The sequence below is a fragment of the Methylotuvimicrobium alcaliphilum 20Z genome (assembly GCF_000968535.2).
GTDB lineage: Bacteria > Pseudomonadota > Gammaproteobacteria > Methylococcales > Methylomonadaceae > Methylotuvimicrobium > Methylotuvimicrobium alcaliphilum.
The window spans coordinates 4,552,957-4,668,296 of the sequence record NC_016112.1; the positions used below are offsets into that span (position 1 = coordinate 4,552,957).

Genomic DNA, 115,340 nt, shown 5'->3' on the forward strand with positions numbered 1-115,340 from the left:
ACTCGGTCCATCGTTTCGTTCAATCGCCGCTTTCCACGACACCGCCGATTCCACAGCATCACATGGACGCCACACTTGCATGTTTGGAATCATCCGCAAGGTCGCGGTTTGTTCGATCGGTTGATGGGTCGGGCCGTCTTCGCCTAAGCCGATCGAGTCGTGCGTGTATACGAAGATGGTCGGGATTTTCATCAACGACGCCATCCGCAAGGCATTCCGCGCATATTCGGAGAACATCAGGAAGGTCGCGCCGTACGGCTTGAAGCCGCCATGCAGGGTGATGCCGTTCATGATCGCCGACATGCCGAATTCACGGACGCCGTAGTAGACGTAGTTGCCGTCATGTCCCGGGGCGTTGACGTCTTTGCAACCCGACCACAGGGTCAAGTTGGAGCCTGCCAAGTCCGCCGAGCCGCCCATCAGTTCGGGCAGTAACGGTCCGAATCCGTTCAGGGTGTTTTGTGAGGCTTTGCGGCTAGCGATGGTTTCGCCTTTCGCGTCGACCGCAGCAATGAAGGCGTTCGCTTTTTCCGACCAGTCGCTCGGCAGCTGTCCGCTCATGCGGCGTTCGAATTCGGCCGCCAGTTCCGGATGCGCTGCTTGGTATTTCGCGAATTTGTCGTTCCACTCCGCTTCTTGACGCGCGCCTTTGTCTTTCGCATCCCAACCCGCGTAAATATCCGCCGGGATTTCGAAAGGTGCATGCGGCCAACCGATGCGTTCGCGGGTTGCCGTGATTTCGGCTTCGCCTAATGCCGCTCCATGACATTCTTCTTTGCCTTCTTTATTCGGCGAGCCCCAGCCAATGATGGTTTGGCAGCAGATCAAGGTCGGCCGATCAGTGACGCTACGCGCTTCTTCCAAGGCTTTTTTGACGGCTTCAGGGTTATGGCCGTCTACTTTCGGGATGACGTGCCAGCCGTAGGCTTCGAAGCGTTTCGGCGTGTCGTCCAGGAACCAGCCCGGCGTGTCGCCGTGACCGCGGACTTCGCCGTCGATCGAGATGTTGTTGTCGTCGTAGACGGCAATCAGTTTGCCCAGTTTCATCGAGCCGGCCAATGAGCAGGCTTCATGCGAGATGCCTTCCATTAAACAGCCGTCGCCCAGGAAGGCGTAGGTGTAATGGTCGACGATTTCGTGTCCGGGACGGTTAAATTGACCCGCTAGTGCGCGTTCGGCTATCGCAAAGCCCACGGCATTGGTGATGCCTTGACCTAATGGTCCGGTCGTCGTTTCGACGCCCGGCGCATAGCCGTATTCCGGATGACCCGGGGTTTTTGAATGCAGTTGACGGAATTGTTTCAGTTCGTCGATCGGCAGCTGGTAACCTGTCAGATGCAGTAACGAGTACAGCAGCATCGAGCCGTGGCCGTTAGACAGTACGAAGCGGTCTCGGTTGGCCCAGTTCGGGTTAGTCGGGTTATGCTGCAGGAAGTCGTTCCATAACACCTCGGCGATATCCGCCATCCCCATCGGTGCGCCCGGGTGTCCGGAGTTGGCTTTTTGGACGGCATCCATGCTCAAAGCGCGTATGGCGTTCGCTAAGTCTCGGCGCGAAGGCATATTCTTCTCCTTTGTCAATTCGGTAAGTTACAACGGTGACTCGTTTCGGTAAAGCCTTGCGGCTCGGTCACTTCTTTTGTTGTGTTGGAATTCGGTTGGAACGAGTGACAGGTCGCCACTCGTTCGGTTCGGCTTTCGGTTTGTTCCAGCGGCGCGGATCGCTCCGCCTAGAATCATTCCAGGTTCGCGTGCCGCGATCTCATTTCTTCTTCCGGAATGCCTTTCTCATGAATGATATGTGAGATGATCGCTTCCAGGAAGAACAGCGTCGATAGTTCGAATACGGTACCCATCGGCATGCCTTTCACTTTGCCATACAGCTCCGATGTCCCAACCTGGAACACCGCATCCGCGAGGTCGCCTATCGTCGAATCGCTTTTCGCCGAGATCAACAGGATTTTAGCGCCGATTTCTTTCGCTCTCTTGGTGAACGCGATCAATTGTTCGGTTTCGCCAGAGCCTGAAATAATGATCAGCAGGTCGCCCGCCTTGATGCTCGGCGTGACGATTTCGCCAACTACGCTGACATCGTAGCCGCTATGCATCAAGCGCATCGCAAAAAAACGACCGATCAAGCCCGACCGACCCGCGCCCGATACGAACACACGTTTCGCTTGATCGAGTAGGGTGGTCAGTTTTTGATCATAACTGTCGTCGGTCGCCGCCAGAATACCGGATATTTTGTCAATGATCAGTTGCTGATGCATGACTTATGCACTCGCTGCATCAACCAGTTGACGGATTTCGCGTGCCGCTTCCGCCGGGGATGGCGCACCATAAATCGCCGCACCAACTACGATGATGCTCGCGCCGCTAGCAACCACTTGTTGTACGGTCGCTTGTTTGATACCGCCGGCTACCGATACGCGTACGTTCAGGCCAAGATCGGCAATCGCTTGCAGGTCGGCAAATGGCGTTTGGCCCGCTGCTTGTGCGTCCAAGCCCGTGTGTACACCGACGATTTGTGCGCCCAGTTTCGCAGATTCGCGTGCGCATTCGACTTTGTCAGGCACGTTGATCAGGTCGACTTGCACTTCGGCATTGTGCGCGCGCGCCGCTTTGATCACACCACCAATAGTGGCCAGACCCGATACGCCCAACACGGTGCAGATGTCCGCGCCCGCCGCATAGAACGGCGTCGCTTCGTATTCGCCGGCATCCATCGTTTTCAGGTCAACCAACAACAGTTGGTCCGGGAAACGTTGTCTCAGTTCTTTCACTAAGCCAACCCCGTTGTGTTTGATGCATGGGGTGCCAATCTCAAAAATATCTACATACGGTGCCACTTGCTCGGCAAGCGCAACGGTTTGATCGAAATCCAATGAGTCCAACGCCATTTGTATTAATGGTCTTGCCATGTTTCTTCTCCGATAGTTACGGTTTATTGTTGTTTAATGAAAAAATCATAATTAACGATCAGGCCCTAAACCACCATAATTCCCTTTATGAAGCGGAAAATTGGTGCCTAAATCGATTTTAATCGAGTCTATTTTTTACCCTGAACGGGGAACTCTAACCAGAATGCGAGCGGTTGTCAATTTCGCCGACTCAAAGGTCGCCAGATCTACACTACTAGCGGATGGTAAAAATTATGCGCGAAACAATTACTTAAATCAAACTTGCTCTTTGCTAACGCCTCAATGTACTTTAGGATTTCGCGACAAATAACTTCCGAGAATTATGAGTTTTATCGAGGGTTCGGCCTCCTTTTTCTATTTATCAACCTTAAAAAGCAATAAATTATGACACCTTTTTCCGATATTCAGGCACTGATCATCGACATGGATGGCGTTTTATGGCATGGCTCCCAACCGCTTCCGGGGCTTATTGATTTTTTTGACACATTGCGCGCCAAACATTTACGTTTCATTTTAGCGACTAACAACGCAACACTCACTGCCGAACAATATGTCACAAAATTAGCCGGAATGGGGGTCCGCATTGGCACCGAACAAATACTGACATCGGCAATGGCTACCGCCTCCTATTTATCGCGGGAGGTAGACCCGGCCACTAGTCGCGTCTTCGTAATTGGCGAAGAAGGAGCGCGCGCACCGCTTCTCGAACAGGGATTTACTTTAACCGATACTTTCGACCCGGTTAATACTCAAACAAATGCCGACATCGTGGTTTGCGGACTGGATCGAACGCTCACCTGGCAAAAATTGGCCAACGCGACTTACACCCTCCATGCCGGCGCAAAATTCATCGGCACCAATGCCGATACTTCATTACCGACCGAACAGGGTATGACGATCGGCAATGGCGCCATTTTAGCGGCCTTACAAGCCGCCACCGGAGTTAAACCGATTACCATCGGCAAACCCGAGCCGATCATGTACCGACAAGCCATGGCCTTGCTTGACACCGATACAAACAAAACCATTGCAATCGGCGACCGGCTCGATACCGATATTCTCGGTGCTGTAAGAGCCGATATCCGCAGTTTAATGGTACTGACCGGCGTGTCTTCCGAAGAAGATTTAAAAGTTTCCGATTTCCAGCCTACTTGGGTCATGCAAGACATCCGGGCGATTACCCAGGCCTTGCAAAAAACTTAATCATCCTATGGGCAGGCAGTCGATTTGCCAGGCATCGTACCAAGGTCTACCCTTTATCAAATTATTACGTAGGAGTACCGAACATGAAAAAATTTATCAATAGCGTCGACACTCTGCTCGACGAAAGCTTGTCCGGCTTTGCCATGGCTCATGCCGATATCGTCAATTTTAATAAAGAACCCCACTTCATCAGCCGATTGGCTCCGACACAATCCGGTAAAGTCGCGCTCATTTCCGGCGGCGGCTCCGGTCACGAACCCTTGCATTCGGGCTTTGTCGGTCACGGCATGCTCGATGCAGCTTGTCCTGGGCAAATATTCACTTCGCCAACACCGGATCAAATGATGGCCGCGGCACAAGCGGTCGAAAACGGAGGAGGTGTATTGTTTATTGTTAAAAACTATGCGGGCGATGTTATGAATTTCGAAATGGCCGCCGAAATGATCGATTGCTCGAATGCGACTGTCTTGGTGAACGATGACGTTTCACTGCCGAAAAATCACAGTACCGGACGCCGGGGCGTCGCCGGAACACTGATTGTTGAAAAAATTGTCGGCGCGGCTGCCGAAAACGGCAAAGACTTAGCCGCCTGTAAAGCCTTGGGTGAAAGAGCGAACGAAGCAACCGCGTCAATGGGGGTGGCAATGACGAGCTGCACCGTACCGGCGCTTGGCAAACCGACATTTAACCTCAATGATGATGAAATCGAAATGGGCGTCGGTATTCATGGCGAAAGAGGGCATGAATCGATGCCGTTCAAATCCGCTACGGAGATCGTCGAGCAACTGTCGACAGCAATTGAAGAGGAATTGAAACCCAAAAAAAATCAACCGGTACTGTTGCATATCAACGGCTTTGGAGCAACGCCGCTGATCGAGCTACATTTAATTTACAACTTAGCGGCCCAGTTTTGGCAAAAACGCGGCGTGGATATCCGGCGCTCACTGGTCGGCAACTATACGACTTCACTTGACATGGCAGGCTGTTCCATCACCTTAACCTTGCTTGATGAAGAGTTATTGAAGCTTTGGGATGCGCCTGTCCATACTGCGGCATTACGCTGGGGCATGTAACCTTTATTTGGCTAGCACCGTTGCTATCGCGCAAATCATCAGTTCCGCAGTTTTCGCTCCGGCGTCTATATGCCCTCGCGTGCGTTCGCCTAAAAACGATGCTCGGCCCTTGGTCGCCAACATATCGCGAGTCGCCTCCATACCCTGATTAGCGGTATCGCAAACCTGCTCTAATATTTCCGTCCATGGGGTCGAATTGACTTCCGCTTGTTTCAGGTAATCGGCTACCGGTATATAAACATCGAGCATCGTTTTCTCGCCGGCATCTGCCTTGCCTCTCCGCTTAACCGCTTCGACACCTTGCGCGAAAGCTTCGGCGAAAGTCGATACACTCAACTCTTGCCCCTTAGCCGCTTTACTCATTGCGATGAATAGCGTTCCATAAAGAGACCCCGACGCACCTCCTATTGCCGACATCGATACCATGCCGATGCTCTGCAAGGCATCGGCCCAATCGAGCGCCGATATTTCCCCTTCTTTTGCTTTTAAAGCCTTAATACCGCGTTGTAAATTCGTGACATGATCACCGTCGCCAATTGCTTGATCCAATTCGGTAACTGATTCTGAGTTTTGCTTGATGACGGCATCCACAGCATCGATCATTGCCGGGAATAATTTAGGAAATAAGGACATGGCGAACTCCTTGACACAGTGTTGAAGGCTCGAGCATAGCCTCCAACAAGCCGATCTGTCCAGTACCGTTAATCAGCCCAATGTCAACATTACCGCAAATGAACCGCCCAAAGCGATACTGCATACCACTTTCGATTTTTTAATCATTGGCGATGTTTGCCAAGTATTTTGCAATTGAGCTTTTTGTTCGAAGCACCAAGCAGGAACGGTTTCTTTAGCCTGGCGCCACAAATCGACGATATAGTTAAAAATAACCACCGCCATGATTGCACCAATGCCCAACATCAAATAAAACACGATAATCTCGGTGGTTCTTGGATCGGTATCAAATGTCAATGAAATGATTTCATCCAACATAAATTCTATGAAAACATAGATGTGTTTAACGACCCATACGACCGCATGGATCAATTCCAACGGCATTTTAACGCTCAACAACATAATAGAAAAAAAGATCAACAAGTTGATTGTGCTGAATGCTTTCATATCGATTTTCTCCTGATTCAACGTAATAGACTTCGGCCAAAACCGTCTAAAAGCCTTGCGACCCGACAGAATTAGGATGATTAGTAAACTTAGGAACGAGCATGAAATAACTTCGACAAATGCTGAAAGGGGGGTCGGTGACTCGATTGACAGACGTCGGCGGCAGGGATAGCCGCCGTCGAGCCTACATGGATGTATTCACGGCGTCCTGTCAAGCGAGTCGCCGAACCACCACAATGCCTAAAACTTGTAGAAGTAAATTTGTGCATATTCCTTAGGAAATTTCTTTTGTACTTGACTATATCAACAGTAGCTTTCAATAAGCTTGCATTGATCCTAAAAAAAGCAGTTGGTATATGTTGTAGATCGTTCGTGCTAAGCAAAGTCGAAGCATGAACGGTCTACAACACTTTTACAGGCTTAGTGCAGCCTCAAACTACCCTTCACCCATCGACAGGGCTCTCCTGTGAGTAGCCGAAGGGCTCAAGGCGAACGGTAGTTTGAGGCACTCAACTGCTTTTTTAGGTTGATCCTTTTGCTAATCAAAATTCAGCACCGCGGTGTCATGCGAGTCAAAAAGCTTGGTTGCTTGTCTATTACGAACCCTTAAGATGATTCAATGTCATAAACAACGCCGCAATCGACCGGGCTTCGGTACACTCGCCGGTTGCAATCAACCCTCCAATATCGTCAATTTTCCAGGGCACGACTTCGAGCTCCTCGGGTTCGTCGCCCTGCAATTTTTCCTCATAAAGATCCGTGGCAATAATAATCTCGGTCATGTGCTCGAGATAAGCGGGCGCGATTGAAAACGAACTCAAATGATAGAGGGTTCTAGCCCCAAAACCGACTTCCTCCTTGAGTTCACGGTTTGCTGCTTCGATAAAAGTTTCTCCGGCGTCGGTTTTACCTTTAGGCAAACCCAACTCGTAACGATGAACGCCGGCAGCATATTCACGAACCAATAAGACCGTTTCGTTATCCAAAAGCGGTACAATTAACACCGCACCTCCAGGCCTTCCTCGGGCCAGGCGTTCGAAATTACGTTGTTCGCCATTGCTAAACTCGATGTCGAGCGATTCGATACGGAATAACCGGCTTTCGGCGATCACGGTTTTATTGAGAAGTGTCGGTTTTTCGCGCATTATTGGCTATATTTATAACTGATGATTAATAAATATAACCCACTTCTTTTGATAAATTGAAAAAAATGATCGATTGGAAAAAAATTGATACTGTTTTACTCGACATGGACGGCACGTTGTTGGATTTGAATTTCGACAATCATTTCTGGCTGGAATTCGTGCCTTTGAAATTCGCCGAAAAAACCGGCGTCTCGGTTGAGACGGCCAAATATCAATTGGAACCCCGCTTCAAAAGCATGGAAGGAAAGCTGGAATGGTATTGCCTGGATTATTGGAGCGAAGTCTTGGAGTTGGATATTGCCGGTCTCAAAGCCGAAATAGCGGGATTGATCGCAGTCTTGCCGCATGTCACCGAATTTCTCGAAAAAGTCAGGCAATCATCGAAAAATCTTTTTTTGGTGACCAACGCGCACAGAAGCAGCTTGGACCTGAAAATGGAAAAAACCTGTTTGCAGCCGTTTTTCGACGCTATCATCTGCTCGCATGATTTCGGCTTTCCTAAGGAACAGCCGGGGTTTTGGCGTTTACTGGAAAACCATCAATCGTTCGACAAACAACGCACGCTATTAGTCGATGACAGCCTGGCGGTCTTGAATTCGGCCAGGCAATACGGCATCAATTATTTGATATCGGTCAGTAAACCGGACAGCACTCGTTCGAAAAGACTGATAGACGAGTTTCCGGCTATTGAGGATTTTCGGGAGTTGATGCTGGGTTTGTAGCGGCTTGAGAAGACTTATTTCGCTGCACCGGCTTTTTTTTCGGTTTTTCCGGATACTTACCTTGATTATTACGTGCAGGCTTCTGCGGATGAGGCTTGCGCTCAGGCTTGACGACTTCAGGCAGCAAATCGGCCGTTATCGGTTGAATCGGCACTTTTTGACCGATATAAGTTTCAATGTCCGGCATCGAATAGGCGTATTCCTCGCAAATAAAACTGATCGCTTCGCCGCTGGCGCCGAAACGTGCGGTTCTGCCGATTCGGTGGACATAATCCTCGACTTCCTGAGGCAGATCGTAATTGATCACATGCGACACGTCGGCGATATGCAGCCCGCGCGCCGCAACATCGGTCGCGATCATCAGCCTAATTTTGTTTTCCTGGAAATCAGTCAATAGCCGCTGACGTTTTTCCTGAGGGACATCGCCGCTCAAAACAGCGGTGACGAAACCATTAGCATTCAGATAGTCGTTAAGCCGTTCGGCACAACGTTTGGTGTTGACGAAAATAATGCTGCGTTGCGGCGCATATTTTTTCAGTACACCCAACAATAGCGGAATTTTCTGTTCATTGGACGGACAAAACGCACTTTGCTGAATGGCCTTGGAGGTGACTTCTTCCGTCTCGATTTTGATGAGTACCGGCTGATTCATATGCTCGTAAGCCAGCTCAGTCACTTTGTAGGATAAAGTTGCCGAAAACAACATATTCAATCGCTTATCGGCCGGCGGCATCCTTCTTAACAGAAATCGAATATCCTTGATGAACCCTAAATCGAACATCCGGTCGGCTTCATCGAGCACCATTACTTGCACGTTATCCAACGTAAAAGCTCCTTGCCGATAAAAGTCGATAATACGGCCCGGTGTGCCGATAATAATATCGACATTGGACTTGATCGTATCCATTTGTTTTTTATAATCGGTGCCACCGTATATCAGCGCTAGCTTAAGATTCAAATATTTGCCCAACTGTAAGGCATCTTTATGAATCTGAATAGCAAGCTCCCGGGTTGGCGCTAAAATAACCGCCCTGGGGTTTTTGATCTTTTCACTTTCGTCGTTGATTAAGCGCTGAAAAGTAGCCAGTAAAAAGGTTGCTGTTTTGCCGGTCCCGGTTTGAGCTTGCCCGGCGATATCCTTATCTCTTAATGACAAAGGCAACGAACGATCCTGTATTGGAGTACAATGCGTAAAGCCGGCCTCGGTCAGTCCGCGCAATATCGAATCGGATAACTCCAAATTGCTGAATCGGGTTTGAGTAAGATGCGTTGTATTCATAGCCCTATAGCATAACTTAAAAAAGCTGAAAGTGATTGACAAAATAACGCCGGCACTCCTATAGTCACAATTTTAGCAATTTTGGAGAATAGCGTGAGTGAGTCAGTCCTTCATGTAACTGATGGTGAATTTAACGAAACCGTACTGAAAGCAGGCGGTCCTGTGCTAGTTGACTATTGGGCTGAATGGTGCGGACCTTGCCGGATGATCGCACCGGTTCTGGATGAAATCGCCAAGGAATATGCCGGTCGCTTGACTGTCGTCAAAGTCAATATCGATGAAAACCCGCAAACGCCACAGCATTACGGCGTGCGAGGCATACCGACTCTAATGCTGTTTAAAGACGGCGAAGTGGAGGCGACTAAAGTTGGCGCCTTGACTAAATCGCAACTAGCCGATTTCATCGATAACAATATTTAGGAACGTGCATTTTATTAAGTAATTCAACCGACAGGTCTTTTTGTCCGTCTTCTGCGTCAGCTACATCAATGTAGGCAAAGAGCGTCAGCAGGAGCTGAGGCTTTGCGCAAACAGTTACATAGCTTAACGCCTGTTTGCGCGCCTTGAATACGAACAAAAATCCTGCATCAGTTGCCTAACTTATTTCGTACCTGTTCATTATTAGTCCAGCGAACTCGGGGTTGTCGTAATTTATTTGGACGACCCCGACTATTTTGATATATAATCGCGCTGCTTTTTTCGGCATCTTCCTTACCCGTCTATGGGTAAAATCCAAAAATTTTACCATTCCTTTGTTTTTACGGCCGTTCGCCGTGCTTATCATTCCTTCGAGTTCCCGTTAATCTATGAATCTAACCGAGTTAAAACTAAAACAAGTCAGCGAACTTATTGATATTGCGGAGTCATTGGGGCTCGAAAATGTCGCCAGAACACGCAAACAAGATCTCATTTTCGCCATTTTAAAAAAACAAGCCAAAAGCGGCGAGGACATATACGGCGATGGTGTATTGGAAATTTTACAAGATGGCTTCGGTTTTCTTCGCACACCCGGCTGCTCTTATCTAGCCGGCCCCGACGATATCTACGTTTCACCCAGCCAAATAAGACGCTTTAACCTACGCACCGGCGACACGGTCAGCGGCAAAATTCGCCCGCCGAAGGAATCGGAACGTTACTTCGCGATGCTCAAAGTTCAAAACATTAACTTCGAAGCGCCCGAAAATACCAAAAACAAGATTCTCTTTACCAACCTCACCCCCCTGTTTCCGAACGTACGCTTCACATTAGAAAAAGGTAATGGCACCAGTGAGGACTTGACGGGCCGCATTATCGATCTGATCGCACCGATCGGCAAGGGACAACGCGGCTTGATCGTTTCGCCGCCGAAAGCCGGTAAAACGATGATCATGCAAAGCTTGGCCCATTCCATCGCCGAAAAAAATCCCGAATGTTATCTGATCGTCTTATTGATCGACGAACGCCCTGAAGAGGTGACCGAAATGGAACGTTGCGTACGCGGCGAGGTTATTTCCAGCACGTTCGACGAACCCGCAACACGACATGTGCAAGTAGCCGACATGGTAATCGAAAAAGCGCGAAGACTGGTCGAGCATAAACACGATGTAGTCATTCTGTTAGATTCGATCACTCGATTAGCACGCGCATTCAATACTGTTGTGCCTTCTTCCGGCAAGGTATTAACCGGCGGTGTCGACGCGAATGCCTTGGAAAAGCCCAAACGCTTCTTTGGCGCCGCAAGAAATATCGAGGAAGGAGGGAGCCTTACGATCATTGCAACCGCATTGATCGATACCGGCTCGAGAATGGATGATGTGATTTACGAGGAATTCAAAGGTACCGGCAACATGGAATTGCACCTAGACCGCAAATTAGCCGAGAAACGGATTTATCCGGCGATCAATATCAATCGTTCCGGCACACGTCGAGAAGAGTACCTGGTCGACTCTGAAGAATTGCAAAAAACTTGGATATTGCGGAAAATTCTACAACCGATGGATGAAATGGCGGCTTCCGAGTTCTTATTGGGCAAACTCAAGGACTTCAAGACTAATTCCGAATTTTTCGATTCGATGAAGCGTTAATTTTTAGCGCAATAGCACGCAAATAACGCGCTTTTGACGAATCGCGACACCGTTTGATGGATTGGCTCCTATTCAACTCCCACATTATCAAGTCGAACAGGCCCTTTCTTTTATCAAGCGACGAGGCCCCTAGCTTAGAAGTGCGGTTGAAATTCGATCAATTTGGAAATAAGTTATGACGGCAAAACGCATTGCGATCATTCAAGGACATCCCGATCCGGACGAGCAACGATTTTGCCCAGCCATTGCTAATAACGCCTATGCCGACGGAGCACGTTCTGAAAGTCATCAAATCAAAATAATCGACACTGCCCAAATCGAATTTACGATTCTCCGTACACAACATGAATTCGAACAAGGAGCCATAAGCGAATCGATTCGACAAGCTCAGGACATCATTCAATGAGCGGATCATCTCGTTATCATCTACCCATTATGGCTCGACAGCATGCCCGCCTATCTGAAAGCGTTTCTCGAACAAGTTTTCAGGCCCGAATTTGCCGCAGTCAAGTCTGCAGAAGGCAAGCCATGGAAAAATGTCTCTCAAGAAAAAGCGTGCGAATAGTCGTGACCATGGGCATGCCGGCTTTCGTATACCGCTTCATTTATTTGGCTCATAGCTTGAAAAGCCTGGAGAGAAATATACTGGGTTTCTGCGGTATCGGTCCAGCCAAAGATACACTGATTGGCATGGTAGAAGCCATCGGTGACGATAAAAGGCGGAAGTGGCTGCGCCGACTCGAAAAGCTGGGACAGGAAGGTCGATAAAGACGGAATCCGTTTAATCTCGCCGATTTAACGGACTTAGGAACGAGCATGAAATAACTTAGACAACTGTTGGAAGGGGGTTTGGTGGCTCGATTGACAGGTGTCGGCGGCAGGGCAGATTTTTGCCCCTGCAAAATCTGCATTCATGCCATCCATGGCAATCAGATTCCGCCGTCAAGCCTACACGGACGTATTCACGGCTTCTTCTGGAAGAGATACCTGATACTGGCTGTTTCTTAAACCGAACTCCGGCTTGGCACAATGTGATGCAGCCCTTTTGGCTTCAGCTTTGCGAGACACCAACGGACTGCAACACATATACGCTTTCGATTTATTTTGTTGGAGGCACGTATCCTTCGGGCATTTCAGCCCCACCGCCGAATAAAAATTTATTCCGTTCTTCCTCAAGAAATTTTTTAGCTTTAGGATCGAAACTAGCCAAACGATGCTCATTGATCAGCATGGTTTGCAAACTAAGCCAATCCTGCCAAGCTTGTTTTGAAATCGTATCGAATATTTGCTGTCCTTTAGGCCCCGGAAACGGAGGCGCATCAAGACCTTCGGCGTCGATACCTAATTTTGCACAGCGAATGATTCTAGTCATAGTCAGTCCTTATAAATTTGTTGCAACAGCCGCTTAATCGGCGCAGCCAAAGCAAGTGAAGAAAATTGCTCAGGTTTATACCAGAGCATACGGTTTGCTTCCATCACAAAATGATTAGGGTTATTGGTATGGAAGTGCAGCGGCGTAAAATCTAAATGATAATGCGAAAAGGTATGACGCACTTTAGGTTGGGTGTATTCATTAATGATGTCTATATGACGAGCCATACACCACGAGCGTGCCGATTCTATCGTATCGAATTCCGGGAGGCTCCATAAGCCTCCCCAGATTCCGGTACCCGGTCTTTGTTCCAGCAAAATACTGTTCTCGTTTGTGGTCAAGCATAAAAAATAAACCTGCTTGACCGGTTGCTTACGCGCCGGTTTCGGAGCCGGTATAGTCGCCGTTTTATTTTCAATATGAGCCCTGCAAGCCGAAACGAGCGGACAAACAGCACAATTAGGCTTGCCCCGGGTACAAATCGTGGCGCCTAGATCCATCATCGCCTGAGTATAGTCTTCGACACGATGGACCGGCGTATACGACGCGCTCAGTTTCCAGAGCGTCTTACTGGCTTCTGTCGAGCCGGGCCATTCGCTAATGCCGGCGTAGCGGGTCAACACTCTTTTGACATTCCCATCCAGTATCGGATGGCTTTTCTTGAAAGCGATGCTCAATATCGCGCCGGCGGTCGAGCGTCCTATTCCGGGCAAATCGAGCAGTTCGTCCAAGCTATCAGGAAACGAATCGCGCTCCGCAATGATTTGCGCGCATTTGTGCAAGTTGCGTCCCCTAGCATAATAACCAAGGCCCGCCCAATATTGCAAAACCGTATCGACCGAAGCCTCTGCGAGAGATTGAATATCGGGAAAGCGAGCGATGAATGCATTGAAATAAGGAATTACGGTTGCCACTTGCGTTTGCTGCAACATGACTTCGGAAACCCAAACTTTGTAAGGTGACGCCGGATTTTGCCAAGGCAAGTCATGGCGTCCGTGCTTATCGAACCACGCCAATAGCCGGTCTTGAAATTCGCTCGGTGTCATTGGAATCAGAAAATAGTAAAACCGCGAAGTATAACCTAACGTTTATGAAGGCCTGGCAATTACCCCGGATAATGAAAGTTCTTGGGGAGTTGAGGATGCGGTCACTCGCCCGACAGGACGCCGTGAATACGTCCATGTAGGCTCGACGGCGGCTGTCTCTGCCGCCGACGCCTGTCGGGCGAGCAACCGCACCCTCTTCGAACCGGCATTTTCGTTGCTGAGCTTTTGCATATCGAAAAAATTAGATAAAGAGTCTATATCTACGAACTTTCACAGTAACGATACTAACGATTTTTTTTATCCCCCGGTAAAAAGCATCCTGCTCGGTCACCGGAAAGATCGCCATTGAACCGAAACCCTCGTATTTAAGGCAGGTTATGCCAACAACTTGAAAAAACTTTTCGGTGCCCCGCAAATAGGGCAAACCCAGTCGTCGGAAATATCTTCCCAGCGCGTACCGGGCGCAATGCCGCTGTCCGGGTCGCCTTTTGCTTCGTCGTAAATGTGTTCGCATTCCATACAATGGTATTTTCTATATTCGGACATCGTGGTTGTCTCCTTTAGCAATGGTTGGGGCTCAATAACCCTATTGATTATGACTTTAACGTATTGGAAAGTTTATATTCGGTCACCCTTCCCTTATTCCAAAGAGTAAGACCCGGCTAGCAGATCACTGCCATTAAGTTATTATGCCATCACAGAAATAAGTAATGCTTGCATTCAGGCTCTACTGTGCCTCAAAAGCTTGCCATCCATGGCACTGAATTCCGCTAATCCATGGCGGAATGACGGGTTTGCCTTAGCTTAATGGCAGTGGGCTAGCAGGTAGTTAAACGCCCAATTCCATTAAGTTAAGCCGTTCGTGGTGAGCCTGTCGAACCATGGACGGCTTAACTTATCGACCCGGGCTTCTCCATTCCCCCTTCGACAAAGCTTTCCTGAGCACAGCCGAAGGGCTCTGGGCGAACGGAAAAGCCATTAACTTAACGGTAGCGAGTAAATACCGAAGAACTTAGCAATGGGCTTGTTTCGAGTATTTGGATCGTCTTGATCCGGTATCAAAAAAACTTTTTCAATATATCAGAAACGCCAGGGCCAACTTTTTTGTCGAGCTTGTCCAGTAACTTGTCTTTTTTGCGCTCGAGCTTTTCAAGTTGCCGGTCTTTGAGCATGGATGCAATATCGAGTTTATATTCCGGCTCTTTGAAATTACCCCTGATGTTAATGACAATTGGTAATTCTTTGATTTTGTCGGCCGTACTTTCAGCCGCTTTGCTACGAACCAATTTCGCATTGACCTGATAATCGATTCGTTCGGATTTCAAATCGGCGGTACCTTTCCCGGTGGCTTCAAGTTTGGAGGCCGTAGCGATAAGATCGTTGTTGCTAATAAGCCCATTGACGATTTGCGCGCTACCCTTGATTTCCGAGAAAGCGGTTTGATCCTTCGGATTGTCTCGGAGAACCTGTATACCTTTTAGCAATGATTTAGCATCGTCGATCATTTGTTGCAGATTAAAACCGCGAATAATGCTGTCCTTGAATAAAAAATCGACCTGACCGTTCAATGAAGACTTAAGCGCTTTGCTATCATTTCCGCTTGCTTGTAATTTTGTCGATGCGGTTAATGCGCCGGCAATTTTCGCACTGCCGGCATAATCGTTCAACAAGGGTTCGATTTGTATCTCGTTGAATTTTTCGTTGAGCCGCCATTGCGGCAATTCGCCGGTCACATTTAGATTCATCGCGCCTTCATAAGAGCCCCGATACATTGTTTTTACACGTTGTTCGGTATTGACCTTACCGTCTTTGGCAGTCAATTTGAGATCGACTCCGTGCAGTAATAGATTACTAATCGTGAGTTGGCCGAATGATAACAAGCCGTTGATATTCAAACTTCTCAAGGTTTCAACCGGAATCATCGAAGCGCCTGCTGCGACGGCCGCCGCCGGTCCTGCAATCGGTTGCGTCGTCTTACCCGATTCGTCTTCAGGCGCTAAATAACGATCGGCATTCAAGGTATCGACGTTTAAGTCGAATGAGATTACCGGATCGTCGAAATTATCGACGCGAACGTTACCATTAATCGCGCTATCGTCGAGTTGAATGCTAATGCTTTGTACGTCCGCCGACTCGGAAGAAATCTGTAATCTGAAATCCGCGCCAAATGACGTCAATGCTTGCGCATCACGCATAACAGGAGGGTCGATGCCGGCCTGCTTTAGCCATGCCGATGGGTCAAAACGGGCGATACTCACCGGTCCCTCGAATACAGGCGCATCGACGATATTCGTGCCGCTTAGCGTTGCGGTCGCATGCAATTGGCCGGACTCGACATCGAGCTTGGTCAATTCAAGCGTTTGTGCATTTAAATTCAGCTCGGCCAGGGCCGCCATTTTTGCCGACAAGGAACCGCCTGGAATGTCTTTTCCTCGAATCTCGGTCGATAAATCGAATCGTGTCACTTGAAAATGATCTAAATTTTCGTTAAACGACACGGCAGTGGACAATTGGTAATGACTATTTCTTTCTTGTTCAGGCTGATCCAATCTGAATCGAAGTTTAAAATCGATGGGCTTGTCAAAAGCCAGATCGCCCGAAACAAGATTCAATTCCTTGATCGAAAAGCGTTCATCGTTTTGCCTGTCGTGCCAATTCAACTGAGCGTTTTCAAGCGAAACACCGGCAACAGCTAGGCCGGCAATCGCCTTAAACCCTTCGGCGTCTTTGTCTGTGTCGACAGCATCGGCATCTTCCCACTCGGTCGATGTTGCTGCGGTATACGCCTCCGGTTTTGCTTGCTTGAAATCATCCCAATTGTTTACGCCAGCATCGTTTTTTTCTAAATTTAAAATCAAGCCTTTCAGGACGACACGATCCACTTCGAACTTTTTCGACAATAAAGGCAGTAATTTAGCTCTGATTTGCGCGCTTTCGATTTCAGCGAACGGAATTTCTTGAAAACCCTCGGCATTGCTTAAGGCCAGTTTTTCGGCAGTGACGCCAAGCCATGGAAAGATCGATAATTCGATATCGCCCGCGATAGTCAAATCGCGACCGGTATTGTCTTTAACCGCCGAAGCAATTTGCGGCTTGAAATCATTGGGACTGAACAATAACGGCAAAGCCGCTGCTGCAATGACAATGAGCAAAATAATAGCCGCAAAAACCGATAAAACTATTTTCAGGGTTTTTAGCACTGCCAGTCTCCTTTCTGAATAAAGATGTGATTAGCGGTTCAATTTGAATTATTATGTGCAAATCATTCATTACGTTAAGCGTTACTGCGGCTTAAATCAATCGAAATATTGCGCAAGGCCGCCGGATGCCTATGTTCCGAATGGGTTAACGAAATCAGATCGTGGTGGATCGATTGCATGATTATACCTTTCGCACTTCAAATTTCGGCAGCGACTAAGGAGGCGCCGGGGTGTTCGGCAAAGGCTTTGCCAGCATGGAGCTGGCATAGAGCCTACATGGACGTATTCACCCAGCACCTAAATTCCATAGCCCATTGGCTATGGTTAACTATCTTGGATAATTTAGGTGCTGGGTTCACGGCGTCCTTTGACGGGCACCCCGGTGCCGAATTTTGATCTACAATGGGTATAAAAAAAACGCCGTGACCTCGTGAAGCACTCAAAAGTGCTTTTATTAAGACACACGACTAAATAAAAAAGAATAGGGAGGGTAACTCAATGTTGTTTGCTCAAATTGCCGGAATCGTTATGCTGGTATGGTTTTACCAAACTGCGAAAAAATTAGGTGAAAGCCCGATGAACTGGGCGATAACCGGTTTGGTCGGTTACTGGTTGACTTGGTGGATCGCCAAATTATCGATTAAAAGTTTACATTTGGATACGCTTGCAGGAAATTCGGGTATCTTGAAGTTCGTGATCATTTTAACCCCTGCATTACTTGCGATACTTGCCACACTGTTCATTCGAAAGAAATATCTGGTCGATGCGGCCGAATCGAAACAAGACAATCAGTAAATACGTACCGATATACCTTTCATACTTCAAATTTCGGCGATGCTTAAGGAGGCGCCGGGGTGTTCGGCAAAGGCTTTGCCAGCATAGAGCCTACATGGACGTGTTCACCCAGCACCTAAATAAGCCATGATTTTGAATTATTGCCAAAGACCTATGGAATTTAGGTGCTGGATTTAGGTGCTGGGTTCACGGCGTACTTTGACGGTCACCCCGGTGCCGAATTTTGATCTACGATGGTACAAAAAAGGCGCATTGCCAAACAACAATGCGCCTTTTTAAGCCTATCGAATAATTCGATTAGAGCTTGTCGGCATTTTTCTCCAGATAATCCGCAACGCCTTCAGGGCTTGCGTTCATACCCGAATCACCTTTGTTCCAGCCCGCAGGGCAGACTTCGCCATTTTCCTCGAAGAATTGCAAGGCGTCGATCATACGAATCAATTCGTCCATGTTACGGCCGAGAGGCAGATCGTTAACGACTTGATGACGAACCACGCCGTCCTTGTCGATCAAGAAAGTTCCGCGATAAGCAACGGCCGGCGCTGCAGCTTCGACATCGTAATCTTTACAGATACCGTGTGAAATATCGGCCGCCATTGTATAACGGACCGGGCCGATACCGCCTTTGTTGACCGGTGTATTACGCCATGCATTATGAGTAAAGTGAGAATCGATTGAAACGGCAATCACTTCGACGCCACGGCTTTTGAACTCGTCAATGCGATGATCGAGAGCGATCAATTCGCTAGGACAAACAAAGGTAAAGTCCAGCGGGTAAAAGAAGACTACCGCATATTTTCCTTTTGTCGCTTCGGAAAAATTAAAAGCATCGACTATTTCGCCATTGCCCAATACGGCAGGAACGGTAAAGTCGGGGGCTTGTTTACCTACTAATACGCTCATCGAATGTCTCCAAGTGTTTAAAAATAGAAGGTTATGAGTTGAGGACAGCCACCAAGAGGTGGCATAGCCGCATTCTACATCAAAATACTAGGGAATTGTCACAATTACCTAACTTTTAGCTTGCTTTTATTTTGGGAATGAGGATAATTTGTAAGCATAGGCTTACATTGGTAGGCTTTCATAAATTTGTAATATTTTTCTGCTTCACGCGGAATAACCTCGATGTATTAGCGGCAAATATTCTCTGTTCAACAAATGGTGAAAACCGTTAGTAGGTTCAAATGCTATGGTAAAACATAAACAAATCACAGAACCCGATGTATTCGGGTATCAGGTCCGAATCGTTCGGCGCGGTAAAGAAACCAGTCGTTATTTTTCTCATAAGCTTTGGGGAAACAAAAATAAATCCTTAAAAGCCGCTATCGCTTGGCGCGATCAAATGTTGGTGGCTTTGAAAGGGAGTAAGACACGCTTTCTCAAGCCTCCGAAAAATAAAACGACTACGGGACTGACCGGCGTTTCTAGGACAATCAAGTACGATCACCGCAAGGATAAGAGTTACTTATGCTATACGGTGTTTTGGGTCAAGGACGGCAAGTCCAGAAACAAAACCTTTCAGGTCGGCAATGTCGAAAAAGTCACCGCCGACGATGAATTGCACGCCTTTCGTACCGCGCGCTTATTCCGTAGTTGCTATGAATATGCGATAGACAATGACCTGGAATTCGACGATAGCCAATTTACCGGCTGGAAAAAACGTCGATTGTACGACGACCCTAATCTCAGAGTTGTTTAAAAAACCGCGCGTAGCAGAGCCTAGCCTTATTCGGCTCTGCTTGTCGGAAATATCGGATCTAGGAAGTCTCGTTGGTCTTATTTAGATAACTGAGCCATTGCTCTGCGTTTTTTCTATTGCTCGGAAAACCTTTCGCCTTGGCAAAAGATTGGCGGGCCTGTTCGGTGTTATTGCTTTCATAATAACTCATCCCGAGAATCATATAAGCTTGGCCGGGTTGTTTCAATCCTCCCTTCGCCAATGCCTTATTCATCGCGGCAATGGCTGCGTTCCAATTCTCTTGCTCATAATAGATTTGCCCAAGCTGTTGATAAAGACTGCCTTTGTCATCAAGCTTAGAGGCGGTTTCCAAGGCTTGAACTGCTTTTTCCAGCTCCCTTGCCTGCTTCCAGGCGTTAGCCAGTAACTCCCAATTTTTTACCGTACTCGCGACTCTATTCGCATCGAGTTCGGACCGCAATACTGAACCGGCTTTATATGGCAACCCGGCATACAGAAATAAATTAACCAGATCCAAAATCTCCTTTTCCGAATTCAATAGGCCTTTTTTGTATGCCAGATGCTTGACGGTAGCCGCTTGCGTGTATTGATTCGTTTGCTGATAAACCGCAACCAACTGGCTCCAATACTCGTTTTTGGTCGGATTGGCAGCCATCAGCTTCCGCAATAACGGTATCGCCGATTGATAATCTTTCAATTCATAAAACAAGGCAAGCTGCAATTGATACCATGAATCCTCGGGCTTGGCAGTCGACTGAATGGCTTTGGAAATATGCGGCAAGGCATTACGATATTGTTTCAACTGAGTATAGGCATTCGCCAACAACACATGAGTTTGTGCATCCGGCACCGGATTTTTTGCCAGCCATGGCTTTAAAGTCTCAATCGCCTTGGCATATTGCTCGGCAGCCAAATACAGCTGCCCCAGGTTTAAAAGCGCATCTTGCTGTTGTTTGTCAGGCAGGGTATTTAATGTAACGGCTTTTGACAGCCATTCGGTAGCCTTAGCATATTGCTCCTTGAGTGCATAAACCGAAGCCAGGCTCCGCAACACGACGGCTTGATCCAAGCCTCCGGCTTTGACTTCGCCGACCATCGCCAACAATTTCTGTTCGGCCTTGCCGTAAGCCTTATCGGCAATAAGCCGGTCCGTAGACTGTATTTTTTGATACAGCGCCGGAGAAATTGTCGCTTGCTTGGCATCAGCCGCGGCAGCAACCGGCGCGTTCATTAATGAAACAAGCAGTAAGCTAAATAAGTGCGTTCGCTTCATTTGGACAGTTTAAACTCCAAGGTTTGTTGAGCCCTTTGTTCGTAGGCCTTGCCGTCGACCACTTTCGCTTTGAATTTCCAACGTTTAACGGCGGCCAGCGCTTCGCGGTTAAAAATACTGCTAGGGTACGATTCGACTACAACCGCATCGCTGACTTCGCCGGTTTTCGTAATCGTGAATTCTACCTTCACCCAACCTTCGATACGCCGGCTCGCCGCGCGCATCGGATAACGCGGCGGAATACGTACCAATGGCGTAACATCGGTCGTGATCGTGCCGGCACCAACCGCTGCGCTCGGCGCGGCGGGCGAGGGTGCAGCCGCCCCTGCCGTTAAACCTTCAAGAGCCGAACCGCCGAAACGAGCGCTCGGTAACGGCACGCTCAAATTCGGAATTGCCAAATTCGGCTGAGCAGCGGCCATCGGTTGAGTGTGCTGCGTTTGCATCGGTGGTGGTGGCGGACGTTTTTCCGGCAGAGGAGGCGGCTTAACGGTCTTTTTTTCCTGGACCTGAGGCTTGGTCTCTCGTTTCAAGCGAACGAATTCGACCATTTGCACGTTATCGGTTTTCTTGAAACCGCTTTCTCTGTGCATCACCATCGCTTGCATCAGCCAAAACAAAGCCAGCGTAGCGCCTAGCCCGGCCAATAAAGAAATCGAAAAACGCTTCACTTCGATTCCGTTTCCGTCGCAATCGCCGCATTGGTGATACCGGCCAATCGAATTTGATCCATGACTTGAACTAGAACGTGGGTCTTGGTATCGCGATCGGCGGCAATGATGACCGAACCGAGAGGATTTTCGGCCTGCAAGCGCGCAACATTGGCTCTAACCGCCCGGACATCGACCGCGCGTTTATCGATCCAGATTTCGCCGTTGGCCTTGATCGACACAATAATATTGGCCTGTTCTTTTTTCTCGGCCGTTTGCGCGGTGGGTCGATTAACATCGATACCGGATTCTTTAACGAAAGATGTCGTTACGATAAAAAAAATCAACATAATGAACACGATGTCGAGCATCGGCGTCATATCGATATCGGAAATTTGATCGGATGTCGAGCGGCTGGTAGTACGTCGCATAAATAAACAATCTCGTTATTGGAATTTCAATAAATCGGCTAAATGATGGGTTTCGTCGCTGACGCGTTCTTCTATCGTTTTACTGAAATAAAGACCGGCGATCGCAATCACCATTCCCGACATGGTCGGAATCGTCGCCAGCGAAATACCGGAAGCCATAGCCCGGGCATTGCCGGTACCGGTCACCGCCATTACATCGAAGACGTGGATCATACCGGTCACGGTACCTAATAGTCCGAGTAGCGGACATAAGGCGATCAGCATTTTGATGATAGTCAACGACTTACCCATCGTCAGCTTCGCTTCGGAAATAATAAAATTTCGAATGTTATGCGCATCGTAAGAACTTTTATCGACACGGCTTTCCCATTGTTCCAGCCATACTTGCCGATCCTTCGGATAGTTAAACCGAAAATACAACAAACGTTCGGCGATCAGGCACCACAAGCCGATAGAAACGAACAAAATAACCTTCAAAACAATGCCGCCGCTATCGAGAAAATGGCCGACCGAATCGAAAATAGCGAACAACCCGTTCATTATTTCCCGGCCCGGCGACTGATGATGCCGGCACTTTGTTCATCGAGAATTTGAATCAGTGCACGGCTACGGTAAGCCAATAGACTATGCAAAAACAGTAAAGGAACGGCTGCGCACAAGCCCAGCATCGTCGTAACCAAAGCTTGCGAGATCCCGCTCGCCATCAATTTCGGATCGCCGGTACCGAATAGACTGATCGATTGGAAGGTCGCGATCATACCGGTAACGGTACCGAGCAGTCCCAACAGCGGTGCGACTGCGGCCAATAGTTTGATCATCGACAATCCTTTTTCTAAGACTGGCACCTCGCGGGTGATCGCTTCGTCGAGAATCAATTCCAGCGTTTCGGTGTTTTGCGTCTGATTTTGTTCGACCGCGGCAATGATGCGGCCTAGAGGATTGGCTTCGGAAACCTCTGTCGAGGCAATTTGTTCGCTAACCCGCTTATGAGTTTGCGTCAACATCAACAGCCGATACAGTCCATATGCCAGGCCGAAGCCGCCCAACAGCAAGATAATGTAGCCGATTCCACCGCCTTGCTGAATCCGCTCGATACTATCCGGCGCTTGGATGAGCATGCTTAAAATCACTCCGCGCGTGGGATCGACGCCCAAATCGGCGGTTCCGGACGAAGTCCCGGCAAACTTTTCGGCAAGACTGTTATAAGCGCCGCCCGGTTGCCGTGCCAATTCGGCCAATTTTCCGGTTTCGGATAAGTAGCGGAGATACTGGCCGTCGGCAATTGCATTGAAAGTGCCGATGCGCACGACTTCGGCCTGGCGCGGCTCGCCCGAAGCCGTCAAAATATCGCTGCCGAATTTAACAACTTTACCGGATTCGGTCATTTCCTGAAGCAAATAGAACCAAAGCGACTCGAGCTCTTCCAGAGTCGGCAGTGCCTTGCTTTGCGTCATCGCGGCTAATTTTCCGGAACGTTCCGGAAACTGCGCCGAAACGATCGAGTTTTCCAGGTCCGCTTTCAAATCGCCGGCAGCTTGTTTCGCGACGCCGGTCAATTCGCGCAAAATACCGCTACGGTTATCGAGCTCGGTTTGCAAACGATCGAGCTCTTGCTCGTTCGCCTCCATTTGATCCTTCAATTGTTTGCTCAAACGTTCTTGAGCCGCCAATTCGTTTTTAGCCGACTGCAGCAATTCCTGCTGCTTGGCATGATCGGCAACGAAACGGGCCTCGCGTTCGCGATTGATTTTGCCTTCGATGCCATGGGATTTTTGAATTTCCTTCAGCAATTGATCGAGCGTAAGTCGGTCGGCGATCGCATTGCCGGACACTAATAGACCGGCCAGCAGTAAAGTTATTACTCTCATTGGCTTACCTCCGGCGCCGGTATCGGTAACGTCAGTAAATCGGGCGCGGCTTCCTTACGGGCGATTCTTAGCCCGTCGCGTATCGCATTGCGATAGCTCGAAGGTAAGGTTTCCCAAGTATGAGTCTCTTTATTCCAGTAACCGGTTTCGCTACCGTCGAGACGTTGAAAATACAACGCGACACGGCCCAAACGCAAAAAATCGACCGAACTGACAGACCCGCCCAATTCGAGATCGGCTCGATAGGCTTCGATGGTATTGCCGTATTCGTTTTCAACTTGAAACGCTTCGATAATGCGGCGAAATTTTTCGGCAGGGGTGACGTCGGCGCGATTGATCATGTCTTTCAACTGACTCAAGCGCTCCTGACGCTCTTCAGGCAAAAACGGCACATCCAAGGCGATGAATTGTTCGAGACTATCGAGCATGCGCAAGATCAACGGCACGATTTCGCGTTGCGTGTCCTCAATCTGATCGAGCTGCCGTTCGAGCGAGGCTTTCTCCTGTTGCTGAGAAGCAAGCAAATCTTTTAGATGTTTGTTGTAAGTCTGCAAGGTATCGGCATGACGGCTTGCCGTGCGGTATTCCTCGAGCATTTTTTGAGTTTGATCGCCTAGCCGGTCGATGGTTTTTTGCGAATCGACGGCTGCTTTATTGGTCGCCAGACCGGTGTCGATTGCTTGATTCAAAGGATCCGAATAAGCGCCGGCTGACAAAAATAATACGGTAACGCCGGCCAGAGCCTTGGGAAATCGGCGCGTTAAAAACATAAATTAAATCCGAATAACGTTAAAACGAAAGTAACTTTATCACAGTTGTAAATGCAAACAAGAGTCATTTAGCTATTTCATGAAGTAAATTACGGTTTCTCTCTATCTTCCCGAAGAATCAATTAGCTATTGATAGGCTATGCCACAAGCACTATCGAGCAGGAGTAACAGAGTAAAATAATTTATTTGCAAATAGAAATCGTTCTCATTACTATTACAACAAAAGCTCATTGCTCCCCGGAAACCATCACATAAAGTCGCATATGAACGTTTTAAAATTAAATCCACTATCGCTATCTGTTGAATTAGCCATCAAACAATTGCTGGCATTATTTTATTCTCGAATAGCACAAGGCCGCTGGTTGTTTGCAAAAATGTCGGCAATTCGTTTCCGACGCCAGAAAGCTTCTATCGCGGCAACTAACCTAATGCAAGAAAAGTCGGATTTCTATGACAAACCATGCCCGATACGCATCGAGATCGATCCGGAGAAAATTCAGTTACTTCTAGCAAACCGACAACTCTGTGCGGCTGATTTTCATTGCCTGGACCAAGCATCGCATCGTTGTATTCGCGAACTATGTTTAAAAACCTGCCTGCATCCGCTGGGTCATAATTAAAGTTACCGATATATCTTACGCCAAAGCTTGATAAAAGCGATTATGCCCATCGTACTCCCTTTTGATCGAAAAACCGTCTAACTTTATGAATGGAGTAGTTCAAAATTCGGCACTTCCGAAATTTGAATCCGCGCTTAATTTTATATTCCAAAAACCCACTTTTTAACCTTCCTCTTTTGTTCTGATTAGTCAAAAACGGTATGCTGTATACTTAGAGTTCACTCAGGCTACCTATAATCGACCTGTGATGAGGGCCTGCTGTTTTCTTGTTTAGGTAATAGCAATCTTTAGCGTCGTAGACAATTTGGAAGTCCCAGACAGGAGTATTTAAATATGGCCATACAGTGGGATCAGCTGATTCAAGATGCAGTGGAATTTCGCCATACCCTGCATCGGAAACCTGAACTTAGCTGGCAGGAGCAGGAAACCGCGAAGCGAATTCGTAATGAACTTTCCCGTTTAGGCATCGCTTGGCGAGCCTGCGCCGACACCGGCACCGTGGCCCGATTGGCGAGCAATAAAAGCGGTCGTCACATCGCCTTGCGCGCCGACATCGACGCACTTCCTATCCATGAAAACAGCGGCATGGCTTGGTCCTCGCAAACGGCAGGCTGCATGCACGCCTGCGGACATGACGGCCACACGGCCACGCTGATCGCGGCCGCACACTGGCTCAAAACTCACGAAGACAGCTTGCCGGGCCCGGTAAGTCTGTTGTTTCAACCGGCCGAAGAAGGCGGTCATGGCGCCAAACAGATGATCGAAGACGGCGCGCTCGAAGGTGTCGACGTCATATTCGGATGGCACAATTGGCCGGCGATTCCATTCGGTCAGGCAGTCTGTCCCGACGGCACGATCATGGCAGGTAACGGAACTTTCGAAATCGAGGTAAATGGACAAGGCGGTCATGCGAGCCAACCGGAAGCCTGTCGAGACCCTGTACTTGCGGCGGCAGCTATCGTCATGGCCCTGCAACAGACGCTATCGCGCCGCCTGCCGCCTCAGGAAGCCGCCGTACTGAGTGTCACCTCGATCGAAGCCTCCAGCTCGCCCACCGTGATTCCGGACAAGGCTCTGATCGGCGGCAGCTTCCGCATTGCTCACGAATTCACACGCGACCGATTGACGCAATGCATTCAGGACATTTCAACGGCCACCGCCGCGGCTTATGAGGTCGATTGCCACGTTACCGTCTTTCCAAGATATGGAGCGACGATCAATCACCCCGAACCCGCAGCTTTTTATCGCCGGACATTGATGCAGGAATTAGGTGAGGGTAGCCTAAGCCAAAATACGCCTGTTCCGATCATGGCCTCTGAGGATTTCCATTATTACCTGAATGCGATTCCGGGAGCTTTCGCTTTAATCGGCACTGATGACGGCATTGCGGCACATCAACGCTCCTGCCACAGCCCCGAATACGATTTCAATGACAAATTGATCGATCGAGTCGCGCGCATTTATGCCCGTTTGGCCGGTGCGCCCTTGCCGAATGACGTTAAGGAACGAGCATGAAATAACTTCGATAACTGTTGGAAGGGGGTTCGGTGGCTCGATTGAGAGATGTCGGGGGCAGGGAAAGCCGCCGTCAAGCCTTTGCCAGGCACCCCGGTGCCTCCTTAGGCACTACCGAAATTTGAAGTGCGAAAGGTATAAACGCGTTATGCCGCAACGATATTGCCGCATATGCATTAATCGGGCGACTTGTTGCCCTGTCAACCGTAAGGAGAGTATTCATGAAAGTCTTTGAACAATGGGAATCCGAAATTCGCGGCTACTGCCGTGTGTATCCTACCGTTTTCAAATCGGCCTCCAATGCCCGTCAAGTGGATGAGTCGGGAAAATCCTATATCGACTTCTTCGCAGGCGCCGGTGTACTCAATTTCGGCCACAACAACCCGTTGATGAAAAAAGCCTTGATCGATTTTATCGAGGCGGATGGCGTAGCCCACAGTCTGGACACCTACACCACGGCGAAACGCGATTTTATCGAAGCCTTCGCCAATTCCGTGCTTAAACCGCGAAAAATGAATTACAAAATGCAATTCATGGGACCGACCGGAACTAATGCGGTCGAAACCGCGCTGAAATTGGCGCGCAAGGTCACCGGGCGCCGTTCGATTATTGCGTTCAATCACGGTTTTCACGGCATGACACTGGGCTCGCTGGCCTGCACGGCAAACCAATATTTCCGCAATGCCGCCGGCGTACCCCTGGAATATGTTCGTCATGAACCCTTCGGCTGCGAAAAGCCTTGTATCGGTTGCCAATTAGGCTGTGGCCTGGAAACTATCGATCAGTTGCGCGCGCAATTTTCCGATTCGTCGAGCGGCCTGGAACCGCCGGCGGCGTTTTTAGTCGAACCGATTCAAGCCGAAGGCGGCGTCAATGTAGCCAGTCGGGAATGGTTGCACGCCGTGCAAAAAATGGCGCACGATCTAGGCGCGCTATTGATTTTTGACGACATCCAGGCAGGTTGCGGGCGCACCGGTCAATATTTCAGTTTTGACGGCATGGATTTGGAACCGGACATTATCACATTAGCCAAAGGCATCGGCGGCTTCGGCACGCCGCTGGCGATGAATTTGGTCAAGCCTGAACACGACCAGCATTGGCAGCCCGGCGAACATACCGGCACTTTCAGAGGTCAAGGCTTCTCCTTCGTCGCGGGCAAAGTGGCGCTGTCCTATTTCGACGATGACGCATTGATGAACGATGTCAAGCTGAAAGGCACTAAGATGCAGCAGCACCTCGAAGACTTGGCGGAACGCTTCGGTCAAGGGCGGTTTCAAGTGCGCGGCAAAGGCATGATGCAAGGGCTGGACATCGCCGATGGCGCCTTGGCGAAAAACATCGTCAATCTTTGCTTCGAACGCGGACTACTACTCAGCGCCTGCGGAACGGGCGGCAAGGTCATCAAAATGATTCCGCCGCTAACGATTCCGGAAGCCGATCTGCTCGAAGGTTTAACGATTTTCTCGGGCGTCTTAGCGGATGCTTTGGAGGCCTTATGATTGAACGCGACGACATGACTTTTCCGTTCGCGGAATACCAACGCCGAATCGACGAACTGCGTGGGCGGATGCAAAAACGGCTGCTCGACGCTGTCGTAATCAGCGATCCGGAAAACCTGATGTATCTAACCGACTATCAAACGACCGGATATTCGTTTTTTCAGGCCCTGGTCATCCCGCTCGACAACGAGCCGTTCATGATCACTCGAAAACTCGAAGAATCCAATGTTTATGCGCGGACTTGGGTGGAAATCACGCGACCTTATCCCGATACCGGCGACGCGATTCAAATGCTCGTGGAATCGCTTCGAGAATTCGGTTTGAATGGCAAACATATCGGTTATGAACGCAATAGCTACTTCTTTCCGGCCTATCATCAAGACTCGATTCACACGACCTTCACCGACGGGCGCTTACTGGATTGCTTCGGCATCGTCGAACAAGGGCGCATCACCAAATCTCCGGTGGAAATCGAAATCATGCGCAAGGCCGCGCATGCGACCGAAGCCGGCATGAAGGCCGGGTTCGAGGCTTGCGTGGCCGGTGCGACCGAAAACGAAATCGGAGCCGCGATCAGTGCAGGCATGTTTCAAGCGGGCGGCGAGACTCCCGCAGTAATGCCTTATGTCACTAGTGGCCCACGTACGATGATCGGCCATGCTACTTGGGAAGGACGCGTCGTGCAGCCTGGCGAACATGTCTTTCTCGAAGTCGGCGGCTGCTACCGGCGCTACCATACCGCGATGATGCGCACCGTCGTTCTGGGCGATATGACGGATACATTCTATAAGGCTCAGGAAAAAATGAAATTGGCGCTGCAACGGCTGAAAGAAATCATGCGCCCCGGCCTGACGGTTTCGGACGCCGATAACCTGGTGCGCGCGATCATCACCGACAATGACATAGGCGGCAGCCTGATCACGCGTTCGGGCTATTCAATCGGCATCGCGTTTCCGCCGAGCTGGGACGAAGGTTACATCATCAGCTTAAAGCAAGGTATTTCGACGGTGCTGGAAGAAGGCATGACATTTCACATCATCCCGTGGATGTGGGGCGTCGAAGGCGATAAAACCATGGGCATATCGGACACGCTTTACGTGACCGAGAATAGCTGCGAATCCTTTTTCACGCTGGATAAGGATTTTGTGGTGAAACCCGAATACGGGGCTTAGGCAAGGAGGGTTACTCAATGGCTACCACGCTCCAGAAACTGTGAAAGTATTCAAGATTATGAATTAACCATGAAGAACATGAAGAATTAGATTGTTGACTTTATAGGCTTTTTCTTCATGGTGAATAAATTTTTTATGATGTATTCACTAACTTACGGCCTCAACAGCGTGGGAGCGATGAATAATGATATTCCTAATTTAGCTTATTCAACGGAGAACGAAACTAATGAGCATACAAGTTATTAATCCATCCAACGGCGAATCATTGGGCATAAGCCCGGAACTCGACGCCGCCGCTCGCGATGCTGCGCTCGATCGCGCGCAAATAGCCTATGCCGATTGGAGAAACCAATCCTTTGCGCAACGCGCGCAAATGTTGCGTAAAATCGCTCAGCGTTTACGCGATGATGTAGAATCGCTGGCACCGCTGATGACCTTGGAGATGGGCAAACCGATCAAGGAGGCCCGTGCTGAAGTGATGAAGGCAGCGCTCTGCGCCGACCATTACGCCGAACATGGCGAGAGCTATCTTGCCCCGGATACATTGGCATCTGACGCCAGTCTTAGCTATGTGCAATATCTGCCTTTGGGCGTTGTACTGGGCATTTTGCCTTGGAACGCACCATTTTGGCTGGCTTTTCGCTTTTGCGCCCCGGCATTGATGGCCGGAAACACCTGCCTGATGAAGCATGACCCGCATGTTCCGGCCTGCGCCGAAGCAATCGCGCGGCTATTTGAGCAGAGCGGAGCCCCGGCCGGTCTATTGCAAAATCTACCCTTGTCGAACACCGATGTAGAAGCGGTCATTCGCGATCCACGCGTACAAGCCGTCTCGTTGACCGGTTCGGATAGAGCCGGCACTGTCGTGGCCTCGATCGCCGGTGCTGAAATCAAACCGGTCGTTCTGGAATTGGGCGGCTCCGATCCCTGCATCGTACTGGCCGATGCAGATCTGGACAAAGCCGCCGATGTGATTACGCTGTCGCGCATCATCAATGCCGGCCAATCTTGTATCGCCGCCAAACGCATCATTGTCGAAGCCGGCATTCATGATGAACTCGTGACACGGCTTGAAGAACGTCTAAGCAAGTTGAAACTGGGCGACCCGAATGAGGAAAGCACAGACATCGGCCCCTTGGCGCGAGAAGACTTGCGGCTAAACCTGCATCGTCAGGTTCAAGAAACGATTGCCGCCGGCGCACAATGCCGACTCGGCGGAAAAATACCGGACGGGCCGGGCTATTTTTATCCCGTGACCTTGCTAACCGGCGTTACGAACGACATGACGGCCGCCCGAGAAGAAACCTTCGGCCCGGTCGCTGTAGTTATTAAAGCCGAAGATCAAGATGAAGCGATGCGCATAGCCAACGACAGTCAATATGGTCTAGCCGCCAGCATCTGGACGGAACGGTCGCGAGGCGAAGCGCTGGCTCGGCAATTGGAAACCGGCCAAGTTGCGGTCAACGGCATCGTCAAAACCGACCCCAGACTACCAAGCGGCGGCGTCAAGCGCTCAGGACTCGGCCGCGAACTGGGGCCGCACGGCATGCACGAATTTGTCAACGCGCAGCAGGTTTGGCTGGGTTAAAATTCTTGGAGTTTATCGATCGTACTTGTGCAAATTCTGACCTGATTAGCAAGTTTCTTCAGCTAAAGCCGAAGATCTGCATATCCCTAGCATGACGGGGTTCGCAAGCCATGCGCGTCAAGCTAAAAACGGCCAATCCACATCACGCTCTTTCCCAAGCTCCAGCTCTCATCGTTATACATAAGTCAAAAATTACCCTTTTGCAATCTTAACCAATGAGACCTCGATACCATTTATTGTCACTTAACATTAGCGGATCACCTAACGCTAGACGAACCGCGTAGGGTACGCTGTACGTACCATGGTAACCCCGCGATATTCATGTGCCGACCGAACCGTCAGGGCACGGCTTTGGTACGCGCAGCGTACCCTACAATTTATGTATAACGATGAGAGCTCCAGCTTGGGAAAGACACCCTGGAAGCTCCAGCTTCCTGAACAGGTTACCCAAGCTAGAGCTTGGGTAACAGCATATCGCGGATTTGGTAAATGGCAGCGTTCTCGCAACCGTACCTGCACTCAAACAAAGCGATGGGTTTCCGCTTCGCTACTACCCATCCTACGGCGCTAGGGTCCGCGATGCGCACCCTACGCCTGGAGTTACGTTCGTATCAAGGCCTTCCGCTAGCGGCGTATCGGCAATAAGCCTAACTCGATTTTGTGGCTATACATGTGCTCTTGCCGGCAACTGCTGCGTTCGTTTTGCAGACACTCTATTAAGGCACTCATCGGCTCGGACAGCGCACCGGCTCCGGAAAGGCGTTTCAGATAAGTCATCGACCTCGCCTGAAGATAATAGCCATCGCTATTTCCTACTTCTTGTTTTTTCAACCAAGTTTGCCAAGATTCCGGCACCGGACCGAGCCAGTAATTAGCATGCGGCATCGTCAATGCAATTTCCAAACCTTTCGGATCCATATCGCTGAATACGACGACGGTTTTGTTCGCACCGAAACGGTCGACGAAATCGTGGCAGACATTTGTTTTAGAGCCGGTTTTCGGATCGCCGCGATAAGCCCATAATGCCCGCCGTGCCATAGGCGGCAATTCAAATGAAGCACATAAGGACATGATCGCGAGGTTTTCGACCACGACGAGGGCGTCGTGGTCCACCGATTCGATACCGGAATTCAGACAAAACAGACCCGCGGCCGGTATCGACTCGGGATGCAGCGTTATTTGCTTATCGTTGATGCAGACAAACCCGTCGGGACTGTTCAGCAGCAGATAATCATCGCTGACCGGTTTCCCTGCCAGTTTTTCGTTGGCATGAAACTTGGCGATTTCCAGCCTGTCGTCCGGCAGGGATTCGCGCAAGGGGTCGAAGCCGGTTTCCTCGCGAACCCGCCGGCGCAGTTCGAGCTTGTCCTGCGCGGTGAAGACCAGTTTGCCGTTGTGCAAATGTCCGCACCGATAACGTTCGGTCACTTCGCTACCCAACGCACTGACGGGACGAGTCGTGCTGCGATCTGGCCCGCTCGCTACGAGTTCGCTGATCCAGTTGAACAGTTTTCGGTTCATTCATTTACACCCTGCGTAAAGAAATCTCGTGAATCACTTGATTGCCGTTGAAAGCGGACAGATTTTCACCCTGCATCTCCAGCGCGACGACGCTTCTCATGCGCTGCGGCAGGCAGCAATATTGCGCGAACACCATGTCCAGCCACAATTCGGCCTTGATTTCGAGCCCTTCGCCTTGCCAATACTGAAGCGCCGACGTGCTGCGGCCTTGCCGCTCGAGCGCCGATGCGAATAGGTTTTCGATATGGCTCTCGTAAAGGTCTCGATGATATTCGATACGCTCCGGCATCTGCGTGTCGAGCGGCACTGAGGCATTGTCTCGAGGCGGCGGCGCGAGCGGGTTGGTTTGCCGTCTCAATTCCTGCACGATCTCGACGAGATCAGCTTGAAGGACCGGATTGGCCGTGTCGATGCCGGGCGACAAATTCAGGCCCGAACCGCGCCTGAGCAGTTCCGGTGCGGCCGCTTCGATGCTCCAGTCCAACGGTTCCCATTCCGGGTGTTGCCTCAGAAATTGAGCCATCGCACGGGTACGGTTCGCGGTCTGTTCCTGTAGCCGCAGCGTGAACAGCAGGGTCTTCATGCGAGCGACGATGCTGGTCAGCCGCTCGACGATGCTCTTGTATTGATCGATGAAACGGATGATCTTGCGGCTCAGCTCGGGCGGAATCGCGGCCCAGCTCAGCCAGTCGTAACAATCGTTCAAATCGACCTGGTTGAGCTCCTGCACCAGCCGCTGCGCATACGCCAATGCGCGCCGGTTCTGCCGGATCTTGCTGTTCAGCGACGAGACGAAACCGAACTGGCTCGTAATCGCCGCGAACATCACGGACAGGCTCGTTTCCAGCGATTCGATCGCCTCGTACAGCGTGTCGTCGATCTGTTCCAGATGATAGCGCGCCTCGTCCTGATCGTTTCGCTCGATCGCGCGCCGATAGTCCTCGATGTCTTCCTCGACGGTCAGGATCATCTTGCCCAGGTCGATCGCCTGTTGATAGCGCTGATTGCGCAGCAGCAAGCGATCGATCAGGCGTTTGACGTCGCCGGTCAGGCGGTATTCGTCGCTGACGTCGGCGGTACGTAAGATACCGGCCTTTTTCAGACTGTCGATCGAGCCACGGTTGTCGTCGCCGACGAAGACCGTTCCGTCGATATAAGTTTGCGCCAGCAAGCGGTCGGCACCGGCCAGCTTACGGATCAAGCCGGCGATCTGTTCCCGGTCGAAACTCATAGAAACAATTCCTGCTGCTCGACGTCGTCGGCATTGACTGCGTGCTTGTCGAGCTCCAACGCCTCGGCATCGTTCAGAAACGCGATGATGCGGTGCAGATAATCGATCTTACCGGTCGCAAGATACAGCGAGCCCTGCGGATTCGGCTTGACCAGATAGCCGCTCTGCTCCAGTTTTTGCAAGACCCACGACAACTGTTCGGAGATCGCAGTCTTGCTGGTCTTGAACAGCGTCAATTGGGTCAGCCGGTTCAATTGCTCGGTCAGCGACGGCTCGTGCTCGATAGCGTTCAAAAGCTGCGTCATACGAATTTCGTCGCGCGCCCGTATCGGCATGTCCTGCCCGAGCGCGGTCATGACCATGTCCATCCATTCGACGACCGGGCGCAATTGCGCGCGGATTTCGGCGAAGGCTTCGCGGATGGGGCCGCGGTTGCTGTCGTCGACGACCGTGTAGGCGGCGTAATAGACTTCGCCGTCCAACGACAACAACGTTCTGTCCAACGGTTTCAGAAAGGCGTCGATCTTGTCCGCATTGGCCGGCTGCGACAAATAATCGTAGGCATCGGGATAGGCGGTCGGGCAAATGAAATGACCGCTCAGCAGCGCTTCGGCGACCTGCTTAAACATCGGCGCTCTCCCGTTGCATCGCATTCAACAACTGATCGAGCTTGCTGGCCGGCAGTTCGACCTCATGCAGCCGTTGCTTGTTCAGCAGATAGCGCCGGCTGAACAGGGCGAGCACATGCCGGTCGGCGGTCGGCGTCGCCGACAAAATCTGTATGTTCTGTTTCGCGAGCAGATTCATCATCGCCTCGATGTTCTCGGGCGCCAAATCGCCCAGCTCATCGATCGGCCAGCAAACAACAGTCGGATTCTGCTTGCGCAGCATCGCCGTCACGCCGGTGAAGAACGTGATCAAGGCCAGATAGGACAGGCCGGTGGAACTGACGTCCTTCAGTTCCTTCGCGTTACGGGCGTGCTTGAGCTGGCCGTTCTCGTAGATGCTGAACTCGATGTCGAACAGCGACAAATGCTTGATCTTGAAACCCGACGAAGGCAGCAGCGCGGTCAGCTCGCTCATCGCCTGAATCAGCTCGTCGGGAATGTCCCGATGACCGATCAACTCGGCGTTGTCGCGATATTGACTGTAATTGTCGCCGAATTTTTTCAGCGCCTGCCAATATTCCAGATCGTTCATCTTCGAGCGGACGTTGACGGTGATCTCGCCCAGCGCGGCGAAATACTGTTCTTCGCTGATGTACTTGGACAGCTCCGAGCCGGTATGCTTGATCGCGCGGTCGAAGTTGTAAAGATGCTGATAAAAGGCATTGACACCGGTCGCATGCAGTTCGATCTGTTGCGCGGTGGCTTGCCTGACGTGTTCGACCATTTGCAGCACATCGATCAACGGCTGTTCGATCTCCAAGGCCTCGTTCTGAAAAAACGGCCCGCTATTCCCCGGCGCGGCCAGCGCCTGTTGCCAGGCTTCGGCCAACTGGCTGCGGTGATGTTTGCCGAACAATTGCACGAGAATCTGCTTGCCGCTGTGGATCGCATGCTCCTGACGCTTGCGATCCTTGACCGTCTCCTGGGTTAGACGCGGCAGCGTGTCGGCCGCGTATGCATGCAGCTCTTCCGCATAGGTCGGCGGACTGCTTTTCAACAGCTCCATGCATTGCTCCAGTTGATTCAACAAACCGAGACGCTTTTTCAGTTGTTCCTGCTGTGCTGCGATCTGTTGATTCAACTGCGTTCGTCGACGCTTGAATTCCTGCTTGAGCTGCTCGATCGCATCGTTCAGTTGCCGGCTTTTACTCTCCCAATCGCCGCGCCGGCGGCATAGATCGGGATGTTCCTTCCAACGTTGCTGCAGCCACGTCTGGTATTCTTCATGCTTACGTTGGAATTCTCTTGATTCTTTTTCGAGACCCTTCGCCTTGTTGAGCTGTTCCGACAATTTCACGATCGTGTCGTCGGCGCCGCTGTCCTTCAGCTCGCTGTTCAGTTGCTGCTGTATGCGGCGTTTTTCCTGTTCGAAGCGTTCGGTATCGGCGGCGATTTGTTCTCTGATCGTCGCAATCAGACGTTGGCCGTCCGACTCGATGACGCCTTTCCGGCCCAGATGTTCGTCATGCAATGCATGCATCGCCTGTTCGTGTTCCGCCTCAATCGCGGCGATGGTTTTATTACTGCCTTCGATGTCGCAAGACAAGCGCTGTATATTCAATTCGATGTCGCGGCGCGCTTTTTCGGTTTCGACCTTGATCCGGTCCGCCAGCGCATTCGCTTCGTCTTGCAGATGCGCTTCGTTTTTTTCGACGCGCTTGACCCGTTGCTGGGTCTTGTCGAGCTCGGCCTTGGCATGCTCGCGCTGCTTGTTCGCGAGAGCCAGACTCGCTTCGAGGTCTTCGATTTCTCCACCGAGCACGTTCAATTTGTCGAACAGATTTTTTTCCTCTTGCTCCAGACGCAGTTTGTCGGCGGTCAAATAGCTTCGCTCGGCCAACGCATCGAGCGCGATCCGTAGTCCGTAGAAATCGTCGCTTGCGTTTTCATTCCACTGAGGGTCGAGGCCGGTATGATCGAGCAGTTCCGGCGCAATCACGCGTCCGATGGTGTTTTGCCAACCTTCGACTTCATTGTCGAGATAATGCTGCAGCGTGCCGGATTCCGGTCTCAAGCGTTTCAGGCACTGCGCATGGCGCTCGCGCAAGTTTCTGAGTTCGGTATTTTTGTCCTTGAGCTTTTGTTCGATCTGCCGGAATTGATCGAGCTTGCTCTGGTAGTCATTTTGCGCGTCATGCCGTGCCTGATAGGCGAGTCGGTTTTCCATGACGGCTGCTTCGAGCGCCTGCCGGTTTTTGGCTTGCTGTTCGGTCAAAGCTTCCGGAATCGGCGGATTCCTCAAACGGCTCTTTTCGACTTCGAATTCGGTCAGCCATTGCGTTTGCTGCGCCTTGACTGGGTGCAACCGGCTTTCCTTAGCCTGCCGCAATTGTTCTTTGCGTTGCTGAAACGCCTCATCGGTCTCACGCAGACTCTTTTCTTGCGATAACTGCGCTTCTGCGCATTGCCGCTCGAAGGTCTGGATCTGGCTGTCGTGAGTATGCCGTAATTCGTCGAGTTGTTTCTCGTAGTAAGCCTTGATTTCCTGCGTCTTGCTTTCCAGCGCTTCGATCTCGCTCTTGATTTTCACCTGTCTTTCGACATGCTGTTCGAGTAACGAAGCCTTGAACGCAAAGCTTTCGGCATCCTGCCGTTCATAATCGAGTTTCTGCATTTCGAGCGCGTCGATCTGATAATTCAGTTCTTTCAGCCGCTCGTTACATTCGATCAGCTCGTCGGTTTTCGGGTCCAACTGGCTATCGTGCTCCTGCTGCAATCGGTCGCGCTGTTCGTTAAGTTCGCTCAGGCTTTGTTCGAGCGCGTCTTTTTCCTTCAGGCCGGTTTTATGACTTTCGAGCGCGAGCGCGTGAATATGCGATAGGGTCTTGAGCGTTTCCTTGTACTCGCCTATCGTCTGCAACAATTCGTCGAAATCGCCGCGCTTGGCCTCGATTTCCCGCGCCGCAGTCAAGTCGGACAGCCACGCATCGATGTGCTGTTTGTTCAGTTGAAAGGGCTGCTGCTCGTCTTCGTTCTGCAGGAAGGTCTGGCTGAGTTTGTTGCGCGAGATATCGATCAGCATTTGTTTGATCACGTCGAAATCGCCGATTTTTTCGATGACCGAACCGATGACCTTCTCGATATGCGTCATCGGCGCGAAACCCATCGCAAAGCGTTGTTGCAGCGGACGCAACCAGCGCTTGCCGCTACTGACCTGATGGCACTGGATGATGCTGCAATAATCGTCGACCGCGACGAAACGGGAAGCCTCGGCGTTCAGCGTCTTGTAGAGGCGTTCGATGCTGTGGCTGTCGCGCGGCAGACCGTTCTCGCCGATATAAAAATCCTGCCGATAAGGGGCGTCGATGAACTTGTATTTGGCGCCGCGCCCGTCGCTCTGTACCATGACATGACAGACCTGACCGTGCGGACGTTGATATTCGTAGACCAGACAGCTGCTTCCGCGCGGCAGGTAATAATCCAGAAAGCCTTTTTTGCTGCCGCTGCCGCCGACGATATTGCTCGGCCGCTCGCCCCAGAACAACTGCATCAAACGCAGGAAAGTGGTCTTGCCGGCGCCGTTCGTGCCGCTCAGATTGGTGTGACCATCCAGCTTCAGCAAAACGGACTTGCCGGGCCAAAAGCTGTCGATCAGAATAATTTTTTGCAGTCGAAAACTATCAGACATCTCTAAAAGGGGTCAGGTTACTTTTTATTGCCATCTCTGGCTTTTTTGGGGCGACCTTGCGGCGCAATTTTGACGCGTCGACCCAAAACAGCCTCGATTTCATGCTGAAACTTGTCCGAACCCAGCGCACAATCTTTGTTCAAATGCGCACGTATCGCTCGAATATCATTGTCATCCAAGACTTGCTTGCAGAGTTCACGGTAGGCCATTGCTCGGGCTTTGGGTTTCGGAGCCAGCAGGCGATATTCCGGCGGCTCCTCCAACCATTCCATGCCGATTCCGGTCACATGATGCCGGCAACTGGACCACCGGTAATCCCAAGGGTAGTCCACCATGCCGGCACGCACCGGATTCAGTTCAATATAACGCATGCAAGTCAACAAGTAACGCTCGCTGTCGATCAAACTCGATTTGAAACGCCCTTCGAAGAGCGTTCCGGTGCGCTGGTAGGTCTTATTGATGTAACGGACATACCGCCGGCCGACCGATTGCATCAAACCGGAAATCCCGCCCGGAGCCTCGCTCACTGCCAACAAATGAACATGATTCGTCATCTGAACGAAAGCGTAAAGCTTGCAATAGTTCTTCGCCAAGGCTTCACACAGATATTCGAGATAGATCGAATAATCATTTTCATCAAAGAAAATGGGTTGGCGATTATTGCCGCGTTGCACAATATGCTGCGGGATATTAGGCAAGTCGAGGCGCGGGAGGCGGGGCATGGCTTTGGTATGTTTAAAGGACGAACGAAATAATAGCACAAGAATGTAACCTGACCCCTTTTTCCCTTGATGAGGTCTCGCGGGCGCCTGCAAAGTGTTCGAACGGGGCAGCCGCAAATGTTGTGACGCGTTCACTACTGATGGTTTCCGCCGGAAACTTATGGTTCTGGTTGTTCCAACAGGTCGAGCCGCATACAATATCTGCCAGGGGAATGCCGATTTAATCCGTATTTTCTGGAACGCAGGGATGCGCGGTACTGGACAAATCCTGTATGGACGTTCCGCGCTTTTTTGTTAATCAATCGAATTTATCTCGACCTGGGTACCTCGATATGGGAATACTCGAACAACTTCGCACCGAAGCCGCCAAGAAACAACAGGATCAGTTTTCGCAAAAGGAACTCGACCAGCAATTGGCCGCTAATTATCGACGTGACATCCTGCCTCGCATGCAGCAGGCTTTTCGTTTCATGAAAGAGCTGGTCGATCATCTCAATTTTTTGGAACACGCGATCGAAGTCGAAAACTACAGCGATCTGTATCCGCAATTCGGCAGGCTGAAGCAGACCAACTATAAAATCAATACCGATGGCATCATGGGTTTTACCGATATCAATAAGCTGATGCAGATCAATGTGTCGTATTCCTGTGTCGGTGAAGGCGAATTTTATCTGCCGCGGGAAGGAAAGGGCGCGATCGAGCGGGAAATTTCCTTCCTGCATGAAAAAAAACTCAATTTCGACTGGAAACCCTTGCCTATGCGAGAGGGCCGCGTTTGTACGCAATTTCGAATACAACGATCTGTTCCAGTATTTCTGCGGTTTGAAGTCGATTATCAGCAGTCCAAAATCAAACTGCAAATACGCAATCATTTCAATTTCGATGTGTTTGACAAGGTTTTCTTGCCCGAGGAAATCAATTACGAATTGCTCGATGAAGTAACCAGATTCATGCTTCGCAAGGATCATGACTTCATTCGTCTATCTATTTCAAGTGAGCACCTGCAAGACATCCGGCAGCGATTGGAGCAGCACAAACGCGAGCAGGATGCATTGCAGCGGCGGATTCAGCAGGAAGATTCTGAATTTAAACCCCGTGAGGACAAGCCTTGGTTGGCGCGTCTGTTACCGTCCAAAAAACGCGATGGATAATAAATTTAGAGCGATAACCACATACATCAAATTTCTACGCTTTTTGCTCGCTCCCAAACTCTTGTTTGGGAGTCTCTACCGTCAAGCTCCGCTTGGCGAACGATAAGCAGAGCTTAAAGGTAGGTATTCCCAAGTAGAACTTGAGAATGAGACACAAAAGTATACCCATCGTAGATCAAAATTCGGCACCGGGGTGTCCGTCAAAGGACGCCGCGAACCCAGCACCTAAATTATCTAAGACTATTAACCATGGTCAATGGGCTAGGGAATTTAGGTGCTGGGTGAATACGTCCATGTAGACTCTATGCCAGCTCCATGCTGGTCCCTCACCTAGCGTTAGGTAAGGGATCGGACACCCCGGCGCCTCCTCGGGCACTGCCGAAATTTGAAGTGCGAAAGGTATATATCAATTAATTTGCATCTAACCTTAATCTTAAGTTTACGAGTATGCTACATTTTTTGTTCAATTTATTCATGGGGTTTCGGAGTTTTGCATGGCATGTTTTTCCGGCGTTAGTGCTGGTCAGGCTGCTTTATAAAGCCAATTGATTATGCAAACCGTTACCTGATTAGCAAGATGCTTCAGCTTGCCGAAGCCAACTGTCCGAGCAGTGACCAGTCGTAGCCACTTCTGCGGGACGGGTTATTTAACCCGTCCCCAACGTTTCGGTTTGCCCTAAACATTTCGGCTGACTTCGGCCAAAGTCAAAACGTTTAGAACGGGGTTGCAAACCCCGTCCTGCTAGGGATATGCTGGTTTTTGGGCTTTAGCTGAAGAAACTTGCTAATCAGGAACCGTTAAATAAATCGACCATGATATTGCCGATCACCTAAACGTCCAGACCACCTTTGATCCTAAAAAGTAACCTGACCCCTTTTCCCCGACGTTATGGCTTACGCCGACAGGGACTTACACCCTGCTGATTTTGTGCCCTCCTGGGCGCACTGGGAGCGATCCCCAGATCGCGATTTCGGAGCCACTGATGTTCAATATCCGCAGATTTATCAAACAGCACCGTTGCCGGGTATACGATGACCTTTGTTTAGCAAGTTTACCGATATTTGTGTATAACGATAAGAGCTGGAGCTTGGGAACGAGACAACGAAATCCTAAGTTGCAGTACAGTTTTGTTTTACGACGGTTTGCCGTCAATACGCCATTGCGTTTGATCGCGGCTCGGCAAGTGCCGGTCTCGATCGTAAGGAGGCTCTTCATGAGGAGGGATGAGATCTTCCGGCCAATCTTTCGCCCAGTTGCGACGTTCTTCTTTATCCGCATAAAAGCGAAGGTAAAGCATCATATCTGTCTCGCTGCCGCTGCCCAATATGTCGATATGGAAGGCAGAGTCGTTGTCTAACGGCATGACCGGGCCTTCCTCGCGCAACACGTCATGCCAAAGCATTTCGTAGAGTTCGCGGTCGTTAAGGTGATCCGTGCAGTAGAGAAACATGCGCAGCATCGCTAACCCATTAATGACCTCCCACAATTTGGCGCTGAGTTGCGTATCGTCCAACTCTTCCGGGTTCGGCAAGGTCATGCCGCATTGCAACAGTAAGTCGAAGGTCGCTACCCATTTCGTATCCTCGTACGCATCGATATAGTCCATAAACTTTTTATTCAATGCTTCGGACGACTCGTCCATTTCACCGGATATGAACCCTTCATTGATGAATTCATCGGCGCGGCGTTGCAAATCCCGCAGCGTTTCTTGATTTTCATCGTTTTTTTGCTTCTTCGCGGTTTTTTTAGGCATCGCGGTCTCCTTAAATAAATCGGTCAAAAATGTTTTCATGACGCGGATGTGGTTCGCCATGTCTCTTGTTTCATTATTTCAGCACAGACTTATGCCGAGATATTATGTATGCCCCTCTTCAGGTTATGCAACCTTGTGGAATTTGCCAACTTTAGTATGCATTCCCAGGCTGGATCGGTGGGAACGAAGAATTTATACCCGTCGTAGATCAAAATTCGTCGCCTCCTCTGGCATGAAGTGCGAAAGGTATATGCCCGTTGTTGAACTCTATTTCACCGAAGCTAATTCAATGACTTATCATCCCGTTCCTTAGCCTTCGGCTCGTCCGCTTGATAAAGCTCCAGCACCAGGTTTTTAAACCAAAGCGGCTTTTTCCAGACGATATAGACCGCAACCAATGTCGTAATCGGCAACGGAATGATATCGATCGTTTCCAATAAAACGAAACCGGCGATTAGTTTTAATTTGGCTTTCATGTGTGCAATGTCCTGGTGCCATCGATGTTGATATTCCGATTAAGAATGAGCACAAAATAACTTAAACTTTTGATGCCATCTTAGCCAATACGACCTCGATAGCATTTATTGCTTACTGACGTTTGCGGCTTTCCCTCACCTAGCGTTAGGTGAGGGACGATCTGGGAATCGCTCCCACAGAGCATACAGTCATAGGAGCGATAACCTGTCTAGCAAGTTTACCGATACTTGTGTATAACGTTGAGCACTCTGCCCTCTGTGGAGATCTAAACCGGTCTTGCCTCGACAGCCAAGGTATGGGTTCCCACGGAGGACCGTGGGAACTAGAAATGCAACCCGAATCGCTTTGCGATTAGGAACCCCAGGCGGGGACTGAATATTTACATTCAGCTTGTTTCTTAGCGAATTGAATACTCGATTAACGCCGTCTATCGAGCCGAAAGCTGATTTCCTGGACTACTCTCTGTTCGACTGCGCGGCCGTCCTTGTATGTCGGTTTGAATCGCCAGCGCCGGATCGCTTCGAGGGCCGCCTGATCGAAAATTTGTTTCGGGTTAGCATCGATGACTCGGGCATCGCCGACCGTCCCATTCGGCTTCACGACGATTTCTAGGCGAACCCAGCCTTCGATACCGCGTTCGCGCGCCCGACGCGGGTAACGCGGCATCGTGCGCGATAACACCACCAAGGCTCGATCGCCCGCGCCGCTGTTTCCCGCGCCGCTGCCGTCACCGCTTGCCGCCGCTTCGGTCTTGTCGGTCGACCAATCCGACGGCGGCGCGGTCACGCGTGAGTCGGTGCCCGGCACGGGTGCCAATTCAGGTCCGTCTCCTTGTTTGGGAATATCGATGCGGGGGGCCGGAACGCTTGGCGATGGCGTTTTTTTGGGGGCCGATTTCCTTGGAGCGGCACGCTTGACCGGTTTCGGCGTGACGGCTTTGGGCTTGGGCCTTACCGGTTCGGGCTCGGCTTTAGGCTCCGGTTCGGGAGGCTCGATCGGTTTGGGCTTTGGTTTCGGCTCTTCGACCTTCGGCGGCATGCGAATGAATTCGATCGCTTGCGGTTTCGCTTTCGAAATCAATGCGGCTTCTCGCCGGCTGATCAATGCGCCGATCAAGAGCAGCAAAGCTAGGTTAATAATCAAGGCCGCGACAAACGACGCCGACAACACCCGGCCCGAATGCGCCGGTTTCATGAAGGGTCCGGCTCCGTACTGGCCGCCACCGAGATTGTGGCCAAGCCGGCTAAGCGCAGTTGGTCCATGACCTTGATCAACAGCCCTGTGCTGGTCTTTTGATCGGCCAAAATGACCACGGACCGGCTCGGTCCCGAGAGTCCTTGTTGCTCGATCCGGGCGCGCAGCATGCGTATATCCACCGAGTCGTTGTTCAGCCAGATTTGTTCATCCGAGCCGATCGTTACGATCAAATCGGTATTTTGCTGAGGTGTGGCCGTCGCGGCTCTCGGGCGCTGTACCGCAACCGTCGATTCGCGGATAAACGAGCTGGTCACCAGAAAGAAAATCAACAGAATGAAGACCATGTCGATCAACGGTGTCATGTTGATCGTGTCGGAATGATCCTCGTTGTTGTCGTTACGGCTTTTGAATATACTTCGTACGGTCATGTTTGCGGCTTTTATGGCAATGCTATTTTGTTCGAGAGCAAGGCGCGAAAACAGGCGCATAGCAAGCTATGTAACTGTTTTCGCAACGCAGCTATCGAACAAAAGAGCGAGTTAGCTTACCAGCAAATGTGGCCGCGCGAAGTATAATTTGTTTCGATTCATGGCAATCTATTCATAACGACCGATTTGACTGCGAAACCGGCGCTCGCCTGTGCGCGCCCGCCGAGTGAGATCGTAACCGACCGCGACGCCGAATAAACCCAACACCAATCCGGCCATCGTCGTGATCAGTGCCTGAGAGACCCCGCGCGCGACGATGCGTGGTTCGGCGCTACCGAACACGCGAATCAAATCGAAGGTTTCGACGATGCCGGTCACGGTGCCCAATAAACCCAGCATCGGCAGAATACCGGACAATGTTTTGATGAGCCGCAGATGGCGGCGCAGTAAAAAAGTGACTTCAGCAGTCTCGATGATCAACGCGGCACGCGAGCGCAAGACCGGAAGATTGTTTTCGATATAGGCGGGAAAGACACGCAGCAAATACCAATAACGCTCCAAAACCAATGTCCACAATACGAGCGAAACGGCCAGCAGCGGCCACATGACAGGCCCGCCCATCGCGATCAAATCCTCGATGTGCTGTTCGGCGCGCTGCAGCGAAATGATCAGGCTTTCGATAATATCGCCGTTCATCGCTGTTTACCGTTAGGTTTTATTCGGCGGCATGCCGTTGCTCGAGACGTAAAGCCAGAGCCGCCGCGACATGGGCTTCCAATAAATTGCCCAAATTTTGGCATCTGCCAAGCAACAAGCTATGGAATAACAAAATCGGAATCGCGGCTACCAGCCCCAGCACGGTTGTAACCAGCGCCTGCGAAATCCCCCCCGACATCAATTTCGGATCGCCCGAGCCATGCAGTGCAATGGCTTGAAAGGTTTCAATCATGCCGGTGACGGTACCGAGCAAACCCAACATCGGAGCAATCGCCGCCACTAATTTCAAAAAGGCCAGGGCGCGCTCCAGTTTGATCCGCTCGCCGGTTAAGGCTTCCTCGACGGTCAAATACAAAGCCTCTTCATCGCATGCGGTCTCCTGTTCCAGCTTGGCGAGAACCCTACCCAAAGGGTTGTCGAGCCGCAAATCGGTCGTTTGCAGTTGCTGTTTGATGCGTTTACCGACCAGGCTCAGATCCACGAAACGGTATCCGCTGAGCGCGTAAGCGAAGCCGGCCAGGAACACAATCAAACAACCGACGATGCCGCCTTGGGCGATGCGTTCTTGCAAATTCGGAATTTGCACCAATAACTGCAAGGTCTGCCCGCCGGATGGGTCGAGCGCGACCGGCGCCAGCGTATCGGCATTCACTTGCTGAAATCGGCGCGCCGAATTGAGCAGGCTCGACGCCGGTTGGCGCGGCAATTCGACCAATCGGTCGATCTCGGGCGAATACGCCAGATAACGCCCATCGGCGATGAAGCTGAAACCGCCGAGCCTTAGTACTTCCTTGTCGACGGCCTGACCGCTAGGTTCATAAACCGGCGCCTGAATAATAGACACACTCCCTAAGGCATCGAGTTGCTGCTGCAAACTGGCGAATAATGCCTTTAGATCGTTTGTGGCCGGTATCTGTTTGGAGTCGGCCAATTGTTTGAGCAAGGCCCTCTGCCGGGCGGCATCGCCGCCTAAAAAAAGCTGCTGGTATAAGGGCTTGAGGTCCGAAGCGCTTTCGCGAATCGCCGAAAACAATGCGGCCTTGGCCGCCAGCTCTTCGTCCAAACGGGTTTCCAATTCCGGCGGCGTCAATACGGCTTCGGTTTCGGCTTGGGCGAGTGGGACCAAAGCAAGCGCGAGGCATAAGACAAACCAAAACTTCATAGTCACGGCTTCCTAGGTCCCGGCAGCGGCAGTTCGATCAATTGCGGCGGCTCCAATTTCCGCGCGGTGCGCAGCCCTTGAGTAATCGCTTCGTTGCCTTCCCCGGACAACCGCTGCCAACGGCGACTATCGTTAAGCCAAATGCCCGATTCGCGGCCATTGAGGGTTTGGTAATACAAAGCCAAGCGCCCGATGCTGAGGAAGTCCACCAAGCGCTCGTTTCCGTCGGTTTTCAGCAGAGCTCGATAGGCATCGATGGTCTTCGCATAATCGAGCTCGACCCGGTACGCTTCGACGACGCGCCGATATTGTTCCGGCAAATCGGCATCGGGATCGTTCAGCAAGATTTCCAGCCGGGCTATACGCTTTTGACGCTCTTCGAGTTGGAAGGGCGGACCCTGTTCGATACGCTGTTTCAATTCGGCAAGGGCGTTTTTGAGCTGTTCTCGTAACTCGGACTCGAACCGTGACAATACATCAAGCAAAACGGCCTTATCTTCGGGCTCGCCAGACGGACTTATTTTCGTTTGTGCCGAGGCTTGCGCTTCCTTTTCGACTGGCTCGGCCGCATCAACGAACGGCATCAGTGAAATGAAAACGGTGATTGAAATCAATCGGAGGGGGAAATATGGCACTGCGAAATTTTCAAGAAACAACTGAAGAAAGAGAGATATGCTGGTCGAAGACTCTAGCAGGTGAAGGTCGATCAAGGCAATGGGAAAAACTCCCGAAAAACACCCCTGTTAAATGGCCAATCTACCGTATGGTTGGCAATGTCCTAGTCCGTGCCAAAAAATCGGATGCTATTGTAGCGACAATAGCATCCGTAATTACGACTCGCCTTATCAATCCAAGCCGATTTGATAGACCACTTCTTCCGGGTCGCTGAGCTTGCCGTTGATTGCATCGACTTCAACTTCAAGCAGCTTGCCGTCGGCGGTTTTGATATCGAACTCATAGGCAACGCCGCCGTCCGCTTCGATTTCATATTCGATTTTCATGACGCTGCCCGGATACTTGTCCAATGCCGTTTTTAACGCCGCATCCAATCTGACTTTAGCCTTCGACGTAAATTCCGGATCGTCGGCCGCAACTTCGCGCTCGGTTTCGGTTATTTTACCGCTTGCGGCATCGCATTCGACTTCCCAATGCTTACCATCCTTGCCGTGGATATCCAATTCATACTGAGGCTTACCGTCTTCGATTTCGGCCCGCATTGATACTATATCCCCAGGATGAGCATCGAGCGCCGATTTCACGCAACTATCGACAGGTCCTTTGTGATGTTCGAATTGCGCATAAGCAGCCGGAGCAAAAAACAACGGTGCCAACAACGCAATTATCATTTTCTTGTTCATAATCATTCTCCTTGTCATATGGACGAGTTCTTTATAAACATATACCTTTCATACTTCAAATTTCGGCAGTGCGGTATATGTCAATGATTTTGAGACACCCATAATAAAAAATTAGTGTAGATTGTGAGTTTAGTTTTCCTGGTCGAGAGCCTCATTTGCCGTCCGTGAAGGGGGCGGGTTAATCCAAGCGGCTTCAGGTACGGCTTGGGCATGGGGTTGGCGGTTTTTGAAGCGTTCCGGATTGCGCTCGAATGCGGCATGCAGGACTTGCGTGCGCTGCGTAACTATCTCGACGGCTTGGCCGCTGTGAACGCTGGCCGGGGTTAACAGTGCAATGCCGGAGTGATAGTGGTCATGGTTGTACCAGTCGAAGAACGTTCCGCAAAAGCTTCTGGCATCTTCGATAGCGCCGAATTGAGCCGGAAAGCCCGGTCGGTATTTCAAGGTCTTGAACTGCGCCTCGGAATACGGGTTGTCGTTGGAGACATGGGGCCGTGAATGGGTTTTGGTCACGCCCAGGTCAGCCAGCAGTTGCTCGACGCCTTTGGAGGTCATACTGCTGCCGCGGTCGGCGTGAATAGTCAATTGGCCTTCACGGATAGTTTGCCGAGTACAGCTTTCGCCAATCAGTCGCTTAGCCAGCTCGGTGGATTCGCGGTGCGCTACCATCCAGCCGACCACGCAGCGGCTGAAAATGTCGATAATGACGTAGAGGTAGAAATACGTCCATTTGGCCGGGCCTTTGAGTTTGGTGATATCCCATGACCATACTTGGTTGGGCGCAGTGGCGAGTAACTCGGGCTTGGTGTAGTTGGGACGACGAAGCTGGTTGCGGCGCTCGCGCACTTCCTGGTGGCGCACCAGGATGCGATAGAGGGTGCTGATGGAGCACAGGTAAACGCCCTCGTCGAGCAGCGCCGCATAGACCTGATAAGGCGAGCAATCCATGAAACGCTCGCTGTGCAGATGCGCCAGGACGTGTAGCTCTTCGTCCGTACTCAGTGCCAGCGGCGGGCGCGGACGTTCGACCGGCCACGAAGAGCGATCTTGTTGTGCGCGATAAAACGAGGCACGGTTGAAGTTGAGCGCCTCGCAGGCGGCCTTAACGCCAACCTCACGGCTGAGTTCAAGCGTGGCCTTCATGATGCTCTCCCGGTGTGGGCTGGAATCTCGCACAAGCCCAGCAGTTGCGAAAGTTTTTTTTGGACATCGATGATAGCCTCCGCCTGTGTTAGGCATGCCTGCAAACGCTGAATTTCGGCTTGCAGACGAGCATTTTCAGCGGCTAACGGATTCTTGTCCGAAGGTTTGCGGCCACGCGGCTTGGATAGACCGGCGCGGATGGCCTGCTCACGTTCGCTGCGCCATTTGCTGAGATGTGAGGAATATAATCCCTCTGTGCGCAGCAACTTGCCGATGCAGCCCGGTTCGCTACACGCATCAGCCTGGGTCAAGATGCGCTCTTTGTATTCGGCGGTAAACGTCCGGCGGGCGGCCTTTTCAAGCACTTCGCTGGTGATGCGGGAAGGTTCCGCGGCGAACGCGGAGGACACTTCAGCCGCCCTACGGGCGTCTTGCGTGTCCTCCGCGTTCGCCGCGGCATGAGGAATAGCTTGTACGGTTGTGTCAGTCATGAGATTTTCTCCGAAAATGTTCCCTAATTAATGCATGGGGCGGTGTCTCAGGTATATTGACACAGAGGGGTGCCTGAGGAGACACCGGGGTGTACGGCAAAGGCTTTGCCAGCATGGAGCTGGCATAGAGCCTACAGGGATGTATTCACGGCGTCCTTTGACGGACACCCCGGTGCCGAATTTTGATCTACGATGAGTATAAAAGAACTACGACTCGATTATAGTCCTCGTCTATCCGACTCTACAATAGCTCCAGAGTTGTTTTTTGAACTTAAACTTGATATCGCTTGCGTCACTGAATACACTTATAAATCAATGCGGGATCAATTAATAAAAAAAGACTATAATCGCTTGTTTTGTTTTAATCGAGGATAAAAAAATGGCCCAAAACTGGATAGCTCCTTCCATTCTCTCTGCCGATTTCGCTCGCTTAGGCGAAGAAGTCGATAACGTTTTAGCGGCCGGTGCCGATGTTGTCCATTTTGACGTCATGGACAATCATTTCGTACCCAATTTAACGATCGGCCCATTGGTTTGCGAAGCATTAAGAAATCATGGCGTTACCGCTCCAATCGACGTACATTTGATGATCGATCCGGTCGATCGAATCATCCCGGACTTCGCCAAAGCCGGCGCCAGCTATATTACCTTCCATCCTGAAGCTTCGGTTCATCTGGATAGAACCTTGCAATTGATCAAAGACCAAGGTTGTAAAGCCGGCTTGGTATTCAACCCGTCGACTTCGCTGCATTATCTGGATCATGTGATGGATAAACTCGACATGATTTTATTGATGTCGGTCAACCCGGGCTTCGGCGGACAATCGTTTCTGCCGTCGGCATTAACCAAACTGCGCGATGCAAGAAAACGAATCGATGAAAGCGGTTTCGATATTCGTTTGGAAATCGACGGCGGCGTCAAAGTCGACAATATTCGTGAAATCAAAGCGGCGGGCGCCGATACCTTCGTTGCCGGTTCGGCGATTTTCGGCAAACCGGACTACAAAGCAGTCATCGACCAAATGCGCGCGGAAATTGCAAAAGCCGAGTAAAAACGACTTTTTTGTAAATCTCTACTGCAAGCGAGGCAAGATTTAATTTACCCTTGTCGCGCTTGCACCCAGTAAATCTGATTGGCTTCCAACGGCAAACTGCAATCCGGATTGCTAGGTCTAATTCTCGGCGTATAATCGCTTATCGGCCTAGTTTTCGGTATCGTCGCGCTATAGATATAACCGTTTATCGCGCCGGCCAACACTTGTTCTATCGCCATCGAATGAATCTCAAATCGTCCTTCGCCTGAAGGTTCCGCGAATAATTCCACACAAACATCTTCCTCGCTAAGCTCCCCAAGATAAACCTGCATACTGAACGCGTAGTCGTTCTCCCGGGTTTCCGTCACTACATTATCGACATGGATTTTAGCCCAAAGATCATCGATGCGTTTCAACCATTCGATCAACTGCTTACCCGGCTGCATATTTCCGTCCAACCTTTTGCAATAGCTTTCGGCTAGAGGTAAATAAAACTTGGACGTATACTCCCTGACCATGCGATTGGCCGAAAAATAAGGCGTCAGCGTCGCCATGCTTTCCCGCATGATAGCTAACCAGCGGCGCGGCAAGCCTTGTTGATCACGCTCATAAAACATCGGCACAATTTCCTGTTCAAGCAGGCGGTAAAGTATCTCGGCTTGTTCATGATCGGCTTGCTCGACCTCTTGCCCGTTCAATGACCAGCCGACTTCGGGGCGATACGCTTCCGCCCACCAGCCGTCGAGTTCGGATAGATTCAAGCCGCCGTTAACCAGAATTTTCATGCCGCTAGTCCCGCAAGCCTCCCAAGGACGTCTTGGCGTGTTGATCCAAAGGTCGACCCCTTGAACCAAATATTCGGCGGTAATCATATCGTAATCGCTCAAAAAAATTGCACGCTCCCTGATTTCAGGCCGACGGATAAATTCATGCCAAGCTCGAATCAATACTTGACCGGGCAAATCGGCCGGGTGAGCTTTACCCGAGATAACCAATTGTACCGGACGATTGGGATTGGTTAGTATCGCAGCCAAACGATCGGGATCGGTCAACAGCAGGTTAGGGCGCTTATAGGTTGCAAACCGACGGGCAAAGCCGATAATCATGACATTAGGGTCGAACAAGCGAAGCACTTGATCTTTACGCTCGGTTTTCGAGATATTGCCTTGAACATCGAGTTCCCGGTTGTATTCATCCCGGACGAACTCGACCAAGCATTTTCGGTTTTGCGCACGCAGATTCCATAACTGCTCATCCGTAACCTGCTGGAATTGTTCCGGCAAATCGCCGTATTCGCAAACCCAGCGGTTTTTACCGCACAAACCGGTCCATAACTCGTCGGCTTCCTGCGAATCCCATGCCGGAACATAGACGCCATTAGTGATATGGTCGATCGGTATTTCTTCCGCCGGCCAATTCGGAAACAAAGGGCTGAAAATACGCCGACTGACCTCACCATGCAAACGGCTCACCCCATTAACCGCGGCGCTGCCGTGAATAGCCAGATAAGCCATGTTGAACGATTTATCGTAGGTTTTTAAATCCGGATTGCGGCCGAGATTCAATAAAGTTTCGATATCGATATCGAGTTTTTGCGCATAATTGCCGAGCCGTTTTCCAATCAATTCCGGACTGAAACGATCGAAGCCGGCTTCGACCGGCGTATGCGTGGTAAACAGATTACCGGCCCGCGTAATGGTCAGCGCGGTTTTAAAATCCAGCCCGGTTTCTTTCATTAAATCGCGAGCTCGCTCCAGTACTAAAAATGCCGCGTGACCCTCATTCAAATGGCAAACTTCAGGCTTGATGCCTAAAGCTCTCAACACTCGCCAGCCACCGATGCCCAATAAAATTTCTTGAGCCAAACGGATTTCGAGTCCGCCGCCGTACAACTCGCTGGTAATACAACGATCGACCGGATGATTAACCGGATCGTTACTATCCAATAGATAAAGCGTAATTCGACCGATTTGCGCTTGCCACACTCTGATCCACAATTTCGACGGCGTATTGAGTTTTATCCGAAGCCATTCGCCGTTATCCTTGCGTACAGGGCAAATCGGTAAATCGCCGGTATCGGCATTGGGATAGAGCGCGATCTGATTGCCGTCATCGTCGAAAGCCTGACGAAAATAGCCGTTTTGATACAACAAGCCAACGCCCACGAGGGGGATGCCCAAATCATTGGCGGCTTTTAGATGATCGCCGGCCAATAAACCCAGGCCGCCGGAATAAATCGGCAAAGCTTCGCTAAGGCCGAACTCCATGCTGAAATAGGCAATTTGCGCTAGCTTAGTGCTTTGTTCGAGTTCGTTCTGGTACCAACGGGGTTCGGCCAGCGAGGCACGATGCTCGGCCACGATGCTTTGCAGTTTTCGGCAAAATTCTTCATTATCGGCGAGCTCTTGCAACAAGTTTGCCGAACAGGCTTGCAACACTAGCCATGGATTACGGGATTGCTCCCATAAGGAGCTATTCAATCGATGCCAGATTTCGTCGGCCCGGTGACTCCAGGAAAAATTACAATCCAGCGCCAATTCGGATAAGCCATCCAGTTTTTGACTCAATTCGGGCGTAAAAAAACGAGGTGCGGTCATCAGCCTTCTCCTGTAAAAATACGACTATGCCCTTAGCAAACCGAGTTTCGTAATGCGATGAGCATAAAGCAGCGGCACAATATATATAATCTTAAATTCGGCAGGTCATCCATGAAGTTCATGAAGTATTTCAGGAGATTACCTAAGCAGGTTCGCCAATCTTAGGGTGTGGGGTTGCCTGTCGAGGAACGCCGTAAACCCATCCATGGAGACTTGGCAGCACCTAAGCGCCAAGGATGGCGTCTAGTAGGGCTATGCGGGAGCAATTGCCGAGGAGAAAAAACCTGTCCCGCTGCCGACATCCTCGCCAAGCACGCCCCACACCCTTTTTGATCCCCAAATTGGGAATTGCTGTGAATCTTTATGATGAAATGCTTTTTCTAGGATAATGAGTATTGTCGCTTTGAATTATGACAGCATTGAGACGGCTCTATACCAATCTAAATTCAAATTTCGTCGTTGATTCGAGGGGCTCTACCATTTGATTATACCTTTCGCACTTCAAATTCCGGCAGTGCCTGAGGAGGCGCCTGGGTGTCCGGTCGATTTTCGCTCCTGCAAAATCGACATTCACGCCATCCATGGCGTTCATAAAGGCTTTGCCGGCATGGAGCTGGTAGAGTCTGGACGTATTCACGGCGTCCTTTAGCGGACACCCAGGCGCCGAATTTTGATCTATGACGGGTATAGCAAAGAGCCTAATGATTATCACAACAAAAAAACGGTCCCTAAACCCAAAAAAGCAACAAAACCGACAACATCGGTCACGGTTGTCAGTATGACCGAACCGGATAAGGCCGGGTCGATATCGAGCGTGTCCAAGACCAACGGTATTACGACGCCTGCGAAAGCTGCAATGATAATATTCACGACAATCGCGGCCGCAATCACCGAACCGATTGACAGACTACCGAACCAAATGCCTGCAATAGCACCGATCACTAAAGCCCATAACAAGCCATTGAGTATGCCGACACTGACTTCTTTAATTAAAAGCGGCTTAAAATTCCCCTTGCTGATTTGACCCAATGCAATGCCTCTGATGATCAAAGTCAAGGTCTGACTACCGGCTATTCCGCCCATTGATGCGACAATCGGCATCAACACCGCTAATGCAACGATTTGCTGTAATGTACCTTCAAATAAGCCGATTGACCAAGAAGCCAGAAAAGCCGTTAACAAATTGATTCCTAACCAGGTGGCTCGGCGTTTTGAACTACGAATCACAGGAGCGAACAAGTCTTCGTCTTCATCCATACCTGCGGTCGCCATCAATTGGCTTTCATATTCTTCGCGGGTAATTTCCAAAGCCAAGCGCAAGGTGATTCTGCCTAATAACAGTTGATTGACATCGATAACCGGTAATGCGGTAAGCCCCGAATGCTCCATCTTTTCCGCAGCATCGGTTAAATAACTATCCGCTGAAACAGTAACGGGATCGTCTATACATAATTCGACCAATGGCGTAAGAGGATCCGCGGCGTACAATTTATGAACGAGAACGGTGCCGACGAAAGCACCATTACGCTGAATCAGATAAATGCAATCGGTATACTCGGGCAGGTTTTTGCGGATCAAGCGCATCGCCTGTCTAACCCTTGCTGTCCTTGGTAAAATCAATAACTCGTGATCGACATAGCGGCCGATTCGTTCATCGTCATATTGCGCCGATAACTGATAATGTTTACGCTGACTAGCATCCATATTGCCAAGCGCGGTATCTATCACCGATTCCGGCAATGTTTCCGCCAGCTCGATCAAATCCTCGGCATGTAAGCCGCTTAGTAAACTCTGCAATTCCGATTCTTCGAAGCTTTCGATGATGGTCTGCCTTGGCTCGGCACGCATCGCAACCAAAACATCGACACGATCTTCGTCAGGAACCTGCTGCCAACGCTCCAAACGTTGGTGCAAGGGCAGGGATTCCAACAATAATGCCAACTCGGTACTTTCCAGTTCTTCTATGGCTTGTTCAAAAACAGTTTTTTGATCTTCATTTTCAGCTTCGTTAAGACGCTCGACCAATTGACTGATTTCTTCGTTCATTGCTGCCCCCTAATTGGGTCCCTTAAACGGGACTGTGTAAACGTTAAGCCAAAAAAAAGGGCCCATCCGGGCCCTTTTCATATTATTATTCGGCAACCCATTTTAAGCATATCGTTGATTATTAAATATATTTAATGCCATGTATTTCATAAAACTAACCCTACACTCCAAAATAACCACGCACGGCCTCGGGCGATAAATCATCCGCTCGGACGATATTCGGCCAAAACAACCATGCATTGGATTTGAGAAAGTAAAAAAGAATCTGAGCATCGAATCAACAATAACAGGCAATAGTCCTGTGTTAAATAAGCCTAGAATTATGAAAGCCATTTGCCGTGAATGCAATAAAAACCTCGTCTTCATGTCATTTGAACGACTAGATTAAAAAAACCTACTGAAATCATAAGATATTAAGAACTTTTCATGCATTGAAAAGTCAGACCTTAAATCAATTGATCGAGAATCGCTAAAACGGCCGCGAGAGCGGACGACTTTGAATCAAGCGACCGATTCGATGGTAAAAGTCGTCGAGACTAGCGGTAAAAACCGACCGTTCCGGCAATTGATTCGACTTGAACAAATACTGTGCACCGGTACCGCCGACCCATAACTGGATATCTTTCGGCAACGCCTCGGCCAGATAGTTTAGGTTTTGAATCATAGCTTGTTCAGGCGGCGTATTTGCGAGACTCATCACGATAACAGAAGGCTTGAGCCGGTTTCCTGCGTTTAACAAGTCTTCCCATGGCAAATCGGGGCCGATGTAATAGCATTTACATCGCTGGTTAGCAGCCAACCAGCAGCTCAGTAATATTCCGAATTCGTGATGTTCTCCGGTCATGGTTGCGAACATCACGCCGGGATTAGTTCCGGAAAATGGCTGTTCGTGATTCACCATGCTTAACACGATTCGTTTAACACAGGCGGAAAATAGATGCTCTTGAGCAATTGTCAATTTACCTTCATGCCAAAGATTACCGACTTTTTCCAGAGTCGGCAAAAGAACCTCCCGGGCATAGCAGAGGGGGTCCATTGCGATCAGCGCCCTCCTAAGCAAGTCTTCGCAAACATCCATGCGAAACTGCAGCAGAGCATCGACAATCCGCACAAAAAACAATTCCTGATTGGCATTAGGCGCATTTTGATTGGCGTTCAACAGATTCTGTAACTCATCGTTACTCAAATCTGCGATTTTGCTAATCGTAAAACCTTGCTTAGTGGCCGCCAGCAAGAGCGTCAAACGCTCAACATCTTGCTGAGTATAAAGACGCCGGCCTTTGCTGTCCCTAACGGGATTAACGGTTCCGTAGCGCCTTTCCCAAGCTCTAAGTGTTTCGGTATTTATGCCTGTGAGTGAGGTCACAGTTTTTATTGTATACATTTATGCACAGGTTTTGTTTATGATTTATGTTTGACAAACATTGTACTCAGGAGTAATGTTTAATCCAAGCTTTAGTTGACTCAACAAAGTATTTACTCAGGGTATATAACCAGTTACCTGGTAAGGGGCAATCCACTATGACCCAAATGAACTATTCAATGCTAAACAATCAGTATCGTTCCGGCAGTTTTCGAGGCTTTTATAAGGAAGCTTCTCTGGAAACGGATTTAATGCATTCAAGGCGACCGCAAATCGACAACCTAAACAACGATTCCGATGAAATCGAATCGGAACCTGCCGATGCCGAATTATTTGCGGAAACCGAAGTGCTGTCCTCATCGAATGATGCAATGACATTCGTGCAGAATGGAGGCGACGAGTTATTGATCCATCAGCAAAATGCATCGGTTCTGACTCCCGAGGAATTAACCTCGCTAGCCCAACAAATGGAACAAAGTCGCTTGAATTTATCGCATTTGATGATTTATTCGGATTCGGGACTATCGGTTATCGCCGGCGAATTTGTTAGTGCTATCGGTGATGGCATCGACTTATCCGAGCTTATCAGAAAAAACAGTCTCGAACCTGTACAAAAGGACAATGCTGCACAGGATACCGCTAAACAGCTCGCAAGCAAGTTATTAGAGTGTTTTCAGCAAGTGATCAACGCCAAAGGTAACACGCATTCAAGTGCCGTATTTACTGAATGCAGACAATTACTGGACGATCTTCATCTTTTACCTAATTTCCTGCAACAAATCGTCAAGGTCTTAACTTGCCGGCTCAAGGATCGAGCACTCAACGGTGATGACTTGGAGTTGTTGAAATCCGCGTCGATAGAGCAACAACGAATGATTTCCGCAAGACGTGCGATGATCAGCGGCAACCTTAGGCTAGTCACGTTCATTGCCCGTCAATATCATCATTCCTCGGTGCCGTTTACCGATTTAATTCAAGACGGGACTGTGGGTTTGATCAAGGCGGTTGACCGTTACGATTGGCGACGCTCGGTGCGCTTTTCTACTTATGCGATTTATTGGATCAAGCAAAGCATCACTCGGGGCATGGTCAGACAGGAAAAAATGGTCCGCCTGCCTTACAACATCGCGGCAAAAGCGGCCGCGGTGTTCGAGACGATGAACGATTATCTGGTCAAACACAACCAATGGCCAACCAATAAAACACTAGCCGAAATCTGCGCCTTGCCCGAAGAGGAAATCAAAGCCATCGTCAATAATTATCAACCGACCATTTCGCTCGATAACAATATCAATGATGATGAAGATTTACCGGCGATCGTCGATTCGATGGAGCAGAACCATTTTCCGCAACCGATCAGTATATTGGCTAATTCGGCATTGAAAAACTGTTTGAGAAAGGCAATAGAAACCCTACCTGAACGCGAAGCCGACATCATTAATTGCCGCTTCGGACTCGACAGCGATACCGAAATGACGCTGCAAGACATTGCCGACCGGATGTCGTTAACGCGGGAACGGGTCAGACAAATTCAGAACAGTGCGCTATTGAAATTAAAAAATAAATTCAGCAGTGATTTAGTCGATTTTCTCGAGCCCGGTTAAAACGACCAAATTAAAGCGACATTGCACCGAACAATAAGAAGGCGGAATAAAAAATAAACCGACCTTTACACACGAGTATCAGGAGTCTGCTATGACCTGGAACAATAAAAATAATGACCCGGAGGAACTAGGTGAAAATCCTAAGTCCGATTGGGAAGCTCAATTCGAAAATATATGGCGAAGCATCAATAAGAAGCCACAAAACTTTCTGAGCCGTCATTACAAACCAATATTCGCTTACTCAAGCGCCGCGTTTTTGATTGCCTGGGTTGGCAGCGGCGTTTATATCGTGGATCAAGGCAACCGGGGTGTTGAAACCCGCTTCGGCGCCTATCAAGCCACCACAATGCCTGGCCCACATTGGCATTTACCTTTTCCAATTGAAGACGTCTCTATAGTCAACGTCGAACAACAACGCTTCATTGAAATCGGTTATCAAACCGGAGGTCGTCAGCTTGGAAGCGGATCTGACTTACCCGAATCGCTAATGCTAACCAAGGATGAAAACATTATCAGCGTTAGGTTAGCCATTCAATATCAAATTAAAGATGCCAGGGATTATTTATTCAACGTCAAAAATGCCGAAGCCACGCTTAAGCAAGTGACCGAAAGTATCGAGCGGGGCGTAATCGGCAAGAATAATATGGACTTCATCCTAACCGAAGGCCGCAGTCAAATTGCCACAGCAATCAAGGATCAGGTGCAGGACGCGATGGACCAATATCAAACAGGTCTGCGCATTGCCAGTGTCAACCTACAGGATGCCCAACCACCAGAGGAAGTTCAAAATGCTTTCGAGGATGCCATTCGGGCACGAGAAGACAAACAAAGACTGATCAATGAAGCCGAAGCTTATGCCAACGAGGTGATTCCTAAAGCTCGAGGTGCAGCGGCAAGATTGATTCAGGAGGCCGAAGCTTACGAAGCTCAAGTAGTCGCCAGAGCAACCGGCGAGACGCAACGCTTCGATCAATTATTGGTCGAATATGAAAAAGCACCCAAAATAACCCGCAAACGCTTGTATCTCGAAGCTAAGGAAAAACTTTACAGCAATACCAACAAAGTGATTGTAGCAGTTGAAAACGGGAATAATATGTTCTACATGCCGATCGACTCGATGCAGAAAAATGGCGATCAAAAAGCCGGTGGTCCTAACCTAAGCTCTATTGCGCAAATCGAAAAAGCCGCCCAAACCGATACCCGAAAACCAATTCATGCTTCTACCATCCGTTCCAGCAGGAGCAGACTATGAATTCATTACCTAAACAGTTATTAGTTCCTACCGGTTTATCTGTGCTGATTCTTGGTTATATGTCGGTGTTTTATGTTGGTGAAAGTGAAAAAGCGATAAAATTTCGCTTGGGCGAAATCGTCGAATCCGATTATCGGCCGGGCCTTCATTTCAAAATGCCCTTGATCAATAACACCAGTGCGTTCGATGCGCGAATCCAAACCCTTAATGCCAAATCGGAACGTTTCCTGACTTCGGAAAAGAAAAATGTGATTGTCGATTCTTTTGCCAAATGGAAAATTGGCGACGTCGGCCTGTTTTATACAACGGTCAGCGGCGATTCTTTTCAAGCCAACCTTCGACTCGATCAAATTATGAAAGATGCGATGCGCGGCGAATTCGGCTTAAGAACAATTAAAGAGTTGGTTTCCGAGGATAGAGGTAATTTACGCAAGGTGCTGATGGAAAAATTAAGCCCGGTTGCTGAACAATACGGCATCGAGTTGGTCGATATACGCATAAAGCGCATTGATTTGCCGGACGAAGTCAGCAGCTCTGTATTTCGTAGAATGGAAGCCGAACGCGAAAGAGTTGCCCGAGAATTCCGCTCACAAGGCGCGGAACTTGCAGAACAAATTAGCGCGCAGGCCGATAAGGAACGCGAAATTATTTTGGCCAACGCTTATCGAGAAGCCGAACAAATACGAGGACGTGGCGATGCCAAGTCGGCCGAGATCTATGCGGTCAGCCATGGCAAAAATGAAGAGTTTTATGCATTCCACCGAAGCTTGAACGCCTATCAAAAATCGTTCGAAAATACTCAAGATACTCTGTTATTGGAACCGAAATCGGATTTCTTCAGGTATTTTTCGAAAGAAGAATGATATCCTCATACATCTCTAAAGAGGAGAAAATTTAAATGAAATCAAATGCACTTAAAATCGTCATCTGGATAGCGGTAGGGCTTACGCTATTCACGGCATTTAGCCGAATGGGCCCGCAAAACGACAGTAACTATGCCTTGTCATACTCTGACTTTATCGAAGACATACGCGCCGGCGTCGTTGCTGAAGTCACGATCAACGGCGAGGAAATCAATGGTCGTCGTCGTAATGGGGAAAGGTTCATGACCTATAACCCAAATGATGCCAAAATGATCGACGAATTATTGGAATACGGCGTCAAAATCAAAGTTGCTTCGCCGCCGAAACAATCGATGCTGATGCAGATCTTTATCTCATGGGCACCGATGTTACTGCTGATCGCAGTCTGGGTTTATTTCTTCCGCAAACAGCAAGGCGGCGGCATGGGCGGCCAGATGAATTTCGGTAAAAGCAAGGCCAAATTGCTCGAGGAAAACCAAATCAAAGTCAAATTCACCGATGTCGCCGGCGTCGAAGAAGCCAAGGAAGACGTCGTCGAAATGGTCGATTTTCTGAGAGACCCCGCCAAATACGAATTCCTCGGCGGTCAGATACCGCGTGGCGTATTGATGGTCGGTCCTCCGGGAACCGGTAAAACGCTGCTAGCTCGGGCCATTGCAGGTGAAGCGGGTGTACCGTTCTTCTCGATATCCGGTTCGGATTTCGTTGAAATGTTTGTCGGTGTCGGTGCCTCTCGCGTTCGCGATATGTTCGAACAAGCCAAGAAACGCGCACCGTGCATCATCTTCATCGACGAGATCGATGCGGTCGGCCGTCATCGCGGCAACGGCATGGGCGGCGGCAATGACGAACGCGAACAAACCTTGAACCAATTGCTTGTGGAAATGGACGGCTTCAACGGCAACGAAGGCATTATCGTTATCGCCGCGACCAACCGCGCCGATGTACTCGATAAAGCCTTGCTGAGACCGGGCCGATTCGACCGACAAGTCACGGTCAGTTTACCCGATATCAAAGGCCGCGAGCAGATTCTCGGCGTTCATATCAAAAAAGTACCGCAAGCCGCCGATGTCAACATCAACGATCTGGCCCGAGGCACGCCCGGCTTTTCCGGTGCGGAACTCGCGAATCTGATCAACGAAGCAGCTTTATTTGCGGCGCGTAAAAACAAACGCGAAGTGAACATGGAAGATCTCGATAAAGCCCGCGACAAAATGCTTATGGGCGCCGAAAGAAGAAGCATGATGATGCGCGAAGAAGATAAGTTGATGACCGCCTATCATGAAGCCGGTCATGCCATCGTCGGTCGCATCGTACCGGAACACGATCCGGTCTACAAAGTCAGTATCATGCCCCGTGGTGGTGCATTAGGCATCACGATGTTCCTACCGGAACGGGATTCCTACAGCGCCAGCCGGGATAAACTGGAAAGCCAAATCGCCAGCTTATTCGGCGGTCGGGTTGCCGAGGAAATCATATACGGCAAAAACAAAGTGACCACCGGCGCTTCCAATGACATCGAGCGCGCCACTCAATTGGCCCGCAACATGGTGACTAAATGGGGTCTCTCCGATCGCCTCGGACCGATGGATTACGGCCCGGATCAAAATCAAGGCTATTTCGGACCGCAAAATAAAGCGATGTCAGAACAAATGGCACGCTTGATCGACGACGAAATTCGCTCGCTGGTCGACAAAAACTATGAGCGTGCCAAACAGATTCTCACCGATCGCATGGACATCCTCCATAATATGGCGGAAGCATTAATGCAGTGGGAAACCATCGATAAGTTTCAAATCGATGATTTAATGAATGGCAAAAAAATTGCCCCTCCGGTACCGGAAGATGATGACAAGGACGAACACCCCCCTGTCACGGTGACTCCGGATACAACGGGCGGCGGCAACATAGGTCAAGGCGGCCTCGCAACCTAGCCGCTGTCAATGTCCTCCTCTATAAAGTCCTCCTGTTCGGTTCTTTCAGGAGGACTTTTTTTAAGGATAATCTCATGAATAGTTTTGCAACAAAAAGCTTAACCAGCTTCAAATATGCGTTGGAAGCTAATTATTATGTCTCTCTGGCCGTCAGTGTCGCAGCAGCAACCCTATCCTTTACGACTAACCAAACGTTTTTCGAGCTCAACACCGACCTTTACGGCCCTTTGAGTAATAACATCAAAATCATGATGATTTATATTGTACTAGCGGAATTATCGATGTTCGCCTATTGTTTCATGAAGCAAAGCTATAAAGAATTGACAGCTGTCGGTCTTTTTTTGATTTTGTTAAGTGGAGCTCTCGAATTTTATGGTCGCGTCAATCAAATTCCGATCGATCATACTTACCGCTTGTTTTTTCTCTATGCCGGTCTTTCACATATTGCTTATGGTTTATTATCATTCCTACCCGTAAAACTGGAACACGACGGTCAACATGTCGAGGAATCCCGATAAGCAAACCGGCTAATTTTGTTGTTGTCACTCTCACTACGGAGCCCGAGTCATGAATATATTATTAACAGGCGGCACCGGTTTTATCGGAACTCTTTTGACCAGACAATTGAGCGGTCAGGGTCACCAGCTGACGGTACTTAGCCGGAATCCCGAACACGTTCCGTCAATTTGCGGCCCCGGCACAAAAGGCCTGGGCCGCCTCGAAGACATCACACCGGACCAACGATTCGACGCGGTCATTAACCTAGCCGGCGCGCCAATTTTCGACAAACGATGGACCGAGACACAAAAACGTATTATCTGGGATAGCCGCGTCTTATTGACAGATCGTTTGTTTGAAACGCTGGAACGGTTGGTCGTAAAACCGGAAGTCTTGATTAGTGGGTCGGCGATTGGCTATTACGGAAACCAAGGCGACACGGTTCTCGATGAAGAGACGCCCGCCAAAGACGATTTTTCACATCGATTATGTTTGGCCTGGGAAAACAGCGCGCTGCAAGCCGAACAACTCGATATCCGAGTTTGTTTAATACGAACCGGTTTGGTTATAGGTCACGAAGGGGGACTGCTACAACGTATGCTCTTACCCTTCAAGCTTGGCCTGGGCGGTCGAATCGGCGCCGGCACCCAATGGATGTCTTGGATACATAGGCAAGATTGGATCAACGTCGCCTGCGCCATGTTGAACGACGACTCGATGCGCGGCCCTTACAATGCTACCGCACCAAACCCCGTCACCAATCGCGAGTTCACCGAAACGTTAGCCGCCTGTTTGAAACGTCCTGCCTTATTGCCGATTCCCGTTTGGGCTTTGAAGCTACTGCTCGGTGAAATGTCGGAACTAGTACTTGGCAGCCAACGCGTTATGCCATTAAGACTCATTAATGAACTTGGCTTCAGTTTTGAATATAACGACTTGGAGTCGGCGCTTACCGAGGCCTTATCACCCCACCGTGATTGATGGCTCTCTTTTGAACGAGAAGCCGTCTAAGAATAAGAAGTTATTTCAATAGCTTATTATGCCTATGCAAATCACTACTAAGCAGGATGGGGTTTACAACCCATGCGCATCAAGCTTAACACCGCTCTCCGCCCCAGCTAAATCGCTATTGACAGTAAGGTCATGAGCGCCATTGTGACAAATCGCGTGCTTGATTAATGGTGGCGTTACCGCATCTGTACCTAAGCCCAAACAAAGCGACGGGTTTCCGCTTCGCTGCTACCCATCCTACGGCGCCGTAAACTTTATAGGCAGCTAAGGTACTCCCTTTATACTCAAAAAATGGCTAACTTTATGAAGGAAGGTATGGGGTGTGGCTAGCGAGGATGTCGGCAGCAAGGCAGATTTTTGCTCCTCGGCAATTGCTCCTGCATTGCCCTAATACACGCCATCCCTGGCGTTCGATTGCTGCCGTCAAGCCCCAATGGAGGGGGTTACCCAGCACCTAAATTCCATAGTTCATTGGCTATGATTAACTATCTAGGATAATTTAGGTGCTGGGTGAACGGCGGTCCTCGATAAACACATCCCATACCTTTTATTCTTAGACGGTTTTTCGATCAAAAGGGAGTAGCATCGTAGCGCAATCCGGCAAGTTCGAAATCACGCCACTCCCGTATTCCGCTACGATGCATAAGAGCTACATGCTATACATAAGTCATGCATCTTTTTGCAATCTTAGTCTTTGCGGGCATGCGCTATTACTTGACGCGCATGCCCGGCACGGCTCCTTGATCCGGATTCAGCAACCAGATGTCCTTGCCGCCCGGCCCGGCGGCCAGCACCATGCCTTCGGATAGGCCGAAACGCATTTTCCTTGGTTTTAAATTCGCGACGACCAATGTCAATTTGCCGATCAGATCTTCCGGCGCGTAGGCTGATTTAATTCCGGCAAAGATATTGCGTGTTTCATCGCCGATATCGACGGTCAGTTGCAACAACTTGTCCGCGCCTTCGACATGTTCGGCTTTGACGATGCGCGCGATGCGAAGATCCAGTTTGGCAAAATCGTCGAACTCAATCGCCTCGGCGATCGGGTCGAAACGTTTCGGTTTCGGCTCCTCGGTTTTTTGCAAGTTTTCCTTTGAGGCTTCGACCACCGCAGCGATCTTGTCAGGATCGACCCGAGTCATCAACGGCCGAAACACGTCAATCTGATGATCGAGCAACGGCTCGGCTTTATCCGGCCAGGCCTCAGGTTCCAGGTTCAAAAAAATTTCGGCTTGATGGGCCATTGCCGGCACAACCGGTTTTAAATAGACGATCAATAATCTAAACAAATTGATGCCCATCGAGCAAATTTCATGCAGCTCCTCATCGCGGCCTTCCTCTTTCGCGATTAACCAAGGTTTTTTCTCGTCGATATACTGATTGGCGCGATCTGCGAGCGCCATGATTTCACGCATTGCCTTGCCGAATTCGCGCGTTTCATAACAACGCGCAATACCTTCATTTGCCTCGATGAAATAATCGTATAGTTCCGGCTCCACGCAATGTTTCGAAAGCATACCGTCGAAACGTTTATGAATAAAACCGGCGCAACGGCTTGCAATATTGACAACCTTACCGACTAGATCGGAATTAACGCGTTGGGTAAAATCGTCGAAGTTTAAATCGATATCGTCGACGCCGGAACCGAGTTTCGCTGCAAAATAATACCGCAGATATTCCGGGTTCAGGTGGTCGAGATAGGTGCGCGCTTTAATGAAAGTACCGCGCGATTTGGACATCTTTTCGCCGTTCACGGTCAAAAAACCGTGCGCGAATATTGCGCTCGGTGTTCTAAAGCCTGACCCCTTCAACATTGCAGGCCAGAACAATGCATGAAAATAAATGATGTCCTTACCGATGAAATGATACAACTCGGCATCGCTTTCCTCGGCCCAGAAATCATCGAAATTCAAGTCTTCCTCGCGCTCGCATAGATTTTTGAAACTAGCCATGTATCCGATCGGCGCATCGAGCCAGACATAGAAATATTTGCCTGGCGCATCCGGTATTTCGAAACCGAAATACGGCGCGTCACGCGAGATATCCCATTCCTGCAGACCATTTTCGAGCCATTCGTTCATTTTGTTACCGACTTCATTCTGTAAATGGCCTTCGGCTATCCATTCGCGCAACATATTCTCGAAATCCGGTAACTTGAAGAAATAATGCAGCGATTCTTTTTCGATCGGTTTTTCGCCGGAAACGACCGACACGGCATTTTTCAATTCGGTCGGCGAATAGGTCGCGCCGCACGCCTCACAGCTGTCACCGTACTGGTCCTTTGCGCCGCATTTCGGACAATCGCCCTTAATGAAGCGATCAGGTAAAAACATGTTTTTGACCGGATCGAAAGCCTGCGTGATGCTGCGCGATGAGATATGCCCGCCCTCGCGCAAACGTCTATAGATCAACTCGGCGAGCGACTTGTTCTCTGCAGAGTGCGTACTATGAAAATTGTCGAACGCAACGCCGAACTCGGTAAAATCGGCCAAATGCTCTTCGGCGGAGCGGGCGATTAATTGTTCAGGCGTAATGCCTTCGCTGTCGGCCCTAAGCATGATCGGCGTACCGTGCGTATCGTCGGCACAAACGAAATAGCATTGCTGATGCCGTTGTTTCTGAAACCGTACCCAAATATCGGTTTGAATATATTCGACCATGTGTCCTAAATGAATCGGACCATTGGCATAAGGCAGGGCACTGGTAACAAGAATTTTTCTGTCTGACATGGCTTAACCGGCGAAAATATGATGGAAACAAACGCGCTATTATGGCATAAAACCACATTTTATTGGGACTCGCTAAACAACGATAACCGATATCTTACCCATGTATTGACTTTCAAGATCCTGGATGGATGAAAAACGGAGAAGGGCAGGCTTTTACTGTGAAAGTTCGCAATTCCTCTGGTGAAGCAGAGCGTAGGAACAAGAAATATGAAAAACAATGTCGGTTCCGAAGAGGGTGCGGTTGCTCGATCGGCAGGCGTCGGCGGCAAGGACAGCCGCCGTCGAGCCTACAGGGACGTATTTACGGCGTCCTGTCGGGCGAGTGACCGTACCCTCCCCACCAGAGAACTTTCATTTGCCGGGGCGATGGCTAGACCTTCATGAACGTTATTTTGAAACACGCTGCCTTAAGAACCAAATGACGCAACGCGCGTGCCTTCGTCTATCGCATCATCGGGATGGTCGATTACCTTCTCGCCTAGTACGAGTCCTTCCAAAATTTCGGTCAATAAACCATTACTCTGGCCTGTCCGTACCGATCGCAATCGAGCACGCCCATTTTCAACAACAAATACGGCCCTGCCGTCGTTGTGACGGAATAATGCATTACTGGCAACGGTCAGTGCTTCTGGTTGTTCCCAAACGATGAATTTTGCTTCCACTCGGTAACCGTCTCCTAAGCGCCGCCAGATTTCAGAGGCAGAACGAATGTCCGCGACAACCACTACACGTTGCTCTTCGACTCCTAGCGCACTGATTTTAGTAAATCCCGTCGGCTTGATGATCCGCACGATGCCTTCGAGTATGTCATTGCCTCCCCAACGCTCCAATAATACACGCCCACCGGGTTCGATACGTATCGCATCATGAGATAACACCTCAACTTCGATTTCCAGATTATGCGTATCGCCGACTTCCAACAACAAGTGTCCGGCAGGCACTACGCCGGCGCTTTTCTGTTCGATGTTTAAAACGCGTCCACCGATAGGCGAGCGCACTTGTACGGTTTCAACCGGCTTTGAAGTATCCGCTACAGCCGAATAACGAAGCGCCGCTTGCGCAGCCTCTAAGTCGAAATGGGCCACCTCGATTGCCGAATTAGCCGCTTGCGCTGCGGCTTTCAAAGCCAACATACGACTGCGTGCTTGGTCGAATTCCGAACGCGATATTAAACTACGCGTCATCAATTCTTCGCGGCGGCGAAATTCTACCGAGGCATGTTCGGCCTCGGCACGGGCTTGTCTGGCTGAAGCCTTGACACGCGCTAAGGCTGAGCGTGCCGCGGCAACTCGTGCTTCCGCTTCCGCTCGGCTGCGGGGGTCCAATACTGTCGGCGGCAAGGGATCAATCAAGGCCAGCGGTTGACCTAGCTCGACAACATCGCCAACTTCCAGATCGATGCGTCTAAGGTAACCCGCCACTGGCGCATAAAGCATGTAACGGTCTTTAACTCGTGTTTTGCCTTCTTCTTCTATAGTAATCCGCAACGGCCTGCGCGCAACGATGCTCGTTTCGACCAATACCGGTCTAGGCCAGAAACCCCATGCAATCGCCAGTATAACAAGCGCCATTAGTGCCGATATCCCTACAAAACGTCCTGACGGCATTAGTTTACTCCCGTGTTTTTAATACTTCGATAAGATCGAGACGACTCAACTGCCGCCAGATCAACGCAGCAGTCACTGCAAAAGAAATCAAAACGATGGAAGCCGCTAAAGCATAAGTCGACGGAACTACGATCATCGGAATGCGGTAAAGATCCGATGAAAATGACTTTGCAATGTAACTCGACAGACCGATTCCAACCAGAAAACCGGGAGGAATGGCCGCTAGGGTCAGCAAGCCTATTTCACCCAGCAAGATGTAACCGACTTCGGCGCGGGTAAAACCCAATACTCGTAACGAGGCTAGCTCCCGACTTCGTTCCGAAAATGCGATACGGGCCGAATTATACACGACGCCAAAAGCGACAAAGGCGCCCAGCAGGGCAGTGATAAAGGAAAACCATAGAATCGTTTTTTCCATCATTTCATTGAACTGTTCGATTGCCGTATCGCGAACGATGGTTCCAGCAACGCGCGGCATGTCTCGGAGTTGGTGATAGAGGTTGATTTGATATTCGGGATCCACAGACAATCGCACACCGGAAATCGCGGGGCCTTCATGCATCAAACGGTTGAGTGTCGAGCGATTCATATATGCGTTGACACCAAGATATTGCCGCGAAGTACCTACGACAGGGACCTTAAATACAGACCTATTGCCCTCGAGAACTTCAATCGTCAGTAATTGACCGGGTGCGATTTGGAGAATCTCCGTTGCCAGGTAGTCGGACAATATAATTCCTTCCTGGGGAATATCGATAGCCTCAAGCGATGGGTTCAATATCCTATGGAGTTTCCCGCCGGGTTCTATGCCGTCGACTTTAAAACGGTAGCTGCGATGACCATGTACCAAACGAGCGGAAACGGAGCGGAAACCTTCAATATTATTTACTCCCTCTAATGCTCCTAACGAATAGAGCGCACGGTACGGTGTCGGATCATTGAACATGACGGTTAAATCTTCACGGCTACTCAAGCCATACTGCACTTCGATAATCCAATTGATTGCATCCCGTTGAAAATTAGTCATCATCAAAATACCGCATGCGGCTGCGATACCCAATATCGTTAATCCTGCCTTGACGGGCTGCCGCGCGATGTGGCGAATTATCATACGCGACGGTTCGTCAAGATGCTTTTGTAAACCGATACGCTCGATAAGCGTAGCTCGATAGTTTAGAGGCGGTTCCGGTCGCATACCTTCTGCGGGTGGAAGTTGAGCGGCTCGCCGAACGGCAAAGGCCGTACCTGCCAGCGCTGCAAATAGGGTAACAAACACGGCTTGCGACATGACGGCAGGATTCAATATGAAATGAAGATAGGGAAAACTATAAAGCTGTTGATACATGCTGCATAAGGCGTCTGCAAACCAAAGCCCGAGTGCGACTCCTAACACTATCCCAAAAGATGTTATGCTTATAATCAATTTGACATAGTGCATGGCAATTTGCGACGTTGCATAACCGAATGCCTTCAGTGTCGCAATTTGTTCACGCTCTGTAGACACCAATCGACTGATGACGATATTCAATAGAAACGTCGCCACGCTCAAAAAAATCACTGGAAAAATGGTTGCCATGATTTCAAGGGCATGCAATTCATCGGTAATGAATCGATGGCTGAACTGATCTTTACGACTGTAAGCGCCTAACCCGCCATAACGAGCAAGAATAAGATCGATTCCATCAATAACATCGCGCTCGAATGCATCCGACTGAAGCGAAAAAACTACATTGTTGAAAGCGCCATCCATATTGTAGGCTGTAGCAAGCGCCTTACGGTTCATCCATAAAATTCCGTAACGTTGATAATCCGGAAATAGTCCTCCCGGCGGAATCGCATACATATACTCAGGCGTTAAAACAATGCCGACAATATTAAGACGTTTGCGATGTCCTCGGATAATTACCTCGATACGATCACCCGGCTTTAAACGATGCGCATCGGCAAAGGCTTCGCTAATCGCCACTTCGTTTCCGGCACCCGCCACCGGCAATCGTCCGCGCCGCACATATGGCACATTGAGCCGAGGCGCACCAAAATCGGGTAATGAAACGATGCGACCGGTAATGGGATCGTCGAAACCTTCTACCTGGATATTGATAGCCGCCACGACGCGAGTTTCGACTTGGTTGATGCCCGGCAATTCCGCAAAACGCTCCGCCGCTGCTTCGGGAGCCCGTACCAAACTTACGAATACTTCGGCGAAACGCTGATTAATGTAGTAACTCGTTTGAGTTAATTTTAGCGATTCGTAGGTAACCCGCGACATTATAAAAGTCGAAATACCTCCGATGATGACCAGAGATATCGCCAAGGTCATACCGCGCATTAGCCAGAGATCGCGTAGTAATTTACGGTTGAGCGCCCGCATTACCAGCTCAGTTCCGACGGCGATTTTCGCGCTTGATTAAAGTCGGATCCTATAATTTGACCATCGGCTAACCGAATCACATGATGCGCCATTTCTGCAATGACTATGTTGTGGGTGATAACCACTGTTGTGGTGCCGAGTTCACGATTTGCGCGCTCGAGCGCTTCCAAAACGACGATTCCGGTCGATGAGTCGAGCGCGCCGGTCGGCTCGTCGCACAATAATACAGACGGATTTTTAGCAATGGCCCGAGCGATTGCAACCCGCTGTTGTTCTCCGCCGGAAAGTTGGGCCGGAAAATGATCCAACCGTTTACCCATGCCGACAAGCTCGAGCGCATCTTCCGGTGTCATCGGTTGCGAAGCAATCTCGGTGACCGCGGCAACGTTTTCACGCGCGGTTAGGCTCGGGATTAAATTGTAAAACTGAAATACAAAGCCGACATGGTCGCGACGAAATGCGGTCAACTCTCTCTCATTGACGACGGTAAGATCTTTATCACTGTATAGCACATGGCCGGAAGTCGCGGAATCCAGACCGCCTAGAATATTCAAGAGCGTGGATTTGCCACTGCCCGATGCGCCGAGTAATACGGCGAATTGGCCTCTATACAGATCAAGATCGACATTGCGCAATGCGACAACTTCAACTTCTCCCATGCGATAAATCTTGGTGAGTCCGCGAGCCTGAAAAACAATTGACGATTGTTTGACTATACCCATCGTAGATCAAAATTCGGCACCGGGGTGTCCGTCAAAGGACGCCGTGAATACGTCCATGCTCTATGCCAGCTCCATGCTGGCAAAGCCTTTGTGAACGCCATGGATGGCGTGAATGTCGATTTTGCAGGAGCGAAAACCGACCGGACACCCCGGCGCCTCCTCGGGCACTGCCGAAATTTGAAGTGCGAAAGGTATACATCTTTACCGATCGATCCTTTTTTAACGACTTCGTTCGAAAAGGATCGAAAAGATAGGCTTTTTTCATCGTCGAAAATAGATTGCATGCTTATTTGTCAAATATTATCGCATTAAAGTGTTTAAATAGAGATTATATAAAAGGAGTAATCTATGCTGAATTTCTCTATTGATCTACGATAAGTATAAACTGCATTACACTTGTACCTCAGTAATAACTAGCATTTATTCCGCTTATGAATCAACCTACTACTTGTATCGATGTCCTTTGCGTAGGACAAGCCACTTATGATCTTATTTTTTCGGTACCGGCCCACCCCGGCACCGATGAGAAAGTGTTTGCCGACCGCTTTGCCGGTTGCGGCGGAGGGCCTGCCGCTAATGCCGCGATAACGGTTGCCCGGCTCGGTTTCAAGGCGGCTTTTGCCGGTTATTTAGGCGATGACTTATTCGGTAGCAAACATTGGCAGGAATTGCTTGATGATGGCGTCGACACCCGTTTTATCGTTAGAGGCAAGGCACCGACACCCCTCTCTGCAATACTGGTCAAACCCGACGGCCGGCGCGCGCTGATCAATTACAAAGGCGCAACCCGCCCCTTGAACGCCGGTGCGGTCGATTATTCGAACCTCGAAGCCAAGGTCATGCTGTTCGACGGTCACGAACCGAATATTTCCTTACAACTGGCACGCTATGCAAGATACAACGGTATTCCGACCGTGCTCGATGCCGGCTCGGTTCACGAGGGCAGCATCGGCTTATTGGACTTATCGGATTATTTGGTTGCTTCGGAAAAATTTGCGCTGCAATACGCCGGAGACATACACACGGCATTGAGGCGACTGGCGGAAACCGCACCTGCTGCCGTGATCACCTTGGGCGAAAACGGCTTGATTTGGCAACGCGGTAATGAACAAGGCGAGCTGCCGGCCTATCCTGTGATCGCTATCGATAGCACTGGTGCCGGCGACGCTTTTCACGGCGCTTTCGCCACTGCATTGGCCGCCGGCCAAGACTGGTTGGATATTTTGAATTACGCCAGCGCTGCCGGTGCGCTATGTTGTACCAAAACCGGCGCCAGACCCGGATTACCGACGCAGGAAGAAGTGCAAGATTTCTTACGTTAGATTTGCTTTATTTGTTATAGCTGGATTAGCTGTTTGACATTGCTTTTTTTAAATCATAGCATGCCCGACATGCACAATCTCCGTGTCAAACGAATGCTTTCCATCCACTTTACCGATGCGTGCAGCACATGAACAAACTCGTTCTTGCCATGATTGCCCTATCGGTTCTCACGGCGCTTATTTTCATTTTTTACTTGAAAAACGAGGGCTCGGCACCAGCCTTCGTCGAAACCGGTCGGCAATCTTCCGAAGAACGACAAAACGATGGTCGCCGCGGCGCCTTGGTCGACCAGGTCGTCTTTACCCAGCAAGGCGATATCGGGCAGGTAGTCAGCCTGATCGAGAGCGGCAGCCATCATATTTTCACGCAGGGCATCACCAGCACCACGGTTTTTCAGCGTCTGCGCGATTCGAAAAACGCCGACTACGATATTTCCTACGGTAGCTCGGTAGAACTGACCCTCAATCCGACAGGTCCCCATTTCGCCAATGGCGAACTCAATCCCTTTCATGTTCCGGCGATACGCGAAGCCCTCAATCAACTGATCAACCGCCGCTATATTGCCGAAGAAATCTACGGCGGATTGGCTGTCCCACGTTTTCTCCCACTGAGCACCGCATTTCCGGACTATGCGCATTTGGCCGACGTTGCCAGAGCTTTAGAACTACGTTATCAACACGATCCCGAAGCCGCCAGACAAATCATCGATAGGGAAATGCAGTCTTTGGGTGCTCGATTCGAACAAGGCCGCTGGTGGTATCAAGACAGGCCGGTACGTTTGCGTCTATTGATCCGAACCGAAGATGCACGCAAAAATATCGGCGACTATATTGGCGCGCTGCTCGAGAATCTCGGGTTCGAAATCAGCTACCTCTATCGCACTGCCGCCGAAGCTTCACGAATTTGGCTTGCCGGCGATCCCCATGCCGGCCATTGGCATCTGTACACTGGCGGTTGGGTTGCCAGCCGGATTGAGCGCGATCTAACCGATAATTTCAGCTATTATTACACGTCCAAAGGGCGCGCCGACCCTTTATGGCAGGCTTATCGCCCTTCGGCTGAATTCGACGAGATTGCCGACCGCTTGCAACGCCGCGATTATCGCACTTGGCCGGAGCGTCGGGCTTTAATGAGCCGGGCATTGCAATTGGCTCTGGAAGATTCCGTACGGGTATGGCTGGTGGATCAAATCAATGCCTGGCCCCGGGCTCATAATGTTAGACTGGCGGTGGATCTAGCCGGCGGTGTTTCCGCCTCTGCACTGTGGCCCTATACCTTACGATTCGACGATCGAGTCGGCGGAAACATGGTGATCGGCTCGCCCGGCTTGTTAACGGAACCTTGGAATCCGGTTGCCGGCAGCAATTGGATCTTCGACCAAAAAATCATCCGTGCCCTACAAGACCCGCCTTTGTTGCCGGACCCATTCACCGGCCTGTATTGGCCCCAGCAGATCCAGTCGGCCGACGTCACAGTCCAATATGGCGTGCCTTTGATCATCAGTCACGATTGGCTGACGATACACCGAGCCGAAACCATAAACGTTCCCGGCAATGCCTGGATTGACTGGAATAGTCATGACAAGCGCTTCATCACGGTCGCCGAAAAACACCCCGATGGCCTTGAGGCGCGCGGCCGCATTCGTATTCGCTATAAGGACGATTATTGGCAACGGCGCTGGCACGACGGAAGCACGTTATCCCTGGCCGATTTACTGCTACCGTGGATTCTTAGCTTCGAGCGGGCCGATCCGAACAGTCCGTTGTACGACATCGCGCATGTGCCCAATTTCGAATCCTTTCAGCGTCATTTCCGGGGATGGCGTATCGTCTCGAAACAACCGCTGATTATCGACATCTATAGCGATCAAATTCATCCCGACGCCGAAGTTACGGTTGCCGACAAGAGTCCTAGCGTCTTGCCTTGGCATAGCTTGGCGCTGGGCATTTTAGCCGAACAAAACGAGCGTCTGGCTTTTTCCTCGCACAAGGCCGACCGGTTGCAAGTCGACTGGTTGAGCCTAGTATCCGGCCCCAGCTTGCCGATCTTGCAGCAATTGCTCGAATCGGCTAGGCTTGAAGGCTTTATTCCTTTTGCCTCGCTGCTGAAACACTATTTGAGCTCCGGCGAAGCGGAAGAACGTTATCAAGCATTGAAAGACTGGTATGCCGAACGCGGTCATTTTTGGGTTGGCAATGGGCCTTTTTATCTGCATTCGGTGCATCCGCTCGAAGGCAGTATCGTGCTTCGCCGTAACGAAGATTTTCCGGACCCCGCCGACAAATGGCTGCGCTTCGTTCAACCGGAAATCCCCGAATTGGTCATGGACGGCCCGATTCTCGTCAATGTCGGTCAACCTGCGACATTCGACTTGCAAGTCACATTTCAAGGAAAGCCCTATCCGTTAAACGCCATCGACGAAGTCATCTTTTTATTGTTTGACGGCGATGGCAAACTTTCGTTTAAAGGTAAGGCTGAACCGTCCGAGAACGGCATTTGGCGAGTCAATTTGACGGCAAGGCAAATTTCTCGGCTCGGTGCCGGGGCCAATAGTCTGGAACTGGCGGTTAAATCCAACCGTATCGCGCTGCCGTCGTTCGCTTCTCACGGCTTCGCAACCTTACCCGCCGACGAATCGATTCCCGAAGGTATCGAACCATGAACCCTAGCCAAAACCCAAGTATTCCGAACAAAGCGGAGGGATTGCTTCGCGATCTCAAATTGATGCTGTTATTGACCGGCAAACGCATTATTGCGTTGGTGCTGATGGTTTTGATCGGCGTTTATCTGACCATATTGATTGCCAACATGGGAGGGCGCGTGGACGAATTGCGCCTGGTGCAAATCCGCAGCGAAATTTCCGAAGCCGTGCGCGGCAACTTGTCTTTCCGCGAACTCGACAGCGAGGAGCGCAATCGGCTGATACAAAGCCGCGTCGACTTGGAAGTTCAAAGGCTGAATCTGGACCGGCCTTTCCTGCTGCGTAGTTTCAATTATCTTTACCGTGCAATGCTGCTGGATCTGGGGCGCGCCGAACAAATGCACAGCGACAAGGGTTCGCGCGAAGTCCATGCTATCATCCTCGAGCGCTTGCCGGCCACCTTGCTGCTGTTCGGCACGGCTAATCTGCTGATTTTTTTCTTGTCCGTCTATATCGCCTTATGGCTGTCCCGGCACTACGGCAGTTTCATGGATCGCATCGTCATTGTTTTGGCTCCGACTTCAGCGGCACCGGCTTGGTTTTATGGCATCTTTTTGATTCTATGCTTTGCTTTCCTTTTACCGATTCTGCCTGCCGGCGGCATGGTGCAAGCACCGCCGCCGGAAAACAATTGGAACTATACGCTCAGTGTGTTGAAACACATGGCTTTGCCGGTTCTGGCCATGCTGCTGTCGCAAATTTTCATTTCAATCTATTCCTGGCGAACCTTCTTTTTAATTCACTCCAGCGAAGATTACGTGGAAATGGCCAGAGCAAAAGGCCTGCCTTCCCGGATGATCGAGCGTCGCTATATCTTGCGGCCGACGCTCGCGCCGGTCATTACTAGTTTCATGCTAATGCTGATCAGCATGTGGAGCGGCGCAATCATTTTAGAACGAACCTTCAGTTGGCCGGGTCTCGGCACCTTGATCTTTCAAGCTATCGGCCATCATGATACTCCGGTCATCATCGGTTCGGTGGTGATCTTCGCATATTTGCTGGCCTTCTCCATCCTGGTGCTGGACATCGTGTACGGCATCGTCGATCCGCGCGTACGTATTGGAGCCTCCCGATGAGATACTGGAGCGAACGACTGTGGGAACTGCGCCGTTATCCTTCCGCGTTACTCGGCATGGCGATCATTTTCTGTTTAGTCGGTTTATCGATTGTTACGGTTATCGCAATACCTTATGACGAAGCCCTCGATCGTTGGCGCGGAGGCGACTATTGGCGCATGCATCCGCGAAATGCCGAACCGGTATGGCTGGATCGACTGAAAGGCGGTAATAAGCCTAAAACGTTGATTATTTCCAGCCATGACGCCGAAACCGAATCGGTGACTTTCTCCGGCGGTAGACGCTTGAGAATACCCTTACATTTCGACTACGATTTTTCCGAATTCCCGAGTGAAATCAACTTGTTTCTGAAGTCAGAAAAGCACACCCGGGAACCCTTTGCCCGACTGACTTGGCATACCCCCGACGGGCGCGAAATTCCCTTAGGAGGACGTCGTATCACGGCCAACGACCGTTTTTCGCTATCCCAGGATTGGGCATTGGAACGCCGCCTTGGCCTACTCCCCCATGTGGGTTTGCTGGCGCGGCCCGGCACCGATTCGCCAAAAGTTTTACCCGGACGCTACACGCTGGTCTTGGATGCAGTATTATTCGACGAAGCCGCCGAAATCACCGCCGAACTGGTTGTTTATGGGCGCGTTCACGGCCTCGCCGGTACCGATCATCAGCGCCGCGATTTGCTGCTCGCGCTGCTGTGGGGTACGCCGATCGCGCTGGCTTTCGGCCTCTTGGCGGCAGTCGGCACGACGCTGACGACCTTAGTAATCGCAGCGGCCGGGGTTTGGTTCGGCGGGCGCCTCGATGCCGCCATACAACGGCTCACTGAGATCAACATGATTTTACCGCTGCTGCCGATACTGGTCATGGTCGGAACGCTCTATTCAACCAGCATTTGGCTGATGCTGGGCGTCGTGGTGCTGCTCGGCATCTTCAGCGCCAGCGCCAAAATGTACCGGGCCATGCTGCTGCCGATACGCGAGTCTCCCTACATTCAGGCCGCGCAAGCCTACGGCGCCAGCGATAGCCGCATCATCTTGCATTACTTGGTCCCGCGCATCCTGCCGGTGCTGATTCCTACCTTTGTGACGCTGATCCCAGCCTTCGTTTTTTTGGAGGCCTCGTTGGCGGTGCTAGGGCTCGGCGATCCGGTGCTGCCGACTTGGGGCAAAGTGCTCAATGACGCGCAAAACGAAAGTGCTCTGTACAATCACTATTATTATTGGGTGCTGGCTCCGGCTTTGCTGCTGATGCTGACAGGTCTCGGTTTTGCCTTGCTCGGTTTTGCGCTGGATCGCGTGTTCAACCCCAGGCTACGGCGGATCTAACGATGACAGAACCCCTGCTCAAAGTCGAAGATCTGCGGCTTGCCTATCAAACCGAACGCGGCATCGTCACTGCAGTAGACGGCCTGAACTTCGAAATCCAGCGCAACGAAGCACTGGTGGTGCTGGGCGAGTCGGGTTGCGGCAAAAGCTCGTTGGCCAAGGCCCTGTTGCGGGTACTACCGCGCAATGTCAAACACCATTCGGGCCGGGTGCTGCTCGACGGCATCGACATCATGGCCCTGAGTCCCGAGCGCTTTCGCCGTGAAATCCAATGGCTGCGTATTTCGCTGGTGATGCAGGCTTCGATGAACGCTTTGAATCCGGTCATGCGAGTCGGCGAGCAAGTGGCCGAACCCTTGTGTGTGCATCGCGGCTGGTCCCCGCACAAAGCCATGGCCCGCGCCGGGGAAGTGTTCGAACTGGTCGGTGTGTCCGGCGATTTTTTAAGGCGTTATCCTTTCGAACTTTCCGGCGGCATGCGCCAACGGGTAGTGCTGGCGATGGCCTTGGTCGCGGAACCGGAACTGGTGATCATGGACGAGCCGACTTCGGCGTTGGACGTTCTGACGCAGGCCGGCATCATGAATCGATTGAAACGCATCAAGCGGGAACTGGGCACCAGCTTCATGCTGATTACTCACGACGTCGCCACGTCCAGCGAAATCGCCGATCGCATCGCGCTGATGTATGCGGGTCAAATCGTGGAACTTAGCAGTACCGCGCAGTTTTTTGCAAAACCGGCCCATCCTTACGGAAAGCTGTTGATGAATAGTGTCCCGCGCCTGCATCAGACCCGGCAACCCGATCACATTCCAGGTCAACCGCCGAATCTGATGCTGCTGCCTTCGGGCTGCCGTTTCGCCGATCGTTGCCCCGTCCGATTCGACCGCTGCGATGAAGACCCTATGCCGATAGCCTTGTCGAAACGAAACGAAGTCCGTTGTTGGCTTTATGCGGACCCTACCGAAACAACCAACCCTCGGGAGTTGATTAAAACCCCGACTCCCGTTTTGGAAACACAGCCGTTAAGCAAAGAGGTTTTGGTTACTGCACAAGACCTGCATACCTGGTTCGAATTAAAGCAATGGGGATTTATCCGGGCGGGCTATGTCCGCGCGGTGAATGGCGTAAATTTCCATCTCTATCGCGGCGAGGCGGTTGCCTTCGTCGGCGAAAGCGGTTGCGGCAAAAGCTCCTTGGCGCGCACCTTACTCGGTCTGCATAAGCCGACTCAAGGCGAAGTCGTCTTCGAAGGCCGACACATGCATACCTTAAATAAGCATGAACTCAAGCAATACCGGGCGCGAGTCGGCTATGTGCAGCAAGACCCTTTCGGCGCGCTACCGCCCTTCATGACGATCCGCCGCGCCTTGAGTGAGCCGCTGATCATTCACGGCGTCAAAGACCGCCAGGAACGTGAAACGCGGATACGGGCTGCACTGGAAGAGGTGCGCTTGTCGCCAGCCGACGATTATTTGCCGAAGTTTCCGCACATGCTCAGCGGCGGTCAGCAACAGCGAGTCGTCATTGCCCGGTCGTTGATTTTACAACCAGCGATGATCATCGCGGACGAACCGGTCTCGATGCTCGACGCCTCGGTGCGCGTCGAGATCCTGCGCCTGCTCCGTACGATACAAAGCAAGCGCGAGCTGACGCTGGCCTTCATCACGCACGATTTATCGACCGTGCGGCATTTCGCCGACCGCATTTTCGTGATGTACGGAGGCCGCATCGTCGAAGCAGCCACTGTTGACGACCTGCTCGACTTTCCTCAGCATCCCTATACGCAAGCCTTGCTAGCGGCCACCGCCGACCCCGATGCCGAGAATGCCGCTCAAGAACGAGAACTACCGGGCGGCGAACCGCCCAGTCTGCTGCACCCGCCGCCTGGTTGCCACTTTCATCCGCGCTGCCCGCATGCCATCGAAGGGCTGTGCGATGTAGAAGAACCGCCGGAGTTCGAACCGCGCGCCGTTCACTATTCGGCGTGTTGGTTGCATAAGGATACATAATGGTGAAATGCTGTTTGAGTTTAATTGCTCAAACGGTCACCAATAGCCTCGATTGCAACAGTCAGCGCTCGAACGACCGTTTCTTCGGTCATGCTTGGCAGCAGTCCGGCTCGTTTTGTATTGGCGACTTGTTCCGGCAAATAAGGGACATGAATAAAACCAACTCGTATCGGCAGGTTTTGGCATTCGACATAATGGAGTGTCGAATAAAAAAGTTCGTTACAGACAAAAGCTCCCGCTGAATTGGAAAGATACGCTGAAATACCCTCTGTTTTGATCTGCTCGACCATGTTTTCAACCGGAATCGAAGCCGGGTAGGAGGCAGGACCTTCAATGGCAATCAATGCATTCTTAGGTTGATTACCTTCATTATCCTGTTTTCTGGCGTTAATCCGATTTTTGGCCAAACATTCCATACGAATGGCATTGCTACCGCCCGCTTGACCAACACCGATCACGACAGAGGGTTGATGGTGCTCAATTTGACTTTGCACGATCGCCGACGCTTTTCCGAACACGGTCGGAATTTCGTGGGCAATCACTTCAAAGCCACCGATGATCGTATTATTTAAATGGCGAACGGCTTTCCATGAAGGATTAATGATCTCTCCTGCAAAAGGATCGAAGCCTGTTATTAATAACTTAGCCATCACAGATCAAAATTCAGCGCCGGGGGCCCGCGTCAAAGGACGCCGTAAATACGTCCCTGTAGGCGCTATGACAGCATCCATGCTGTCATAGCCTAAGCCGATCATCCCGGCCAATAGAGACAAATGGTGCGCGATGCGCACCCTACAAGATTGAGCTTACTCTTCCCAAGCCCGTCCGTCACGCGCCAACAATGCCACCGACGCGACCGGCCCCCAGCTTCCTGCGGAATAGGGTTTTGGCGCAATTTTTCTACGCGCCCAAGCATCTTGTATTGAATCGACCCATGCCCAAGCCTGTTCGATTTCCTGCCGACTCAGGAACAAGGTCGGGTCGCCCCGCATTGCTTCCAAAATCAGCCGCTCGTAACCGCCGAAAAACGGGCTGTTTTTGAACGTTTCAGAAAAGCTCAAATCCAGTTTATTCTGCTGTAACGTGATACTACCGCCGATTCCGGGTACCTTATTGAGCATTTCGATTTCCACGCCTTCTTTCGGTTGCAAATGAATGATCAATTTATTCGGCGGCAATTCGCGGTAACTGTCCTTGAAGATATTGTGTGGCAAACGCTTGAAATAAACGACGATTTCGGTGCGCTTATTTTGCATGCGCTTGCCGGTACGCAGATATATCGGCACTCCGGCCCAGCGCCAATTATCGATATCGACACGCACCGCGACGAAACTTTCGGTGGTACTCTCCTTATCGGCACCTTCCTCCTCGGTATAGCCCGGCACGGCTTGTCCTTTCATATAACCGGCGGTGTATTGCCCGCGCACGGTGACTTCTTCGACATTGTCGGCGGTAATCGGACGCAAGGCTTTCAACACCTTGATTTTTTCGCTATGAATGCTTTCGGCTTCCAGCGACGCGGGCGGTTCCATTGTGATAAAGGTCAGGATCTGCAATAAATGATTTTGCAGCATATCCCGTAGTTGCCCGGTTTTATCGAAATACTCCCAACGGCCCTCGATTCCGACTTCCTCGCCAACGGTAATTTGAATGTGGTCGATAGTATTGTGATTCCAATTGGTCGTAAAAATCGAATTGGCAAATCGTAAGGCCAACAGATTCAGAACCGTTTCCTTGCCTAAATAATGATCGATACGGAATACCTGATCCTCGTTAAACACTTCAGCAACGGCATCGTTGATTTCCCGATTGGATTTCAGATCGTTGCCGATCGGTTTTTCCATCACCACTCGCGATTCTCGAGTCAAAATTTTTGCTTTATCGAGACCCTGGCAAATATTTTTGAACAAAAACGGCGCGACAGCTAAATAATTGACCAGCACTCTGGATTTGGAATCGATGACCGCATTCAATTGTTTATATTGATCGAGCTGAGTTAGGTCGATCATGAGATATTGCATTCGAGCCGAGTAACGCTGCCAGACTTCATCCTCGATCGTCTCATTAAGATAAGACTGTAAACTTTTCCTAGCAACTTTAACGAAGCCGCCCTCTTCGAGAGCATGCCGGTCAATACCGATGATACGAGTCTCGGGCTCGATCAATTCGGATTTTTCGAGCCGATATAACGAAATTAATAATTTGCGTGTCGATAAATCGCCTAACGCGCCATATATGACCAGGTCGCAAGGTTTGAATTTTTGATTTGATTTCATTGAATTTGATGAAGAATAAACCGATTTTCGGCTACTTAATTAGATTTGAAAAAAAATGAAAGAAAAATTGGAACCGTTTCCCTACGTTCATTAATCTTTCCATTTAATATTGCAGCCTATACTCGGAATTTGCTGCGAATCGATAGACTTTCCAGCCAGTAAATTATCCAATGCCGCGCGTAAATCGCTGCCGGTCAGCGGTACATCGTTTTTAGGGGTCGATCCGTCCAAGCGCCCGCGATAAACACAAGATAGGGCTGCATCGAATACATAGATATCCGGCGTACAAGCGGCTTGATAAGCTTTTGCAACAGACTGGCTTTCATCGTAAAGATAAGCGGCGAAAGGGTTACCCCATTCTCGCATCATTGTGTGCATTTTATCCGGCGCGTCCTGCGGATAATTGATAATGTCATTGGCGCTAATTGCAATCGTGCTAATGCCTTGTTGCGCATATTGCTTGGCAATAGCGATCAATTGATCTTTGACATGCAGAACATAAGGGCAATGATTACACATGAAGAGAATCACCGTACCTTTTTCTCCTTTCAATTCTTGAAGCGTTTTACTCGTTCCGGTCACGGTATCGGGTAATTTGAAATCCGGCGCACGGGTTCCTAAAGGCATCATATTAGATTCGGTCGCTGCCATTCTATACTCTCCTATGTCTTACTTGGATAATCTTAAACCATTTCGAATACGGAATTATAAAGCCTTAGACTAAGTATGGATAGTTAGGCCGCTTTGCAAATGACCGGTTTTACTTTATGAACCATTAGACGGCATACTACTTGAATCATCTATGAAATATCCGGTCTAATTGGCTTTTAATCCCTTCCTAATGAGGGATCGTTCAACTTTGTAAGCTATGGGGAATACCTTTCGCACTTCAAGTTTCGGCAGTGCCTGAGGAGGCGCCCGGATGGCGCGAGTCAGCAGACACCCGGAGGCCCAGGGAAGGGTTCCATAAGTTAAACTGAATTGACTAAGCGTTCTAAGCAACAGGATAACATATTGATATGTTGATTATTTTAATGCGTTTGCCCTGCACCGGGGGGGCTGGCATAGAGCCTACAGGGATGTATTTACCCAGCACCTAAATTCCATAGCCCATTGGCCATGGTTAATTGTCTTGGATAATTTAGATGCTGGTTTCACGGCGTCCTTTGACGGACACCCTGGTGCCGAATTTTGATCTACGATGGGTATAACTGACTTTTTGAGTTATCTTAGCAGCTGACAATTTCACCCCTATTACAAAAATGACAGTAACAATGGACTACGAAACATTATGCCAAGACTGCAGGCTAGTCGAGCTATGTCTTCCTTACGGCTTACCGAAAACCGAGCTGGAACAGTTCGAGACAATCGTAAAAAACAAAGCGCCACTGTTAACCGATCAATATCTCTATCAACAGGACGACAAATGCCGAAGTTTATTCGTCGTTAAAACTGGATCGTTCAGAAGTTTTATATATAGTGAGGATGGCGCCGAACAAACAATTGGATTTTATTTACCCGGGGAATTAATGGGGTTTGACGCTTTTCAGCATGGGCGCTTCACAAGCTCGAGCATAGCGCTTGAAACAAGCAAGGTATGCGAATTGCCATTATCGAAGCTTAATGATTTATGCCGATTGATTCCTAGTTTGCAATCTCAAATGCTGCGCGTTTTAGGTAAGGAAATCGAGTCCGATCATAATCAGATATTATTATTAAGTCATCGTTCCGCCAAAGAAAAAATGGCGACTTTTTTATTAAGGCTATCGCATCGATACAACGCCTTAGGGTTTTCGAAAACCGAATTTAATTTAACGATGAAACGGCAAGATATCGCTAATTTTTTGGGGCTTACTAACGAAACCGTTAGCCGCTTGCTTGCCGAACTGAATCATCAAGGAATCATTACCATCAATCGACGCAACGTCAAAATTAATAACATAGACTCTTTAAAAGTCATCGTCGAATAATTGTTATTGAACCGAAGCTACCGCGTAATTGCAACCTCGGCTCAACTCGCAACGGAAAGTACTTATTTCAACATCATTTGCGCTGAATTTGCAGAGTCGGACGGCCGGCTAGGGCCTTGGCCGGATTCGCTGCAAGCGGCTAAGGCTGAAACTGCAATAATGGCTAAAAACAAACGGCTAATAAATTTCATAATAAACTTTTCTCAATTGTGAGTTAAAACGTATTGTTCTATTGTTCGATCGAACAACAAAACTTAACACCCTTATGGGTAAAGCCATTATCACATGATTACTTAATCGTTTATTGATATAAATCAATTATTAAGGAACATGCGCAAAATAACTACTACAAGGTAACTGTTCAATCCCCGTCAATTCTCGTTTCCATGCTCTGCGTGGGAATGCCTAAGTACCGCTCCAGCGGAACGTGACGCTAGAGCGCACAACCATTAAGTTAAGCCATCACAGAAATATAAGTAATGCTTGCATTCAGGCTCTAATGCATCTAAAAAACTTGCCATCTATGGAGCTTGACGGCAGCATTCGAACGCCAAGGACGCCGAATTTTGATCTACGATAGGTATAAACAATAATATTTTGAACATTTGGCTAGAATGCTTATCTTAAAAACAAATAGATGAACATATGAGTAGATATTGATATGATTATTTCACCTGAACTAGCCGCCAAGGATTGCTGCGATGAACAAGAGACGCACCCCGACTTGTTGGCCAGGGCCATACCGGACTTGCCTGACGAGTACGAAGCCGGTCGACTAGCCGACTTATTTAAAGCTTTAGCCGACCCTACGCGGGTAAGGATTATTGCCGCACTGCTGCACACCGAGTTATGTGTGGACGATTTGGCCAATTTATTGGATATGAGCCAATCGGCTATTTCACACCAGCTGCGATTGCTCCGTAACTTGCATCTGGTACAGTTCCGTCGATCCGGAAAACATGCATTCTATCGACTGGTTGACGACCATGTTCGAGACTTGTTTCAACGCAGTCGAGAACATTTGGATTGTTAAAATCAAGGCGTTATCGCCCTTTATCTTTAGGAGATTGCTCCATGAAACATCACATTCATACCGAACACAAGCACGTTCATAACGAATATTGCGGTCATATGCGTATCGAACATGACGGTCATGTGGATTATTTACATGACGGCCATTTGCATCATGCGCATCAAGACCATTACGACGAACACGTCATTGCTGTAACAGAAACCAACCCGGCCGTTTGTGCGCCGTTAGACTGCGCTTGCGGTCATGAAGGATGCGGACACGCGGCCATTCCGCATGGCGATCACATCGATTACATCGTCAATGGACGTTTACATCACCCTCACGGGGATCACTGCGACGATCACGGACCCGTAACGATAATCAACTGACGATACGGAAGTTTTTGTCGAGTTTTCGATTTCACTCTCTCCAGACCCGGCACCAAGAAAGATTATTGAATGGCATCGGTTTTAGGTGCCGGGTAGTAAACATTCGGTTTTTACACGCGATACAAAGGTTCCAACTCATTGTCTAGCGGCTTATCGCCAAGTTGCTCCCTGGCTTTATGCTCGGAAAAGGCTTGAAATAACTTTTTTCCTTGCCAGTCTTTCCGGTCGGCACTGTAAAGGCATGCATTTAGATACATAATCTCGTCTCTTAACCTAGCCTCGCAATGATTGGCCAAATCACCTAGACTGGCGACCTTGTATTTTTCCCGCCCCCAACCGATCAAGGCATTCTTAGCCGCTTGAGAATCGTTTTCGGCACAGGCTTTTTTCAAGGTTTTGACATATTCAGACAAGGACTGTTGAATCGGGTCTTGCGGTTTTACTTCGGACTTTACCGAACGGCGTAAACCGAAATAAAGTCCGGTTGCCAGCCAACCGACTGCACAAAATAGCGCCGCCCACATCCAATAATCGGATTGCTTGGATGACTGCGGTGGGCTGTTAGAACTTGCGGTTTCTGCCTGAACTTTAAACTCGGCATCCGATGCTGGAGGCGGCAACTCGTTTGCCGTCATTGCGCCTTCGGCAATCACCGTTGTTTCCGGTAATTTAGCGATTTCGACTTGTCTGGTACGGGTATTGAACCACGGTATTTCAACCGCCGGCAGCGTGTATTGACCGGCTTTTCCGGGAATAAACGCGATTTTTTCTTCGCGTAGCGCCTTAATGCCTTCAGGACCTTTATTTTCATTCAACACCGGTTGATCCGGATAAGTTTTTAGATCGGTTTGTTTCGGCTGCTTATGCAACTCGGGCAATTGGCCAACCGTCGCGCCTTGAGCGGCAATGCGTAACGTTCGGGTGAGCGGTTCGCCGACTCTCATTCGAGCAATATTGCCGGACCACTCCTGACTCAGACTCAACTTTTCGGCAGCCAACCAATGAGCGCCGGTAAAGGTTTCCGGAATCGGTTTAATCTCGAGGGTAATCGGTTTTGAGTTAATACGTTTTAACTTTGTACTTTGCCGATTAAAAAAACCGTTGAATCGAGGCTGGCCTCCTGTAATCACTTCGGCATCGAGCTGCAACGGCGCTATCGTTAGCGTTCCGCTTTGCTGCGGAAAAATCGCGTATTTACGCTCAGTGACTTGATAACCGATACCGCCGATTTGAGTTGTGTAATTGCTATCCTCGCCAAGCTTTTCGATGACCGCATTGTCTAATTCCGGTTCGGATAACCGGGCTTGCGTGATTGACACTCGACGATAGAAACGCAAGGTATAGAGAACTTGGGATTGGACATAAGGATTTTCCGGCGTGGCTTCGACTTCCAAAAACAACTCGTCATCGACGGCCTGAATCTCACGGCTACCGGCTTCGGTCACCATCAAGGAAACCTCATTGCTACGATCTTTGCCGAAAGCAATAGCCGGTATCGTCAATTCGCCCGCGTGTTTGGCCATAACCGACAATTTCCATTGCTGCGTCTTACTGTATTGACCGTTTATGATCGATGTACTACTGCTTTGACTCCGGCCGAGTATCTCGAAATCTTTTTCGAGCGGTGCGAAGTCGGGCTGATCGTCCGGCGTTTCATCGGCAATAAAAGTAATCTGGAACGATTCGTTCAAGCCGACCGGGCTGCGATCGACCGTTACATCGATGTTTGCGGCCTGTGCCTTGAAAGCCGCGAATAGACTAAACACTATCAGCATCAAGAAGCTCTCTATCGAGAGTCTTTTTTTTGTCGTTATCCTCATCGTCGTCGTCACCAAGCTTCGTCTTGTTGTTGCTGCCGGCCGCGGCGGCCGTATTGATATTGGAATTTACGTTTCAACAAACCGGCAGGATCGTCCGGGATGCGTTTCAGCCATTGTTCGCTGGCTTGTTTGGCTTCATCGGCCGGCTCGGTTTCTTGGATTGCCACTTCTTCTTTTCCTTGATCGTCCGGCGTTTCGTCGTTTTGCTCTTGAACTTGACCTTCATCTTGTTCCGGATCGTCTTGTCCTTCTTCAATGTCTTGAGGTTCGGGCGATGAGCGTTGCCGATCTTGATCGTCCGTTTGTTCGTTTTGATCTTGCGCTTCGTCGTCGCCGGACTCTTCCGAAGGCTCGCCTTGATCGTTTTGTTCGGAATCTTGCTGATGATCCTTATCGTTTTGGTCTTGGCCTTGTTGCTGTTCTTGCTGTTGTTTTTCCAATTCTTTTTCGACAACGGATTTGTTGAAAGCCGCGTCTTCGTGATCAGGATCGAGCTTCAACGCTTCCTCATAGGCCGTGACGGCATCGGCCAAACGTCCCGATTGCGCCAGTGCATTGCCACGGTTGTAATGAGCGCGCGCGCTATCGCTATCTTTGAGTGTTTCAAGAACTTGTTCGTACGATCCTAACTTATATTCAGCGGCAGCTTTCCATTCCAGATCATTAAACAAACCGGCCGCTCGTTCGTAGTCTCCGGCCTCGAAAGCCTGTTGCGCTTGTTGATTCGGCGTTTTCCACAAACTTTGCCAGTCCTGCGCCTCGGCCCGATTCGGAAAAGGCAAAACCAGCAGCATCGCAATCGATAATACGCCTTTTCGGAAACTTAATGCCGCCAACGGCAAAATCAGTAACAGTAGCCAAGGTCCGCGTTCCGCCCATAATTCCAGTAATAAGTCATCGTCCCCGGCATCGCTTTGAACCTGCCGGTTTTCAAAACCGCTTAGCAGGGTTTCTATATCGCTGTCGTTCGGGCTTATCGTCCGGTAGATACCGTTACCGAGTGCAGCTAATTTTTTCAATTCGCCGGCATTCAATTTCGGAACGACGATGTTGCCTTGTCCGTCCTTGACGAAACCGCCGCCCGGCGCACCGATTGGAGCGCCTTCGGCCGTGCCGACTCCGAGTATCGATAAGGAATAAGTGCCCAGATTTTTTACCGTGGCCTCAGTTTTATCGATATCGGCGCCATCGGTTACCAAGAGAATATGGCCTTTTTGCATGCCGGCTTGTTTCAGCAAATCGATCGCATGATTTATCGCCGCAACAGAATTGCTGCCTTGTACCGGCATGATGTCGGTCGTCAATGCCGACAATTGACTGGCAATCGTTTGCGTATCGGCTGTCAACGGAGTCACGGTAAAGGCATCGCCGGCATAGACCAATAACGCGGTCTGGCCGTCCTTGCGTTGTTTCAGGATGTCGGCGATTTTGAAACGGGCGCGCTGCAGCCGGCTCGGTTTTAGGTCGGTCGCATCCATCGAAAGCGATAAATCCAAGCCGATCACCAACGCCGAATCGTCGCGGAAAACAGGGGAGGGTAAGCGTTCCCAGGCGGGTCCGGCCAAGGCGAAAATCGTAAGCAAAGCCGCCAATGCTCCGGCGGTCAAGGTCATTCTGCTGCGATTTTGTACTTTGTCCTGCAGGATATGGGGTAACAACGGCTCGTCGCAAACCGTCGACCAATTACCCCGTTGTAGTTTATGTCTTAGCGTCAACAATAAAGCCGCAAACCAAGGTATTAGCGCCAACAGCCACCACGGCCGGATAAAATGAAAGTATTGCCAGTCGATCATGATGCTCTCAATCTCGCCATCGCGATGATGCCGGCCAAAACCAGAGAAATTGACAGAGGCCAATGGAATAATTCGCTACGAGGCCGAAAATACTGTTTGTCTTTCTCGACCGGTTCGAGTCGATCGAGAATATCGTAGATTTGCTCGAGCTCTTCGGTGTTTCTAGCGCGAAAATAACGTCCGCCGGTTTTTTCCGCAATCTCAGTCAAGGTCTTTTCGTCTAAGTCCATCGATGGATTGACTTTACGGGAACCAAAAAAACTGCGCACGATCATTTCGTCTGCGCCGATGCCGATGGCATAAATTTTAAGATCATATTCGGCAGCCAATTCCGCCGCTTTCAACGGCGTAACTTCACCCGCGGTATTCGCTCCGTCGGTCAGCAAGATCAATACGCGGCTCGTATCATCTTGGTTTCTTAGCCTTTTGACCGCCAAACCGATCGCATCGCCGATCGCCGTCATTTCGCCGGCCAGACTAATCACCGATTCGTTTAATAAAGTCACGACCGTTTTACGGTCGAAGGTCAACGGCACTTGTAGATAAGCTTGAGTTCCGAACAGAATCAAACCGATTCGATCGCCGGTTCGGTGCGCGATGAAATCGCCGGCGACCCATTTCGTCGCGGTGAGCCGGTCGACCCGTTGTTTGTTGATGATAAAGTCCTGTTCTTCCATGCTCCCCGATAAATCGACCGCCAGCATCAAATCGCGTCCGCTAACCGTTTGTTCGACCGGTTCGCCGAGCCATTGCGGACGCATGCAGGCAAATACCAACAAGACCCATGCGACTGCCGCGACCATTAACGGCCAGCGCGCCGACTTCATCGATGCCTGCGCTGCGCACACCGAAAAATCTTCCAAAAAAGGAACTTTGAGCGCGGCTTGCTGTTGTGGCGAATCTTGCGGCAACAACCAACGGACCAACAAAGGCAAAGGTAGTGCTGCAATTAACCAAGGCCATTCAAAATGTATCATCGTTTATTTCGTTTTTGAGCTTTCAGCCAACGCTCGCACAGTTCAAATAATGCCAAGACATCGGTGTCCGGTGGTAATTCATTACGGTACGGAATTTCGATCAATTGCCGGCCAATGCCGTTACTAAAGGGTTTGTCCGGCAGCGAGGCGTCCAGATGGTCCAACCAAGCTTGTCCTGTTAAACCCGCGATTTGCTCTCGCGATGCCAAGCTGATCGTTACTCGGCGAAGCAAGACCGACAGACGACTGACCTTTTCGGCAGGATCCAGGCTCGGGTCTTGTTTTAAATCCGCCAATAATCGGCGCGCCGATTTCAGCGCGGTTTTACGAGTCAAACGCCGAATCAACCAAACCATCGACACGAGTAAAATCACAACCCCCAAAGCCGCCAACCACCAGCCGAGCGCGGGCGGCCAAAAACCGATCGGTTCCGGCAGATGAATGTCGCGTAACGGAAGCGGCTGCGGATTCATTAACGTAAACTCTGCACCGGATCTTGTACGGTGCTGCATTGAATAAAAGTCATTCGGAATTTTTTCGCAAGGTTTTCCAAATAGCGGCATCGCGCATTGAAACGTTGCTGATAATCACTCAAACGATTCCGGTCCCGAGTATCGATGACCACATCGCGCCGGCTATCGGTCAGTCGAAAATGTCCCCCCGAAGGCAGGCTGCTTTCCAACGGATCGTAGACTTGAATCAATACGACATCGTTATGTTGGGCGAGCCGCCTTAAATGATGTTCGGCGTTGCTTTCAAGACCGCGAAAATCGCTGATGATATAAATCAAGCTGCCGGGCCGCGCGTGTTGCGACAATCTTGCCAAACCGAGTTCGAAATTGAATTCGACCGGATGGCCTTCGCCGGTTTGCACCAGGCTGTGAAAAAACCGCAAAACCGCATGCCGGCCATGTTGCGGCTTCATCTCCATACAGGTGCTATCGGAAAAGACTTGCCCACCGATGCGGTCGCCGTGTTGCTGCGCGGTCCAAGCCAAGAGCCCGGCCAGCTTGGCGGCCTGTACCGACTTGAATACGCCCCGCGTCGCAAATTGCATTGCCATGCGTTTATCGACCGCAATAAATACCGGCCGTTCCCGTTCTTCGCGAAACAACTTGGTATGGGTTTTTCCGGTACGGGCCGTCACTCGCCAATCGATGCTGCGAATATCGTCTCCGGGTTGATAAAGCCGAGCTTCATCAAATTCCATACCGCGTCCCTTCGAGCGCGATACATAGCCGCCGGTTTGCCGACTGCGGATTGACCAACGATGCAATTTAAGCGACCCAGCCGTTCGTGCCAGATCGACCAAGCTTTTCAAACTTACCGCGACTCGTTCGTCGGCAGCTGATGAGGGAGTGTCGGTTTTGTTCGATAGCATCAAGGAACAGCAATCCGGTTGATCAATTCGCGAATGAAATAATCGGGTGTGATGCCTTCGGCTTCAGCCTCATAGGATAGAATCAGGCGATGCCGCAAGACATCGAAAGCAATATCCTGGATATCCTCGGGGCCGACGAAATCGCGTTGCGCCAGCCATGCCTTGGCTCTCGCGCAACGGTCCAATGCAATGCTGGCTCTTGGACTTGCGCCGTATTGTAGCCACGAGGCCAAATCTTTGCCGTAGGCACCGGGATTACGGGTCGCCAAAACGATTTGCAGCAAATAATCTTCAAGATTATCGGCCATATAAATATCCAAGACTTCCTGACGGGCTGCAAATAAATTGTGTTGCGTCAACGGTATAAAAGATTCTGTTGTACCGTTCTTAGCGTTTTTAGCTTCGTTTCTTGCGAGATGCAAAATACTTTTTTCGTGTTCGGCTTCAGGATAATCGATTTTGATATGCAATAAGAACCGGTCCAATTGCGCTTCCGGCAGGGGATAGGTGCCTTCTTGTTCAATCGGGTTTTGCGTGGCCATGACCATGAACAAGGCGGGTAGGGGATAAGTCGCGCCGCCGACGGTAATCTGCCTTTCGGCCATCGCTTCGAGTAATGCCGCCTGCACTTTGGCCGGCGAACGATTAATCTCATCGGCCAAAATCAAATTATGAAACAAAGGCCCTTTTTGAAATTCGAATGTGCCTTGTTGAGGCCGGTAAATTTCGGTCCCGGTCAAATCGGCAGGCAATAAATCCGGCGTAAATTGCACGCGATGAAAATCGCCTTCGATACCCTTGCTGAGTACATTGATTGCCCGTGTCTTAGCTAAGCCCGGCGCGCCTTCAACAAGAATATGACCGTCGCTCAACAACGCAATCAGCATTCTTTCTATCAATACATCCTGTCCGATAATTTGCTTGCTGATAAAGCTTTTTAGCTTTTGCATCGCACTTTGATTGGTAATGTCTACGCTCATGATCCTGAATGAATAAAATTTAAAATCCTACATTCGACAAGGCATGCAGTTAATACTTTGCCGAATTGCTTTAACAACTTTTATGCCGAAAGGTTCCCATTGTATCCGTATGAGGACTGGCATAGAAGTGCGTAACTTTGCGAACAAACGGTGAGTTTCTTGTGTATTGCTGTGTATAAATCAACCGGTCCGATTTTATCCACAAGCCCTCCACATGTTGAACCGAAGTTTACAAGCAGTTTAGTCATAGAACTAAAGTATTGATAAAAAATATTAAAAAAGGCTTATCCACAGATTTTAGCTTGACTAATAGTAATAATAATTTTAAATCTTTTAATTTGTTATGATTATAGGTAACCGATTCTTTCAAAATCATGTCCAAATATCGTAAAAAACCCCTTAAAACAACCGAACTGCCCTCGGGCATTCCCTTCATCATCGCCAATGAAGCCGCCGAACGGTTTAGCTACTACGGTATGCGCGCAATTTTGGTCGTTTTCATGACTCAATATTTAGTCGATGCATCGGGACAACCCGATCTTATGTCCGAGCATGAAGCCCAAGGCTATTTTCATTTGTTCGTTTCTGCGGTTTATTTGATGCCTTTGTTCGGCGCATTACTGGCCGATAGCGTGCTCGGTAAATACCGGACCATTCTTTTTTTATCGTTTTTTTATTGTTTCGGTCATTTGACCTTGTCGATCGACGATACCCGCTTGGGACTTTTGATCGGACAAGCGTTGATAGCGTTTGGAGCCGGCGGTATCAAACCCTGCGTGTCTTCACACTTGGGCGATCAATTCGGTAATACGAACCGCCACTTGATGACAAAAGTCTTCGGTTGGTTTTATTTTTCGATTAATCTCGGCGCTTTTGCCGCGATGCTGTTGATTCCCTGGCTACTGCATAACTATGGTTCGTCGCTTGCTTTCGGCGTACCCGGAATATTGATGTTGTTGGCCACAATAATTTTTTGGGCGGGACGTTATCGTTTTGTACATATTGATCCGGCCGGCATGGGCTTTATCAAGGAAATGCTTGGCTATGACGGATTGAAGATCCTTGGCAAATTGACCTCAATCTATATATTTATCGCGATTTTCTGGGCTCTATTCGAACAGATTGGCTCATCATGGGTTTTACAGGCACAAAAAATGGATAGAGTCATATTCGGTATCGAGATATTACCGTCACAGATTCAGGCAGCTAACCCTTTGCTGATCATGATCTTGGTGCCTTGTTTTTCCTATGGCTTGTACCCATTCTTGAATCGTTATTTCGACTTGACTCCCTTGAGAAAAATCGCGATCGGCTTGTTTTTAACCGTCTTCGCATTTGCGATACCGTCGGTAATTCAAGTGCAATTGGATGAGGGGCTAACGCCGCATATAGGTTGGCAGTTATTGGCGTATTTGTTATTGACCGCGGCCGAAGTCATGGTTTCGATCACTTGTCTGGAATTTTCCTATACGCAGGCGCCGAAATCGATGAAATCCTTTATCATGGCTTATTATTTCGTGTTTATCGCCGCCGGTAATTTATTGACCAGTGCAGTCAATTTTTTAATGATGAGTTCGGATGATTCCAACCAATTATCAGGCAGTGCTTATTTTTGGTTTTTCACCGGACTGATGTTGATTACTGCATTACTATTTTTAGTCGTAAGCCGGAACTATCGAGAACAAACTTTTTTACAGGATGAGCAAAGCATTTAAGAGTGACTTATAATTAACATATATTTTCACTGATGAATTGCTTTCATTCGATTTGCTGCGGCTATGTGATTGTCAGGTAATAACAATACGACGAGAATACCATGATGCGACTTACAATTTTTATACTGGCTATTTCGGTCTCAACTATCGCTCACGCCGATGCTTTTAAATGTGTCGATTCCTTGGGGAAAACCATTTATCAAGCCAAGCCTTGCGATGAAAATCACCAAAGTGTCCAGATCAATTTTAAAACCGGCGGAGCGATTGATAAAAGCGAACAACTAAAGAGGCAAGCTCAGCAACGTGAATTGCAAAAACAACAGGAACTAACCGAACAGCAATTACAGCAAAAACAAGAGCAATTCTTAGCGAATGCCAAAGAAGAAACCGAAATTAATCAAACCTTAATTAAAAATAATCCGGTTCAATTTACCGCTTATGCCATTCCGCCTTACGAATACGACAAATTAAAGCCCTTGGTACAAAGCTTTCAATCGCGTCTCCCGGAAATTGAGCGTATGAGAAGATTGGCCGCACAAAAACAACTGGCATCGGGACGCTGCGATCGTGTCGAATCCTCGGAGCTGAATGTTAGAAGTACTCTGGAAAACTTGGTTTTTTTGGTGGATTGTAGTAACGGCGAATCGGCTTATTTTAATGAAACCGAACTCCAATAATCTTAATGTCTAACAGTAAAATAATTTTAATCACCGGTTGTTCGTCCGGAATCGGTTATACGACAGCGCACATACTCAAACAACGAGGTCATCGTGTTATTGCTTCGGCTAGGCAACAACACGATGTCGACCGACTCAGAGAGGAAGGCTTTGAAACGATAAAGCTCGATCTTGCCGATAGCGCGTCGATTCGACAAGCCGTTTCCGAAATGTTGATCATGACCGAAGGTAGAATCGATGCATTGTTCAATAATGGCGCCTTCGGCCAACCGGGCGCGGTCGAAGATTTAAGTCGTGATGTATTACGGTTTCAATTCGAAACTAATTTTTTCGGCACGCACGAACTGACCAATTTACTCATTCCGATCATGCGCCGACAAGGGCAGGGCAGAATTATTTATAATAGCTCGGTATTGGGATTTGTCGCCATGACTTACCGGGGCGCATATAACGCCAGTAAATTTGCTTTGGAAGGTTTAGCCGATACGTTACGACTGGAGCTTAAAGGTACCGGAATTGATTTATCGATCATTGAACCCGGACCGATACTGAGCGATTTTCGTAAAAACGCCTTCGCGCTTTTCAAAAAAAACATCGACCCAAGCAATAGTTTTCATAAGGATCGCTATGCTGCAATGGAAACCCGCTTGCAAAAAGAAGGGCCTGCCGTACCTTTTACATTGCCGCCAGAAGCCGTAGCCGAAAAGGTAATTCATGCTTTGGAATCGAAACGACCCAAAATCCGTTATTACGTGACTTTTCCTACTTATTTATTTGGTTATCTCAAACGTATTTTACCGATGTCCTGGCTCGATACTCTGCTACTTAAAGTTTGATGTTTAGCGATTTAGAAGAATTGTCGATTCAATGTCCTTACTGCGGCGAAACGATTTCATTATTGTTGGATATCCCTTCCGGTTCACAAAGTTATTACGAAGACTGCTCGGTTTGCTGCTCTCCTATTTACGTGCAAATCGAAGTCGATGATAACGGTCAAGCACATGTTGCTTGCAAACGCGACGAGGATTGAACCTATAACGTAATCATATTCGATAAACTTTCTAAGCCAAGCATCAGCATTACCCTACAATTATACTTGGTTGAATTGATACGCTTTGTTTTAATTTGAGTTTGATATTGCGGCAATCTACGTTAGAATAGCCAGCGCTAAGTAGCTTTAATTTGATGGAATTTCTGCTGCATTGCTGAATAATAGTTACTATGACAACATGAGGACAAGTTAGACATGAAATTTTTAAGAAAGGTATTGTTATCTCTGGCTATTGCTAGCTCTATGGGCGCTTTTGCTACCCCTGTAATGGCTGAAAGCGATCCAGGCAGAATTTCATATGAGCCTGCAGAAGCAATCAAATTGACTTCCGAAAAAATTCAAGCTGCGATCGACGCAGTTGCAGCCGGTTCTTCGGCCGATGAAGTGGCTGCTTTAGTCAAAGAAGCTCTGGATATGAGCAAAGAAATTAATGCCAATGACAAGGTTGACGTTGCTCGTGCACGCGCGAATCGTCCACTGAAAAAAGCTCGCAGTGCCTCTAGAAAAGGATCTTTGGATGGTGTCGATGAAGCTCTGCAAAGCGCTTTGAAAAAGTATAGCGAATTACCTGGCTTAATTTAATTATTTAAATTATTAGCTGTATAGAAAGGGCGCTTTTAGCGCCCTTTTTTATGACTTGAATTCAAGATTTAATTAATCACCGATGGTGTCTATCTGGTGAAATTGGCTGAAGCTTTCTTATTAATGATTTGAACGGATAAAGACCTTAAATGCCGCTGTTTGTAGACATCAGCGTCTAAATTAAAATGTTGAAATGGCGGAGGGAGAGGGATTCGAATAATAAGTTATTTTAAATATAAAACAGTATATTACAGACTTTAACAAAGCAATATACCGTTGCTTATACCGTCTATTAAAAATGCCGAACATGTTCGGCATCTGCGTATCTGTCAGCTTAACGCACAATGCACACCTCATGTGGCGCATCACACACCTAGACAATAACGGTTCAGGGCAAAATTTTATTGTTCACGATTAGCGAATAATCAAAACGCTAGCATGATTTCGTGCCAACTTGCCGAAAGCCACGAATAACAAGGCTTACAGCTAGGCATAAATGTTGATATGGGTATCGTTTCCATTAATGAAACAATAATTGCTAAGTTTGTTTGTTGTCCGATTTTCGCCGGCGACGCCCATGCAGCGGATCGAACCCAATTAAGTTCGGCATCGCGGCGCGCGCGGTGCCAATGCTGGTTTTCATTTGCTTGACCGTTGCTTGATCGTTCCCCATCGCGCGCGCGATTAAATTCATTATTGCATTACGCGACTGGCACGCTCGAGTTCTCGAAGCATTTCGCGGGTTTGTTCGTTGTCGTCGAATTGTCCGGATATTTTTTGATTGCCGAGTTTCAAATCAAGCGTGATCGTTTCTCTCGCGCGTGTCTCCACGCTCATTTTCTGCGTGTTTTCTGGTAGACCGGACGCTAATTTCTGTATTCTGTCCTCTAGCGTAAATTCGCTGCTCTTTATTCCGATGCCGGTTTTTATAGCTCTAAAAACTTCTTGATTGTATTGCGCAATGATTTTGTTGATATCGCGGCCTGCAGCCTCTAGCTGATCGATTGCGTCTTTAGTTTCAGCGCTAAACTGATATGAGAATCCAGCGCGTGTCTGCTTATTCTCATGCGGGACATTCATGACCGATTGCATGTCGGCTTGCTGCTGAGCCATGCTCATGTAAGCCATTTCGAGTTTGGATAGCGATTGCGCATGCTGGTTGGCGCCGTCTCTTCCTTTATTATGGAAATCATCCAGTGCATTGGTCGCGGTAATGATCGCGCGGCCGGTTTCATCGTAAGCGATCTTGACGCCGTATTGTGCCGCTTCGTGTTGCAGCGCGGCCGGGACCACGCCGTTATTCGCATCGATGACGGTTTTCGCGTATGACGTGAACGAGCGTTGTAGGTCTTCGGTAGTCGCAATGCCGCTGGATCTTATTTTCTCGAATGCCGCTTTTGCTTTGTCCGCTGCTGCCTGCAATTGAGCGGCGGATTCTACTCCAAGGTCTGAAAATGCGCGTCGAATCTCTTCGGTTTCGATGTTTTTTAGCGCCTGATTTAGCTCGTCGGTTTTATTGATCCCCGCGTCAAAAGCGTCGATTAATGCTTGTTTAAATGCAGACAAATCGGTGTCTCTGAGTTTTTTTAGTCCTTCAGTTACCGACGTAACCGACTCGTCAGTCCCATCGGACCAAGCCCTAAATTTTTGCAGCGTTATCTCAGCCTCGTTGCCTATTTTCGTTAATTCGCCGACGGTTTTACCGGATTCACCAACAAATTCAGCCTGGCTAACGGTCGCTGCAAGCACTTCTGCATTGTAATCGCGTAATTTTTGCGCCGCCGCTGCGATATATCCCTGCTGCTCATCAAAAACGATCGATCCATCTTTAACTGCCGCGTCTAAGCCGGCCATGCTCGTGATAGTTATGCCTGTGGCAGCAGACAATTCCTTGAAACGATCTTGAAGACGTTGGGAGCTGTCTGCTGCGCTAGATTCGGCGTCGGCTAATTTTTCCTTTGCGGTAACCAACTGCAATATTTTCCCACCAACATCGATAATCGAGGCGGCTAATGCCGCATAAGGGATCGCTTTAATTGCCAAACCTAGCCTAGATGCAGCGGCCGCCGCTGCGGTATTGGCTGCTGCCGATGCACTGGTCGCTACTGAATAAGCGGCAGTCGCCGACGCACCCGATAAAAACGCTTTCGTCGTCGTAACGACAGCAGTTGCGACATTTTTGAACCCGGCGATATATTCGCCGAATTTCAGCATCAACCAAACTTTTGCTAAATTTGTTATAGCCCCGGCGTATTCTTGAATAAACTGGACGGTGCCATTGAATGTGGCGGTAGATGCCTCTGCAAATCCTCGCAAGCTGTTGATCAATGTATCGAAATCTATTTTTTCGACGAATGATAAAAATGCATCACCGGCATTTTTTAACGCCGATGCTAGCAATTCACTGAATCGTGTGATTGCTCCGGAGTCCGAAAGTCTTTGAATAAAATTCGCAAACCGCGTGTTTAAATCAGTCAGTACCGGGATTATTGCGCCCCCGATTTTTTCGCGAACGTCGGTGAAGCGTTTGGACACTAAATCCAGCGCCCCGGCCAAGCCTTTGCCCGCCGCTTCGGCGACACCGCCGACTTGCCCGGACACCGCTTCGAGAATAACGCCCTGCGCCTCGGCTTGCCGGCCAGTCTCGACGAGTGATTTGATCAGCTCTTTTTGCTGGTCGGTAAATGTGACGCCCGAACGGCTCAGAGCCGTTAGCCCTTTAACGGGATCTTCCAGCGCTTTGCCGAGCTGCACCGCGTTTGTTTCTACCGAACCGAAACCAGCCTCAGCCAAGTCCAACGCTAGCATCAAGGTCGTTTCAAACGCGTCTTTACCGACTTTTTTGAAGGTCAGAAGCTCATTAGCCGCGTCCCGAATTTCCTCAGCATTGCCGTTCGTCGCCTCGTCGAGCCGCTTCGACATTTCGACGATTTCATCGGCTGTAAGCCCGGCCGCTCCGCCGGTGGCTTTGATGGTCTGATCGAGCTTGAGGTATTGTGTTTCGAGGTTTTTAGCGTCCTCGATCGAGGCCGATAGAAATTTACCCGAGAAAAAGCCGGCTATCGCGGTAGCGATCTTGCCGGCATTGTTTTTTATCGAGTCCAGAACAGAAGATGCTTTATCCTCCGCATTAATTCTAATTTTGAGTGCAAGATCTCGAACAGACATTTTTTTTCCTTTATGTAAAAATTTTATTTAATGAATTGGCCTTTATGCCGCTTGATCTGGGCATAAATTTTGATATAGGTTAAGTTTGTTTGTTGTCCGATTTTCGCCGGCGGCGCCCATGTAGCGGATCGAACCCAAGATCACGATTAGCCTTTGACCTTGCGGCTATTGCATCGAGCTTGTCGTCAAAGTAACCAAGGTGGATTGTTTTGTAACGCACCATTATCGAGGCATGCCATTTGTTTTTGTGCCGGTCCCAAGAGACACCCACAAAGCCAGAGCTATTGCGTTTAGTCATGGCCAGGCTTCGCATATTTTCGATTCTGCTCACCTCTTTTAGGTTGGACCAGGCGTTATTGGTCCCATCTCTGTCTCGGTGCATGATATCGCCGACAGGCCAACGTCCAGTCATGTAGAAAAAAATAAGTCGGCTAAGCATGTAAGCTTTACCTAAAATAGATACTCGTATGTAAGTATGCCCCCTTTGATTAGTAAAAAATGCGCCTATAGGTTTGGCTGCATTTGATTCATTCCAAGCAATACAAGCATCTATTGACGTAAACATATCAGCAGTTCGTTTTCTCCAGGTGAATCTTCCGGTTGCTGGATCATAATCGACAAGTGATTTTAAAAGTTCTTGTGTAAGATCGGGTTTCATACTGGACAACAATTGTTAATAAATAGGAAATAATAAATCATAATGGCAGTTCATTATTAACAAAAGGCAGCAGGTAAATTCACGCCTCCTCCCCCGCGCAAAATACACTATTTTTTTCAACGGTTTACGGCGGCCCTTTTGCATGCCTTAGCGTTAGTGGGGTTTGTCATGGATGTTTAACAATTTTCGACCGTTTTTTGCATGGGTTAAGGTTGATGTTATGTTATAACGCCGTCTTTTGTATCGTGAATTGTAACTTATTGTTTTATAAATCAATGTCTTGAATCTTTAACGCTTTCGATATTGATTAAGCGAATCATAAGGCTGTTCCTCTTTTAGTGCGTTATGCGGCTATTTTGCCAAGTGTTTTTGATGGAGTCTCGCGGAGGCTTTGTATGATGGCTTTCGGCGTAACACCCAACGAATTAAGGATTGCTTCTTCAAAATAGTCCTTAACAATCGTCGCAAGATCATCTGCGATATCTTCCGTGATATAGTTGCAATGCCACCGATACTCCATTCTGTCTAACCTCAATTGAGGGAATATGAAATTGCTTTGTCCACACTGCCGATCAAAACTTATTGTGGCCTCTACTGAGGAAATTTCAGCGACTAAGCAGAGGCTTTACGTTCAGTGCACAAACGTAAAAGGTTGCGGTGCTACTGGGGTCATGAGCAGCGAGTACGAGCACAACATAAGGCAACCTAAAACCAATACATACCAAGCCGCCGTTGCTGCACTCGACGCCCTGTCCCCGGAAGAGCGACGCGCGGTGCTTGAGCAAATCCGCGCGGAGGATGCGGAGAAAAACGACCTCGAAAATTGAGCGACACGGCGAAAACAGATATTAGGCAATGCACTAGGATGACCTACGCCGCATCTTCCAATTCCGGCTGATTTTTGCGGATTGCGGCGATAACGGCCTGCCGCGCTTGTATTGCGGTCGGTCGTTGCAATTTTTTAAATAAATCGGTGCCCACTGCTTGGTAGAGCCGCTCCATTTGTTCGTTTTTCTGAGCGAGATTCCAGCCGTCGAATTGCAGCGCATTTTTAGTGATGACTTTCGAAATCCACTCGGTTAGCAGCGGGGCTGCGGCACCGATTAGCGCATCCAGGTCGGTTTCAGCCTGTTTTGCAGCGATCCTTTTCAATGCGATAGCGCCGCCCTTGGCTAGGTTTGTTTTTTCGTATCCCAGGATTTTTAAGCCCTCCTGCTGCATTTGGCGAGTCTCACGCAAAACCTTGAGCCGCTGCTCAAGATCCTCTTTATTTTTGCGTAGCTCCAAATAATCCTCGGTCGATAATCTCCGAAGGGCAATGTCGCGCTGTGCGTTCGCTAGACGTTCGGTTAGTTCGTAATACCGACCTTCCTCTTGCGCGATTTGTGTTTCGATCTCTTTGATGTCCGTCCGCTTCAGGCTCATCATTGAATCGATGTTGGCAATTTCTTGCTGAACTGCCTCCCACTGATCGGGGTTTTTTGCTTGTTTTGTCATGACTATCCTCGTTCGATAAAAGTGAGCGTCGCCGGTCACGACGACGCTTCTCGTTAAATTAAATAGGGGTTGGATTCCTTAGCCAATGTCTCCACGATCGTCTCAATGAGCGCGTCCAGTGCGATTAAGATGGCCTCATGCTCCCGGGAAAATCGAAGGTCGTTGTGATTGCGAAACTCCCTATAATCGGCAATGTTCTTTCGAATTTTGAACATCGCTTCATATTTCGACGAACCCTCTAGCTTCTCGAGGTCAATGAGCGTTTCGATGGAATCTTTAACGCCACTGAACAGCGACGCCATTTGCTTTATTGAGTGATCGCTGGGTTTTCTGCTGTGATGTATTGCACTCATCTTTTTTATTACCTATGTGTTGATTGATTATTTAACGAAGCTGTGATCCCGAGGGACCGTTTCCGGTTGCATACGCCAGCGGGTAAGGTCGCCATCCTTCCGGATCGGGACCTCGACAGCCAAGCTCCGCACGTTTATCGGCTGGAATCGGCCATAAATAAAAATCCTCGCCGACTTCGACCCGACGTTCCAGTGTTTTCATTTTGTAGCCGGCGAGATCCGGATCGGTCGGGTAATTGGAGCCCATGCTCGGCGTCGAGGGGTTTTCGGTTTCCTGCAAGGCCAATTGATCGACTAGATCCGGAATGCTATCTGTGATCGTTTGATACTGCGCTTCGGTCATTTTTGAGGTTGGCCATGCGCGAACATGGCACCTATAAATGTCTAAGCCCAGCCCCTGCGCCTTGAGTTGGTCTAATGTGGTTGGTGTTTCACTCATTTTCTATACCTTTTTTTTTAAATTGTTAGTGGGTTGTTTTCTGCCTTTAAGACATCGTTCATCGGGGAGCAAATAAAGTCGGAGCAGCTTTTCCAGACGATTAATATCAGTGATATTAAGATCAGCACCCGCTCTCTCCATCGCGCGAATAATTTCCCTACGAGCATACTCCGGATGGACCGGGGAAAATTCGCCAGGCGCCGGGGATCGGATACCCTTTAAAAACCATCGATCGATGTCTAGTGCACTGGAATTCGGCCTATATCGCATGTGCCACGATCCGATTAGTGGGGAGAAATACATCTCATGCCTAAGTTTTTCGGCAATCAATTGCGGATTAATTTTGTTCATCATTCACCTCGTCATATAGGCTTTTTTCAAGAATTACCGCGACCCTTCGTTTGCTCCCGTTAATGGCTCGAGGAACGGTTGATATTATTGATCCGGTTTTTCGGGTCAATGTTTGCTCGATTATCTTTTTTTCGACCATTTGTTGGAGGATCGCATTTTTAGTCGTCAAAATTGGCTCCCTCTGTTGCGAAGCAACCGCCTGAGCAGCAGCATACGCCGCGTCAGCATCCAGCCAGATTTCGTCCTGTTTAACCCAGCCGATTCGGGCGCCTCTCGGTTCATATTCAAAGAATCTTCCATCGACATCTTGTTGCTCATGCGGATCTGTCGATCTATCCATTTTGTCTCTCTTTAAAAAGCCGTTTTGACGACGCCACCCAAAGCGCTCGGGGCTACGGGCCGGAATGTGATCGCTTGCCGCATCTGCAATGTGCGCCTGACCGCTCGAGAGCGCTGTCGCCAGTAGCGCCATAAAGCGGCGCACGATGTCGGCCTCCTGCTGATGCTCGGACTGCTCGGTAAATGCGGCCTTTAATCGTCTCTCGATTTCTAAAATTTGCTGCTCGGCATCGGTTAAACCGATCAACTTGCTTTCCACGGCAAATTGAAAAAATATATCGATCGCAGAGGACAAGCTCCCGTAAATGTCAGGCGCCCGCGGATGTGACGAGGCAAAACCTTCGACAATCGCCGTTGTGCGTCGCTTAACAATATGGTCTGGCAAGGTTTTGCATAATTTACTCATTTGCGGTGCCAACCATTGAATGTACGAGGACATGATCTCAGCCAAATGACCATCCTTTGCTGCACCTTGTAGGTGTGTTAGCTTCTTTAAATCAACATCGTTTTTGTTGATCGTTAACACCAGCATTCGAGCCAACAGGCTTGAGCTGGACGGAAGCTCTTCACCGGTAATCACGGCCATCGATCGGTTGTAGGGCGTCGGCCGCGCACTCAAGTCTGCATTTCTCCTTCCTCGTCCGGCCTGGTTGCCGGTCGATTGGCCAAAGCGCTCCAGCTTCGACCGCATTCGCGCGGCATCCGAGGCCGTTCCGCCTCCGAGTTTCCAGTCGTCGAAAACCGTGAGTGCACAGTTCCCGGAGAAAGCGGTCATTTCGAGGTCAGATTCAGAGGAATGCCAATTCTGTGTTAATGTTCTGAACGAGAAGTCGCCGAAAAAGCTTAATGCGACTGCGGCTGTTGAACTTTTTTTGCTGCCGGTCGTGCCTTGCAAAAAGAGGCAAAAATCGATCGCAGCTGCGGTATAGAGCGGTGCTCTGACCACGGCGGCAAACAGCGCTGCGCCGATTTTCGGATTGCCTTCTGAAATGTTTAAAAAATCATTAACAAGTCGAAATGAGGACTTACATCTATCGATGTCCGGTTTAGGTAACTGGTATCGTGACATGTTTCCGGAAAGCTCGACATTGACGCTTTCATCAAGTCCATCTTTCGTGATCGCACCGTTGTTGTGTAGATAACGCCATATTCCTTTTTCAAACTCCCACCCCAGGAACGCACGGGAATCCTTCGATGGGATATTGCCGTTCTCTATACTGAATACATGAATAGCATCAGTTACCCTCCTCGATGCGCTGGCGGTGGGCTCGATTCTCGCACTCAGTCCCCAGTGTTCGTTGACCCACGTTCCCGCGTGGAATTTAGTGTCAATAACCTCGATTTCAGGCAGTTTTGCCCCATCTTCACGAACGCCCGATATTTTGTATTTCGTTTGCCGCTGGAGGCCGTCATCGAGGGAGTGTGTTGCTTCTATCAGAGCGGTAAAGTTGCAAATTTTTGCCCAAAACACCCCACCTTCTTTGGTTTTACGAACATGATGAATTGCACCGTCGATGTTTTTATAAGCACCGTCGCCGTAGGGTTCTGAGTCTTTTTGTTTTTGGACCTTCGACGGCATTTTTACGACGTTGGATTTTTCTTTTATCTTAATTTTGGCAACGCCCGGCTCGATTATTTCAACTCCTTCGATAAATTCACTCAACTTTAAAGTCCTCCATTTCGGGTTCGAATCGCATCATTTCCAGGTTTTGATAAACAACCAAAACGTATAAAGCCCCCGCTTCGAGAAGGTTTTGTACTAACTTTAAAGGTTGTTCGTTTTTTATTGTGTTTCCGCAGAGGCGTAAAATGACAGTCTTGTTTTCGACCGGCCAGTTGATGTCGGACGGATCGATATTTTCATTAAATACCAACTTCGGTGAATTGCAGGCCCACGTGCTTTCTACCACTTGCCGCGCTTGATCGCCGATTAATATAATCACGTCCCGATTGGAACCTTTTGATTCGACTGTTTCTTTGAAAGAAGCCATTTCATTATTTGCCAATTTTTCAGCGGGCCTGATAATTCTCGGGATCCTTGAGATATTCCCGTATGTCCTCCGCTCGCCAGGCGGCTATTCGTCCTATTTTTAGTGGTTTTGGAAATCTTCCGATGTTGACTTGGCTCCACAACATCGTTCGACTCATCTCACAACAACCGATAATGCCCTTTTTTCGATCCCCCAAAATACCGTACGCGCGGACCAAGGATCCATCGGGGGGGAGGATAAAAGGTTGCAGCTTAATTTCTTTTTCGTTTGTCATTTTTTTTAAACCTCGTCGTTAAGTTCGAATAAATTTTGCACAAGTGAAAAAAGTATTTGAATAAGAAAAAATACGATTCGACTTATAAATTTTAAAATCGTATTTTAGGATTGGTTTTCGCCGCCTCTAGGGAAAATACGATTTTATAAAATCGTATTTTAGGGTCATCGAATGCGGTATTTTTCATCCAAAATTTTGAGCCATTTCGCCAAAGTTTCGGCTTTTACGATAGGCTTTACTGGATAATCACCCGTTAAATAAATCTCGATATTAGTGTTAGCGGCATTGCCATTGCCTCGTCCTGGTCGCTTGGCTTTGCTGATGTCCCATTGGAAGTTGCAAATAGCGATCACGAGAAACATTTGCTCGTAATGCTCAATAGGGCATGATTCAGGGTCTTCGGTTTCGATTAGGTTTTTTACGTCCTTTTCAGTGAGGCTTATTCGAAAGTCGCCAAGTGCATGTGCTTGTTCCATGAATCTTTTAGTGTCACTGACATAAAGATGCGTAAATAGCTTTCTAGTGGCCTTGCCTAATTTCGGTTTATTAATTCCGGATTTCGTTTCAGCATCCTTTGACTTAGAATCCTCTTTTATTGGAAAAGGCACGTGCTCAACAACATTGATCGACTCCAGGTGTTCAACTTCGAAAAATAAATCGCCTCTGTCAGGGATCCGGTTATACCGAACGTCATTCAAATACACGCTGTCTTCCGAACTGCTGGGCATTAGCACGTACAGGTTACTCGGGCATTTTTCGCCGTGCTTGGCAAAACCTGCATCTTCAGCCGTTAGCGAGAAAACGCCCTTGACTCGCCGGGACTCGCTGACCGGCATGAACAGCATCATCTTTCTGCTGTGACTAGATTCTCGATAATGATCCTCATCACTCGCGAACCGTTCGAACTGCCGATAGTCCGCACCATCGACAGAGCGCCACCAACGGCCACGCCCGATAAAATAAACTTCAACTGCATCAAAATTCATAGTACGCCGCCTTACTTAGCCGTCATAAGGTGCGGACGGAAGCGGGTTGACGGCATTCCCGTTTTCGGCCCGTCGGCCTATCCGTCCGCTAACTGGTTAAATCTTTGACGCTGACGCCAAAAGGTGTATTATCGACATGTCACATCATCGTGTGGTCGCCGGTCCGGCGTTAAGCCTCGTCATCTAAACTAGCCGGACCGGCATTTTTTATGCCTATTATTCGCTCGAAACCTCCTCAGTAACGTTCTTTCCGTATGCTATATCAAGCAGGCGATAAACAAGCGCATCCTGCTGTTTCATTATCAAATAAGCCAGGTCCCCGGGGCCATCTAAAGTTGCTCCTTCGCTAGTTCCTCCGGCGATGCAAAGCAATTTAGAAAATCCACGGAGCGCTTCGTGCGTTGATTGCAGGCTTTCGGCGAGTTCAATCAATTCTTCGTTTTTAGTTGTAGCCATCTGATTTCCTCTAATCAAGTGATTCGTAAGTGTTCCCGTCAAACCCGGTTGCGATCCTGCGGTAACGTTTTGGATCGGGGTTTTCTTTGGCAATGATTTGCTCTCGACCGCTGTTTCGGAGCATAAACGACTCGGTAATCTTTAACGAAGTCATTGCTAATTTGAGATTCTTTAGGAATCCAGAATGCAGCTCTTCCAGCCGCTTTAAAACCGGGTGCAGTATGTACCAAGTCTGGCCGAGCGCTGTTTTCTCCTCGATCTGCAAAACCAACATGACTAATGCATCCAGTTGTTTGAAAGCATTGTCAATGTGCGGACTGCGATTGAGTTCAGCGACTTTTTTGGCGTCCGGTTTATCGCTTCGGTAGACTTCGTCGACGTGTTTTGCAAATCGCCGGCAAAGCATTACAACCGGCTTTAGCAATATCGCGAATCGCCGCAATGATTGTCCGTCTTCGCTGGCTGCGTCGGACATTTCGAGCAGTGAGCAGATTGTTTCCAATCGAACGATTTCGGTTTCGATTTCCTCTTGGAAGTTGAGCAAAAAAGTCAACGTCGATTTATGCGGTTGCGGTGCAATGGTGGATTGGGTATTCATGTTTTTTATCTCCAGGGATTGATTTGCTTGGTGTGTTCGCCGATTTTGCTAGGCGTCGGCGCAAGGCTTCGGCGATAGCCCGCGCGGGTGGTTTCTCTGATCGAAAAATCAAACAGATAAACAGGGTCGCATCGATATAAACGAGTGATTGTGTTCCGCTGGCGGTCGGTGTCGGGATTCTTCGCCGGCCTGCGGTGGGTAGTCCTGCCAGTGTTGAACCGCTCCAGGCAATGCCGATTACTCGACAGAGATCCTTCGCGCATAACCAAGGCTTGCCGGTGTCGTCGTTTATTATCCGAACCTCAGCATGGACCGACCGCAAGATCGATTCAATATCGATCAACTCAGTTGCGGCAAAAAGACGGTATAGAAACAATGTTGATTCAGTTTTGTGGCTCATCGCTTGCTCTCCAGCTTTGCCCATTTTTCGAACAAATCAGAGCCGTTGGTAAAATACTGATGCACCTCTTTGATGGTCGCTCGGGCATCCAAACGTAGCACAGACATGCAGTCTTCGAATAGTTGCTTGTCTAAGCCCCGTAATTCGGTCAGGACGAAAGGGAATCGAGGGCCATTGTAAAGCCCGAGCAGAAATCTGCGTACTTTCGACGCCTGGCCAGTATCGCCGCCGGCAATTTTCGCCAAACGGCCTAATGCGGGAACTCCTGCCTCTAGTGCTGACTGGCGTTCGGCATCGAACGCGTTTAGCCTGTGTAGAAATTCATTAACGGCTTGGTTACGGTCTTCTTCGTGGGTGTCGGCGGGGTCGTATGCGGCCATGACTTAGCCCTCCAATGGTAGCTGGAGGTTGTATCCGGACTTTAGCAGGATGCTTAAGTCGGCGGCCGATAGAGTTTCGATTCTGAAGCGCGCTATAACGCGATTTCGGCGAACGAGATTAAATTGGAATGTTGATTGATGCGCGGGTGAGGGTGCGCGTGATGCTTGAGTGGTCATCGTGATGACTCCGTGATTAAGTAAATAATCCCGGCAACCACAACGCCAATTATGGGTGCCGGACTGATGAAGTTGGCGTACCGGATCACGGAACCGGCCACTCTTTCGAGTGCCTCATCAGCCCGACATAAAGCTGATTTTACGCGTAAAAAAACCGCTGTGCAGCGGCTTTTACGCCGTGATTCCGGAACGCCAATTCCGTGCTGATTTGTATTAATCAACGGTTTTAAGATTAGATGTGTTTTTCCTGTTCGTCAAGTTTTTTTTAGCGTTTTATTTGTCGCTGTGTTTTCTCGTGCCCTCCTTCTATTCGGAACACAGCTGTGTTCCCGAAATTCCATTTTTGCCGCTAAAAATTTATTTTTCCGGTTACGTATAATAAAAAAAGTTTATTAAAACATAGTATTAAAAGGTAACGTTATCGTAAACTCTTATGAGTGGGAAAAAATATATACCCCCCTATGTAAATCTGTGTTCCCTGTGTTCCCTAGCCTATTTTTAGCCGTTTTCCTTTTATTAATCAATAACTAAGAGGGAACACAGGCCGATAAAATTTGTGTTCCCGGAACACAGCTGTGTTCCCGAAAAGCTAGGGAACACAAATTGTGTTCCAGGGAACACAAATTTTAATGCCTGTGTTCCGGCTGTAGACCTTTATTTATAAGGGATAGAGGGTTTAGGGAACACAGGAACACAGAAAATCTAATATATAGGGTCTCTTTTTTTTGTTTTTGCCGGGAGGGGCCTATTTTGCCGAAAAATTGAAGCCGGAATTCCCTTCGCTGGATGCGGATCTATTCAAGACAACTATGCTGTGAATTGTGACGATGTTCTTTTTATGGTGCGGCATTTCCGGACCATAAAAGGTATTGGGTATCGAGCAACCAACTTTGCGATCGGTGTCGGCTGTTCGATCCCTGTCTTATAAGGTAGGTGATGTTCGGGAGGGGGTTATTTGATTAACCGGAAGATGCGGTAAAACTCTTTTTTGGTCATGCCGGCTTGGGCGGCCATGCTTTTGATGAGCGTTTGCGTAAAAGGGGACTTTGGGCAATCGACGGTAACCTTATACAGAGCGCCATCGTGTTCTTTTACCCATTGCTCGTGTGATGTGCCTTTTTGCGGTCTGGCAACGAATCCCAAGTATGCCAGGATCCTTTTAACCTCTTTGCAGGTTAGCGGAGGGTATTGACTGCTCATACAGGGCGTAGAGGTAGGGGGCGTTTTTTAGGAATCTGTACCGTACAAATGTACTGCTCATGCAGGGCGTAGCGGTAGGGTTTCGTCGAATATTTTTTGGTGAGTATGGTAAAGCGCGATTTTTAGCCGAATGATTTGATATCTAAGCCATAGAGATAGCGGTGCGCTTCTTGAGAGTAATTGCGCTGCATAGGGTTTGTCGTCGCCGATAAGTGCATCATGAACGTATTCACGGATCATCGATTCGAGTTTGGTTTTAGCTTCCTCGTATGTGTCCCCTTGAGCGGCCAGGTTGAAATTTAAGCATACGGCCACCCAGCAATCACCTTCTTGTTCGGCATAGCATTTCATAATCAGTTGTTCAGGATTCATGGCGCACCTTTTTTGTTTATCTCGGATTTTATTGTACATAGTCGCTTGACTTAATCTATTGCTTTTTTATCCGCTCCAGGAAATCTCCCCAATACTGCATCATTACTTGCCGCTCTGGGTACTGAGTCCATCTATCATAGGGATCTTTGGTGTTGTTCTTGGCGTGCGACAATTGCCTATCTATCATATCTTTTGGAAACTGGGCTTTGCGTAATAGACTCATCCCGGTCGCTCGAAACCCGTGCATGGTTTGGATTCCCAGATATCCCATTCGACGTAAGGCCGCCCCAGGTGATTCTCGGCAAATGTGTTTGTTGCCGGTGCCATATTCGCTAGCGAATACATAAGGGCTGGATCCGGTTAGAGGACGGATTTCTTCCAAAATGTCGATGGCTTGAGAACAAAGTGGGATTATGTGAGGTCGCCGCATTTTCATTTTTGTGGCATCAAGCGCCCATAGCCTTTCATTGAGGTCGATATCGTCCCACATCATAGAAACCAAATTGCCCGGACGGGCGAATACAAACGGTTGCATGGCTAAGGTCATGCGTAGCACGAAAGAACCTTTGTAATTGTCTATATCTCGTAACAGTTTCCCAAGTTTTTCTGGGTCTTCGGCAATGGCTGCGAAGCTTCCATGCGTCGGCGCCTTCAGTGCGCCACGGAGGTCGGCCGCCACGTCGCGCTCGGCTCGGCCGGTGGCAATGGCGTATCGTAGCACCTGCCCGATGATCTGCTTGGTTCTCGCTGCCGATTCGAGCGCACCGCGTTTTTCGATACGACGGAGGACTTCGAGCACTTCGGGTGCTGTCAGTGCGCTAACCGGTCGATTGCCAAGCCAGGGGATAACATCCGCTTCGAGCATGCGCTTGACGCGAACATAATGCGTTTCGCTCCATTCGTGTTCGTGCTGACCGAGAAATTCAACTGCGATCGCTTCGAAGGTGTTTTTCGTGAGCCCAGCTTTTTCTATCCGCCTGGATAACGCAGGATCGATACCACTTTTTACTTGTTGCTTTGCTTCGTGCAGTGCGTCTCTAGCCTGCCGCAACGAAGTTTCAGGAAAGGTGCCTAGTGCAAGTGTCTTTCGTTTTCCGCCAAAGCGATAATCGTAGCGGAAATATTTTCCACCATTGGGATGCACAAGCACATAGAGGCCGTCGCGGTCGGTCAGCTTATATTGCTTGTCGCGCGGCTCCGCATCGCGTAGATCTTTAACAGTGAGAGTCATTTGACGGTATATCCTTTTTTCGTTGACGGTATACCGTCAAATATACCGTCTTATTGTGCAAACTTAAAAGGATTTAATGAACGGAATGTTTAATAAAATGCCTTTAGTATCAATCTTTAAAAACACTAAAGGTTGTCATGAAATGTAGATATGGCGGAGGGAGAGGGATTCGAACCCTCGTGGGACTTGCGCCCCCCACTGATTTCGAGTCAGGGCCGTTCAGCCTCTCCGGCATCCCTCCAACGCTTATATATTAACGTGTCGTGCTATTTCTTTAAAGCGGAAAATCAGAATTCCACTTGTTCGTGGATTCGTTATATACTTCAAATTTCGGCAATGTCCGAGGAGGCGCCGGGGAGTTTGATATACGATGAGTATAACGCTATGGAACAAGTTCTATTTTTCGTAAGCGCCTTAATTGCCTCGTCAAAGGCTACGCTCGGCTCGTCTTTGCGTTCGGCGATTGCGGCTAGGTCTTCTAGCATTTCTTCGTAATCATCCAGCGATAAAACGACCGATATTTTTTCTCCGGCTGCGTTGGTGATGTATTGCGGCTGTATTTTCATGGCTTCACCTTTGTTTTGATTGCTCGATGATGTCTGCGTAAATCATCGTTACTCTGATTTCACTATGACTTTTACCGGTGCGCTTGGTTTCTATTAACTGGCGGTATAAATCAAAGAATCTGACCTTACTTTTTTTGGCATCGTTAAAGCCGTGTTCTCCTTTCGCGGCCTCGTTTACTCGCTTGGCTCGGATCGTTTCGGCTAAAAGTTCGGTTTCTTTGTTGTGCTGCTTTTCGATTCGGTTTTGTGGGTCGGCTACAAGAACAAGTTTAAATTCTCTACCTTGCGCTTGTGCTTGGTTTTATTCTTGCCGTCTTAGAATACGGTATAACTGCCGAACCAATAAGCAAGCCTTAGGTTTAATTTATCGCCTTTCGAATTAAGGAATATGCACAAAATAACTTATACAAGTAGTAGGCTTTGTGGCGGTTTGGTGACTCGCTTGATAGGACGCAGTGAATACGTCCATGTAGGCTTGACGGCTGCTATCCCTGCCGCCGACACCTGTCAATCGAGCCACCAAACCCCTTCCGACAGTTGTCTAAGTTATTTCATGCTCGTTCCTAAGCCGTTTTTCAATGGATACCTTCATTTTTTACACCTGGTTACACCTAAGTATTGCCGGGTGTAGTATGGGGGGAAAATCACAAAAGAAAAGACATAAGCGACTAAAAAAATAGCGGTACTTTAGCCGCTAATCATTGAATTTAAATCATTTATTCTTTGTCGTTTGGGTCTCGGTATGTTGTAAAATCGCGGGTTATTTTCCGATACAAAAGCTGGAAAAAATGAGCCCTAAAAGATCATCGGACGAAACCGCACCGGTAATTTCACCAAGACAATGCTGCGCTTGTCTGAGATCCTCGGCCACTAATTCACCGGCTTGATGGTTTTGTAATTGCGCTTGAGCGCTTTGCACGAACATCAAACCCTTTTGTAAAGCTTCGATATGCCGTCTACGAGCAATGAAAACGTTATCGGTTTCGGATTGATAACCGATGCTGTTTTTCAAATACTGTTTGAGAAGATGAAGGCCTTGTTCTTTTTTTACGGATAAATAAATCTGTGTACCTTGTTCGGATTCGCGAATCTCAGGTTTAATACCGATTAGATCGATTTTATTGTAAATTTTTGTGACCGGTACGTGTTCGGGCAAGTTATCGATTATTGATTGATGTTCGGGATCTGTGGCATCGATCATCAATAAGACTTTATCTGCCCGGTTCATTTCCTCTCGTGCTCTGCGTATGCCTTCTTTTTCAACGGCATTGTCGCTGTCGCGTAAACCTGCCGTATCGATGATATGCAGCGGCATGCCGTCGATTTGTATACGTTCTTTCAACACGTCGCGTGTAGTGCCGGCAATATCGGTCACAATCGCAGCGTCATGGCCGGCCAAGGCGTTTAATAAACTGGATTTTCCGGCATTGGGTTTACCGGCCAATACGATCGTCATGCCGTCGCGCAGCAATCGACCTTGTTGCGCAGTCGCCAAGATAGTCCGAATCTTTTCCGCCAATCGGTCGATACGATTTTGCACCACTCCGTCGCCAAGAAAATCGATTTCTTCATCAACGAAGTCGATGGCCGCTTCAACATAGATTCTGAGTTCGGTCAGTTCTTCAACCAATTCGTTAATTTGTTTCGAGAAAACACCCCGCATCGATTGTTGTGCGGAACGCGCCGATTGTTCGGTGCTGCTTTCTATCAAGTCGGCAACCGCTTCTGCTTGTGCTAAGTCAATCTTACCGTTAAGAAAGGCTCGCTCGGTAAATTCGCCGGGCCGTGCAAGGCGGGCGCCAAGCGATAAGACGCGCTTAAGAAGTATATCGAGAATGATCGAACCGCCGTGTCCTTGCAGTTCAAGAATATCTTCCCCGGTATAGGAAGCCGGGGCAGGGAAGTAGATGGCGATGCCGCTATCGATGACTGAACCGTCGCTATCGATAAACGGTGTCAATACGGCATATCTTGGCGGTAACGGACGATCGGTTAATTTAGCGGCAATAATAGAAACCGCCGGTCCCGATATCCGTACAATGCCGACGCCGCCGTTTCCGGGCGGCGTGGCAATCGCGGCAATGGTATTGTTGGTACCGATGTCCACTCAGGTTTTACTTAGCATCTTCCAAGTTTTTAGTGATGTACCATTGTTGAATGATCGACAGCGTATTGTTGACCACCCAGTACAAGACCAAACCGGCCGGGAAGAATAGAAAGAATACCGTAAACACGATCGGAAACATTTTCATGATTTTCGCTTGCAACGGATCGATCGGGGCAGGATTTAAACTTTGTTGAATTTTCATCGTAATGCCCATCAGGATCGGCAAGATAAAAAACGGGTCTTGCGCCGATAGATCCTGCATCCACAAGGCAAACGGAGCTTGACGCAATTCAACGGTTTCGACCAGTACCCAATACAAAGAAATAAAGACCGGAATTTGCACCAATATCGGCAAGCAGCCGCCTAAGGGATTCACTTTCTCCCGTTTATACATGTCCATCATTTCTTTGTTGAAACGCTGTCTGTCATCGGCAAAACGTTCTTGCAGTTCTTTCAGACGCGGCTGAATCTTGCGCATTTTCGCCATCGAACGAAAACTGGTTTGCGAAAGTTTAAAGAACAGCAGTTTAATAAATAAGGTCACACCGATAATAGACAAACCCCAGTTACCGACAAAGCCATGAATTTGATTCAGTAACCAGTAAATCGGCTTGGCAATGATCGTTAACCAAGCGTAATCGACGGTTAGTTCCAAACCTTTGGCGATTTCTTCCATCATCGGCTGTATTTTAGGGCCGGCAAACAATTGTGCGCTAAACTCCATGTCGGAATTCGGCTCGACCGTAAACGCTGGAGAATAGGAACCGATTACATAACGCCAATCTTTAAGGTCTTTGGTATAAAACGTATTTTCCTGGTCTTTGGGCGGAATCCATGCCGCTGCAAAGTAATGCTGGATCATCGCACTCCAGCCGCCTGTCGTTTTGACATTCAGCTTGTCGCTCGCCATGTCGTCGAAACTGACTTTTTGATACTTATTTTCTTCGGTATAAACGACGCCGCCGGCATAGGTTCTAATAAAAGTATGGCCTGCTTCATCTTTATACGGAACTCTTAACAATTGCTTATATTGCCGGCCGGTCCAAGGTTGCGTCGAATCGTTAGAGACTGTTTGATTGACTTCAATGGCATAACTGCCGCGTTTAAAGGTGAGTGTTTTAGTGACAGTCAGTCCTTCATTATTGGTCCATGTCAACGGTACAGTGATGGTATCTTGATCTTCACCTAAAAGGTATTGATCTTTTTCAAAATTAAATATGCTATGGTGAGTCGCTGCATTTGCCGAACCCTCTGCGGCAATCAAACCGCTTTGCGCCAGAAATAATCTTTCCGGGTTGCTGTCGAATAAACGGATTGGACTAAGGTCTTTTTCCGGTTTCGAAAAGCCGAACAGATTCCAAACCCATTCAACGGCTGTGTTTTCTTTTTCACGAGGATATTTCAACAAATCGAGGTTGCGAATCGTGCCGCCTTTTGGATCGATTTCCAACGCCAGAACATCGGTTGTTACGCTAATAATAGCGCCCGGTTCGATAACCTCAGTTGCTATGGGTTTTGCTTCAGCGCGTGACTCGGCCTGCGGTTCGCCGGTTGCCGTGGGCAAGTCTTCCTTAAGGTCTTGCGGCGTTTGTTGTGCGACAGGAGGAGTTTCGCGTTTTGGTCCGTAATCGATTTGCCATGCGTCATAGAGCATATAGATCAGCATTGCAAAAGTAACGACTAATATAAATCTAATGTTATCCATTCTTTTTACCAAATTTTTTCTGGAACAGGATCAAGCCCGCCTTCGTGAAAAGGGTGACACTTTAATACTCTTCGGAATGTAAGATAGGTGCCCCGGGCGGCTCCATGTTGATGGAGCGCCTCTAAGGCATAGCAGGAGTAGCTGGGATAAAAACGATAGTTTTTACCTAACAATGGACTTATAAAGTATTGGTATAACTTTATAATTGCTATGAGTAAGACTCGCATCGGTTTACCAACCTAAGCCAATGCCTTGCCAATGACTTTTGTAATTGTTCCGGTGATGCATTGAGTGCATCTTTTCGGGCCATAACAACAACATCAATATTGATCAATTCGTGTTGTTGTAGTCTAAAGCTTTCCCTGGCAGTCCTTTTGAGCATATTTCTGTCCACAGCCTTTTTAATGATTTTTTTCGCAATTGCCAGACCTAGTCGAGGATGATTAAACTCATTTCTAACTGCCAGTAATGTGAAATAAGCATCACTCGATTTTACCGGTCTGGTAAAGACTTTTTTATATTCAGAAGGCTTCCTTAACCTTAACTGCGGCGGGAAACTAAATACCTTGTCCGTCAATCAATTAGACTGTTAGTTTGGCACGGCCCTTGGCTCTACGGGCGTTAATGACTTTACGGCCGCCTTTAGTCGCCATTCTGGCACGAAAGCCGTGTGTTCTTACGCGTTTAATTTTACTGGGTTGATAGGTTCTTTTCATGGCCTGTAATCCTGG

Annotated in this window: 108 protein-coding genes and 1 tRNA gene (1 of these 109 running past the window's edge); 36 read left to right on the forward strand and 73 right to left on the reverse strand. The window is 49.2% G+C overall.

What is annotated here, in order from left to right:
* The 3 genes from tkt to hxlA form a co-directional block, all read right to left on the reverse strand.
* A protein-coding gene (tkt, locus tag MEALZ_RS19385) for a transketolase (protein ID WP_014150356.1) crosses the window boundary here: on the reverse strand, positions 1-1,563 show its 5' portion. Its footprint begins 450 nt before the window's first position; 1,563 of the gene's 2,013 nt are visible here — the first part of the coding sequence; its start codon is at positions 1,561-1,563; its stop codon lies off the left edge, out of view.
* Positions 1,564-1,736: 173 nt separating this feature from the next.
* Positions 1,737-2,270: a 6-phospho-3-hexuloisomerase gene (hxlB, locus tag MEALZ_RS23550; protein ID WP_014150357.1), complete on the reverse strand. Its 534-nt coding sequence runs from the start codon at positions 2,268-2,270 to the stop codon at positions 1,737-1,739.
* A gap of 3 nt (positions 2,271-2,273) precedes the next feature.
* On the reverse strand, positions 2,274-2,921 hold the full coding sequence (hxlA, locus tag MEALZ_RS23555) for a 3-hexulose-6-phosphate synthase (RefSeq protein ID WP_014150358.1): 648 nt from the start codon (positions 2,919-2,921) through the stop codon (positions 2,274-2,276).
* Positions 2,922-3,305: 384 nt separating this feature from the next.
* Here hxlA and MEALZ_RS19400 point away from each other — a divergent pair, with 384 nt between their 5' ends.
* The gene (locus tag MEALZ_RS19400) at positions 3,306-4,124 is read left to right on the forward strand and encodes an HAD-IIA family hydrolase (RefSeq protein ID WP_014150359.1); all 819 of its coding nucleotides are present in this window, start codon (positions 3,306-3,308) and stop codon (positions 4,122-4,124) included.
* An 83-nt stretch (positions 4,125-4,207) separates the two neighbouring features.
* Positions 4,208-5,197 carry a dihydroxyacetone kinase subunit DhaK gene (gene dhaK / locus MEALZ_RS19405; protein ID WP_014150360.1) on the forward strand — a complete coding sequence of 330 codons (990 nt, stop codon included), beginning with the start codon at positions 4,208-4,210 and terminating at the stop codon, positions 5,195-5,197.
* Between the two features lie 3 nt (positions 5,198-5,200).
* On the opposite strand, the gene dhaL is transcribed toward dhaK, so the two are convergent.
* From dhaL to nudE, 3 genes are all read right to left on the reverse strand, one after another.
* A complete protein-coding gene (gene dhaL, locus MEALZ_RS19410; RefSeq protein WP_014150361.1) occupies positions 5,201-5,830 on the reverse strand; it encodes a dihydroxyacetone kinase subunit DhaL in 630 nt (209 codons plus the stop codon).
* A 72-nt stretch (positions 5,831-5,902) separates the two neighbouring features.
* Positions 5,903-6,316, reverse strand: a complete 414-nt coding sequence (locus tag MEALZ_RS19415) for a hypothetical protein (protein WP_014150362.1) — start codon at positions 6,314-6,316, stop codon at positions 5,903-5,905.
* Between the two features lie 596 nt (positions 6,317-6,912).
* A complete protein-coding gene (gene nudE, locus MEALZ_RS19420; RefSeq protein ID WP_014150363.1) occupies positions 6,913-7,461 on the reverse strand; it encodes an ADP compounds hydrolase NudE in 549 nt (182 codons plus the stop codon).
* Between the two features lie 65 nt (positions 7,462-7,526).
* On the opposite strand from nudE, the gene yrfG reads away from it, so the two are divergent.
* Entirely contained in the window at positions 7,527-8,183 is a 657-nt protein-coding gene (gene yrfG, locus MEALZ_RS19425; RefSeq protein ID WP_014150364.1) for a GMP/IMP nucleotidase, read from the forward strand.
* Here the strand turns inward: yrfG and MEALZ_RS19430 are convergent.
* Positions 8,146-9,462: a DEAD/DEAH box helicase gene (locus MEALZ_RS19430; RefSeq protein ID WP_014150365.1), complete on the reverse strand. Its 1,317-nt coding sequence runs from the start codon at positions 9,460-9,462 to the stop codon at positions 8,146-8,148. The two genes, yrfG and MEALZ_RS19430, sit on opposite strands and share 38 nt — an antisense overlap.
* A gap of 93 nt (positions 9,463-9,555) precedes the next feature.
* Here MEALZ_RS19430 and trxA point away from each other — a divergent pair, with 93 nt between their 5' ends.
* The 4 genes from trxA (at position 9,556) to MEALZ_RS24010 (ending at position 12,293) form a co-directional block, all read left to right on the forward strand.
* The gene (gene trxA / locus MEALZ_RS19435) at positions 9,556-9,882 is read left to right on the forward strand and encodes a thioredoxin TrxA (protein WP_014150366.1); all 327 of its coding nucleotides are present in this window, start codon (positions 9,556-9,558) and stop codon (positions 9,880-9,882) included.
* A gap of 386 nt (positions 9,883-10,268) precedes the next feature.
* Complete coding sequence (gene rho / locus MEALZ_RS19445; protein WP_014150367.1) at positions 10,269-11,525, forward strand: transcription termination factor Rho; 1,257 nt, start codon at positions 10,269-10,271, stop codon at positions 11,523-11,525.
* A gap of 175 nt (positions 11,526-11,700) precedes the next feature.
* On the forward strand, positions 11,701-11,931 hold the full coding sequence (locus tag MEALZ_RS23560) for a hypothetical protein (RefSeq protein ID WP_223842331.1): 231 nt from the start codon (positions 11,701-11,703) through the stop codon (positions 11,929-11,931).
* On the forward strand, positions 11,928-12,293 hold the full coding sequence (locus MEALZ_RS24010) for a hypothetical protein (RefSeq protein ID WP_456299094.1): 366 nt from the start codon (positions 11,928-11,930) through the stop codon (positions 12,291-12,293). The genes MEALZ_RS23560 and MEALZ_RS24010 overlap by 4 nt, the downstream gene beginning before the upstream one ends.
* 331 nt (positions 12,294-12,624) lie before the next feature.
* On the opposite strand, the gene MEALZ_RS19455 is transcribed toward MEALZ_RS24010, so the two are convergent.
* From MEALZ_RS19455 to MEALZ_RS19470, 4 genes are all read right to left on the reverse strand, one after another.
* Positions 12,625-12,897 (reverse strand): oxidative damage protection protein, encoded by a 273-nt coding sequence (locus tag MEALZ_RS19455; protein WP_014150368.1) that lies wholly within the window; start codon positions 12,895-12,897, stop codon positions 12,625-12,627.
* A 2-nt stretch (positions 12,898-12,899) separates the two neighbouring features.
* Complete coding sequence (gene mutY / locus MEALZ_RS19460; protein ID WP_014150369.1) at positions 12,900-13,943, reverse strand: A/G-specific adenine glycosylase; 1,044 nt, start codon at positions 13,941-13,943, stop codon at positions 12,900-12,902.
* A 375-nt stretch (positions 13,944-14,318) separates the two neighbouring features.
* Positions 14,319-14,489: a rubredoxin gene (locus MEALZ_RS19465; RefSeq protein WP_014150370.1), complete on the reverse strand. Its 171-nt coding sequence runs from the start codon at positions 14,487-14,489 to the stop codon at positions 14,319-14,321.
* 512 nt (positions 14,490-15,001) lie between these two features.
* Positions 15,002-17,143, reverse strand: coding sequence for an AsmA family protein (locus MEALZ_RS19470; protein ID WP_014150371.1), 2,142 nt, complete (start codon positions 17,141-17,143; stop codon positions 15,002-15,004).
* Positions 17,144-17,641: 498 nt separating this feature from the next.
* Here MEALZ_RS19470 and MEALZ_RS19480 point away from each other — a divergent pair, with 498 nt between their 5' ends.
* Positions 17,642-17,938, forward strand: coding sequence for a hypothetical protein (locus MEALZ_RS19480; RefSeq protein WP_014150372.1), 297 nt, complete (start codon positions 17,642-17,644; stop codon positions 17,936-17,938).
* A gap of 297 nt (positions 17,939-18,235) precedes the next feature.
* On the opposite strand, the gene MEALZ_RS19485 is transcribed toward MEALZ_RS19480, so the two are convergent.
* Positions 18,236-18,841, reverse strand: coding sequence for a peroxiredoxin (locus MEALZ_RS19485; protein ID WP_014150373.1), 606 nt, complete (start codon positions 18,839-18,841; stop codon positions 18,236-18,238).
* A 286-nt stretch (positions 18,842-19,127) separates the two neighbouring features.
* Here MEALZ_RS19485 and MEALZ_RS19490 point away from each other — a divergent pair, with 286 nt between their 5' ends.
* Positions 19,128-19,637 carry a hypothetical protein gene (locus tag MEALZ_RS19490; RefSeq protein WP_014150374.1) on the forward strand — a complete coding sequence of 170 codons (510 nt, stop codon included), beginning with the start codon at positions 19,128-19,130 and terminating at the stop codon, positions 19,635-19,637.
* Positions 19,638-19,695: 58 nt separating this feature from the next.
* Here the strand turns inward: MEALZ_RS19490 and MEALZ_RS19495 are convergent, their stop codons facing one another.
* From MEALZ_RS19495 to MEALZ_RS19520, 6 genes are read right to left on the reverse strand one after another with little or no spacing between them, the layout of a single operon-like run.
* A complete protein-coding gene (locus MEALZ_RS19495) occupies positions 19,696-20,910 on the reverse strand; it encodes a tetratricopeptide repeat protein (protein WP_014150375.1) in 1,215 nt (404 codons plus the stop codon).
* Positions 20,907-21,581, reverse strand: coding sequence for an energy transducer TonB (locus MEALZ_RS19500; RefSeq protein WP_014150376.1), 675 nt, complete (start codon positions 21,579-21,581; stop codon positions 20,907-20,909). The genes MEALZ_RS19495 and MEALZ_RS19500 overlap by 4 nt, the downstream gene beginning before the upstream one ends.
* Positions 21,578-21,991, reverse strand: a complete 414-nt coding sequence (locus tag MEALZ_RS19505) for an ExbD/TolR family protein (RefSeq protein ID WP_014150377.1) — start codon at positions 21,989-21,991, stop codon at positions 21,578-21,580. The genes MEALZ_RS19500 and MEALZ_RS19505 overlap by 4 nt, the downstream gene beginning before the upstream one ends.
* A 15-nt stretch (positions 21,992-22,006) precedes the next feature.
* On the reverse strand, positions 22,007-22,531 hold the full coding sequence (locus tag MEALZ_RS19510) for a MotA/TolQ/ExbB proton channel family protein (protein ID WP_014150378.1): 525 nt from the start codon (positions 22,529-22,531) through the stop codon (positions 22,007-22,009).
* Positions 22,531-23,859, reverse strand: a complete 1,329-nt coding sequence (locus tag MEALZ_RS19515) for a DUF3450 family protein (protein WP_014150379.1) — start codon at positions 23,857-23,859, stop codon at positions 22,531-22,533. Before MEALZ_RS19515 ends, MEALZ_RS19510 begins: the two co-directional genes overlap by 1 nt.
* Entirely contained in the window at positions 23,856-24,629 is a 774-nt protein-coding gene (locus tag MEALZ_RS19520) for a DUF3450 domain-containing protein (RefSeq protein WP_014150380.1), read from the reverse strand. Before MEALZ_RS19520 ends, MEALZ_RS19515 begins: the two co-directional genes overlap by 4 nt.
* A gap of 263 nt (positions 24,630-24,892) precedes the next feature.
* On the opposite strand from MEALZ_RS19520, the gene MEALZ_RS22420 reads away from it, so the two are divergent.
* From MEALZ_RS22420 to MEALZ_RS19545, 5 genes are all read left to right on the forward strand, one after another.
* Positions 24,893-25,249 carry a hypothetical protein gene (locus tag MEALZ_RS22420; protein WP_046061275.1) on the forward strand — a complete coding sequence of 119 codons (357 nt, stop codon included), beginning with the start codon at positions 24,893-24,895 and terminating at the stop codon, positions 25,247-25,249.
* Positions 25,250-25,582: 333 nt separating this feature from the next.
* Complete coding sequence (gene doeB2, locus MEALZ_RS19530) at positions 25,583-26,764, forward strand: N(2)-acetyl-L-2,4-diaminobutanoate deacetylase DoeB2 (protein ID WP_014150381.1); 1,182 nt, start codon at positions 25,583-25,585, stop codon at positions 26,762-26,764.
* A 221-nt stretch (positions 26,765-26,985) separates the two neighbouring features.
* Positions 26,986-28,263 (forward strand): aspartate aminotransferase family protein, encoded by a 1,278-nt coding sequence (locus MEALZ_RS19535; RefSeq protein WP_014150382.1) that lies wholly within the window; start codon positions 26,986-26,988, stop codon positions 28,261-28,263.
* On the forward strand, positions 28,260-29,435 hold the full coding sequence (doeA, locus tag MEALZ_RS19540) for an ectoine hydrolase (protein WP_014150383.1): 1,176 nt from the start codon (positions 28,260-28,262) through the stop codon (positions 29,433-29,435). The genes MEALZ_RS19535 and doeA overlap by 4 nt, the downstream gene beginning before the upstream one ends.
* A 226-nt stretch (positions 29,436-29,661) precedes the next feature.
* A complete protein-coding gene (locus MEALZ_RS19545) occupies positions 29,662-31,023 on the forward strand; it encodes an NAD-dependent succinate-semialdehyde dehydrogenase (RefSeq protein ID WP_014150384.1) in 1,362 nt (453 codons plus the stop codon).
* Positions 31,024-31,647: 624 nt separating this feature from the next.
* Here MEALZ_RS19545 and MEALZ_RS19550 read toward each other — a convergent pair.
* Genes MEALZ_RS19550 through MEALZ_RS19570 form a run of 5 tightly spaced genes read right to left on the reverse strand, consistent with a single transcriptional unit; the run spans position 31,648 to position 38,793 of the window.
* Entirely contained in the window at positions 31,648-32,544 is an 897-nt protein-coding gene (locus MEALZ_RS19550) for a DUF7281 domain-containing protein (protein ID WP_014150385.1), read from the reverse strand.
* A gap of 4 nt (positions 32,545-32,548) precedes the next feature.
* Complete coding sequence (locus MEALZ_RS19555; RefSeq protein WP_014150386.1) at positions 32,549-33,775, reverse strand: hypothetical protein; 1,227 nt, start codon at positions 33,773-33,775, stop codon at positions 32,549-32,551.
* Positions 33,772-34,404, reverse strand: a complete 633-nt coding sequence (locus MEALZ_RS19560; RefSeq protein WP_014150387.1) for a condensin complex protein MksE — start codon at positions 34,402-34,404, stop codon at positions 33,772-33,774. The genes MEALZ_RS19555 and MEALZ_RS19560 overlap by 4 nt, the downstream gene beginning before the upstream one ends.
* Positions 34,397-38,071 (reverse strand): ATP-binding protein, encoded by a 3,675-nt coding sequence (locus MEALZ_RS19565; protein WP_014150388.1) that lies wholly within the window; start codon positions 38,069-38,071, stop codon positions 34,397-34,399. Before MEALZ_RS19565 ends, MEALZ_RS19560 begins: the two co-directional genes overlap by 8 nt.
* Positions 38,072-38,088: 17 nt before the next feature.
* Positions 38,089-38,793 carry a transposase gene (locus MEALZ_RS19570; protein ID WP_014150389.1) on the reverse strand — a complete coding sequence of 235 codons (705 nt, stop codon included), beginning with the start codon at positions 38,791-38,793 and terminating at the stop codon, positions 38,089-38,091.
* A gap of 332 nt (positions 38,794-39,125) precedes the next feature.
* Between MEALZ_RS19570 and MEALZ_RS19575 the strand changes: the two genes are divergently transcribed.
* On the forward strand, positions 39,126-39,944 hold the full coding sequence (locus MEALZ_RS19575; RefSeq protein ID WP_014150390.1) for a hypothetical protein: 819 nt from the start codon (positions 39,126-39,128) through the stop codon (positions 39,942-39,944).
* A gap of 1,133 nt (positions 39,945-41,077) precedes the next feature.
* Here the strand turns inward: MEALZ_RS19575 and MEALZ_RS19580 are convergent.
* The 9 genes from MEALZ_RS19580 to MEALZ_RS19620 form a co-directional block, all read right to left on the reverse strand.
* Positions 41,078-41,698 carry a hypothetical protein gene (locus MEALZ_RS19580; protein WP_162472994.1) on the reverse strand — a complete coding sequence of 207 codons (621 nt, stop codon included), beginning with the start codon at positions 41,696-41,698 and terminating at the stop codon, positions 41,078-41,080.
* Between the two features lie 281 nt (positions 41,699-41,979).
* The gene (locus MEALZ_RS19585) at positions 41,980-42,174 is read right to left on the reverse strand and encodes a hypothetical protein (RefSeq protein ID WP_014150392.1); all 195 of its coding nucleotides are present in this window, start codon (positions 42,172-42,174) and stop codon (positions 41,980-41,982) included.
* Between the two features lie 418 nt (positions 42,175-42,592).
* Positions 42,593-43,369, reverse strand: coding sequence for an energy transducer TonB (locus MEALZ_RS19590; protein WP_014150393.1), 777 nt, complete (start codon positions 43,367-43,369; stop codon positions 42,593-42,595).
* Positions 43,366-43,800 (reverse strand): ExbD/TolR family protein, encoded by a 435-nt coding sequence (locus MEALZ_RS19595; RefSeq protein ID WP_046061716.1) that lies wholly within the window; start codon positions 43,798-43,800, stop codon positions 43,366-43,368. Before MEALZ_RS19595 ends, MEALZ_RS19590 begins: the two co-directional genes overlap by 4 nt.
* 168 nt (positions 43,801-43,968) lie before the next feature.
* The gene (locus MEALZ_RS19600) at positions 43,969-44,496 is read right to left on the reverse strand and encodes a MotA/TolQ/ExbB proton channel family protein (protein ID WP_014150395.1); all 528 of its coding nucleotides are present in this window, start codon (positions 44,494-44,496) and stop codon (positions 43,969-43,971) included.
* Between the two features lie 19 nt (positions 44,497-44,515).
* Positions 44,516-45,679: a MotA/TolQ/ExbB proton channel family protein gene (locus MEALZ_RS19605; protein ID WP_014150396.1), complete on the reverse strand. Its 1,164-nt coding sequence runs from the start codon at positions 45,677-45,679 to the stop codon at positions 44,516-44,518.
* A 2-nt stretch (positions 45,680-45,681) separates the two neighbouring features.
* Positions 45,682-46,263, reverse strand: a complete 582-nt coding sequence (locus MEALZ_RS19610) for a DUF3450 domain-containing protein (protein ID WP_014150397.1) — start codon at positions 46,261-46,263, stop codon at positions 45,682-45,684.
* Positions 46,264-46,524: 261 nt separating this feature from the next.
* On the reverse strand, positions 46,525-47,037 hold the full coding sequence (locus tag MEALZ_RS19615; protein ID WP_014150398.1) for a PepSY domain-containing protein: 513 nt from the start codon (positions 47,035-47,037) through the stop codon (positions 46,525-46,527).
* A gap of 129 nt (positions 47,038-47,166) precedes the next feature.
* Positions 47,167-48,671, reverse strand: a protein-coding gene (locus tag MEALZ_RS19620) for an IS3 family transposase (RefSeq protein ID WP_408607020.1) whose coding sequence is annotated in 2 segments (ribosomal slippage) — positions 47,167-48,233 and positions 48,233-48,671 — 1,506 coding nt in all. Because the reading frame shifts where the segments join, the coding sequence is not laid out codon by codon here.
* A gap of 379 nt (positions 48,672-49,050) precedes the next feature.
* On the opposite strand from MEALZ_RS19620, the gene rpe reads away from it, so the two are divergent.
* A complete protein-coding gene (gene rpe / locus MEALZ_RS19630; RefSeq protein WP_014150400.1) occupies positions 49,051-49,722 on the forward strand; it encodes a ribulose-phosphate 3-epimerase in 672 nt (223 codons plus the stop codon).
* Positions 49,723-49,769: 47 nt separating this feature from the next.
* Here the strand turns inward: rpe and glgP are convergent, their stop codons facing one another.
* The 3 genes from glgP to MEALZ_RS19650 form a co-directional block, all read right to left on the reverse strand.
* Positions 49,770-52,301 carry an alpha-glucan family phosphorylase gene (glgP, locus tag MEALZ_RS19635; protein WP_014150401.1) on the reverse strand — a complete coding sequence of 844 codons (2,532 nt, stop codon included), beginning with the start codon at positions 52,299-52,301 and terminating at the stop codon, positions 49,770-49,772.
* 708 nt (positions 52,302-53,009) lie between these two features.
* On the reverse strand, positions 53,010-54,347 hold the full coding sequence (gene mgtE, locus MEALZ_RS19645; RefSeq protein WP_014150403.1) for a magnesium transporter: 1,338 nt from the start codon (positions 54,345-54,347) through the stop codon (positions 53,010-53,012).
* Between the two features lie 469 nt (positions 54,348-54,816).
* A complete protein-coding gene (locus tag MEALZ_RS19650) occupies positions 54,817-55,731 on the reverse strand; it encodes a MerR family transcriptional regulator (protein WP_014150404.1) in 915 nt (304 codons plus the stop codon).
* Between the two features lie 158 nt (positions 55,732-55,889).
* Here MEALZ_RS19650 and MEALZ_RS19655 point away from each other — a divergent pair, with 158 nt between their 5' ends.
* The 6 genes from MEALZ_RS19655 to MEALZ_RS19680 all read left to right on the forward strand — a co-directional run bounded on the left by MEALZ_RS19655 (position 55,890) and on the right by MEALZ_RS19680 (position 62,842).
* The gene (locus tag MEALZ_RS19655; RefSeq protein WP_162472995.1) at positions 55,890-57,314 is read left to right on the forward strand and encodes a sigma-70 family RNA polymerase sigma factor; all 1,425 of its coding nucleotides are present in this window, start codon (positions 55,890-55,892) and stop codon (positions 57,312-57,314) included.
* Positions 57,315-57,405: 91 nt separating this feature from the next.
* Entirely contained in the window at positions 57,406-58,566 is a 1,161-nt protein-coding gene (gene hflK, locus MEALZ_RS19660) for an FtsH protease activity modulator HflK (RefSeq protein ID WP_014150406.1), read from the forward strand.
* Positions 58,563-59,429, forward strand: coding sequence for a protease modulator HflC (gene hflC, locus MEALZ_RS19665; protein ID WP_014150407.1), 867 nt, complete (start codon positions 58,563-58,565; stop codon positions 59,427-59,429). The genes hflK and hflC overlap by 4 nt, the downstream gene beginning before the upstream one ends.
* 35 nt (positions 59,430-59,464) lie before the next feature.
* Positions 59,465-61,363: an ATP-dependent zinc metalloprotease FtsH gene (ftsH, locus tag MEALZ_RS19670; RefSeq protein ID WP_014150408.1), complete on the forward strand. Its 1,899-nt coding sequence runs from the start codon at positions 59,465-59,467 to the stop codon at positions 61,361-61,363.
* Positions 61,364-61,437: 74 nt separating this feature from the next.
* Positions 61,438-61,881 carry a hypothetical protein gene (locus tag MEALZ_RS19675; protein WP_014150409.1) on the forward strand — a complete coding sequence of 148 codons (444 nt, stop codon included), beginning with the start codon at positions 61,438-61,440 and terminating at the stop codon, positions 61,879-61,881.
* Positions 61,882-61,930: 49 nt separating this feature from the next.
* The gene (locus MEALZ_RS19680; protein ID WP_014150410.1) at positions 61,931-62,842 is read left to right on the forward strand and encodes a TIGR01777 family oxidoreductase; all 912 of its coding nucleotides are present in this window, start codon (positions 61,931-61,933) and stop codon (positions 62,840-62,842) included.
* A gap of 740 nt (positions 62,843-63,582) precedes the next feature.
* Here the strand turns inward: MEALZ_RS19680 and metG are convergent.
* The 4 genes from metG to MEALZ_RS19700 all read right to left on the reverse strand — a co-directional run bounded on the left by metG (position 63,583) and on the right by MEALZ_RS19700 (position 70,301).
* On the reverse strand, positions 63,583-65,601 hold the full coding sequence (gene metG / locus MEALZ_RS19685) for a methionine--tRNA ligase (protein ID WP_014150411.1): 2,019 nt from the start codon (positions 65,599-65,601) through the stop codon (positions 63,583-63,585).
* A 407-nt stretch (positions 65,602-66,008) separates the two neighbouring features.
* Entirely contained in the window at positions 66,009-67,208 is a 1,200-nt protein-coding gene (locus MEALZ_RS19690) for an efflux RND transporter periplasmic adaptor subunit (RefSeq protein WP_014150412.1), read from the reverse strand.
* A 4-nt stretch (positions 67,209-67,212) separates the two neighbouring features.
* Entirely contained in the window at positions 67,213-69,579 is a 2,367-nt protein-coding gene (locus MEALZ_RS19695; protein ID WP_014150413.1) for an ABC transporter permease, read from the reverse strand.
* Positions 69,579-70,301, reverse strand: coding sequence for an ABC transporter ATP-binding protein (locus MEALZ_RS19700; RefSeq protein ID WP_014150414.1), 723 nt, complete (start codon positions 70,299-70,301; stop codon positions 69,579-69,581). The genes MEALZ_RS19695 and MEALZ_RS19700 overlap by 1 nt, the downstream gene beginning before the upstream one ends.
* 431 nt (positions 70,302-70,732) lie before the next feature.
* Here MEALZ_RS19700 and MEALZ_RS19705 point away from each other — a divergent pair, with 431 nt between their 5' ends.
* The 5 genes from MEALZ_RS19705 (at position 70,733) to MEALZ_RS23215 (ending at position 78,738) form a co-directional block, all read left to right on the forward strand.
* Entirely contained in the window at positions 70,733-71,623 is an 891-nt protein-coding gene (locus MEALZ_RS19705; RefSeq protein WP_014150415.1) for a carbohydrate kinase family protein, read from the forward strand.
* A gap of 128 nt (positions 71,624-71,751) precedes the next feature.
* Positions 71,752-74,286 (forward strand): ABC transporter substrate-binding protein, encoded by a 2,535-nt coding sequence (locus tag MEALZ_RS19710; RefSeq protein WP_014150416.1) that lies wholly within the window; start codon positions 71,752-71,754, stop codon positions 74,284-74,286.
* Complete coding sequence (locus MEALZ_RS19715) at positions 74,283-75,401, forward strand: ABC transporter permease (protein ID WP_014150417.1); 1,119 nt, start codon at positions 74,283-74,285, stop codon at positions 75,399-75,401. Before MEALZ_RS19710 ends, MEALZ_RS19715 begins: the two co-directional genes overlap by 4 nt.
* On the forward strand, positions 75,398-76,726 hold the full coding sequence (locus MEALZ_RS19720; RefSeq protein ID WP_014150418.1) for an ABC transporter permease: 1,329 nt from the start codon (positions 75,398-75,400) through the stop codon (positions 76,724-76,726). Before MEALZ_RS19715 ends, MEALZ_RS19720 begins: the two co-directional genes overlap by 4 nt.
* A 2-nt stretch (positions 76,727-76,728) precedes the next feature.
* Positions 76,729-78,738 (forward strand): dipeptide ABC transporter ATP-binding protein, encoded by a 2,010-nt coding sequence (locus MEALZ_RS23215; RefSeq protein ID WP_014150419.1) that lies wholly within the window; start codon positions 76,729-76,731, stop codon positions 78,736-78,738.
* Between the two features lie 20 nt (positions 78,739-78,758).
* On the opposite strand, the gene pcp is transcribed toward MEALZ_RS23215, so the two are convergent.
* The 3 genes from pcp to MEALZ_RS19740 all read right to left on the reverse strand — a co-directional run bounded on the left by pcp (position 78,759) and on the right by MEALZ_RS19740 (position 81,665).
* On the reverse strand, positions 78,759-79,388 hold the full coding sequence (gene pcp, locus MEALZ_RS19730; RefSeq protein WP_014150420.1) for a pyroglutamyl-peptidase I: 630 nt from the start codon (positions 79,386-79,388) through the stop codon (positions 78,759-78,761).
* Positions 79,389-79,544: 156 nt separating this feature from the next.
* Complete coding sequence (zwf, locus tag MEALZ_RS19735) at positions 79,545-81,014, reverse strand: glucose-6-phosphate dehydrogenase (RefSeq protein WP_014150421.1); 1,470 nt, start codon at positions 81,012-81,014, stop codon at positions 79,545-79,547.
* A 90-nt stretch (positions 81,015-81,104) separates the two neighbouring features.
* On the reverse strand, positions 81,105-81,665 hold the full coding sequence (locus MEALZ_RS19740) for a thioredoxin family protein (RefSeq protein ID WP_014150422.1): 561 nt from the start codon (positions 81,663-81,665) through the stop codon (positions 81,105-81,107).
* A gap of 623 nt (positions 81,666-82,288) precedes the next feature.
* Here MEALZ_RS19740 and fnr point away from each other — a divergent pair.
* Positions 82,289-82,984 (forward strand): fumarate/nitrate reduction transcriptional regulator Fnr, encoded by a 696-nt coding sequence (gene fnr / locus MEALZ_RS19745; RefSeq protein ID WP_014150424.1) that lies wholly within the window; start codon positions 82,289-82,291, stop codon positions 82,982-82,984.
* Positions 82,985-83,046: 62 nt separating this feature from the next.
* Here the strand turns inward: fnr and MEALZ_RS23840 are convergent, their stop codons facing one another.
* A complete protein-coding gene (locus tag MEALZ_RS23840) occupies positions 83,047-83,175 on the reverse strand; it encodes a hypothetical protein (RefSeq protein WP_269844355.1) in 129 nt (42 codons plus the stop codon).
* A 470-nt stretch (positions 83,176-83,645) separates the two neighbouring features.
* Between MEALZ_RS23840 and MEALZ_RS19750 the strand changes: the two genes are divergently transcribed.
* Both MEALZ_RS19750 and MEALZ_RS19755 read left to right on the forward strand, forming a co-directional pair.
* The gene (locus tag MEALZ_RS19750) at positions 83,646-84,017 is read left to right on the forward strand and encodes an ArsR/SmtB family transcription factor (RefSeq protein ID WP_014150425.1); all 372 of its coding nucleotides are present in this window, start codon (positions 83,646-83,648) and stop codon (positions 84,015-84,017) included.
* Positions 84,018-84,058: 41 nt separating this feature from the next.
* Positions 84,059-84,385 carry a hypothetical protein gene (locus tag MEALZ_RS19755; protein ID WP_014150426.1) on the forward strand — a complete coding sequence of 109 codons (327 nt, stop codon included), beginning with the start codon at positions 84,059-84,061 and terminating at the stop codon, positions 84,383-84,385.
* A gap of 110 nt (positions 84,386-84,495) precedes the next feature.
* Here MEALZ_RS19755 and MEALZ_RS19760 read toward each other — a convergent pair whose 3' ends face one another.
* From MEALZ_RS19760 to MEALZ_RS19785, 6 genes are read right to left on the reverse strand one after another with little or no spacing between them, the layout of a single operon-like run.
* Complete coding sequence (locus MEALZ_RS19760) at positions 84,496-86,160, reverse strand: BatD family protein (RefSeq protein WP_014150427.1); 1,665 nt, start codon at positions 86,158-86,160, stop codon at positions 84,496-84,498.
* Positions 86,161-86,213: 53 nt separating this feature from the next.
* Entirely contained in the window at positions 86,214-87,998 is a 1,785-nt protein-coding gene (locus MEALZ_RS19765) for a VWA domain-containing protein (protein WP_014150428.1), read from the reverse strand.
* Positions 87,995-88,975, reverse strand: a complete 981-nt coding sequence (locus MEALZ_RS19770) for a vWA domain-containing protein (protein WP_014150429.1) — start codon at positions 88,973-88,975, stop codon at positions 87,995-87,997. The genes MEALZ_RS19765 and MEALZ_RS19770 overlap by 4 nt, the downstream gene beginning before the upstream one ends.
* Positions 88,972-89,448, reverse strand: coding sequence for a DUF4381 domain-containing protein (locus MEALZ_RS19775; protein WP_014150430.1), 477 nt, complete (start codon positions 89,446-89,448; stop codon positions 88,972-88,974). The genes MEALZ_RS19770 and MEALZ_RS19775 overlap by 4 nt, the downstream gene beginning before the upstream one ends.
* Positions 89,448-90,356: a DUF58 domain-containing protein gene (locus MEALZ_RS19780; protein WP_014150431.1), complete on the reverse strand. Its 909-nt coding sequence runs from the start codon at positions 90,354-90,356 to the stop codon at positions 89,448-89,450. The genes MEALZ_RS19775 and MEALZ_RS19780 overlap by 1 nt, the downstream gene beginning before the upstream one ends.
* On the reverse strand, positions 90,356-91,336 hold the full coding sequence (locus MEALZ_RS19785) for an AAA family ATPase (protein ID WP_014150432.1): 981 nt from the start codon (positions 91,334-91,336) through the stop codon (positions 90,356-90,358). The genes MEALZ_RS19780 and MEALZ_RS19785 overlap by 1 nt, the downstream gene beginning before the upstream one ends.
* Positions 91,337-91,710: 374 nt before the next feature.
* Here MEALZ_RS19785 and MEALZ_RS19790 point away from each other — a divergent pair, with 374 nt between their 5' ends.
* The 5 genes from MEALZ_RS19790 to MEALZ_RS19810 all read left to right on the forward strand — a co-directional run bounded on the left by MEALZ_RS19790 (position 91,711) and on the right by MEALZ_RS19810 (position 95,361).
* On the forward strand, positions 91,711-93,051 hold the full coding sequence (locus tag MEALZ_RS19790) for a POT family MFS transporter (RefSeq protein WP_014150434.1): 1,341 nt from the start codon (positions 91,711-91,713) through the stop codon (positions 93,049-93,051).
* A 101-nt stretch (positions 93,052-93,152) separates the two neighbouring features.
* Positions 93,153-93,728, forward strand: a complete 576-nt coding sequence (locus tag MEALZ_RS19795; protein ID WP_014150435.1) for a hypothetical protein — start codon at positions 93,153-93,155, stop codon at positions 93,726-93,728.
* A 5-nt stretch (positions 93,729-93,733) separates the two neighbouring features.
* Complete coding sequence (locus tag MEALZ_RS19800) at positions 93,734-94,564, forward strand: SDR family oxidoreductase (protein ID WP_014150436.1); 831 nt, start codon at positions 93,734-93,736, stop codon at positions 94,562-94,564.
* Positions 94,564-94,758, forward strand: a complete 195-nt coding sequence (locus MEALZ_RS19805) for a CPXCG motif-containing cysteine-rich protein (protein ID WP_046061281.1) — start codon at positions 94,564-94,566, stop codon at positions 94,756-94,758. Before MEALZ_RS19800 ends, MEALZ_RS19805 begins: the two co-directional genes overlap by 1 nt.
* A gap of 216 nt (positions 94,759-94,974) precedes the next feature.
* Complete coding sequence (locus MEALZ_RS19810; protein ID WP_014150438.1) at positions 94,975-95,361, forward strand: hypothetical protein; 387 nt, start codon at positions 94,975-94,977, stop codon at positions 95,359-95,361.
* Between the two features lie 538 nt (positions 95,362-95,899).
* Here MEALZ_RS19810 and MEALZ_RS22880 read toward each other — a convergent pair.
* The 3 genes from MEALZ_RS22880 to MEALZ_RS19820 all read right to left on the reverse strand — a co-directional run bounded on the left by MEALZ_RS22880 (position 95,900) and on the right by MEALZ_RS19820 (position 99,187).
* Positions 95,900-96,055, reverse strand: coding sequence for a hypothetical protein (locus MEALZ_RS22880; RefSeq protein WP_014150439.1), 156 nt, complete (start codon positions 96,053-96,055; stop codon positions 95,900-95,902).
* Entirely contained in the window at positions 96,055-98,529 is a 2,475-nt protein-coding gene (locus MEALZ_RS19815) for a phage tail length tape measure family protein (protein ID WP_014150440.1), read from the reverse strand. The genes MEALZ_RS22880 and MEALZ_RS19815 overlap by 1 nt, the downstream gene beginning before the upstream one ends.
* A gap of 79 nt (positions 98,530-98,608) precedes the next feature.
* The gene (locus tag MEALZ_RS19820) at positions 98,609-99,187 is read right to left on the reverse strand and encodes an HNH endonuclease (RefSeq protein WP_014150441.1); all 579 of its coding nucleotides are present in this window, start codon (positions 99,185-99,187) and stop codon (positions 98,609-98,611) included.
* A 545-nt stretch (positions 99,188-99,732) separates the two neighbouring features.
* On the opposite strand from MEALZ_RS19820, the gene MEALZ_RS23845 reads away from it, so the two are divergent.
* The gene (locus MEALZ_RS23845; protein WP_046061282.1) at positions 99,733-100,014 is read left to right on the forward strand and encodes an ogr/Delta-like zinc finger family protein; all 282 of its coding nucleotides are present in this window, start codon (positions 99,733-99,735) and stop codon (positions 100,012-100,014) included.
* 43 nt (positions 100,015-100,057) lie between these two features.
* Here the strand turns inward: MEALZ_RS23845 and MEALZ_RS19830 are convergent, their stop codons facing one another.
* From MEALZ_RS19830 to rpmH, 21 genes are all read right to left on the reverse strand, one after another.
* Complete coding sequence (locus MEALZ_RS19830) at positions 100,058-100,684, reverse strand: hypothetical protein (RefSeq protein WP_014150443.1); 627 nt, start codon at positions 100,682-100,684, stop codon at positions 100,058-100,060.
* A 53-nt stretch (positions 100,685-100,737) separates the two neighbouring features.
* Entirely contained in the window at positions 100,738-101,037 is a 300-nt protein-coding gene (locus MEALZ_RS19835) for a hypothetical protein (RefSeq protein WP_014150444.1), read from the reverse strand.
* 31 nt (positions 101,038-101,068) lie between these two features.
* Positions 101,069-101,476 carry a hypothetical protein gene (locus MEALZ_RS19840; RefSeq protein WP_014150445.1) on the reverse strand — a complete coding sequence of 136 codons (408 nt, stop codon included), beginning with the start codon at positions 101,474-101,476 and terminating at the stop codon, positions 101,069-101,071.
* 337 nt (positions 101,477-101,813) lie between these two features.
* Complete coding sequence (locus MEALZ_RS19850) at positions 101,814-103,829, reverse strand: DUF927 domain-containing protein (protein ID WP_014150446.1); 2,016 nt, start codon at positions 103,827-103,829, stop codon at positions 101,814-101,816.
* Positions 103,822-104,157, reverse strand: coding sequence for a hypothetical protein (locus tag MEALZ_RS19855; protein ID WP_014150447.1), 336 nt, complete (start codon positions 104,155-104,157; stop codon positions 103,822-103,824). Before MEALZ_RS19855 ends, MEALZ_RS19850 begins: the two co-directional genes overlap by 8 nt.
* Before the next feature lie 19 nt (positions 104,158-104,176).
* Complete coding sequence (locus tag MEALZ_RS19860; protein ID WP_046061286.1) at positions 104,177-104,431, reverse strand: helix-turn-helix transcriptional regulator; 255 nt, start codon at positions 104,429-104,431, stop codon at positions 104,177-104,179.
* A gap of 164 nt (positions 104,432-104,595) precedes the next feature.
* Positions 104,596-105,417: a hypothetical protein gene (locus MEALZ_RS19865; RefSeq protein ID WP_014150448.1), complete on the reverse strand. Its 822-nt coding sequence runs from the start codon at positions 105,415-105,417 to the stop codon at positions 104,596-104,598.
* A gap of 216 nt (positions 105,418-105,633) precedes the next feature.
* The gene (locus tag MEALZ_RS19870; protein ID WP_014150449.1) at positions 105,634-105,873 is read right to left on the reverse strand and encodes a hypothetical protein; all 240 of its coding nucleotides are present in this window, start codon (positions 105,871-105,873) and stop codon (positions 105,634-105,636) included.
* Positions 105,874-105,883: 10 nt separating this feature from the next.
* Positions 105,884-106,471 (reverse strand): hypothetical protein, encoded by a 588-nt coding sequence (locus tag MEALZ_RS19875; RefSeq protein WP_014150450.1) that lies wholly within the window; start codon positions 106,469-106,471, stop codon positions 105,884-105,886.
* On the reverse strand, positions 106,434-106,871 hold the full coding sequence (locus MEALZ_RS22885; protein WP_162472996.1) for a BRO-N domain-containing protein: 438 nt from the start codon (positions 106,869-106,871) through the stop codon (positions 106,434-106,436). The genes MEALZ_RS19875 and MEALZ_RS22885 overlap by 38 nt, the downstream gene beginning before the upstream one ends.
* On the reverse strand, positions 106,868-107,251 hold the full coding sequence (locus MEALZ_RS19885; RefSeq protein WP_014150451.1) for a DUF7673 family protein: 384 nt from the start codon (positions 107,249-107,251) through the stop codon (positions 106,868-106,870). The genes MEALZ_RS22885 and MEALZ_RS19885 overlap by 4 nt, the downstream gene beginning before the upstream one ends.
* Positions 107,252-108,379: 1,128 nt before the next feature.
* Positions 108,380-108,628 carry a type II toxin-antitoxin system HicA family toxin gene (locus MEALZ_RS19890; protein WP_014150452.1) on the reverse strand — a complete coding sequence of 83 codons (249 nt, stop codon included), beginning with the start codon at positions 108,626-108,628 and terminating at the stop codon, positions 108,380-108,382.
* 57 nt (positions 108,629-108,685) lie between these two features.
* Positions 108,686-109,000, reverse strand: coding sequence for a type II toxin-antitoxin system HicB family antitoxin (locus tag MEALZ_RS19895; protein ID WP_046061723.1), 315 nt, complete (start codon positions 108,998-109,000; stop codon positions 108,686-108,688).
* Between the two features lie 55 nt (positions 109,001-109,055).
* Positions 109,056-110,231, reverse strand: a complete 1,176-nt coding sequence (locus MEALZ_RS19900) for a tyrosine-type recombinase/integrase (RefSeq protein WP_014150454.1) — start codon at positions 110,229-110,231, stop codon at positions 109,056-109,058.
* A gap of 151 nt (positions 110,232-110,382) precedes the next feature.
* Positions 110,383-110,472: transfer RNA gene (locus MEALZ_RS19905), tRNA-Ser, on the reverse strand.
* Between the two features lie 82 nt (positions 110,473-110,554).
* Entirely contained in the window at positions 110,555-110,797 is a 243-nt protein-coding gene (locus tag MEALZ_RS19910; RefSeq protein ID WP_014150455.1) for a hypothetical protein, read from the reverse strand.
* 760 nt (positions 110,798-111,557) lie between these two features.
* Positions 111,558-112,904, reverse strand: coding sequence for a tRNA uridine-5-carboxymethylaminomethyl(34) synthesis GTPase MnmE (gene mnmE, locus MEALZ_RS19915; protein ID WP_014150456.1), 1,347 nt, complete (start codon positions 112,902-112,904; stop codon positions 111,558-111,560).
* 7 nt (positions 112,905-112,911) lie between these two features.
* Positions 112,912-114,609, reverse strand: a complete 1,698-nt coding sequence (gene yidC, locus MEALZ_RS19920) for a membrane protein insertase YidC (RefSeq protein WP_014150457.1) — start codon at positions 114,607-114,609, stop codon at positions 112,912-112,914.
* A gap of 5 nt (positions 114,610-114,614) precedes the next feature.
* Positions 114,615-114,836, reverse strand: coding sequence for a membrane protein insertion efficiency factor YidD (yidD, locus tag MEALZ_RS22440; protein WP_084685548.1), 222 nt, complete (start codon positions 114,834-114,836; stop codon positions 114,615-114,617).
* Positions 114,818-115,186 carry a ribonuclease P protein component gene (gene rnpA, locus MEALZ_RS19925; protein WP_014150458.1) on the reverse strand — a complete coding sequence of 123 codons (369 nt, stop codon included), beginning with the start codon at positions 115,184-115,186 and terminating at the stop codon, positions 114,818-114,820. Before rnpA ends, yidD begins: the two co-directional genes overlap by 19 nt.
* Positions 115,187-115,190: 4 nt before the next feature.
* Positions 115,191-115,325: a 50S ribosomal protein L34 gene (gene rpmH, locus MEALZ_RS22445; protein ID WP_084685550.1), complete on the reverse strand. Its 135-nt coding sequence runs from the start codon at positions 115,323-115,325 to the stop codon at positions 115,191-115,193.
* Between the last annotated feature and the right edge of the window lie 15 nt (positions 115,326-115,340).

Excerpts from the sequence above, each read along its gene's own strand:
- MEALZ_RS19400 (WP_014150359.1), top strand. The coding sequence starts at position 3,306 with ATGACACCTTTTTCCGATATTCAGGCACTGATCATCGACATGGATGGC.
- MEALZ_RS19910 (WP_014150455.1), bottom strand. The coding sequence starts at position 110,797 with ATGAAAATACAGCCGCAATACATCACCAACGCAGCCGGAGAAAAAATA.
- nudE (WP_014150363.1), bottom strand. The coding sequence starts at position 7,461 with ATGCGCGAAAAACCGACACTTCTCAATAAAACCGTGATCGCCGAAAGC.
- MEALZ_RS19430 (WP_014150365.1), bottom strand. The coding sequence starts at position 9,462 with ATGAATACAACGCATCTTACTCAAACCCGATTCAGCAATTTGGAGTTA.
- MEALZ_RS19875 (WP_014150450.1), bottom strand. The coding sequence starts at position 106,471 with ATGAATACCCAATCCACCATTGCACCGCAACCGCATAAATCGACGTTG.
- MEALZ_RS19710 (WP_014150416.1), top strand. The coding sequence starts at position 71,752 with ATGAACAAACTCGTTCTTGCCATGATTGCCCTATCGGTTCTCACGGCG.
- zwf (WP_014150421.1), bottom strand. The coding sequence starts at position 81,014 with ATGAAATCAAATCAAAAATTCAAACCTTGCGACCTGGTCATATATGGC.
- MEALZ_RS19560 (WP_014150387.1), bottom strand. The coding sequence starts at position 34,404 with ATGTTTAAGCAGGTCGCCGAAGCGCTGCTGAGCGGTCATTTCATTTGC.
- MEALZ_RS19900 (WP_014150454.1), bottom strand. The coding sequence starts at position 110,231 with ATGACTCTCACTGTTAAAGATCTACGCGATGCGGAGCCGCGCGACAAG.
- MEALZ_RS19835 (WP_014150444.1), bottom strand. The coding sequence starts at position 101,037 with ATGAGTGCAATACATCACAGCAGAAAACCCAGCGATCACTCAATAAAG.
- glgP (WP_014150401.1), bottom strand. The coding sequence starts at position 52,301 with ATGACCGCACCTCGTTTTTTTACGCCCGAATTGAGTCAAAAACTGGAT.
- MEALZ_RS19535 (WP_014150382.1), top strand. The coding sequence starts at position 26,986 with ATGAAAGTCTTTGAACAATGGGAATCCGAAATTCGCGGCTACTGCCGT.
- MEALZ_RS19705 (WP_014150415.1), top strand. The coding sequence starts at position 70,733 with ATGAATCAACCTACTACTTGTATCGATGTCCTTTGCGTAGGACAAGCC.
- MEALZ_RS19805 (WP_046061281.1), top strand. The coding sequence starts at position 94,564 with ATGTTTAGCGATTTAGAAGAATTGTCGATTCAATGTCCTTACTGCGGC.
- fnr (WP_014150424.1), top strand. The coding sequence starts at position 82,289 with ATGGACTACGAAACATTATGCCAAGACTGCAGGCTAGTCGAGCTATGT.
- pcp (WP_014150420.1), bottom strand. The coding sequence starts at position 79,388 with ATGGCTAAGTTATTAATAACAGGCTTCGATCCTTTTGCAGGAGAGATC.
- MEALZ_RS19545 (WP_014150384.1), top strand. The coding sequence starts at position 29,662 with ATGAGCATACAAGTTATTAATCCATCCAACGGCGAATCATTGGGCATA.
- MEALZ_RS19610 (WP_014150397.1), bottom strand. The coding sequence starts at position 46,263 with ATGCCGTTCGTTGATGCGGCCGAGCCAGTCGAAAAGGAAGCGCAAGCC.
- MEALZ_RS19465 (WP_014150370.1), bottom strand. The coding sequence starts at position 14,489 with ATGTCCGAATATAGAAAATACCATTGTATGGAATGCGAACACATTTAC.
- MEALZ_RS19415 (WP_014150362.1), bottom strand. The coding sequence starts at position 6,316 with ATGAAAGCATTCAGCACAATCAACTTGTTGATCTTTTTTTCTATTATG.
- MEALZ_RS19890 (WP_014150452.1), bottom strand. The coding sequence starts at position 108,628 with ATGAGCAGTCAATACCCTCCGCTAACCTGCAAAGAGGTTAAAAGGATC.
- doeB2 (WP_014150381.1), top strand. The coding sequence starts at position 25,583 with ATGGCCATACAGTGGGATCAGCTGATTCAAGATGCAGTGGAATTTCGC.
- ftsH (WP_014150408.1), top strand. The coding sequence starts at position 59,465 with ATGAAATCAAATGCACTTAAAATCGTCATCTGGATAGCGGTAGGGCTT.
- MEALZ_RS23845 (WP_046061282.1), top strand. The coding sequence starts at position 99,733 with ATGAAATTGCTTTGTCCACACTGCCGATCAAAACTTATTGTGGCCTCT.
- rpmH (WP_084685550.1), bottom strand. The coding sequence starts at position 115,325 with ATGAAAAGAACCTATCAACCCAGTAAAATTAAACGCGTAAGAACACAC.
- MEALZ_RS22420 (WP_046061275.1), top strand. The coding sequence starts at position 24,893 with ATGAACGTTTTAAAATTAAATCCACTATCGCTATCTGTTGAATTAGCC.
- MEALZ_RS19650 (WP_014150404.1), bottom strand. The coding sequence starts at position 55,731 with ATGTATACAATAAAAACTGTGACCTCACTCACAGGCATAAATACCGAA.
- MEALZ_RS19860 (WP_046061286.1), bottom strand. The coding sequence starts at position 104,431 with ATGACAAACGAAAAAGAAATTAAGCTGCAACCTTTTATCCTCCCCCCC.
- mgtE (WP_014150403.1), bottom strand. The coding sequence starts at position 54,347 with ATGAACGAAGAAATCAGTCAATTGGTCGAGCGTCTTAACGAAGCTGAA.
- MEALZ_RS23560 (WP_223842331.1), top strand. The coding sequence starts at position 11,701 with ATGACGGCAAAACGCATTGCGATCATTCAAGGACATCCCGATCCGGAC.
- hxlB (WP_014150357.1), bottom strand. The coding sequence starts at position 2,270 with ATGCATCAGCAACTGATCATTGACAAAATATCCGGTATTCTGGCGGCG.
- MEALZ_RS19790 (WP_014150434.1), top strand. The coding sequence starts at position 91,711 with ATGTCCAAATATCGTAAAAAACCCCTTAAAACAACCGAACTGCCCTCG.
- yidC (WP_014150457.1), bottom strand. The coding sequence starts at position 114,609 with ATGGATAACATTAGATTTATATTAGTCGTTACTTTTGCAATGCTGATC.
- hflK (WP_014150406.1), top strand. The coding sequence starts at position 57,406 with ATGACCTGGAACAATAAAAATAATGACCCGGAGGAACTAGGTGAAAAT.
- MEALZ_RS19555 (WP_014150386.1), bottom strand. The coding sequence starts at position 33,775 with ATGAGTTTCGACCGGGAACAGATCGCCGGCTTGATCCGTAAGCTGGCC.
- MEALZ_RS19485 (WP_014150373.1), bottom strand. The coding sequence starts at position 18,841 with ATGAGCGTATTAGTAGGTAAACAAGCCCCCGACTTTACCGTTCCTGCC.
- MEALZ_RS24010 (WP_456299094.1), top strand. The coding sequence starts at position 11,928 with ATGAGCGGATCATCTCGTTATCATCTACCCATTATGGCTCGACAGCAT.
- dhaL (WP_014150361.1), bottom strand. The coding sequence starts at position 5,830 with ATGTCCTTATTTCCTAAATTATTCCCGGCAATGATCGATGCTGTGGAT.
- rho (WP_014150367.1), top strand. The coding sequence starts at position 10,269 with ATGAATCTAACCGAGTTAAAACTAAAACAAGTCAGCGAACTTATTGAT.
- MEALZ_RS19795 (WP_014150435.1), top strand. The coding sequence starts at position 93,153 with ATGATGCGACTTACAATTTTTATACTGGCTATTTCGGTCTCAACTATC.
- MEALZ_RS23840 (WP_269844355.1), bottom strand. The coding sequence starts at position 83,175 with ATGAAATTTATTAGCCGTTTGTTTTTAGCCATTATTGCAGTTTCAGCC.
- MEALZ_RS19515 (WP_014150379.1), bottom strand. The coding sequence starts at position 23,859 with ATGAGAGTAATAACTTTACTGCTGGCCGGTCTATTAGTGTCCGGCAAT.
- MEALZ_RS19815 (WP_014150440.1), bottom strand. The coding sequence starts at position 98,529 with ATGTCTGTTCGAGATCTTGCACTCAAAATTAGAATTAATGCGGAGGAT.
- MEALZ_RS19550 (WP_014150385.1), bottom strand. The coding sequence starts at position 32,544 with ATGAACCGAAAACTGTTCAACTGGATCAGCGAACTCGTAGCGAGCGGG.
- MEALZ_RS19580 (WP_162472994.1), bottom strand. The coding sequence starts at position 41,698 with ATGCCTAAAAAAACCGCGAAGAAGCAAAAAAACGATGAAAATCAAGAA.
- MEALZ_RS19490 (WP_014150374.1), top strand. The coding sequence starts at position 19,128 with ATGGTAAAACATAAACAAATCACAGAACCCGATGTATTCGGGTATCAG.
- MEALZ_RS19590 (WP_014150393.1), bottom strand. The coding sequence starts at position 43,369 with ATGAAACCGGCGCATTCGGGCCGGGTGTTGTCGGCGTCGTTTGTCGCG.
- yidD (WP_084685548.1), bottom strand. The coding sequence starts at position 114,836 with ATGCGAGTCTTACTCATAGCAATTATAAAGTTATACCAATACTTTATA.
- MEALZ_RS19480 (WP_014150372.1), top strand. The coding sequence starts at position 17,642 with ATGTTGTTTGCTCAAATTGCCGGAATCGTTATGCTGGTATGGTTTTAC.
- MEALZ_RS22885 (WP_162472996.1), bottom strand. The coding sequence starts at position 106,871 with ATGAGCCACAAAACTGAATCAACATTGTTTCTATACCGTCTTTTTGCC.
- doeA (WP_014150383.1), top strand. The coding sequence starts at position 28,260 with ATGATTGAACGCGACGACATGACTTTTCCGTTCGCGGAATACCAACGC.
- MEALZ_RS19865 (WP_014150448.1), bottom strand. The coding sequence starts at position 105,417 with ATGAATTTTGATGCAGTTGAAGTTTATTTTATCGGGCGTGGCCGTTGG.
- MEALZ_RS19505 (WP_014150377.1), bottom strand. The coding sequence starts at position 21,991 with ATGCGACGTACTACCAGCCGCTCGACATCCGATCAAATTTCCGATATC.
- MEALZ_RS19800 (WP_014150436.1), top strand. The coding sequence starts at position 93,734 with ATGTCTAACAGTAAAATAATTTTAATCACCGGTTGTTCGTCCGGAATC.
- MEALZ_RS19565 (WP_014150388.1), bottom strand. The coding sequence starts at position 38,071 with ATGTCTGATAGTTTTCGACTGCAAAAAATTATTCTGATCGACAGCTTT.
- MEALZ_RS19765 (WP_014150428.1), bottom strand. The coding sequence starts at position 87,998 with ATGATCGACTGGCAATACTTTCATTTTATCCGGCCGTGGTGGCTGTTG.
- MEALZ_RS19770 (WP_014150429.1), bottom strand. The coding sequence starts at position 88,975 with ATGATACATTTTGAATGGCCTTGGTTAATTGCAGCACTACCTTTGCCT.
- MEALZ_RS19810 (WP_014150438.1), top strand. The coding sequence starts at position 94,975 with ATGAAATTTTTAAGAAAGGTATTGTTATCTCTGGCTATTGCTAGCTCT.
- MEALZ_RS19595 (WP_046061716.1), bottom strand. The coding sequence starts at position 43,800 with ATGACCGTACGAAGTATATTCAAAAGCCGTAACGACAACAACGAGGAT.
- dhaK (WP_014150360.1), top strand. The coding sequence starts at position 4,208 with ATGAAAAAATTTATCAATAGCGTCGACACTCTGCTCGACGAAAGCTTG.
- MEALZ_RS19895 (WP_046061723.1), bottom strand. The coding sequence starts at position 109,000 with ATGAATCCTGAACAACTGATTATGAAATGCTATGCCGAACAAGAAGGT.
- MEALZ_RS19680 (WP_014150410.1), top strand. The coding sequence starts at position 61,931 with ATGAATATATTATTAACAGGCGGCACCGGTTTTATCGGAACTCTTTTG.
- mutY (WP_014150369.1), bottom strand. The coding sequence starts at position 13,943 with ATGACACCGAGCGAATTTCAAGACCGGCTATTGGCGTGGTTCGATAAG.
- MEALZ_RS19700 (WP_014150414.1), bottom strand. The coding sequence starts at position 70,301 with ATGGGTATAGTCAAACAATCGTCAATTGTTTTTCAGGCTCGCGGACTC.
- MEALZ_RS19840 (WP_014150445.1), bottom strand. The coding sequence starts at position 101,476 with ATGAGTGAAACACCAACCACATTAGACCAACTCAAGGCGCAGGGGCTG.
- MEALZ_RS19495 (WP_014150375.1), bottom strand. The coding sequence starts at position 20,910 with ATGAAGCGAACGCACTTATTTAGCTTACTGCTTGTTTCATTAATGAAC.
- MEALZ_RS19600 (WP_014150395.1), bottom strand. The coding sequence starts at position 44,496 with ATGAACGGCGATATTATCGAAAGCCTGATCATTTCGCTGCAGCGCGCC.
- MEALZ_RS19690 (WP_014150412.1), bottom strand. The coding sequence starts at position 67,208 with ATGCCGTCAGGACGTTTTGTAGGGATATCGGCACTAATGGCGCTTGTT.
- MEALZ_RS19575 (WP_014150390.1), top strand. The coding sequence starts at position 39,126 with ATGGGAATACTCGAACAACTTCGCACCGAAGCCGCCAAGAAACAACAG.
- hxlA (WP_014150358.1), bottom strand. The coding sequence starts at position 2,921 with ATGGCAAGACCATTAATACAAATGGCGTTGGACTCATTGGATTTCGAT.
- MEALZ_RS19455 (WP_014150368.1), bottom strand. The coding sequence starts at position 12,897 with ATGACTAGAATCATTCGCTGTGCAAAATTAGGTATCGACGCCGAAGGT.
- MEALZ_RS19760 (WP_014150427.1), bottom strand. The coding sequence starts at position 86,160 with ATGCTGATAGTGTTTAGTCTATTCGCGGCTTTCAAGGCACAGGCCGCA.
- metG (WP_014150411.1), bottom strand. The coding sequence starts at position 65,601 with ATGTCAGACAGAAAAATTCTTGTTACCAGTGCCCTGCCTTATGCCAAT.
- MEALZ_RS19510 (WP_014150378.1), bottom strand. The coding sequence starts at position 22,531 with ATGAACGGGTTGTTCGCTATTTTCGATTCGGTCGGCCATTTTCTCGAT.
- MEALZ_RS19615 (WP_014150398.1), bottom strand. The coding sequence starts at position 47,037 with ATGAACAAGAAAATGATAATTGCGTTGTTGGCACCGTTGTTTTTTGCT.
- MEALZ_RS19775 (WP_014150430.1), bottom strand. The coding sequence starts at position 89,448 with ATGAATCCGCAGCCGCTTCCGTTACGCGACATTCATCTGCCGGAACCG.
- MEALZ_RS19715 (WP_014150417.1), top strand. The coding sequence starts at position 74,283 with ATGAACCCTAGCCAAAACCCAAGTATTCCGAACAAAGCGGAGGGATTG.
- MEALZ_RS19655 (WP_162472995.1), top strand. The coding sequence starts at position 55,890 with ATGCTAAACAATCAGTATCGTTCCGGCAGTTTTCGAGGCTTTTATAAG.
- hflC (WP_014150407.1), top strand. The coding sequence starts at position 58,563 with ATGAATTCATTACCTAAACAGTTATTAGTTCCTACCGGTTTATCTGTG.
- MEALZ_RS19740 (WP_014150422.1), bottom strand. The coding sequence starts at position 81,665 with ATGGCAGCGACCGAATCTAATATGATGCCTTTAGGAACCCGTGCGCCG.
- MEALZ_RS19605 (WP_014150396.1), bottom strand. The coding sequence starts at position 45,679 with ATGAAGTTTTGGTTTGTCTTATGCCTCGCGCTTGCTTTGGTCCCACTC.
- MEALZ_RS22880 (WP_014150439.1), bottom strand. The coding sequence starts at position 96,055 with ATGAATTTAATCGCGCGCGCGATGGGGAACGATCAAGCAACGGTCAAG.
- MEALZ_RS19585 (WP_014150392.1), bottom strand. The coding sequence starts at position 42,174 with ATGAAAGCCAAATTAAAACTAATCGCCGGTTTCGTTTTATTGGAAACG.
- MEALZ_RS19830 (WP_014150443.1), bottom strand. The coding sequence starts at position 100,684 with ATGACAAAACAAGCAAAAAACCCCGATCAGTGGGAGGCAGTTCAGCAA.
- MEALZ_RS19785 (WP_014150432.1), bottom strand. The coding sequence starts at position 91,336 with ATGAGCGTAGACATTACCAATCAAAGTGCGATGCAAAAGCTAAAAAGC.
- MEALZ_RS23215 (WP_014150419.1), top strand. The coding sequence starts at position 76,729 with ATGACAGAACCCCTGCTCAAAGTCGAAGATCTGCGGCTTGCCTATCAA.
- MEALZ_RS19820 (WP_014150441.1), bottom strand. The coding sequence starts at position 99,187 with ATGAAACCCGATCTTACACAAGAACTTTTAAAATCACTTGTCGATTAT.
- MEALZ_RS19520 (WP_014150380.1), bottom strand. The coding sequence starts at position 24,629 with ATGTTTTTAACGCGCCGATTTCCCAAGGCTCTGGCCGGCGTTACCGTA.
- MEALZ_RS19870 (WP_014150449.1), bottom strand. The coding sequence starts at position 105,873 with ATGGCTACAACTAAAAACGAAGAATTGATTGAACTCGCCGAAAGCCTG.
- MEALZ_RS19755 (WP_014150426.1), top strand. The coding sequence starts at position 84,059 with ATGAAACATCACATTCATACCGAACACAAGCACGTTCATAACGAATAT.
- MEALZ_RS19780 (WP_014150431.1), bottom strand. The coding sequence starts at position 90,356 with ATGCTATCGAACAAAACCGACACTCCCTCATCAGCTGCCGACGAACGA.
- MEALZ_RS19695 (WP_014150413.1), bottom strand. The coding sequence starts at position 69,579 with ATGCGGGCGCTCAACCGTAAATTACTACGCGATCTCTGGCTAATGCGC.
- MEALZ_RS19570 (WP_014150389.1), bottom strand. The coding sequence starts at position 38,793 with ATGCCCCGCCTCCCGCGCCTCGACTTGCCTAATATCCCGCAGCATATT.
- MEALZ_RS19885 (WP_014150451.1), bottom strand. The coding sequence starts at position 107,251 with ATGGCCGCATACGACCCCGCCGACACCCACGAAGAAGACCGTAACCAA.
- MEALZ_RS19720 (WP_014150418.1), top strand. The coding sequence starts at position 75,398 with ATGAGATACTGGAGCGAACGACTGTGGGAACTGCGCCGTTATCCTTCC.
- MEALZ_RS19855 (WP_014150447.1), bottom strand. The coding sequence starts at position 104,157 with ATGGCTTCTTTCAAAGAAACAGTCGAATCAAAAGGTTCCAATCGGGAC.
- MEALZ_RS19675 (WP_014150409.1), top strand. The coding sequence starts at position 61,438 with ATGAATAGTTTTGCAACAAAAAGCTTAACCAGCTTCAAATATGCGTTG.
- yrfG (WP_014150364.1), top strand. The coding sequence starts at position 7,527 with ATGATCGATTGGAAAAAAATTGATACTGTTTTACTCGACATGGACGGC.
- rpe (WP_014150400.1), top strand. The coding sequence starts at position 49,051 with ATGGCCCAAAACTGGATAGCTCCTTCCATTCTCTCTGCCGATTTCGCT.
- MEALZ_RS19750 (WP_014150425.1), top strand. The coding sequence starts at position 83,646 with ATGATTATTTCACCTGAACTAGCCGCCAAGGATTGCTGCGATGAACAA.